At 36.2% G+C, this 115,343-nt stretch carries 128 protein-coding genes, 2 tRNA genes, 2 pseudogenes and 2 other annotated features (1 of these 134 running past the window's edge); of the genes and pseudogenes, 23 read left to right on the forward strand and 109 right to left on the reverse strand.

From position 1 onward, the window contains the following. Both QUF93_RS23290 and QUF93_RS23295 read left to right on the forward strand, forming a co-directional pair. Positions 1-333, forward strand: partial view of a transcription repressor NadR gene (locus QUF93_RS23290; RefSeq protein WP_002122754.1) — the 3' portion only. 210 nt of this gene lie to the left of the window's left edge; the window shows 333 of its 543 coding nt (coding positions 211-543); the start codon falls outside the window, past its left edge; its stop codon occupies positions 331-333. Between the two features lie 238 nt (positions 334-571). Continuing rightward, positions 572-1,219, forward strand: a complete 648-nt coding sequence (locus QUF93_RS23295) for an MOSC domain-containing protein (RefSeq protein ID WP_289360336.1) — start codon at positions 572-574, stop codon at positions 1,217-1,219. Between the two features lie 30 nt (positions 1,220-1,249). Here QUF93_RS23295 and QUF93_RS23300 read toward each other — a convergent pair whose 3' ends face one another. The 21 genes from QUF93_RS23300 to radC all read right to left on the reverse strand — a co-directional run bounded on the left by QUF93_RS23300 (position 1,250) and on the right by radC (position 20,065). Beyond that, the gene (locus tag QUF93_RS23300; RefSeq protein ID WP_289360337.1) at positions 1,250-1,753 is read right to left on the reverse strand and encodes a GNAT family N-acetyltransferase; all 504 of its coding nucleotides are present in this window, start codon (positions 1,751-1,753) and stop codon (positions 1,250-1,252) included. A gap of 21 nt (positions 1,754-1,774) precedes the next feature. After that, positions 1,775-2,626, reverse strand: a complete 852-nt coding sequence (gene pheA, locus QUF93_RS23305; RefSeq protein WP_016086147.1) for a prephenate dehydratase — start codon at positions 2,624-2,626, stop codon at positions 1,775-1,777. Positions 2,627-2,724: 98 nt separating this feature from the next. After that, positions 2,725-4,638, reverse strand: a complete 1,914-nt coding sequence (locus QUF93_RS23310; RefSeq protein WP_289360338.1) for an ABC transporter permease — start codon at positions 4,636-4,638, stop codon at positions 2,725-2,727. Between the two features lie 49 nt (positions 4,639-4,687). Continuing rightward, a complete protein-coding gene (locus QUF93_RS23315) occupies positions 4,688-6,610 on the reverse strand; it encodes an ABC transporter permease (RefSeq protein ID WP_289360339.1) in 1,923 nt (640 codons plus the stop codon). Beyond that, positions 6,585-7,361, reverse strand: coding sequence for an ABC transporter ATP-binding protein (locus tag QUF93_RS23320; RefSeq protein ID WP_000114521.1), 777 nt, complete (start codon positions 7,359-7,361; stop codon positions 6,585-6,587). The genes QUF93_RS23315 and QUF93_RS23320 overlap by 26 nt, the downstream gene beginning before the upstream one ends. 93 nt (positions 7,362-7,454) lie before the next feature. Beyond that, a complete protein-coding gene (locus QUF93_RS23325; protein ID WP_033712037.1) occupies positions 7,455-8,537 on the reverse strand; it encodes a HAMP domain-containing histidine kinase in 1,083 nt (360 codons plus the stop codon). After that, complete coding sequence (locus QUF93_RS23330) at positions 8,527-9,234, reverse strand: response regulator transcription factor (RefSeq protein ID WP_289375823.1); 708 nt, start codon at positions 9,232-9,234, stop codon at positions 8,527-8,529. Before QUF93_RS23330 ends, QUF93_RS23325 begins: the two co-directional genes overlap by 11 nt. A 137-nt stretch (positions 9,235-9,371) precedes the next feature. Continuing rightward, on the reverse strand, positions 9,372-10,655 hold the full coding sequence (gene obgE / locus QUF93_RS23335) for a GTPase ObgE (protein ID WP_098384434.1): 1,284 nt from the start codon (positions 10,653-10,655) through the stop codon (positions 9,372-9,374). After that, the gene (locus tag QUF93_RS23340) at positions 10,655-11,203 is read right to left on the reverse strand and encodes a sporulation initiation phosphotransferase B (protein ID WP_088097873.1); all 549 of its coding nucleotides are present in this window, start codon (positions 11,201-11,203) and stop codon (positions 10,655-10,657) included. The genes obgE and QUF93_RS23340 overlap by 1 nt, the downstream gene beginning before the upstream one ends. A 63-nt stretch (positions 11,204-11,266) precedes the next feature. After that, positions 11,267-11,557, reverse strand: a complete 291-nt coding sequence (rpmA, locus tag QUF93_RS23345; protein WP_000944957.1) for a 50S ribosomal protein L27 — start codon at positions 11,555-11,557, stop codon at positions 11,267-11,269. 3 nt (positions 11,558-11,560) lie between these two features. After that, on the reverse strand, positions 11,561-11,905 hold the full coding sequence (locus QUF93_RS23350; RefSeq protein ID WP_002112038.1) for a ribosomal-processing cysteine protease Prp: 345 nt from the start codon (positions 11,903-11,905) through the stop codon (positions 11,561-11,563). Between the two features lie 11 nt (positions 11,906-11,916). Beyond that, a complete protein-coding gene (gene rplU, locus QUF93_RS23355) occupies positions 11,917-12,225 on the reverse strand; it encodes a 50S ribosomal protein L21 (protein ID WP_000270907.1) in 309 nt (102 codons plus the stop codon). A gap of 14 nt (positions 12,226-12,239) precedes the next feature. Beyond that, positions 12,240-12,318 (reverse strand) — a sequence feature (ribosomal protein L21 leader region). A gap of 77 nt (positions 12,319-12,395) precedes the next feature. After that, entirely contained in the window at positions 12,396-13,784 is a 1,389-nt protein-coding gene (locus QUF93_RS23360) for an Rne/Rng family ribonuclease (protein WP_289360341.1), read from the reverse strand. Between the two features lie 63 nt (positions 13,785-13,847). Next, positions 13,848-14,708, reverse strand: a complete 861-nt coding sequence (locus QUF93_RS23365) for a M50 family metallopeptidase (RefSeq protein WP_289360342.1) — start codon at positions 14,706-14,708, stop codon at positions 13,848-13,850. Then, a complete protein-coding gene (locus tag QUF93_RS23370) occupies positions 14,701-15,447 on the reverse strand; it encodes a M23 family metallopeptidase (protein WP_002122777.1) in 747 nt (248 codons plus the stop codon). The genes QUF93_RS23365 and QUF93_RS23370 overlap by 8 nt, the downstream gene beginning before the upstream one ends. 133 nt (positions 15,448-15,580) lie before the next feature. Then, complete coding sequence (gene minD, locus QUF93_RS23375; protein WP_000503308.1) at positions 15,581-16,378, reverse strand: septum site-determining protein MinD; 798 nt, start codon at positions 16,376-16,378, stop codon at positions 15,581-15,583. Between the two features lie 2 nt (positions 16,379-16,380). Beyond that, positions 16,381-17,067, reverse strand: a complete 687-nt coding sequence (gene minC, locus QUF93_RS23380; RefSeq protein ID WP_002122778.1) for a septum site-determining protein MinC — start codon at positions 17,065-17,067, stop codon at positions 16,381-16,383. 35 nt (positions 17,068-17,102) lie between these two features. Continuing rightward, positions 17,103-17,648: a rod shape-determining protein MreD gene (mreD, locus tag QUF93_RS23385; RefSeq protein WP_289360344.1), complete on the reverse strand. Its 546-nt coding sequence runs from the start codon at positions 17,646-17,648 to the stop codon at positions 17,103-17,105. A 14-nt stretch (positions 17,649-17,662) separates the two neighbouring features. Then, positions 17,663-18,514, reverse strand: coding sequence for a rod shape-determining protein MreC (gene mreC, locus QUF93_RS23390; RefSeq protein WP_128280832.1), 852 nt, complete (start codon positions 18,512-18,514; stop codon positions 17,663-17,665). Between the two features lie 41 nt (positions 18,515-18,555). Further along, a complete protein-coding gene (gene mreB, locus QUF93_RS23395) occupies positions 18,556-19,575 on the reverse strand; it encodes a cell shape-determining protein MreB (protein ID WP_000466738.1) in 1,020 nt (339 codons plus the stop codon). A 157-nt stretch (positions 19,576-19,732) separates the two neighbouring features. Next, positions 19,733-20,065, reverse strand: coding sequence for a RadC family protein (radC, locus tag QUF93_RS23400; protein WP_016100577.1), 333 nt, complete (start codon positions 20,063-20,065; stop codon positions 19,733-19,735). Positions 20,066-20,243: 178 nt separating this feature from the next. Here radC and QUF93_RS23405 point away from each other — a divergent pair, with 178 nt between their 5' ends. The 3 genes from QUF93_RS23405 to QUF93_RS23415 are packed head-to-tail and all read left to right on the forward strand — an operon-like array spanning position 20,244 to position 23,078. Then, entirely contained in the window at positions 20,244-21,074 is an 831-nt protein-coding gene (locus QUF93_RS23405; protein WP_078176373.1) for a cytosolic protein, read from the forward strand. A 55-nt stretch (positions 21,075-21,129) separates the two neighbouring features. Continuing rightward, positions 21,130-22,761, forward strand: a complete 1,632-nt coding sequence (locus QUF93_RS23410; RefSeq protein WP_078176372.1) for an RNase A-like domain-containing protein — start codon at positions 21,130-21,132, stop codon at positions 22,759-22,761. A 17-nt stretch (positions 22,762-22,778) separates the two neighbouring features. Continuing rightward, on the forward strand, positions 22,779-23,078 hold the full coding sequence (locus QUF93_RS23415; RefSeq protein WP_078176371.1) for a contact-dependent growth inhibition system immunity protein: 300 nt from the start codon (positions 22,779-22,781) through the stop codon (positions 23,076-23,078). Between the two features lie 42 nt (positions 23,079-23,120). Here the strand turns inward: QUF93_RS23415 and QUF93_RS23420 are convergent, their stop codons facing one another. The 28 genes from QUF93_RS23420 to QUF93_RS23555 all read right to left on the reverse strand — a co-directional run bounded on the left by QUF93_RS23420 (position 23,121) and on the right by QUF93_RS23555 (position 45,555). Continuing rightward, complete coding sequence (locus tag QUF93_RS23420; protein WP_289375826.1) at positions 23,121-24,182, reverse strand: N-acetylmuramoyl-L-alanine amidase; 1,062 nt, start codon at positions 24,180-24,182, stop codon at positions 23,121-23,123. Positions 24,183-24,235: 53 nt separating this feature from the next. Further along, positions 24,236-24,418 (reverse strand): holin, encoded by a 183-nt coding sequence (locus tag QUF93_RS23425; protein WP_078176369.1) that lies wholly within the window; start codon positions 24,416-24,418, stop codon positions 24,236-24,238. Continuing rightward, positions 24,418-24,654: a hemolysin XhlA family protein gene (locus QUF93_RS23430; protein WP_078176368.1), complete on the reverse strand. Its 237-nt coding sequence runs from the start codon at positions 24,652-24,654 to the stop codon at positions 24,418-24,420. Before QUF93_RS23430 ends, QUF93_RS23425 begins: the two co-directional genes overlap by 1 nt. 38 nt (positions 24,655-24,692) lie before the next feature. Next, positions 24,693-28,310, reverse strand: coding sequence for a phage tail spike protein (locus QUF93_RS23435; RefSeq protein ID WP_078176367.1), 3,618 nt, complete (start codon positions 28,308-28,310; stop codon positions 24,693-24,695). Continuing rightward, on the reverse strand, positions 28,307-29,782 hold the full coding sequence (locus QUF93_RS23440) for a distal tail protein Dit (protein WP_078176366.1): 1,476 nt from the start codon (positions 29,780-29,782) through the stop codon (positions 28,307-28,309). The genes QUF93_RS23435 and QUF93_RS23440 overlap by 4 nt, the downstream gene beginning before the upstream one ends. A 41-nt stretch (positions 29,783-29,823) precedes the next feature. Further along, positions 29,824-33,435, reverse strand: a complete 3,612-nt coding sequence (locus tag QUF93_RS23445; protein WP_289375829.1) for a phage tail tape measure protein — start codon at positions 33,433-33,435, stop codon at positions 29,824-29,826. 16 nt (positions 33,436-33,451) lie between these two features. After that, positions 33,452-33,613 carry a hypothetical protein gene (locus QUF93_RS23450; RefSeq protein WP_100248424.1) on the reverse strand — a complete coding sequence of 54 codons (162 nt, stop codon included), beginning with the start codon at positions 33,611-33,613 and terminating at the stop codon, positions 33,452-33,454. A gap of 53 nt (positions 33,614-33,666) precedes the next feature. Then, on the reverse strand, positions 33,667-34,029 hold the full coding sequence (locus QUF93_RS23455) for a hypothetical protein (protein WP_078176364.1): 363 nt from the start codon (positions 34,027-34,029) through the stop codon (positions 33,667-33,669). 4 nt (positions 34,030-34,033) lie between these two features. Then, on the reverse strand, positions 34,034-34,630 hold the full coding sequence (locus tag QUF93_RS23460; protein WP_078176363.1) for a major tail protein: 597 nt from the start codon (positions 34,628-34,630) through the stop codon (positions 34,034-34,036). After that, entirely contained in the window at positions 34,631-34,960 is a 330-nt protein-coding gene (locus tag QUF93_RS23465; RefSeq protein ID WP_078176362.1) for a hypothetical protein, read from the reverse strand. It lies immediately after the preceding gene. Beyond that, positions 34,957-35,316, reverse strand: coding sequence for an HK97 gp10 family phage protein (locus QUF93_RS23470; RefSeq protein ID WP_078176361.1), 360 nt, complete (start codon positions 35,314-35,316; stop codon positions 34,957-34,959). The genes QUF93_RS23465 and QUF93_RS23470 overlap by 4 nt, the downstream gene beginning before the upstream one ends. Continuing rightward, on the reverse strand, positions 35,309-35,608 hold the full coding sequence (locus QUF93_RS23475) for a phage head closure protein (protein ID WP_078176360.1): 300 nt from the start codon (positions 35,606-35,608) through the stop codon (positions 35,309-35,311). The genes QUF93_RS23470 and QUF93_RS23475 overlap by 8 nt, the downstream gene beginning before the upstream one ends. Continuing rightward, positions 35,605-35,877: a head-tail connector protein gene (locus tag QUF93_RS23480; RefSeq protein ID WP_289375834.1), complete on the reverse strand. Its 273-nt coding sequence runs from the start codon at positions 35,875-35,877 to the stop codon at positions 35,605-35,607. The genes QUF93_RS23475 and QUF93_RS23480 overlap by 4 nt, the downstream gene beginning before the upstream one ends. Before the next feature lie 2 nt (positions 35,878-35,879). Then, positions 35,880-36,137 carry a hypothetical protein gene (locus tag QUF93_RS23485; RefSeq protein ID WP_078176358.1) on the reverse strand — a complete coding sequence of 86 codons (258 nt, stop codon included), beginning with the start codon at positions 36,135-36,137 and terminating at the stop codon, positions 35,880-35,882. Between the two features lie 14 nt (positions 36,138-36,151). After that, positions 36,152-37,330 carry a phage major capsid protein gene (locus QUF93_RS23490; RefSeq protein WP_078176357.1) on the reverse strand — a complete coding sequence of 393 codons (1,179 nt, stop codon included), beginning with the start codon at positions 37,328-37,330 and terminating at the stop codon, positions 36,152-36,154. A gap of 13 nt (positions 37,331-37,343) precedes the next feature. Next, positions 37,344-37,928, reverse strand: coding sequence for an HK97 family phage prohead protease (locus QUF93_RS23495; RefSeq protein ID WP_078176356.1), 585 nt, complete (start codon positions 37,926-37,928; stop codon positions 37,344-37,346). Then, positions 37,885-39,108: a phage portal protein gene (locus QUF93_RS23500; protein ID WP_078176355.1), complete on the reverse strand. Its 1,224-nt coding sequence runs from the start codon at positions 39,106-39,108 to the stop codon at positions 37,885-37,887. Before QUF93_RS23500 ends, QUF93_RS23495 begins: the two co-directional genes overlap by 44 nt. Before the next feature lie 13 nt (positions 39,109-39,121). Beyond that, a complete protein-coding gene (locus QUF93_RS23505; protein WP_078176354.1) occupies positions 39,122-40,822 on the reverse strand; it encodes a terminase large subunit in 1,701 nt (566 codons plus the stop codon). Beyond that, the gene (locus QUF93_RS23510) at positions 40,819-41,181 is read right to left on the reverse strand and encodes a hypothetical protein (RefSeq protein ID WP_078176353.1); all 363 of its coding nucleotides are present in this window, start codon (positions 41,179-41,181) and stop codon (positions 40,819-40,821) included. Before QUF93_RS23510 ends, QUF93_RS23505 begins: the two co-directional genes overlap by 4 nt. Positions 41,182-41,273: 92 nt before the next feature. After that, complete coding sequence (locus tag QUF93_RS23515; RefSeq protein ID WP_078176352.1) at positions 41,274-41,528, reverse strand: hypothetical protein; 255 nt, start codon at positions 41,526-41,528, stop codon at positions 41,274-41,276. Further along, on the reverse strand, positions 41,528-41,716 hold the full coding sequence (locus tag QUF93_RS23520) for a hypothetical protein (RefSeq protein WP_131829206.1): 189 nt from the start codon (positions 41,714-41,716) through the stop codon (positions 41,528-41,530). The genes QUF93_RS23515 and QUF93_RS23520 overlap by 1 nt, the downstream gene beginning before the upstream one ends. Continuing rightward, positions 41,688-42,020, reverse strand: a complete 333-nt coding sequence (locus tag QUF93_RS23525; protein ID WP_078176351.1) for an HNH endonuclease — start codon at positions 42,018-42,020, stop codon at positions 41,688-41,690. The genes QUF93_RS23520 and QUF93_RS23525 overlap by 29 nt, the downstream gene beginning before the upstream one ends. Before the next feature lie 149 nt (positions 42,021-42,169). Beyond that, positions 42,170-42,394, reverse strand: a complete 225-nt coding sequence (locus QUF93_RS23530) for a hypothetical protein (protein WP_078176350.1) — start codon at positions 42,392-42,394, stop codon at positions 42,170-42,172. A gap of 473 nt (positions 42,395-42,867) precedes the next feature. After that, a complete protein-coding gene (locus tag QUF93_RS23535) occupies positions 42,868-43,908 on the reverse strand; it encodes a hypothetical protein (protein ID WP_078176349.1) in 1,041 nt (346 codons plus the stop codon). A 186-nt stretch (positions 43,909-44,094) separates the two neighbouring features. Next, on the reverse strand, positions 44,095-44,637 hold the full coding sequence (locus tag QUF93_RS23540) for a site-specific integrase (protein WP_078176348.1): 543 nt from the start codon (positions 44,635-44,637) through the stop codon (positions 44,095-44,097). Continuing rightward, positions 44,637-45,119, reverse strand: coding sequence for an ArpU family phage packaging/lysis transcriptional regulator (locus QUF93_RS23545; protein WP_078176347.1), 483 nt, complete (start codon positions 45,117-45,119; stop codon positions 44,637-44,639). Before QUF93_RS23545 ends, QUF93_RS23540 begins: the two co-directional genes overlap by 1 nt. Before the next feature lie 27 nt (positions 45,120-45,146). Next, positions 45,147-45,317, reverse strand: coding sequence for a hypothetical protein (locus QUF93_RS23550; RefSeq protein ID WP_100248422.1), 171 nt, complete (start codon positions 45,315-45,317; stop codon positions 45,147-45,149). A gap of 115 nt (positions 45,318-45,432) precedes the next feature. Further along, on the reverse strand, positions 45,433-45,555 hold the full coding sequence (locus QUF93_RS23555) for a DUF3983 domain-containing protein (RefSeq protein ID WP_100248428.1): 123 nt from the start codon (positions 45,553-45,555) through the stop codon (positions 45,433-45,435). Between the two features lie 238 nt (positions 45,556-45,793). Between QUF93_RS23555 and QUF93_RS23560 the strand changes: the two genes are divergently transcribed. Continuing rightward, the gene (locus QUF93_RS23560) at positions 45,794-46,366 is read left to right on the forward strand and encodes a restriction endonuclease (RefSeq protein WP_078176346.1); all 573 of its coding nucleotides are present in this window, start codon (positions 45,794-45,796) and stop codon (positions 46,364-46,366) included. A gap of 40 nt (positions 46,367-46,406) precedes the next feature. On the opposite strand, the gene QUF93_RS23565 is transcribed toward QUF93_RS23560, so the two are convergent. The 15 genes from QUF93_RS23565 to QUF93_RS23635 all read right to left on the reverse strand — a co-directional run bounded on the left by QUF93_RS23565 (position 46,407) and on the right by QUF93_RS23635 (position 52,668). Further along, on the reverse strand, positions 46,407-46,583 hold the full coding sequence (locus tag QUF93_RS23565) for a hypothetical protein (protein ID WP_165690439.1): 177 nt from the start codon (positions 46,581-46,583) through the stop codon (positions 46,407-46,409). Between the two features lie 27 nt (positions 46,584-46,610). Continuing rightward, positions 46,611-46,910: a hypothetical protein gene (locus QUF93_RS23570; RefSeq protein ID WP_078176345.1), complete on the reverse strand. Its 300-nt coding sequence runs from the start codon at positions 46,908-46,910 to the stop codon at positions 46,611-46,613. Between the two features lie 308 nt (positions 46,911-47,218). Beyond that, positions 47,219-47,725 (reverse strand): BC1872 family protein, encoded by a 507-nt coding sequence (locus QUF93_RS23575; protein ID WP_289375841.1) that lies wholly within the window; start codon positions 47,723-47,725, stop codon positions 47,219-47,221. Positions 47,726-48,142: 417 nt separating this feature from the next. After that, complete coding sequence (locus QUF93_RS23580) at positions 48,143-48,592, reverse strand: nucleoside permease (RefSeq protein WP_078176343.1); 450 nt, start codon at positions 48,590-48,592, stop codon at positions 48,143-48,145. Positions 48,593-48,604: 12 nt separating this feature from the next. Continuing rightward, a complete protein-coding gene (locus tag QUF93_RS23585; RefSeq protein ID WP_078176342.1) occupies positions 48,605-48,859 on the reverse strand; it encodes a hypothetical protein in 255 nt (84 codons plus the stop codon). Between the two features lie 14 nt (positions 48,860-48,873). Beyond that, entirely contained in the window at positions 48,874-49,047 is a 174-nt protein-coding gene (locus QUF93_RS23590; RefSeq protein ID WP_078176341.1) for a DUF3954 domain-containing protein, read from the reverse strand. Positions 49,048-49,073: 26 nt separating this feature from the next. Further along, positions 49,074-49,265 (reverse strand): hypothetical protein, encoded by a 192-nt coding sequence (locus QUF93_RS23595; protein ID WP_078176340.1) that lies wholly within the window; start codon positions 49,263-49,265, stop codon positions 49,074-49,076. A gap of 2 nt (positions 49,266-49,267) precedes the next feature. Beyond that, positions 49,268-50,131: an ATP-binding protein gene (locus tag QUF93_RS23600; protein ID WP_078176339.1), complete on the reverse strand. Its 864-nt coding sequence runs from the start codon at positions 50,129-50,131 to the stop codon at positions 49,268-49,270. Continuing rightward, positions 50,073-50,954, reverse strand: a complete 882-nt coding sequence (locus QUF93_RS23605; RefSeq protein WP_078176338.1) for a DnaD domain-containing protein — start codon at positions 50,952-50,954, stop codon at positions 50,073-50,075. Before QUF93_RS23605 ends, QUF93_RS23600 begins: the two co-directional genes overlap by 59 nt. 6 nt (positions 50,955-50,960) lie before the next feature. Beyond that, positions 50,961-51,143, reverse strand: a complete 183-nt coding sequence (locus tag QUF93_RS23610) for a hypothetical protein (protein WP_078176337.1) — start codon at positions 51,141-51,143, stop codon at positions 50,961-50,963. A 29-nt stretch (positions 51,144-51,172) separates the two neighbouring features. Next, positions 51,173-51,337, reverse strand: a complete 165-nt coding sequence (locus QUF93_RS23615) for a hypothetical protein (protein WP_100248426.1) — start codon at positions 51,335-51,337, stop codon at positions 51,173-51,175. Positions 51,338-51,385: 48 nt separating this feature from the next. Then, positions 51,386-52,135, reverse strand: coding sequence for an ORF6N domain-containing protein (locus QUF93_RS23620; RefSeq protein ID WP_078176336.1), 750 nt, complete (start codon positions 52,133-52,135; stop codon positions 51,386-51,388). Positions 52,136-52,151: 16 nt separating this feature from the next. Next, positions 52,152-52,295 carry a hypothetical protein gene (locus QUF93_RS23625; protein WP_165690441.1) on the reverse strand — a complete coding sequence of 48 codons (144 nt, stop codon included), beginning with the start codon at positions 52,293-52,295 and terminating at the stop codon, positions 52,152-52,154. Next, entirely contained in the window at positions 52,292-52,435 is a 144-nt protein-coding gene (locus QUF93_RS23630) for a hypothetical protein (RefSeq protein ID WP_165690440.1), read from the reverse strand. The genes QUF93_RS23625 and QUF93_RS23630 overlap by 4 nt, the downstream gene beginning before the upstream one ends. A 5-nt stretch (positions 52,436-52,440) precedes the next feature. Beyond that, positions 52,441-52,668, reverse strand: coding sequence for a helix-turn-helix transcriptional regulator (locus QUF93_RS23635; RefSeq protein ID WP_078176335.1), 228 nt, complete (start codon positions 52,666-52,668; stop codon positions 52,441-52,443). A gap of 142 nt (positions 52,669-52,810) precedes the next feature. Here QUF93_RS23635 and QUF93_RS23640 point away from each other — a divergent pair, with 142 nt between their 5' ends. Both QUF93_RS23640 and QUF93_RS23645 read left to right on the forward strand, forming a co-directional pair. Continuing rightward, on the forward strand, positions 52,811-53,497 hold the full coding sequence (locus tag QUF93_RS23640) for a helix-turn-helix domain-containing protein (protein ID WP_078176334.1): 687 nt from the start codon (positions 52,811-52,813) through the stop codon (positions 53,495-53,497). A 72-nt stretch (positions 53,498-53,569) separates the two neighbouring features. Then, complete coding sequence (locus tag QUF93_RS23645) at positions 53,570-54,961, forward strand: recombinase family protein (protein WP_289375845.1); 1,392 nt, start codon at positions 53,570-53,572, stop codon at positions 54,959-54,961. Between the two features lie 15 nt (positions 54,962-54,976). On the opposite strand, the pseudogene QUF93_RS23650 reads toward QUF93_RS23645, so the two are convergent. The 13 genes and pseudogenes from QUF93_RS23650 to hemA form a co-directional block, all read right to left on the reverse strand. Beyond that, positions 54,977-55,363 (reverse strand): annotated as a pseudogene (locus QUF93_RS23650) (UPF0758 domain-containing protein); the annotation flags it as partial. Positions 55,364-55,412: 49 nt separating this feature from the next. Further along, positions 55,413-55,988 carry a Maf family protein gene (locus QUF93_RS23655; RefSeq protein WP_002122787.1) on the reverse strand — a complete coding sequence of 192 codons (576 nt, stop codon included), beginning with the start codon at positions 55,986-55,988 and terminating at the stop codon, positions 55,413-55,415. Positions 55,989-56,207: 219 nt separating this feature from the next. Then, complete coding sequence (locus QUF93_RS23660) at positions 56,208-57,167, reverse strand: stage II sporulation protein B (RefSeq protein ID WP_289360345.1); 960 nt, start codon at positions 57,165-57,167, stop codon at positions 56,208-56,210. Between the two features lie 165 nt (positions 57,168-57,332). After that, positions 57,333-58,634, reverse strand: a complete 1,302-nt coding sequence (locus QUF93_RS23665) for a bifunctional folylpolyglutamate synthase/dihydrofolate synthase (protein WP_289360348.1) — start codon at positions 58,632-58,634, stop codon at positions 57,333-57,335. A 90-nt stretch (positions 58,635-58,724) separates the two neighbouring features. Beyond that, complete coding sequence (locus tag QUF93_RS23670) at positions 58,725-61,370, reverse strand: valine--tRNA ligase (protein ID WP_289360349.1); 2,646 nt, start codon at positions 61,368-61,370, stop codon at positions 58,725-58,727. Between the two features lie 38 nt (positions 61,371-61,408). After that, positions 61,409-61,640: a binding site (T-box leader), on the reverse strand. A gap of 276 nt (positions 61,641-61,916) precedes the next feature. Beyond that, the gene (ysxE, locus tag QUF93_RS23675; protein WP_289360350.1) at positions 61,917-62,942 is read right to left on the reverse strand and encodes a spore coat protein YsxE; all 1,026 of its coding nucleotides are present in this window, start codon (positions 62,940-62,942) and stop codon (positions 61,917-61,919) included. Positions 62,943-63,014: 72 nt separating this feature from the next. Further along, positions 63,015-64,022, reverse strand: coding sequence for a stage VI sporulation protein D (gene spoVID, locus QUF93_RS23680; protein ID WP_289360351.1), 1,008 nt, complete (start codon positions 64,020-64,022; stop codon positions 63,015-63,017). Between the two features lie 79 nt (positions 64,023-64,101). Then, the gene (gene hemL / locus QUF93_RS23685; protein ID WP_128280825.1) at positions 64,102-65,391 is read right to left on the reverse strand and encodes a glutamate-1-semialdehyde 2,1-aminomutase; all 1,290 of its coding nucleotides are present in this window, start codon (positions 65,389-65,391) and stop codon (positions 64,102-64,104) included. After that, a complete protein-coding gene (hemB, locus tag QUF93_RS23690) occupies positions 65,391-66,380 on the reverse strand; it encodes a porphobilinogen synthase (protein ID WP_289360352.1) in 990 nt (329 codons plus the stop codon). The genes hemL and hemB overlap by 1 nt, the downstream gene beginning before the upstream one ends. A 29-nt stretch (positions 66,381-66,409) precedes the next feature. Further along, positions 66,410-67,168 carry a uroporphyrinogen-III synthase gene (gene hemD / locus QUF93_RS23695; protein WP_289360353.1) on the reverse strand — a complete coding sequence of 253 codons (759 nt, stop codon included), beginning with the start codon at positions 67,166-67,168 and terminating at the stop codon, positions 66,410-66,412. 2 nt (positions 67,169-67,170) lie between these two features. Then, on the reverse strand, positions 67,171-68,100 hold the full coding sequence (hemC, locus tag QUF93_RS23700; RefSeq protein ID WP_002122802.1) for a hydroxymethylbilane synthase: 930 nt from the start codon (positions 68,098-68,100) through the stop codon (positions 67,171-67,173). 15 nt (positions 68,101-68,115) lie between these two features. After that, on the reverse strand, positions 68,116-68,949 hold the full coding sequence (locus QUF93_RS23705; RefSeq protein WP_002122803.1) for a cytochrome c biogenesis protein: 834 nt from the start codon (positions 68,947-68,949) through the stop codon (positions 68,116-68,118). A 17-nt stretch (positions 68,950-68,966) separates the two neighbouring features. Further along, positions 68,967-70,298, reverse strand: coding sequence for a glutamyl-tRNA reductase (gene hemA / locus QUF93_RS23710; RefSeq protein ID WP_002112063.1), 1,332 nt, complete (start codon positions 70,296-70,298; stop codon positions 68,967-68,969). Positions 70,299-70,707: 409 nt separating this feature from the next. On the opposite strand from hemA, the gene QUF93_RS23715 reads away from it, so the two are divergent. Together QUF93_RS23715 and QUF93_RS23720 are read left to right on the forward strand one after the other, a co-directional pair. Beyond that, complete coding sequence (locus QUF93_RS23715; RefSeq protein ID WP_289360355.1) at positions 70,708-71,160, forward strand: MarR family winged helix-turn-helix transcriptional regulator; 453 nt, start codon at positions 70,708-70,710, stop codon at positions 71,158-71,160. 2 nt (positions 71,161-71,162) lie between these two features. Next, positions 71,163-71,579 carry an organic hydroperoxide resistance protein gene (locus QUF93_RS23720; RefSeq protein ID WP_152126951.1) on the forward strand — a complete coding sequence of 139 codons (417 nt, stop codon included), beginning with the start codon at positions 71,163-71,165 and terminating at the stop codon, positions 71,577-71,579. Between the two features lie 31 nt (positions 71,580-71,610). Here the strand turns inward: QUF93_RS23720 and ysxC are convergent, their stop codons facing one another. From ysxC to QUF93_RS23760, 8 genes and pseudogenes are all read right to left on the reverse strand, one after another. After that, on the reverse strand, positions 71,611-72,207 hold the full coding sequence (gene ysxC, locus QUF93_RS23725; protein WP_000869121.1) for a ribosome biogenesis GTP-binding protein YsxC: 597 nt from the start codon (positions 72,205-72,207) through the stop codon (positions 71,611-71,613). Beyond that, a complete protein-coding gene (gene lon / locus QUF93_RS23730; RefSeq protein ID WP_289360359.1) occupies positions 72,204-74,534 on the reverse strand; it encodes an endopeptidase La in 2,331 nt (776 codons plus the stop codon). Before lon ends, ysxC begins: the two co-directional genes overlap by 4 nt. 185 nt (positions 74,535-74,719) lie before the next feature. Continuing rightward, positions 74,720-76,390, reverse strand: coding sequence for an ATP-dependent protease LonB (gene lonB / locus QUF93_RS23735; RefSeq protein WP_289360360.1), 1,671 nt, complete (start codon positions 76,388-76,390; stop codon positions 74,720-74,722). 106 nt (positions 76,391-76,496) lie between these two features. Beyond that, the gene (clpX, locus tag QUF93_RS23740) at positions 76,497-77,756 is read right to left on the reverse strand and encodes an ATP-dependent protease ATP-binding subunit ClpX (protein ID WP_000472285.1); all 1,260 of its coding nucleotides are present in this window, start codon (positions 77,754-77,756) and stop codon (positions 76,497-76,499) included. A 263-nt stretch (positions 77,757-78,019) separates the two neighbouring features. After that, complete coding sequence (gene tig / locus QUF93_RS23745) at positions 78,020-79,297, reverse strand: trigger factor (protein ID WP_289360361.1); 1,278 nt, start codon at positions 79,295-79,297, stop codon at positions 78,020-78,022. 309 nt (positions 79,298-79,606) lie between these two features. Further along, complete coding sequence (locus tag QUF93_RS23750) at positions 79,607-80,605, reverse strand: hypothetical protein (protein ID WP_289360363.1); 999 nt, start codon at positions 80,603-80,605, stop codon at positions 79,607-79,609. Positions 80,606-80,802: 197 nt separating this feature from the next. Beyond that, the gene (locus tag QUF93_RS23755; RefSeq protein WP_289360364.1) at positions 80,803-81,051 is read right to left on the reverse strand and encodes a hypothetical protein; all 249 of its coding nucleotides are present in this window, start codon (positions 81,049-81,051) and stop codon (positions 80,803-80,805) included. Positions 81,052-81,339: 288 nt separating this feature from the next. Then, positions 81,340-81,752, reverse strand: a pseudogene (locus QUF93_RS23760) (group I intron-associated PD-(D/E)XK endonuclease). A 156-nt stretch (positions 81,753-81,908) separates the two neighbouring features. On the opposite strand from QUF93_RS23760, the gene QUF93_RS23765 reads away from it, so the two are divergent. Next, positions 81,909-82,523, forward strand: coding sequence for a PH domain-containing protein (locus QUF93_RS23765; RefSeq protein ID WP_289360368.1), 615 nt, complete (start codon positions 81,909-81,911; stop codon positions 82,521-82,523). 50 nt (positions 82,524-82,573) lie between these two features. Here QUF93_RS23765 and QUF93_RS23770 read toward each other — a convergent pair. From QUF93_RS23770 to QUF93_RS23835, 14 genes are all read right to left on the reverse strand, one after another. Beyond that, positions 82,574-82,647 (reverse strand) — tRNA-Arg (locus tag QUF93_RS23770). A 1-nt stretch (position 82,648) separates the two neighbouring features. Further along, positions 82,649-82,722: transfer RNA gene (locus QUF93_RS23775), tRNA-Gly, on the reverse strand. A 108-nt stretch (positions 82,723-82,830) separates the two neighbouring features. After that, positions 82,831-83,334: a metallophosphoesterase gene (locus QUF93_RS23780; RefSeq protein WP_002067355.1), complete on the reverse strand. Its 504-nt coding sequence runs from the start codon at positions 83,332-83,334 to the stop codon at positions 82,831-82,833. Between the two features lie 13 nt (positions 83,335-83,347). Further along, positions 83,348-83,956, reverse strand: coding sequence for an XTP/dITP diphosphatase (locus QUF93_RS23785; protein WP_289360372.1), 609 nt, complete (start codon positions 83,954-83,956; stop codon positions 83,348-83,350). A gap of 11 nt (positions 83,957-83,967) precedes the next feature. Beyond that, the gene (rph, locus tag QUF93_RS23790) at positions 83,968-84,705 is read right to left on the reverse strand and encodes a ribonuclease PH (RefSeq protein WP_088060105.1); all 738 of its coding nucleotides are present in this window, start codon (positions 84,703-84,705) and stop codon (positions 83,968-83,970) included. A gap of 131 nt (positions 84,706-84,836) precedes the next feature. After that, on the reverse strand, positions 84,837-85,886 hold the full coding sequence (locus QUF93_RS23795) for a GerMN domain-containing protein (RefSeq protein ID WP_289360376.1): 1,050 nt from the start codon (positions 85,884-85,886) through the stop codon (positions 84,837-84,839). Between the two features lie 130 nt (positions 85,887-86,016). Continuing rightward, positions 86,017-86,829, reverse strand: coding sequence for a glutamate racemase (gene racE, locus QUF93_RS23800; protein WP_002122827.1), 813 nt, complete (start codon positions 86,827-86,829; stop codon positions 86,017-86,019). A 431-nt stretch (positions 86,830-87,260) separates the two neighbouring features. Continuing rightward, positions 87,261-87,932, reverse strand: coding sequence for a type 1 glutamine amidotransferase domain-containing protein (locus QUF93_RS23805; protein ID WP_289360377.1), 672 nt, complete (start codon positions 87,930-87,932; stop codon positions 87,261-87,263). A 107-nt stretch (positions 87,933-88,039) separates the two neighbouring features. Continuing rightward, complete coding sequence (gene gerE / locus QUF93_RS23810; protein WP_000659484.1) at positions 88,040-88,264, reverse strand: spore germination transcription factor GerE; 225 nt, start codon at positions 88,262-88,264, stop codon at positions 88,040-88,042. Between the two features lie 165 nt (positions 88,265-88,429). Next, positions 88,430-89,725: a purine/pyrimidine permease gene (locus tag QUF93_RS23815; RefSeq protein ID WP_289361010.1), complete on the reverse strand. Its 1,296-nt coding sequence runs from the start codon at positions 89,723-89,725 to the stop codon at positions 88,430-88,432. Positions 89,726-89,764: 39 nt separating this feature from the next. Beyond that, positions 89,765-90,664 carry a DMT family transporter gene (locus QUF93_RS23820; RefSeq protein ID WP_289360378.1) on the reverse strand — a complete coding sequence of 300 codons (900 nt, stop codon included), beginning with the start codon at positions 90,662-90,664 and terminating at the stop codon, positions 89,765-89,767. Positions 90,665-90,757: 93 nt separating this feature from the next. Continuing rightward, entirely contained in the window at positions 90,758-92,002 is a 1,245-nt protein-coding gene (locus QUF93_RS23825) for an amidohydrolase family protein (RefSeq protein ID WP_212934808.1), read from the reverse strand. A 13-nt stretch (positions 92,003-92,015) separates the two neighbouring features. Next, positions 92,016-93,266: an amidohydrolase family protein gene (locus tag QUF93_RS23830; protein WP_289360379.1), complete on the reverse strand. Its 1,251-nt coding sequence runs from the start codon at positions 93,264-93,266 to the stop codon at positions 92,016-92,018. A gap of 109 nt (positions 93,267-93,375) precedes the next feature. Continuing rightward, positions 93,376-94,941 (reverse strand): glutathione ABC transporter substrate-binding protein, encoded by a 1,566-nt coding sequence (locus QUF93_RS23835; RefSeq protein ID WP_289360381.1) that lies wholly within the window; start codon positions 94,939-94,941, stop codon positions 93,376-93,378. A gap of 327 nt (positions 94,942-95,268) precedes the next feature. Here QUF93_RS23835 and nikC point away from each other — a divergent pair, with 327 nt between their 5' ends. The 8 genes from nikC to QUF93_RS23875 all read left to right on the forward strand — a co-directional run bounded on the left by nikC (position 95,269) and on the right by QUF93_RS23875 (position 102,384). Further along, positions 95,269-96,168 (forward strand): nickel transporter permease, encoded by a 900-nt coding sequence (gene nikC, locus QUF93_RS23840; RefSeq protein ID WP_289360382.1) that lies wholly within the window; start codon positions 95,269-95,271, stop codon positions 96,166-96,168. 15 nt (positions 96,169-96,183) lie between these two features. Then, complete coding sequence (nikB, locus tag QUF93_RS23845; RefSeq protein WP_289360383.1) at positions 96,184-97,104, forward strand: nickel ABC transporter permease; 921 nt, start codon at positions 96,184-96,186, stop codon at positions 97,102-97,104. A gap of 15 nt (positions 97,105-97,119) precedes the next feature. Beyond that, the gene (locus tag QUF93_RS23850; RefSeq protein WP_289360385.1) at positions 97,120-98,136 is read left to right on the forward strand and encodes an ABC transporter ATP-binding protein; all 1,017 of its coding nucleotides are present in this window, start codon (positions 97,120-97,122) and stop codon (positions 98,134-98,136) included. Position 98,137: 1 nt separating this feature from the next. Next, positions 98,138-99,124, forward strand: a complete 987-nt coding sequence (locus QUF93_RS23855; RefSeq protein WP_289360387.1) for an ABC transporter ATP-binding protein — start codon at positions 98,138-98,140, stop codon at positions 99,122-99,124. Positions 99,125-99,193: 69 nt separating this feature from the next. Continuing rightward, on the forward strand, positions 99,194-99,967 hold the full coding sequence (locus tag QUF93_RS23860; RefSeq protein WP_289360388.1) for a sensor histidine kinase: 774 nt from the start codon (positions 99,194-99,196) through the stop codon (positions 99,965-99,967). After that, positions 99,964-100,659, forward strand: a complete 696-nt coding sequence (locus QUF93_RS23865) for a response regulator transcription factor (RefSeq protein ID WP_212934816.1) — start codon at positions 99,964-99,966, stop codon at positions 100,657-100,659. The genes QUF93_RS23860 and QUF93_RS23865 overlap by 4 nt, the downstream gene beginning before the upstream one ends. A 3-nt stretch (positions 100,660-100,662) precedes the next feature. Then, complete coding sequence (locus tag QUF93_RS23870; protein ID WP_289360391.1) at positions 100,663-101,967, forward strand: SLC5/6 family protein; 1,305 nt, start codon at positions 100,663-100,665, stop codon at positions 101,965-101,967. A gap of 231 nt (positions 101,968-102,198) precedes the next feature. After that, positions 102,199-102,384: a PspC domain-containing protein gene (locus QUF93_RS23875; RefSeq protein WP_289360393.1), complete on the forward strand. Its 186-nt coding sequence runs from the start codon at positions 102,199-102,201 to the stop codon at positions 102,382-102,384. 70 nt (positions 102,385-102,454) lie between these two features. Here the strand turns inward: QUF93_RS23875 and QUF93_RS23880 are convergent, their stop codons facing one another. After that, positions 102,455-103,027, reverse strand: coding sequence for a helix-turn-helix domain-containing protein (locus QUF93_RS23880; protein ID WP_002015333.1), 573 nt, complete (start codon positions 103,025-103,027; stop codon positions 102,455-102,457). A gap of 101 nt (positions 103,028-103,128) precedes the next feature. On the opposite strand from QUF93_RS23880, the gene QUF93_RS23885 reads away from it, so the two are divergent. Beyond that, complete coding sequence (locus QUF93_RS23885; RefSeq protein ID WP_128280805.1) at positions 103,129-104,094, forward strand: DMT family transporter; 966 nt, start codon at positions 103,129-103,131, stop codon at positions 104,092-104,094. A gap of 139 nt (positions 104,095-104,233) precedes the next feature. Further along, positions 104,234-104,899 carry an MIP/aquaporin family protein gene (locus tag QUF93_RS23890; protein ID WP_289360394.1) on the forward strand — a complete coding sequence of 222 codons (666 nt, stop codon included), beginning with the start codon at positions 104,234-104,236 and terminating at the stop codon, positions 104,897-104,899. A 59-nt stretch (positions 104,900-104,958) separates the two neighbouring features. Here the strand turns inward: QUF93_RS23890 and QUF93_RS23895 are convergent, their stop codons facing one another. The 3 genes from QUF93_RS23895 to QUF93_RS23905 all read right to left on the reverse strand — a co-directional run bounded on the left by QUF93_RS23895 (position 104,959) and on the right by QUF93_RS23905 (position 107,622). After that, positions 104,959-105,390, reverse strand: a complete 432-nt coding sequence (locus tag QUF93_RS23895; protein WP_002112095.1) for an Rrf2 family transcriptional regulator — start codon at positions 105,388-105,390, stop codon at positions 104,959-104,961. 118 nt (positions 105,391-105,508) lie between these two features. After that, positions 105,509-106,735, reverse strand: a complete 1,227-nt coding sequence (locus tag QUF93_RS23900; RefSeq protein WP_002122843.1) for an ABC transporter permease — start codon at positions 106,733-106,735, stop codon at positions 105,509-105,511. Between the two features lie 2 nt (positions 106,736-106,737). After that, positions 106,738-107,622 carry an ABC transporter ATP-binding protein gene (locus QUF93_RS23905; RefSeq protein WP_002122845.1) on the reverse strand — a complete coding sequence of 295 codons (885 nt, stop codon included), beginning with the start codon at positions 107,620-107,622 and terminating at the stop codon, positions 106,738-106,740. A gap of 265 nt (positions 107,623-107,887) precedes the next feature. On the opposite strand from QUF93_RS23905, the gene QUF93_RS23910 reads away from it, so the two are divergent. Continuing rightward, a complete protein-coding gene (locus QUF93_RS23910; protein ID WP_289360395.1) occupies positions 107,888-108,715 on the forward strand; it encodes a 5'-nucleotidase, lipoprotein e(P4) family in 828 nt (275 codons plus the stop codon). Between the two features lie 177 nt (positions 108,716-108,892). On the opposite strand, the gene motB is transcribed toward QUF93_RS23910, so the two are convergent. Together motB and motA are read right to left on the reverse strand one after the other, a co-directional pair. Further along, complete coding sequence (gene motB, locus QUF93_RS23915; RefSeq protein ID WP_002122849.1) at positions 108,893-109,678, reverse strand: flagellar motor protein MotB; 786 nt, start codon at positions 109,676-109,678, stop codon at positions 108,893-108,895. Continuing rightward, on the reverse strand, positions 109,668-110,462 hold the full coding sequence (gene motA, locus QUF93_RS23920; protein ID WP_289360396.1) for a flagellar motor stator protein MotA: 795 nt from the start codon (positions 110,460-110,462) through the stop codon (positions 109,668-109,670). The genes motB and motA overlap by 11 nt, the downstream gene beginning before the upstream one ends. Before the next feature lie 264 nt (positions 110,463-110,726). On the opposite strand from motA, the gene QUF93_RS23925 reads away from it, so the two are divergent. Continuing rightward, positions 110,727-111,506, forward strand: coding sequence for a M15 family metallopeptidase (locus QUF93_RS23925; protein WP_002122853.1), 780 nt, complete (start codon positions 110,727-110,729; stop codon positions 111,504-111,506). A gap of 36 nt (positions 111,507-111,542) precedes the next feature. On the opposite strand, the gene QUF93_RS23930 is transcribed toward QUF93_RS23925, so the two are convergent. The 4 genes from QUF93_RS23930 to sdhC all read right to left on the reverse strand — a co-directional run bounded on the left by QUF93_RS23930 (position 111,543) and on the right by sdhC (position 115,267). Further along, a complete protein-coding gene (locus QUF93_RS23930; RefSeq protein WP_289360398.1) occupies positions 111,543-111,986 on the reverse strand; it encodes an acyl-CoA thioesterase in 444 nt (147 codons plus the stop codon). A 93-nt stretch (positions 111,987-112,079) separates the two neighbouring features. Continuing rightward, positions 112,080-112,841: a succinate dehydrogenase iron-sulfur subunit gene (gene sdhB / locus QUF93_RS23935; RefSeq protein WP_002088861.1), complete on the reverse strand. Its 762-nt coding sequence runs from the start codon at positions 112,839-112,841 to the stop codon at positions 112,080-112,082. After that, the gene (gene sdhA, locus QUF93_RS23940) at positions 112,834-114,627 is read right to left on the reverse strand and encodes a succinate dehydrogenase flavoprotein subunit (protein ID WP_002112104.1); all 1,794 of its coding nucleotides are present in this window, start codon (positions 114,625-114,627) and stop codon (positions 112,834-112,836) included. Before sdhA ends, sdhB begins: the two co-directional genes overlap by 8 nt. Before the next feature lie 13 nt (positions 114,628-114,640). After that, positions 114,641-115,267: a succinate dehydrogenase cytochrome B558 gene (gene sdhC, locus QUF93_RS23945; protein WP_002015407.1), complete on the reverse strand. Its 627-nt coding sequence runs from the start codon at positions 115,265-115,267 to the stop codon at positions 114,641-114,643. Between the last annotated feature and the right edge of the window lie 76 nt (positions 115,268-115,343).

The following is a 115,343-nucleotide window of genomic DNA, read 5'->3' on the forward strand; positions in this document are numbered from 1 at the left end:
CCACAAACAAGGCAACAAGCTTTTGAACGCGTAATCGTATGCCAACATAAACCGGCAGAAGTACGTCAAGAACTTACCATGTTAGTTGACCACGGCGTTACGATTAAAGACGTAAAAGTTGAGCATCCTGTATACGGCGACTTAACAGCATCGATTATGGTAAGTAATCGCTTTGATGTAGAGCAATATTTACAAAAAATCGAAAACACAAACGCTTCCTATCTTTCGCAACTAACAGATGGTATTCACTTACATACAATTGAAGCAGATTCTAAGGAGAAATTAGATGCTGCTTGTGATGCACTAGATCGCGCTGGATTTCTCGTTTATTAATGTAAAGCACAGAGTTTTTATCCCGCATTAACGGGCAGTAAGACTCCCACCTCAAAATCCGGCTGAAGCAAGGTAGTTAGGTGGGAGTCGGGCTGCCCGTAAACGCCCGATTGGTGAGGGCTGATAATCAGTGGGGGATGAACAGAACCCCCACTGATTAAAGTTTCGCTTTATCATTCTCTGTGCTTTTATTTTTTAAATGATATAATATTGTAATTAATTGCAAAGGAGGTCAAATATGGGAATTGAACTCATTCACTTTAGCACTGGTAAACCGAAACAAATGAAATATGGCGAAGATAAAGAAATGATAACAGGTATATGTAAAGATCCTACAGAAGAGGCTTTTCTCTCAAAAGACGGATTCCGTGGTGATGATGTAGCGGACTTAAAACATCATGGCGGGCCTGATCGTGCCGTTTGTGTGTATCCATATGAACATTACGCACTATGGGAAGAGGAATTTCAAACAACGCTTCCAGCTTCCACATTTGGTGAAAACATTACCGTAACAAATATGTTAGAGCGCGATGTTTGCATCGGAGATACATATCAACTAGGCGAAGCAATCATTCAAGTAACACAAGCTCGCGTACCTTGTAGCACAATTTCAAAGCGCCTTGGCATTCCTGGCATTTTGCCACGCATTGTAGCAACCGGATATACCGGCTACTTATGCCGTGTTCTTCAAGAAGGTATTGTGCGTAAAGATTCTAAAATTACATTACTAGAGCGTCAACCGAGCAATGTTTCTGTTCTTTTCTCTAATGAAATCTATTTCCATAATAGAAAAGATAGAGATGGCCTTGAAAAAGTTCTTGCTGTCCCAGAACTAGCCGATCTTTGGCGTAGTCAGTTAGAGGATCGTCTTGCGAAGTTAAAATAAAAAATCCCGCCTTCTGCAGGTGGGATTTTATTAATCTATCAAAATTTCATCTCTTGCTTCAATAGAATAGACAGCTTGCTCTGCCCCAAACCGATAATATGTTTGAATTAACTTCATACGTAACCTTTCTAAAAGTTTACGCGAAGGTATATTAGCCATTTGTGTTACTGCAATTACTTTTGATAGTTGTAATTCATGAAAAGCATAACGGATTACCTCTTGAGCGACTTCCGTTGCATATCCAACTCTCCAAAACATCGGCAAAAATTGATAGGATATTTCAATCTCTTGATTCACATCATTTGGATCGAGTGATACTACTCCAATGAATGTTTTTGTTTTCTTTTCTCTAACAATCCAATACCAACAGTTTTCTTCTGGGGATAACATATCATTGAAAACACCCCTAATTGTCTCCGCTTTCCGCGGTCCACCAAGATATTTTCTCACTTCTTCATTTAAATATAGTTCTTTTATATTTTCGTAATCTAATTCATGAACTGTATTTAATAAACAACGTTTCGTTTCAAGCAAGTTTAACAGCCCCCTTACTTTTTACAACCAATAAGAAGAATAACTCCCAAGCACCGTAACAGAAAAACCAAGTGCTTCAAGTTCCATCGTTACGCCTGGCAATAATACGTCATCGTATGCTTTATCGACATCGATTAGGAAAAAGTAATTTCCAAGACCTGTTTTCATCGGACGCGATTCGATTTTTGATAAGTTTAATTTTCTCCATGCGAAAGCTGATAACACTTGATATAGCGCTCCTGCATAATCTGCAGGTAACGTTATCATAAGCGTCGTTTTCTCCCCGCGATTTTCTCCGTTATTTGGGAGTACTGCTTTCTTTTTCTTATGCAGCACAAGGAAACGTGTATGATTGTTTTTATGCGTATGAATACCACTTCTTACAATTGCTAATCCGTATTTTTCTGCTGCTGCTTCGTTTGCAATAGCGGCGATTTTTTCTTCAGGATGTTCTTTCACATATTGTGCTGCAGCACTTGTTGATGTCATATCTCGAACGGTTACCCCTTTTAATTCTTCATTTAAAAACTTATGACATTGTGCAATAGCATGCGGATGAGAATGTACTGCATATACTTCTTCCCACACTTCTGCATACTGCGGATGTACGAGTAAATGTTGCTGAATCGGTACTGTAATTTCCCCTACAATAGAAAGCGGCTGCTCATGTACAAGGTAATCAACCGTTATATTTACCGAACCTTCAATCGCATTTTCTAGCGGTACAACTGCGAAATCTACATTTTCATTTGCAGCTGCATCTATACAATCTGGAATCGTTCGATACGGTACATGCTCTGCTTCCGGAAAAAAACGACTCACCGCCATATTTGTAAATGTTGCCTCTGGTCCTAAATATCCTACTCGAATCATCGTCTTTTCCCTCTCTTTTTCGTTTTCTTACTGTTATACCATAATTTTTTATATTCTTCTATGTAAATTTCGAATATTTAAAAAAAGACTAGTTTGCACTAGTCTATATGTTTTCTATATTCTCTTTGAGCGAAGAAGAAATAAATGATGCATGCAGCAATGTAAAACAGTATGAATAAGCCTACTTTTCTTAATGAACCGTCCATAAAGACAGTATTATGAAACGTATATAACGCAACTGCACTATGCATACTTCCTACTATAATAGGCGCAAAAAATAGCATACATAATTGCCAACGAGAAATCTTCCACACTTCATCCTTCGTCATTCCAAGTTTGGAGAGTGCCCCGTATTGCTTTCGATCCGATGCAATATTATGAAACCATTTAAAATATACGATACTACATGAAGTAAAAAAGAATAATATACTAATAAATGAGCCTACAAATAGAGTGATATCACCGAACTCTTTCATATTCACATATAACTCCATATTACTTCGAAATGCATCATTTGTATCTTGTTTCATATGTTTCCGTAAATCTGCATTTAATTCCTTCGTATTTTCGATATTTGGTAATATGTAGCCTCTATATATCATTTTTTCAGAATCCGGAATTGTATTTGCTATACTTTCAAAATCTTCATCATTCATGACGAAAAAAAGGCCATTAATGTGCGAAGGGTGATAGTTAAATTGTACCCCTTCTTTCTGACCGTTAAATGCGAAGGGATGCGTTTGATTCATTACTTGTAATTGAATCTCTTTTTGATCATATACATTCGGATGGTTACGCTTATTATAATAAACAAGTGTAACTGTTCCTTTTTTAGGATGATACGTTTTCTGCTTTTGTTTTCTTGCCTCTTGATTGTATTCACTTTCCTTTATAAGCGGTGCTACCTCTGTTTCTCCCTTATTGGACTGAAAAGATGCATACACCCCAACAAAGCTCATAGATTGAAAATCATCATACCCATATTGATGCAGTAATTTTTCAACTGCACCTTCCTCAAAGACTTCATGAGCAGAAGTACCTTTTTCTATGTACGAAAACGAGTGTACTCCTCCGTCCCGCCACATATCTTGCATGCCAGTGAAATATAAAAATACAGTACCTGTCGCCGTAACTACAAACGTCGTTGCCATAGACAACAGAAAGAAAAAGCGACCATTTTCCTTCATTCGATGTGACAATTGATTCACTATAAATAAATACGGATATGTATACATAATTTTTTTATTTCTCTTTATCACTTCTAATATTTGTGTAACGCCATGTGTAAATGAGAAATATGTTCCAAGAGAAATTAATATAACAACCGGAAAAAAGTATAATGCTATCGTTGTCATCGTCACTTGTAGCGCTAACGCATATCCTGTTCCTAAACAAGCAAAGCCGAATATGCAAAGCCACTTTGATGTTTTCCGCTTTTTTTTATCCGTTCGAAATTCTTTCAATAATCGAATGATTTTTATATTCCATATACGTAAAGCACTTATAAAAGATAAGACAATAAATACGACCATATATGTAACAAACGTTACAGTGATCGCTTTTACGTCAAATATGACAGGGAGTTCTTTCGGAAGGCGAAGTAACATACTAAATACCATAAAAAAGAGTTTTAAAAAAATCATACCAAGCCCAATACCGAAAATATTAGCAAATATCCCGATCAACATTTGTTCGGCCATAATCACTCCTATTACGTTAGACTTCGTTGCGCCCATTAACATATATAACCCTAATTCTTTCTTACGTGCTTCTATGAAAATAGAAGTAGAATACAAAATAAATACGACGAAAAAAGAAATAATTATAACATTACATATGATAAGTCCCCAGCGTACGTTTTGATACCACATCGTTTCTTGCATGTATGGATGTACAATAACAGACATGTATGCAAAGGACGCAAATATTGCAAAACAACTACTTAAGAAAAACACTTTATAATTACGCCAATTTCCCTTTATATTTTGCAGCGCTAATTGCCGAATGTTCATCTATCGTCCTCCTGTAACTTACTACATAGGCAAAAAGCTAGAGGTTTCCCTAGCTTTTTACGTGTTTTAAATATCCTCTTTGCGCGATCATAAAGTAAATGGCAGAAGCTAAAATGTATGCTCCAATTACAATCGCACCTGATTTCCACAAATCGATATAAAGCATTTTCCCTAACGTATGAAGGGCAAATCCACTATGAATCGCACCAATCAAAATTGGGATAAAGAAGATAACGCCCATTTGTCGAATCGCAATTTTACGTATTTCTTTATCTGTCATACCAATTCTCTTTAACGATTTAAACTGAATACGATCTTGTTCTTTATCATTAAACCATTTAAAGTATGTCATACTACAAGCGAAGAAGAAGAACAGTACTGCTACGAAGAAACCGATGAACATTGTAATTGCTCCTGCTTCTCTTATATTTTTATAAGCAAGCACTGAGCTTTTCAATTCTCCTTGCTTTTCTGGTGCAATTTCCTTTTTCAAATCTAGCACAAGCTCTTCTGTACTTTTCCAATCTTCAATATAATAACCATAATATTTCGTCTTTTCTTCATCTGGTACGAGCTTTGCATATTTCTCAAAATCTTGATCATTCACAATGAGATAATTGTCATCATTAAACACCGAATATGAAGTTGGTTCATTTAGCTGAACAAACTGTTTTTGGCCATTCATTGTAACTTCATATGGCTTCGTACGATCTATCTTCACTAAATCATTCGTCATATCACTCATGATCATCGTCGCACTACCTGGTGCATTATGAACTTCGCTAATTTCTTCCCTTTTTTGTTTACGCACTTCCACATTATATACTTTCTCTGAAATAATTGCAGTTGGTACTTCATGCTCACTGTTAAAAAACGTTACCTTCTGCGTTGCAGGTAGTTTTACAAAATTTAATTCTCGTGCATCTTCAAATCCATGTTTTTTTACAATTTCTTTTACTGTATCTTCATTAATAATGTTATGCGTATTTACTCCCTTTTCCTCATATGAAATAGCATGAGGCGTAATATCTACCGTTTTCGCACTCATATTTTCATAATATACATAAAGCGTACCAACTGCTGAGGAAACAACCGCCGTAATGATAGAAATGACAAATAGAAAACGAGCATTATCTTTCATTTTGTAAATAAGATTGCTAAGGACGAACATGTTTGGATATGTATAAAATGATTGTTTTCTTTTTTGCAACGCTTTTAATATGACTGTACTACCTTGTGTAAACAGTAAATATGTTCCGCCAATTGTCAGCCCTACAATCGGTAAAAAATACATCATGAAATTCATAATTGTTACTTGGAAACAAAGGACATATGCAGCAATGATACATCCTATACCTGCTACACATAACCATGTAAATGCAAAAGGCTCCACTTTTTGTTTTCTTGCTTCTCTTAACAAATCAATAATTTGTAAGCGTCCTACTGTCCAAACACTAAACAATGATAGGATTAAAAAGAGGATACAGTATATGCCAGCTGTAATAAGAACTGCTTTTCCATTCCATACAAGCGGAAGTGTTTTATCTATTTTCAACAATACACTTAATGCTTGGAAGAAAAGTTTTGAGCAAAGCATTCCAACGCCAATACCTACTACAATAGCAATACTACCTAACATCAATTGTTCTAATATAATCATTCTGCCAAGTTGAGATTTCGTTCCGCCTATTAACGTTAATAGACCAAATTCTTTTTTTCTTGCTCGTAAAAACGTTGAATTCGCATATAAAATAAAGAGTGCCGAGAAGATGACTACAATATAATTCATCGATTCTAATCCTTTTGTAATCATCGTCTTCATACTAATATTACCGCTTACGACATCTGGATGATAAATGAAGGAAGCATACATGAAAAATACGACAATCGATAAACAACTACTAATAAGAAACGCTTTATAATTACGCCAATTTCCTTTTACGTTATTAAGCGCGAGCTGGCGAAAGTTCATGATATTCTCCTCCTAGCATCGCAAGTACGTCCAAAATTTCTTGGAAAAAGGCTTGCTTCGTTCTTCCTTTATGTATTTCCGAGAAAATTTCTCCATCGCGAATGAAGAGGATGCGTTCACAATAACTAGCAGCTACTGGATCGTGCGTTACCATTGCAATTGTCACTTTCTTTTGCTCATGTAAATCTTGAAGTGCTCCCATTAATGATTTAGCTGACTTAGAATCTAAGTTTCCAGTTGGCTCATCCGCTAAAATTAACGTCGGTTCATGAATGATCGCCCTTGCAGCAGCTGCACGTTGTTGTTGTCCTCCTGATACTTCGTATACTTTTTTATTTAAAATTTCTTCGATGTTTAAAAACTTCGCAATTTCCAGTACTTTCGCATCAATTTCTTTTACAGATTTCTTCGCCATTACAAGCGGCAAAATAATATTTTCTTTAATCGATAACGTATCAAGTAAGTTGAAATCTTGGAAGATGAACCCTAAATGTGTACGGCGAAACTCTGCTAATTTTGCAGCACGCATTTGATTAATTTCTTCTCCATTTACAAGTACATGACCTGAAGTTTGCTTATCAATTGTTGCTAATAAATTTAAAAGTGTTGTTTTTCCGCTTCCTGAAGGACCCATAATTCCTACAAATTCGCCTTCTTCTATTTTAAAATTTATATCATGCAAAGCAGTCGTCGCTACTGAACCTTTCGATTGATACACCTTTGTTAACCCTTTTACTTCAAGAACACTCATTTCTAATCCCCCTATGTGTTTTCTTCTTACATTTACTATAAGAAAAATAAGAAAAAGAAACGAGTGATTTCCCTTACAAAACGTTTTGTTATCTTACAGTTTTGTCATTTTTCTCATTAATGTATGATATTCTTCATCTTTTGCAAATTGGAACGTAAATGTTGTCCCTTCCCCTTCAGTTGATTGTACATAAATTCCATGATGTAAATTATCACAAATTTCTTTCGTAATATATAAGCCCATTCCAGTCGCTTCTCTCGTTTTACGACCATTTATTCCCGTAAAGAACGGATCAAATATACGCTTTACATCTTGCTCTGGAATACCAATTCCATTATCCCTAATATGTAGTAATACCTTTTGATCCTTCTCTTCAATTTGAAATTGAATTTCTTTTTTCTCTGTTTCTGAAATTTTCGTATACTTAATTGCATTCACAACAATTTGGCTCATGGCGATACTAAACCACTTTCTATCAGACGCAATCATACAAGTCTCTTCTTCAAACATCAGTTTCGGAAATACAGAAGATTGAATGAACGACTTTCGATTTTCATTAATAATATCTCGAATGACATCTATAACATTTACTACTTCTACTTTATAATCTTTCGAAAACTGATCTAACCTTGCCATATGTAACGCTAAATCTAAACCATTTAAAATACGGTTATTTTCTTCACGAATACTTTCAATCGTTCTCCTTGCTTCACGGTGTTCCTTACCATATTTCTGTAACAATAATTCAATAACGGATACTGGTGTTTTCATTTGATGGATCCATTGGTTCATAAAAATCATTTGCTGTTGCTCTTTCGCATGCTGTTTATGAACTTCATTCATATATTGCTGTCTTAGCAACGTAAAAGACTCAACGACCATCTCTTGCTCTGCCGTATACGAAGTATCAATAAGTAAAGAATCATGTAATGTATGTCCACCGGCAATATACTGTTCTATTCTCTTTAAAAACACACTTCGTTTTCGGTAATCGTAAATAAGGTATACACTAAACACAACTGTCCCTAATAAAAGTCCGTATAACCATGTACTCCAGTCCAGCGAACGCTTTTCTAAAAGGCTTTGTAACTGCAATACGAGCCCAAATAAACAAAGGCTTATAATGTAAGAAAGGATTAAGGAAAAACGGTCTATGAGGTAATTTTTAACCTTCATGCCCTTCGCCCCACTCTGTAAGAAGCGCATAACCGTACCCACGCTTTGTGACAATTGCATTTTCAATACCTAACTCCTCTAATTTCTTCCTTACACGCTTTACATTCACAGTTAATGTATTATCATCAACAAAAGCTACTTCATCCCATAGAGCTTCTAACAGCTCTTCGCGTGTCACATATTGATTCGCTTGTTTCATTAAACATTCTAATAAATAAAATTCATTTTTTGTAAGTTCAGTTTGTTGACCTTCCCACTCTACTGTGTGCTGTGATGGGAATAATAACAATCCATTAACACCTAAACAATCACTTTCTGCGGCCAAAGCATACTCACCATATCCACGGCGAAGTGCACTCTTAACTTTTGCCATTACGATGTCTAAATGGAATGGTTTTGTAATATAATCATCCCCGCCATTCTCAATCGCCATTACTTGATCCATTTCCCCTGTTCTTGCAGAGACAAAAATAATTGGTGCATTCGATACTGTGCGAATTTGGCGACACCAATAGAAACCATCAAAGTACGGTAAATTAATATCGAGTAACACTAGATGTGGATTTACTTTTACAAACTCATCTTTTATATGACGTAAATCACTTACTCTAAATGATTGATAACCATACCTTTCTAAATGCTCCTCTAATATTCCCGCTATTTTTTCATCGTCTTCTACAATTAATATTTTATACATGTTCATTTTCTCCCCATAAGAAATTCTTCCAAAACCACTCCTTGTTCTATTATAAATTGAAAATTTAATTAGTGGGTATTTTTTCCTATACGAATCAGACATTTACAATAAAAAAAGACTGCCATATTTCGGCAGTCTTAATCGATAAATTCAAATTGATATTCAAGAATTTTTACAATATCTCCGTCTACTGCACCACGTGCACGAAGGGCTTCATCAATACCCATTCCACGCATTTGACGAGCAAATCGGCGTACAGATTCATCACGTGAGAAGTCTGTCATTTTGAATGTTTTCTCAATATCATAACCAGAAATAACAAATGTGCCATCACTTTCGCGTGTAATTTCAAAATTAGATTCAGATTCAAATTTGTACATTACACTTGCTTCAGATTCTTCTACATCATCATACATTGGGAATTCTGGTGTTGTTTCTAATAAGTTCGCTACTTCAAATAGTAAGTCACGAACACCTTGTTTCGTTACAGCTGAGATTGGGAAGATTTTTACTTCGTCTCCCACTTTCTCTTTAAATGCTTGTAAGTTTTCTTCTGCATCTGGCATATCCATTTTGTTTGCTACAACAACTTGTGGACGCTCTGTTAAACGCATATTGTATTCTTTTAATTCATTATTGATTGTGACATAATCTTCATATGGCTCACGGCCTTCTAAACCAGACATATCAATAACGTGCACGATTACACGTGTACGTTCGATATGACGTAAGAATTGGTGTCCAAGTCCAACGCCGGAGTGTGCGCCTTCAATTAGTCCAGGAAGGTCAGCCATAACGAAGCTGCGGTTATCACCTGTTTCAACAACACCAAGATTTGGAACGATTGTTGTAAAGTGATACTCTGCAATTTTCGGACGCGCTGATGATACAACAGATAATAATGTAGATTTACCTACACTTGGGAATCCAACAAGTCCAACATCTGCTAGCACTTTAAGTTCTAGCGTGACATCACGTTCTTGACCTGGTTCTCCGTTCTCAGCGATTTCTGGCGCTGGGTTCGTCGGTGTTGCGAAACGTGAGTTACCGCGGCCACCGCGGCCACCTTTTGCGATTACAGCTGTTTGTTCATGCGTTACTAAATCGGCAAGTATTTCACCTGTTTTTTCATCTTTTACTATTGTTCCTGGTGGAACCTTTACGATTAAATCTTCAGATTTACGACCGTGCTGACCTTTACTCATTCCGTGCTGACCACGATCAGCTTTGAAATGACGTTGGTAGCGGAAGTCCATTAATGTACGTAAGCCTTCCTCAACAACAAAAACAACATCTGCACCTTTACCACCGTCGCCACCTGCTGGGCCACCTTTAGGTACATACTTCTCACGACGATACGCAACCATTCCGTTACCACCGTCGCCGCCTTTTACATATATCTTGACCTGATCTACAAACATTATTTCACCACACTTTTTTCAATTGGTTGTAATATAACTGAGACTTCTTCGTCTCGTACTGTATAAGAAATGGAATACCATTTATTGTTTTGGTTCGCAAGCCAATTCTGTAGTTCTTCTACACTCGTTAGCTTACCACGAAAATCAAAAAAGAAACGAGCATTCTCCGCGTCACATTCAATTGTGATACAAACATAATTTTCAACATATACGTCTAAACTATGCTGAAGTATTGAGAAAAATTGATTCGTCCATATACATACAGTCTCATCTAAGTGAGATAAGTTATGTAAATTCCCTAATACTTCGTACTCCAATAAGCACGGCTGCTGTTTCCAATTATATGTTAAAATCCACTCTGAAAATAAAGGCATTGATAGCCCTATCAGATTGGATTCTTGTCTCGCTTCTTGGACAAAACGATCGATGAGACTATGAATCTCTTCCACTTTTCCAAGTGAAAGGTTTCCTTTCACCATCTGCATACGATTGAGCCAATCATGTCTTGAATGACGCAATGCATCTATAATTGTCCATTTTTCATTCATTTAGATACCCCTTAATATAGAAAAACTCTAACCTGCACTCAGGTTAGAGTTTTCCGTGAGTTCTTATGCTTCTTGAGCAACAGGATATACGCTCACTTGTTTGCGGTCACGGCCAAGACGCTCAAAGCGTACTACGCCGTCAACTTTCGCGTATAAAGTGTCATCGCCACCACGACCAACGTTAACACCTGGATAAATTTTTGTACCGCGTTGACGGTAAAGAATTGAACCACCTGAAACCGTTTGACCATCTGCGCGTTTAGCACCAAGACGTTTTGACTGAGAGTCACGACCGTTCTTTGTACTACCTACACCTTTCTTAGATGCGAAAAACTGAAGATCTAATCTTAACATACGTTACACCTCCTGCACTTTTTCTATTAAACGGATATACTTTCCGTAATCAAGTTCAATCGTCTTAAGCGAAACAACCAATCCTTCTAAAAGTATCTGTGCTTTTTCTGCTGCATGAACGTCTAAATCATTAGGCAATTCATACGTTAAGAATCCGCCATCACTTCCGAGTTCAATAGTTGCTTGCACATTACAAAGTTCTTCCACTGCATTTATAGAACCAAACACAACCGCTGTAGTTCCAGCACAGACAAGGTCTTGTCCATGTGGCGCATAATTGGCATGTCCAGTCATTTTAAATGATTGGATACTTCCTAGTTTCGTGCGACTTATCGTAATCTTAATCATCTTAACCAGAATTAAGCGTTGATAGCTTCAACAACTAGCTTAGTGTAAGGTTGACGATGACCTTGTTTCTTACGATTGTTCTTTTTCGCTTTGTATTTGAAAACGATGATTTTCTTAGCGCGACCTTGTTTTTCAACTTTCGCAGTAACTGTTGCACCTTCTACAACTGGGCTACCAACTTTCACGTTTTCGCCACCAACGAAAAGAACTTTGTCAAAAGTAACAGTTTCACCAGCTTCAACATCTAATTTTTCAATGTAGATTGCTTGACCAGCTTCAACTTTAATTTGTTTTCCACCTGTTTCGATAATTGCGTACATACTTGCACCTCCTCTTAATTACTAAGACTCGCCAAAAACGAGGTAGACATAAAATGTCTTTAAGGAACCTGTCTTGTGCGGTTGTAGCATATAGCAGTTTAGGTGCTATAAACTATAACATAAAGATGTTACCATGAATCATTGCCTATTGTCAATGAATGTTCTGCTAACTATTTTTTCCGTTCTACAATTTCTTTCTTACTTCCAAAACGGATAATAGCGTATTTTTCGATAATATCATCTTTGAAATAAATTTCAAATGGAATATTTTTTTGTAATTCTTTTTGTAAAAATATTTTTTGTACTTTTTTTGAAGCACCAATCAATACAGCTTCATCCTCTATATTACCATAAGTAATAAGCTCTCTCTCTAGCTCATACGCAATTGTTTCATTAGATATAACGTAACCTGTCGCTTTACAAGGCGCACACTCTTCTAATAATACGTCACGTAACGAATGTTTCTTGCGCTTACGCGTCATTTCTAAAATTCCTAATTCCGTAAATCCAAGCGCTCTCGTATATGTACGATCATCTTGTAAAGCTATCATTAAACGCTCTCTTACCTTCTCTTTATCTTCCCGTCTTTTCATATTAATAAAATCAATTAATATCATACCACCAATATCACGGAGTCTTAATTGACGTGCAATCTCTTCGGCAGCCATTTCATTTGTGCGAAGTACCGTATCTTGTAAATTTTGTTTTCCAGTAAACTTACCCGTATTCACATCAATTACAGTCATCGTCTCCATTTGTTCCACAATTAGATAGGCACCATTTGGTAGCCACACAATTTTTTGAAGTGCTTTCTCGATTTCACGCTCTATTCCAAAATGATTAAACATCGAAGATTTTTCATTATAAAAGGTTACTCTTTCTTTACCTACTTTTTCTTCTAATTCTTTCACTACACTTCTCGTATCTACAACTACTTTTTCAATCGTTTCAATTGGGTTCTCCTGGAATACACGATCTAAAAACGTCGCTGGTCGATGAAGTAGCAAAGGCGCCTTCCCTTGATCTTCTTTTCTTTTTACTTCTTCATATAACTGCTGCAGCCCTTGCATTTCAGCTTGTATTTCATCGATTGTCCCTTTTTCAGAAGCAGAACGGAAAATGTATCCACCCGTTCCTTCCACTTCAATTTCGAGTAACTGTTGTCTTCTTTTATTATTTTTTATTTTCCGAGAAACAGCGCGCATTTCATCATATGGCATATAAACGACATACTTCCCAGTAAATTCTATCTTCGCCGTTAATTTTGGCCCTTTCGTATCAATTGCCTCTTTCACAACTTGTACAAGTATCGCCTGTCCTTCATGTACGCGATATGAAGATGGTACATCATCGTATGAAAGATATGCATGTTTCTCTAACCCGATATTTACAAAGGCTGCGTTCATTCCAGCAATTGTTCTTACGATACGGCCAACATAAATATGTCCGACAATTTCCTGCTCTTCATTCCGTTTCCATAAAAGCTCGACAACTTTTTGCTTCTCTTCTATCGCAACACGCTTTTCCGAACCAGTATAATTAATATATAACGTCTTCAAAATTCTTTCCTCACTTTTCACTTCTTTTCCTTACAATATAAAAGGTTAGTGTCATCGTCAACACTAACCAATTAATTCTTCAACAGATGAGGTTGTTCGTTTTTCAGCAAAATACGCATACAACAATTCATTTTCGTCCAATGTGTAATGCTCTTTATATTTTCCATGGACGATAATAGAGTGTTTATATCCTCTACGAAATTTTGTGAAAATCGTATACAAGCGATCTTCTGTGTTCACCTCAATAGATGCAATCTTTTCAATATCTCTTTTATTCCCATAATAACGTTCTAATAAAAAACGCATAAATGCGTAACGTCTTTGTTTCCATTCTTGATATAAAGAAATCGCTAGAAAAACGAGTAATACCCACATCATAATGTTATTACTATTCCAAAGTAACTGCCATCCTAATATTACACTAAAAAAAACACATGACAATTTCATCATCTTTTCATGTGCTTGTAAATAAGGAAAACGATATGATAATACATTAAATAATACTTTTCCGCCATCAAGTGGCCAAATAGGCAATAAATTAAACCCTAAAATAATGACATTATTCCATACAAAGAAATGGTACAAATCATCAGTTACCCATCCCGTTTGATACAAAACATAAGCGACCGCAATCATCCATATATGCTGAATCGGCCCAGCTATAACAACAATTAATTCTTCTTTTAATGATTTATTCCCATGCTCTTCCATTTCAACCACGCCACCAAACGGCAAAAGCTGAATTTGTTTAATACGCCAATTATAATATACAGCGGCAAAAGCATGCCCTAGTTCATGAACTAAAACGATACAAAATAGTAATAGTAACTCTTTAAAACGTGCTGTAAAAATACCAATAACGATAATAACCCAAAACAATGGATGTACTGTAATTTTCGTTAAAACATCTCTATATTTAATCAAATGAAATCACCTGAATAGGATCAATAAATTTTTCATTCTTTTTCATCGCAAAATAAAATTTACCGTTTTTATTATTTTCATCACTATTCACCGTTCCGATTTTTTGTTTTTTCGAAACGTAATCATATAACTTCACTGACATATCGTTTAAATTTCCGTACCAAGACTCCGTGCCATCAGCGTGCTGAATCTGAACTGTATTTCCAAGTTCCTCTTTCTTGCCCGCAAAAACAACTATACCTTCATTTACTGACTCCACCGTTGCATTTGTAGCCGTTTGAACAAATACACCTTGACCATTTTTTTGAAATCCTTGCATCACCTTTCCAGAGGCAGGAATCGCATAATCCTTTTGCTGAATAGCCTCTTCTTTTTTCTCATTTGGAGAAAAGAACACGAGAGGTTTTCCAAACTGTTTTTCATACCATTTCGATATAGTAGCAAATTGAAATTCTTCTTGCATAACTTTTTCTGTAACAGCTCTAGTACCATCAAAAGAAGAAGGTGCGTTCTTAAATAAAATAGCAACTGAAAGAACTAATATTGCTGATAGCAAAACTTTGAAGAGAAAAACTTCTTTTCGAAATAGAGGATGAATTCCCTTCTCCCCCTCTTCAATAAAGACCGTTTCGCTATCAAAATCTCCTCCCGCAAAATACCGCTCTTCCTCCATCCTTTCTTGTTCTGCTTTCCTTTTCGCAATCCGCTTTTTAATTTCTTCCACACGTCTATTCTTCATACTGTCTCCTTTCTTTCGTTAGCCTTATTCAAATAGAAACAGTTATATACAGTTTGTACATATGTATGAGTTATAGAAGGAAGATATTCATGCGAAGAAAAAAGAAAGCACTCCGCATTTATGCGAAGTGCTTTTAACGGATTCCAAAGAAATTTTTCATCTTTGTAAATACCGATACTTTTTCTTGTTCAAATGCTTGTAATGGTACATTCTCACCTAATAAGCGTCTTGCGATATTACGATAAGCTATTGCTGCTTTCCCGCTCGGTTGCAACGCTACAGGCTCACCTGTATTCGTAGCACGAATAACTTCATCATCATCCTCGACAACTCCAAGAAGCTCGATTGACAATGTACGTACAATTTCATCAACATCTAACATATCCTGTTCATGAAGCATATGACTACGCACACGGTTAATGACAAGTTTCGGTGGTTCAATATCCTCTTTCTCTAAAAGCCCGATAATACGATCCGCATCACGCATTGAGGATACTTCTGGTGTTGTTACAACGATTGCTTTATCCGCACCTGCTACAGCATTTTTAAATCCCTGCTCAATCCCCGCAGGACAATCAATTAATATGTAATCATAATCTTGACGTAATACTTGTATTAATTCATCCATTTGTTCAGGTGTTACCGCCGATTTATCGCTCGTTTGTGCTGCAGGTAATAAATAAAGATCATCAAAACGCTTATCTTTAATAAGAGCCTGAGGTAAACGACAACGCCCTTCAACGACATCAACAAGATCAAATACAATACGATTTTCCAGCCCCATTACTACGTCTAAATTGCGTAAACCGATATCTGTATCAATTAAACACACTTTTTTTCCAGATAACGCAAGGGCTGTACCAATGTTCGCAGACGTTGTAGTTTTACCTACTCCGCCTTTTCCAGATGTAATTACTATTGCCTCTCCCACAGCTATACAATTCCCCTTTCTAACTTTGTTAAATTAGGTCTAAGATGAGTGAGAAGTTGCAGGCGATCGACAACAATGTGATTGTTCTCATTAATGTACGCACATTCTGCCGCCTCCGCTCCGTCTTCTTTCTCTTCCGGAGCCCGCATTGTCACATCACTAATTCGGAGTTGCATAGGGTTCATAATAGATGCAGCAATAACAGCTTCTGAATCTCCATCATACCCCGCATGTGCAATTCCTCTTAATGATCCCACGACAAAAATATTCCCCCCAGCGATAACCGTTCCGCCTGGATTAACATCTCCAATTAATAATAAATTCCCTTTTACATGTAACACTTGTCCAGAGCGAACAATTTTGGAAATAGGGACAATTTCTGTTTCTTCTTTCCAAGCTATTGCTTCTGCTTTTGTTATAACATCACTTTCAATTGATTCCACAACAAGGTTCTTCTTATTGCGAATTAACGTACGAATCTCTTCTTGTTGTACTTCTGTTAAATAGCGATTTCCTACTTTAACACGCACTTCAATTAAAGAACGTCCGTCACCCTCATAGTAATGTGTAGAAAGTTTTTCATCCAATTCTTTTAGTAGTTCAGAGAATGAACAGCAATCATCTAAATGAAGTATTATTCCATCTTTTGTCCCTTTTATCGTTACATTTTGTTGCTTTTTTTCTTCCACTAAAGTTCACCCCACCGATTCAATTCGACATAAAATTAGAAAATCCTTTTTTCTTTTTCTTCCATCGCTTTTGAAAGACGCACTAAATATCGTCTAAGTGGGAAACAAACTATTAATAAGAAAATTCCATTTAGCAATAAAGTAGCAAGGAGACGATCTGTGAAAAAGACAGACGCTGACATGTGAGTACGTCCTAACAAAGTTAAAAACCCATACACATAATACTCTAATGCTGCAATGCTAGCTAATACGATAGAAACAACAATAAATAAATTCAATTGCAATACCTTCATCGCACTATAAACTAAATAAGCTACAATCGGATAAGCAAATATATATATTCCGACCAGTTCTGTGTATACGGTATCAAATAAGAAACCAAATAATAGTCCGTAGTAGATCCCCTGAATCGGACTATTATACACTGTAATAAAACATAACACAATTATAAAGAAATGCGGTGCTGCTATACTGTCTTTCCAAAAAACTTCGGTTGGAACAACAGTAGAGAACATGTTTTCAAATAAAAAAACAAAAAGGAGCAAAAGAGGAAGAGCTGCTCTTTTTAAAATCTTCATCATCTCTTCTTCCCCTCCTATTCTAACGGCGCCGAAGGCGTCTCACGTTTAGCAACCGTAATATGCTCCACGTCATTTAAATCAGCAGCAGGTTTTACATAAGCTGTTTTTGTTAAACCGTATGGATCTGGCTGAACATCAACGATTTTTCCAATTACAAGACCTTTCGGGAAAATATCACCAAGTCCAGATGTTACAACTAGTTGATCTTTTGCTACCGGTGCATCTGAGCCAATCTTTGTGAAAAGAAGCAATTGTTTTTCTTTATCGTAGCCTTCAATCAATCCAAAGATTTTTTCTTGTCCTTGTACAATAGCAGAAACACGGTTTGTTCGACTCATAGAACTTAACAACTCTACTGATGATGTAAACTGAGATACACTTTTCACTCGTCCAACTAAACCTTGTGAAGTTATTACAGCCATATCTTTTTTAATTCCTTGCTGTGCCCCTTTATCAATTCCAATTAAATCGTACCATTTATCTGGATTACGAGAAACAACAGTAGCTGGAATTTCAGTATAATCGCTCATTAGCTCTGTTTTACCAGTTAACTCTTGTAGTTTCTTTTTATCATCTTCTAATTGTTTTACTTTTCCTGATAGGTCTGCATAATTATCTAATTTTGCTTTTAATTCTTTATTCTCTTCATACGTGCGCTTTACATCTTCTACGTTTTCGAAGAATCCGGCAACATAATTCGCTGGCTTTTGGAATACACGTTCTACAACACCAACAGTATCTTTTATAAACTGCTCTGGCCATGTTAAACTGTTCCGTTCTTTCAATGAGATTCCAATCAATGCCACGAGAAGAATAATACTAACTAACAAAACAATTAATCTTTTGTTTAAGAAAAACTGTGGCACGTTCACACCCTCTTAATTTCATTGATTTTTATTTTGCAATATTATCGAGCAGCAGTTTTGAAAAGATCGATATTGTCTAATGCTTTACCCGTTCCAATTGCTACGCAGTCTAATGGGTTCTCTGCAACAAGAACTGGCATATTTGTTTCTTCACTAATAACCTTATCTAAGTTACGTAGTAATGCCCCGCCACCTGTTAATACGATACCACGGTCCATAATATCCGCTGCTAATTCAGGTGGAGTTTTTTCTAACGTATTTTTAACTGATTCTACGATTGCATCTACTGTATCTTTTAATGCATCTGCAATTTCTTCTGGTTGAATTAGTACTGTTTTTGGTAAACCACTTACTAAATCACGACCGCGAATTTCCATAGGCTCGATACCTTCTGGCTCGCCCGCAGAACCGATTTCTAATTTTAGTGCTTCTGCTGTTCTTTCACCGATCATTAAGTTATAGCTCTTCTTAATGTACTGAATGATTGAATCGTCCATATCATCACCAGCAACACGAACTGATTGACTTGTTACAATACCACCTAAAGAAATAATTGCAACTTCTGTTGTACCACCACCGATATCAACAACCATACTACCAGTCGGCTCCCAAACAGGTAAGTTTGCACCAATTGCTGCTGCAAATGGTTCTTCGATTGGATAAGCATCACGAGCACCAGCTTGACGAGTCGCATCGATTACCGCACGTCTTTCTACAGCTGTAATACCAGATGGTACACATACCATTACGTATGGTTTACGTGAGAAGAATCCATTTGATTTTTGAGCTTGTTGAATGTAGTATTTCATCATTGTTGCTGTTGTTTCATAATCAGCAATTACACCATCTTTCATAGGGCGAAGTGCCACTACGTTTCCTGGTGTACGACCAATCATTTGTTTTGCATCGCTACCTACCGCAACGATTTGTTTCGTATCAGTTTGTAATGCTACTACTGAAGGTTCACGTAAAACTACACCTTTTCCTTTCACATATACAAGCGTGTTCGCTGTTCCTAAGTCAATTCCAAGATCGCGAGTAAATCCACCAAATCCAAACATATCATTTATCTTCCCTTCTTATTTTCACGGACTCATTTTTCTTACTTTATATTTATAAAAACAGTACGTTTTTTATATCTGTATCCTTCTTGTAGATAATTTTCTACAAAAAACTCATAAATCACATTATAAAACAAAATAGGTAAAAAGAATAGTCTTAAATATGACCTTTTTCCTTTAAACTCACGAATTTATGGTCACCTATTATGATATGATCAAGCACTTCAATTCCAATAATTCGACCACATTCTACTAGTCGTTTTGTAACTTCAATATCTTCACGGCTCGGCGCCGGATCTCCTGAGGGATGGTTATGAAGACATATAATAGAGGCTGCCGCCCGACGGAACGCTTCTTTAAAAACTTCCCTTGGGTGCACAATCGATGTATTTAAACTTCCAATAAAAATCGTTTGCCTATGTATAACTTGATTTTTCGTATTCAAATATAAACATGTAAAGTTCTCGCAAATACGAAAAATTAAAAACAAAAGAGCACAACGTGTATAAGTAGTGCTACCAACACTCTTATACCGTCTGCCTAATCGCACTAGGCAAACACTTGCTGTACCCTCATGAATTATTTTATATCATGTAGGGTCTATTAAGCAACGTTTGTCACAAAATGGCTACGTTGCTTTTTTGTTTCCACAAAGGAGACATATATAAATGAAAGAACGTATCGATGTTGTCGCAAATAAAGAATCCTTCCACAACTTATCATCATTTATAGAATTGGAAGAAATGAATAAAACTATTCGTACATACAGAGACACTATTCGTATGTCTATTAAACGTACCGACGTACAATCTAAACTCATTACATTACTTGAAATTTTAAAACGTCACAGCTGCAAATATGTAGGCGTTAGTTTCCTATGCAAAAATTCAATTGCAAATATGATGGAAGTTTCATATAAAACTGTACAACGTTTAATGAAGAAACTTGTGGATCTAGAGATGGTTAAACAAGTAGCAATGAAGCGTACAAAAGATATGCTTCAAACTTCTAATGCTATTATCATTCAACCAATTGTGGAAGAAGTGTCCGACAAGGTAGTGGTAAAAAGTCCTACAAAGTGTCCTACCATTAAAACAACCCCTGTTTCCTTAAAACAAAATATAAAAGATAAAAACAAACGTAATAGTAATGAGAATATCACTACACCTGAAGAAAAAATTAAAGAAGCTGATTTTGTTGCTCACTGGGTACCAGAACGTTTTATTTCTTTAACTAGCTCTTTTTACAGTGAATCTAAAACGATTCAAGAACTGTGGAAGGTCGTAAGACAGTGTAATAAAGTTACAAACTTCTCTACTGGTGATAAAGCATTCACTAAAGACCAGGAGCTTGCTATCGGCTTACAAGCCATCAAAGAGTTTGTTATGAAAATTAAATCTGGAGCAAAAATGAAGAAGGGTAAATTCGCTTATTTCAACGGGATTATAAATAACCTAATGGACAAGTTCTACTTTGATAAAGAATTTATGGGAATGTAATATTTACAGCATTCCCCTTAGACTGGTAATATTTACTTATTAAGGGGGATCATTTATGAGTTTAAATATGTATCTAGGGGAAGTCCAGAACCAAACTCAAAGCATGAACGCTGTATGTACCGCTACCATTCAAGGTATGGAACAAGCGATTCAGTCGATTGACGCTTTTACAAGCGATACTGTTCTACAAGGGCAAACTTACGATAGTGCAAAAGCATTCTTCGCACAAACCTTCCGTCCCTTAGCCCAAGGGATTATTTACTTGTGTGAAGAACTAATTCGTCAGAATGATGCCTTTCCAAGTCAATTTCAATCACAGGTAGCTTCAACTGATGTAATTGAACAAGAAATATTAGAACAAATTCGAGAAATTGACCGAATGAAGGCAAGTATGGAAGCCATCAGTCAAGCTATGCCAATCCCGGGTATGGACGCTATGACGAATCTTTTTATTGCCATGAGGCGCAAGCTTCAAGAAAAGTTAGATCATTTGTATCAGTTCAACCAAACATCTAGTAATAACTATAATACAGCAATGCAATTAGCCGCTAGCATTGCGACGGGTCTTGCTGAAGTCCAAAGTGGGAAAGGTTTTAGTCCTGCTAGTGGTACATTTAGTACACAGGGATTGAATATGGAGTGGACAACTTCTATTCAAGAAATTATAGCAAAGCGTGAAGCAGAACGGTTTTCCAGTCAAGGTGTTGAAGAACTTGGTCAATCTGATTTCATGAAGAATGACAAGACTATATTAGACCAGCTTGATGAAGGTGTACGTGTCGGTTCTGGACGAGCTGTTAGAGACGGAATAGAAGATTTTAAAGCATTGGGAGACAAGGAAACGTGGGAAGATATGAGGTATGCTGCATCGCACCCTTTTAATACCCTTAGAACCATGTACAATGTCCTTTCAGATTCATATATTAAGAATGTAAAAAATGGTGATTTTGAAGATGCTGTAATATGGTTTAGTTATGCCCTAACAGGAATAGGAGTAGGACTAATTGGTGATAAAGGTATTGGTAAAATCACAAAAGTGTTAAAAGGAGCCAGATATGCAAAAGTAAAGGAAGTCAAAGTACCACGTATACAACAAACTGTTACAAATTGGGTTGATAATTTAAGTATAGAAAATCGACTTGCTTTTGCCGATACCAATGGACTTAACTTAAAGTCTAGTTTTGATTCTACTGCTTTTGAAGCTGAAGAAAAACTATCAACTTATCAGTTCGCTAATTCTAGTGGAAATACTAATACTAATGCTATAAAACCAGGAGATACTAGTCCGTTAGCTCCTGGAGGAGGGTTAAATGCCCATGAGACAAAAGGTAGCCAAAAACGTGGCCACTTAATCAAGAAACACATTGGAAAAACAGATGCAGAGTTGTTGCAAAGATTACAGAATGATTCTAGAATAACAGGGTCATCAACTTTCACTGATAGGGCTACAGCTGAGAAAGTAGCTAATGCTACCCTCAGTGACCCTAATAACCAACGAATTATTAGAGATTGGTTAAATAATCCCCGAAGCCGTTCTACGATAGCATTGGATTATTATAATAATGATATTATTGGGCGTGGAGTACGGAGAGGGTCTACAACAGCTCATGATATGAAAAATGCCAAAATTGTCTTAAAAAAAGACGGCAATGGAAATTTCATTTTAACAGGTTATCCAGTTGACTAATAGGAGGAAAGAAATATATGCTATTAAAAAAAAATCCAGAAGATCCGGTTTATCAGTTCTTAGCAGCAACATTTCATCAAGATACATTTTACGAAGAAGCACTCCAAGAGTTACTTGAAGAAGAAAGTACGGAATATTTACAAGACGCTATTATTTTTCTAGCTGAATTTATTCAAAGTGATTATAGTGATAAAGAAAAAAATGAGTACATACAGTTTTCTGCAGATGGGATATATTTTGAAGGATTAGAAATAACACCATTAGAATGGCTTGAACAAACAGTTAAAACGATAAAACAAGCATTAAAAAACACTTAATAAAAAAAGACCGCCCGTAAAAGGCGGTCTTTTTTCGTTAAATTAACGAACATTCACATACGCATCACTAGCCGTAATATAGTACGTATTCCCTTTCGAATTGTGTACTTTGTATTGTGTTGATCCATTGACAGTTACTTTCGCATCGATTGTAAAACCTAACCCTGCATCTAAAGTGCCAGCAACATCTTTATCTGCCCAGGAAGCAGAATCATAGAAACGTAGGTTGTCTACTTTAGAAACGACACGCTTTCCTACAATCGGATTAACTAGCTCCTTCTTCTCAAATTTGATATAAGAAGGGTTGTTATATACCCACTGATTCCCACCAAGGTTTAGCCATCCATCTTTTTCGCCCCAAACTTGGTATGCTTCTGGTTTGTTTAGTTGACGAATAACAGAATAGCTTGCATTCGGGCCTTTACGTAGATTTATATTATTACCTTGAATGTATGCAACTCCTTCAACATTTGCAGTTGGCACTTCTGCTGGTTTAGATGGTTTATCTGGAACGGAAACTTCAACACTAGAATTATTGTATGCACGTTGCACATCAGCTCGGAATTGAGCTTCTGATACGCCATGACTACGTAAGTAATCAAGTGGATCTTCATGGTCTGTACCGCCAAGGTACTTTGTAACATCGTAGTGAGTCCATAATCCTTTTTCTACAGATAAACCACGGTCACGTAGGATTTTAGCTAGTAATTTCACGTATTTATCATAGCTACGTTTGAATTTATCGTAATCAGCTGTTTCGCAAAGTTCAACATGTACAAAGCGTTTATTAGCAGAAGGTCCACCACCATAAGCGATGTATTTTGTGTCAGCAATTTGGATTGTTTCATTCCAATCTACTGCATAATGAACGAATGCGTTTCTCCATGTACGAGACTCATATTTTTGGATATTGATAGCTGGCGCTTCAGGAGTTGCTGTAGAATGTGCTACAACGCCCTCATAAGCACCTACACCATTACGGTATGGTTGTTTCGGTAAATCAGGAATAATAAGTGTTCTATCAGCAAAAGCACTTGTAGCAAAAGAGCTAGCAAGTACTAGAATCATAAGGATCGAGGTAATATGTTTCATTGTCTTTTTCATTTAGCATCAGCATCCTTTTTCATAATTTTTGTGTGGTCAAATAATCCACTTGCTCACAGTCCAATGATGATTCCTTGAAATACATTTGCTTTGATATCTCCGTCCAAAAATAAAACGCCTAGCACAATGCCAAGCGTTAAATTCAATAACGGAACATATTTTGTTTGTAATCCGATTGTTTTTACAATCTGTGAAAAACCAATTACAATTCCAATCATTACAGTAATTTCAAACATTACATACCACCTCCTTTCATTAAGAAAGTGAGCGCTGCGCCTATAATACCACCAACAATAAGGCGTAAAATCCAGGTAGTATTGGCGCTAATTTTATCTAACTGTTTATTGATATTGATAATGTCTTTTTCGTTACCTGTTGTTCGCATCTCTAAAGTTTTAATTTCTAAACGAATATCCTTGATATCTTGCTTGATTTCTTGAACATCGCTTCTTACTTCTTGTATTCCTTCCACATTGACCACCCCTTTTTTTGCAATAAAAAAAGACCAGCTTATGGCTGCTCTGTTTGCGTTGTATTTTCAGTTGTTGGCGCTCCATTTATCATTTTTTGAACCAATTCTTCTAGTGCTACAATTCGTTTATCTTGTTCAACTTTCTCGAGTTTTTGCACTTCAAGTTCCACTTCTAATTTAGTAATTCTCGTACCATGCTCATCCTGAGTCAGCTTAATATGTTGTACAGAATCAACAGTTAGAGCAACTACAGGGTATAGATTAATGGCAGTTTTGTCATCTGTAGTAAATACGATGTCAGAGTCCTCAGCTATAAAACCATATTGTAAAGGAATGTCTGCGATTGTCGGTAGTGGATCGCCTTCCACTCTGTCTTCTCTCATTTTGTATAACTTATCCATATCAGACTTGAAATAATATTGCTGAGTTTTCAATCCCATAATTTTTTCTAAAGGACTAATTTCTACATCTTTAATACCTGTTTTGATAAGTCTTGTAGATGTTTGCTGTAAAGACACACATTTGATGTTACGAGCTTCTAAGTCCCTAAATTCGTCACCAGTTGCGTTTTTTATTTGAAAACCACTTGTATAACCTGTTACATGGCTAGCACGTAATCTCAAAAAGGCAAGACTTAAATCAGCGTCTGAATTATTGTCATATAGTTGCATGTGGTTTTGAGTTGAAGGTTTGTCTTTTTTACCAAAGTAATGTCTTCCAGATTCTGATGTAGAATCAAAATAACCTTTAGAGTTGATCACTGTATTGTTTCCTGCTGTAACTTTGAAATCTTTAGACGGCTCTATAAATATATCTGTGTTAGTCCCTATAGAATCAGTCTTCAACCAGATATAGCCCTTCTGAGAAGCATTGATTATCAAGTTATCATTTGCTTTTAGATCCATCGCTCCGCCTTGGAAGAAGTTGATTCTAGATCCGTAAGTAAATTCATTGCTATTAGAGTTGTACTGCTCTACCATTCCTATAGTAGCTTGAGCATTTTGGTAGTTATCTACGCCTTGAGCGTTTATAGGTGTCCATTGAGTTAGATTAAGAGCTCCTACGATTCCACCACTTACAGATCTACCTAGAGTAAGCGTAGGGTTTATAGCAGTTCCGTCTGATTTATTAAAGAATCTAAATTCAGCACGTACCGTATCTTTATCATACAGCTCAATATTCTGCTGATTTAACTTTACATAGCGTTGTTGTCCGTTAGGAGCTGTCTTTATAGTTACACCGACAAGCTCTTGAGCTTTCAAGTGTTTTGCTTCAATAAAACCATCAAGATAAATCTTTCCAGCTTGAATTAATACAGATTGAGCTGTTTGGTTAATTGTAGAAGCTATATCACCCTTTTGGACTCGTAAGTCAATTTGCTCGGCTTGTGTCTTGATAGAAGCTTCATGACGCTCAACCGTAGCTTTATCTCCAAAAACCCCATTAGCTTGCTCTTTCGTGTAAACCTCTTCTTTTACCGCCTTCAACTCAATAGATTTCGTGTTTTGGTCAATAGCGGTCTGCATTGTAGTCACTTTCTGATTGTATTCAGAGGTAGCTACTTTCTTAGCAATCTCGTCAATCATTTGCTCATAGTTTCCCATGTCTTTAGGGTTCTCCATGAATGTAGAAGGATTTGCGCCTTGTTGTAATTGCGGCTGCGACACCCAAATAGTACCGTTACGTCTAAGTGTTATATAACCCTTTATACTTGTTATTCCAGATGATGGAGCATCGAGCACGACTGATATAAATTTCCATGATCCAGCAGTCATTAACGGCTTAGCTTCAGTTATTTTATTTATAACTCGTGTAGTTCCATTAAAGAAACCGATTTCCAAGTAACACCCTTGGTCCAGAGACTCTAAATCATCTGCATAAAACCAAGCTGACAATACATAACTTCCTGATCCGCCTGTAACAGGGATTGTTTGTGATACTGTCATCCAATTATTAGCACTTAAACCTGTAGCAGATAATTTACACGAGTTATATCCATCATGATTTTTTTCTGATTCGGCTGTAATCGTTTTATTTGCTCCTGTAGCATTTGGGGTCCACTTTTTTATACTCGGTGTTCTATTTGTGATTATTCCGGTACTTGCATTTATTTCTCTATCTTCAAACGCGGAATTTATAAAAATGTTTGTACTTCCTAATCCACCGATATAATCTTCCATCTGTTTACCCGAAATTTTAGACAATAATTTATCGTTAGTAAGCTCAAGTTCCCTTTTAACTTCTTCAACATCCGGAACAACGGTTTCCCATATCGTGCCTGTCCATATCTTTAAAATACCAGGTCTACCACCACTAATATCACGCCATAATGTTTTATTAGGTTTAAGATTAGCGTTAGGAGAATCAACACTATCTATGATATCTACCATGTTTTGATCCATATAATCTTTTGTAGCATTCGCTAAATCTTTTGCAGCTTGTGATTCCTCTACTGCTGTATCTACTTTATTATTTGATTCTGTAACTTTTTCTTCTAAAGCATCAAACCACTCTTTAGAGACTTTATCTTGAATCATCGAAAGCATTTTTTGATACATTTTACGCAATTCTTCACTCGAATCAATAATCTCTCGATAATCACCAAACACATATTTATCTTGTGTAGGATCTTTAAATGATTCATCACCAGCAATAGCACGAGCTTCAAGATATAACTTAGGGGTAAAACCTGTATCTATAATTCGGATTGTATCCCCTTCATTGATTAATTCATGTGCTAGTCCAAATACCTGCCCTATACTTTGAGCTTGAACTTCATATGAAACCGAAGTATTAACAAGTTTACCCATTTCCGTTTTCATCAGAGTTAAAAGTCTCTCTGGAGACATATCTTGATCTTCTGTTTGTGGAGTATAGAAAGCGAATTTATGTTTTCCGTTTTCATTCCACCGCTGAAAAGCTGCATCATCCACAAGATAAGGAACACCATTATTTATTTCTGAGATCGTAATGAATTCTCCATTTTCTTTTTGCACATAACCTAATAAGGCGGTACAAATATTTTGAGAGTTTTCAATACGTTTAATCCCTATCAAGTCTTTACCAAACGTTACTTCTTTTCTTGTATCTCGTCCTCTTTTCTTAACCATATCAACATAACGGCCAACAATTTGCGAGCCCCTAACTTCAGCGCGGTATTGGATTTCTAATTCAAAAGAAGCAGCAATTTTTTTCAATAAATTCAATGGATCAATAAACTCTTCAATTACTATTGAATGTGCTCCATCATGTTCTGTTTTACCTATTTCCCACTTCGTCCCTTTAAGGGCTATTTCCATACATTGTTTCAATGTTTTACTTTCCATTTTTTGTGGTTCAATAATTCCTGCTTTAGCAAGCTGAATCCATTCACCAGATGCATAAACCATTAATGACCTATCATCAGAATCTTTTTCTGCTTCTGTAATGACGTAAGGAACGATTCTACCTCCACGAACTTCTTTTAATACTAAGTTTTGCTGGACAAGTGTGGATGCATGATCTGTATTCTCAAATACTTTAAACTCTAATGTATCGATATTATTCTTAATTTCCCAATGGCGTTTATCATCCCAATAGTCTTTTGGCTGTATAACTGAAACGATTTGACTTGTTTTAAAATCAACAACATGTAAGTTCCCACTTGGTGTCCTCATCTAAATCGCTCCCTATATGTTATTTGCGCAGTTCCTATATTTAAAGGGCGTACAATAATTTTATTTTGCCCTCGCTTTACAACAGGGAATGAACTGAATATATCTTTTAATGCAATTGCATTCGTTCCGTTGATTGTTACTAAGGATCTTTCTGTATCTATTTGAATTTTGTCACCAACATCGAATATATAAGGCGTTTCGTCTACATTCAAAGTGTTTATTTTCCAAAACTTAACATCTTCAATAAATGCAATATCAGCAGGTGGATTATCACCATAAGCAATACACCCTACAGCTATCTTTGCTACTGGTCTAGCTGTCATAGGATTACTGTCAGACCCATCTCTCCATGTACGAACAAAACTAGCATCATCTATCTCAGTATTTTTACGATATTTAGCAAAATAGAAACTCCATTCTTTGCCCCTGCGAGCTACTGAAACATGTCCTCTAAAGTCGTTAAAAGTATCAGATTGCATTCCCATCTCATCAGTAATCCACTTTCTGGAACCTCCTGAATCAATAATTGCTTGTGCTGTTGTCATTTCATGGCTCATATACTCATCAGCCATTGCTAACTCAACTATCACATTATCATTAGCGTCTAAAAGCATTACTACAGTTTTCCCCATTCTGTTCCAGTGTTCAGACTGGAAGTTCATTTGCACATCAAGTCTGAAATCTTGAATAACGCCCCCTGTATTAGGAATAGTTCTCTTCATAAAAGGGCCATGCCATTCATCAGTTGCTCCTGTTCCGTATGAGTCAGGTGTAAAAGCATATCCTTGCCACACTTTCATAGATCCTGAACTTTTGTAAATTCCTATTTGTCCAGTCACAGCAGTCCAAGTAGCTAAACTTTTCATTTCGTCCCATATAAGACGCTCATTTTGTTTCACAACCTTAGTTTTAATCCCTGTAGGATAACCAAGTCTGAAATAGTCATCGCCGTTCCAAACGTCTAAAAAAGGGCTTTGAATACCTGTTACAATATCGATAACTGGAGTCGTTTCTACAGTACCTTTGTTTTCAATATCTGCTTGAAAATTACCATCGACGTTATTAGCGAATTGTTTTGTTTGTACTGCCCCTAACTTATAAGGCATTGGGCAAATAAATTTAAGAATTCCTTTACCCAGAGTGACGAATTCATCTGGATCAAAACTTTCATCCACAATTGCTAAATAAGTTCTATTTGGCTCTACATCGAAAATAAGTTCTACTGGTTGTTCTGTAATTAACCAATCTGCTATTTCTTCTTTTAATAGTTCTAAGTCGCCACCATCAGGAACTATAATTCCAACAGGAATCGAAAGAACACGGATGTCAGTTTGTGTGTTTAATAATCTTGCCCCTGGATAACCTGGAACACTTAGAAAATTCCTTTTCAATGGTGCCCATGTAGGTCTTTTCCATCCTTTTTCAATTTGAATAAAAACTTTACGTTGATTGTTAAATGTAAAAGAACTCATGTTAACACCTCTTTTCTTTATAAAATAAAAGAAACCCAAACCTAAAAGGCTGAGTTTCTTACTGTTTCTCTATCTTGATACTCGGTTGTATATCTATAAGTACCACGCGCTACATCTCGTCCTTCCAAAGTAACAGGAACTTCAATTACTAAATCACCACCCTGTGTTGGTATCGCTCCATTAACACCAGATTGACCAGGTGAATAATTGAATGTTTGGTTTGCAATACCGCTACTCATAGACTGCTTACTATTAGCCATACTGCCATAAACACCACTCATAACAGTTTTTAATCCTGATAACTGGCTCATAGAACTATCCATCATGCGACTCATATCACTCGTTAATTGACTCATAGATCCGATAGTCCCAGTCATGGTTTTAGCAATCCCAGCACCAATGTCTCCAAGTGTCTTTTTATTTAAAGGTAGAACCGCTTCATCCCCAGCTTCACCAGCACCTTGCAAGTTTCCACCATTCATTCCAAATATAGTTGGTTTAGTGAAGATACCACCTTTAGCGCGCCAATCAATATTGATTCCAGATGGATAAGTAACATCTTTTCCTAAAACGTTTTTCGTACTTGTTTGTAAACTGAAGTGTGGAAGAGGTGGCATTTCAGGCTTTGGAATTTTTAACTTCAGATTAGTAAAGAATCCCTTAATCTTCCCAATAAATTCTTCTACTTTGCCAACCGCATCTCTTATTGGATCAATAATAAATCGTTTTGCAGCTTCAAACTTTTCTTGCGCTGCACTTTTCACAGAATCAAATTTTTCTCTCGCGGAATTATATAAGTCGGTAAATTTTTGCTTGGCTTGATTATACGTTTCAGTTACCGGATCAATCACGTATTTCTTCATTAAATTCCAAGCAGTAAGTGTATAAGATTTTATTTTTTCCCAATTTCCTAATATCCAATTTGCTAAATCTCCAAGTTTTTGCTTGGTTGTATTCCACAAGTCTTGAACAGGTTGAATAACATACTGTTTGACCAAATTCCAAGCCGCAAGAGTATATGATTTAGCAAGTTCCCATTTTGAACTTAACCAAGATATTAAATCGCTAAATTTTTCTTTTACAAAGTTCCAAGTGTCTAGGACGGGTTGAATGATATATTGTTTAAATAAACCCCATCCAATTTGCGCTGCTGCCTTTGCTATTTCCCATTGTTTACTAAGCCAGTTAACTAACTCGCCAATTTGTCCACTTACCCAATTGTAAGCTTCTTGGATTGGTTGAATAATATATTGACTGATTGCCGCCCAAGCAATTTGCACCCCGGCTTGAATTAGTAACCAACCTGCTTCTAATACGGTAGAAACCGCTGAAATAATTGGATCTAAAACAGTAAGAATTGTATTCCAAGTATCTTGCCAAGATTGGACTAGTGTCCCCCACAATTCAGATGCCGTTGTAACTAAAGATGTCCACCAGGAAGAAGCTGTTTCAACAATTCCGGACCATAAACTACTAAAGAATTCGCCTATTGGATCAAAGAAACTGTGCATCATTTCTGTGAATGAAGCCCAGGCCCCCGAAAAGAATTCAACTATGGAATTCCATGTATCACTACATATCTGACCTATACCTGTCCATAAATCACTAAAAAATTGACCAATAGGATCAAAAAATGCATGCATTGTTTCTAAAAATGAATTCCAAGCTTCACTAGATGATTGAACAATGCCATCCCAAAGTTCTATTAAATATTCTTTAATAGAATTCCAGGTTTCTATTGTCCATTGTTTTATGGATTCCCAGTTTTGATAAATTGCAAAACCTATGGCAGCTATAGCGGCTACGATAAGGGGAATAGCAGCAACAATTCCGGCGGCTAAAGCCGCTCCAATCCCAAAGATACTCATGACTGTCACAACTATAGGTGCAAGTGCCATAATCGCACCGGATATTATGCCGATGGCTACAGCAATTGTTGCTAATGTTGCTGCCAATTCTGGATTATTAGTAACCCATTCAGAAAATTTAGATACCAAATCAGCTACAACCGATAACACTGGTTCAAGAGCCATTTTTAAATCATTCATAGCTTTTTGCATTTTTACGGCTGGATTTGCATCCATTTTCTTTATGGAGTCATTCAATTGATCTTGGTTATTCTTAAAATCAACTGTTTTTTCTTTCGCTCCTAGCAATGTATTAATGATGTTTTGCCCCTGGTCCTCATACATTGTACCGAATAGTTTTACCCCTAATTCATTACGCTTTGTTTCATCTTCTACTTGTGATAATGCTAGAGCAATATCAGTCATAGCTGCTGAACCTTCTTTACCGCCATTAGATACAGCTTGACCCCACTTTTGCAATTGTTCAGCTGAAATATTAGTACCTTCAAGGGTTTCTTTCATCGCTTTATCGACACCTTGACCGAATTCAGCCGCTTTAATACGCCCCTCTTTCAAACCATCTAAGAGATTATCAATGTTCCAAGTACCTGTTTCGACCCCAGCTGCCATAATCGCTTGTACTTCTTCAGCACTATATCCTGCCCGTGTAAGCTGCCCACCATATTCAGCAATAATGTCTAATTGTTCAGGTGGAAATCCCATTTTTAATAAGGCGTTTGTTAATCCAAGAGCACCTTCTTGTGAAATACCTAGTTCATTACCAATTTCATTTGTTTCCTGTATTAATTCAGTGAAATCAATACCCTCATATGATTGTGCAATTGCGGCTGCTCCCTTTACGATTGCTGCATTCGCTTCATCACTTACGCCTTTATTTAATGCCCACTGCCTACGTACACCTTCTAAAGAAGCTTCAGCATCCACACCATAAGCAGTAATACCCCTTACAGCTTCCTCCACAGATTTCTTTGAGGATTCAGGGACATCAAAAGTAATATCAATCTTCGTTTTTAACTTTGACATATCCAATGCTTGTTCAATGGTTCCGGCAATACCACCACCAGCAACCATCGCCCCAAGTACATTTTCTAAACCAATATCTAATTCTTTAAATTCCTTTTGTGTTCTTTGGGCTTCTTGTTGTAAATCTTTTAATTCATTTCGCACTTGTTGAATGGAGTTCCCATCATCCACAGATCTGAGCGCACGTTGTAATTTCTCAATATCAGCTTCTGTTCCTAATGCTTCTCGGCCGATAATTCCAATCGCTTGTTCTAACTGTCTACTTGTAGCTGTACCGCTTTTAATTGCATTCACAAGACGATTTCCTAACGCTCCTGCAAAATCATCAACACTTTTTCCTGTAGCCCTAAATAATGTTTCTAATTGCCTTGTTGAACTTGCTACATTGTCTTGTTCAGCTTTCATGCTTCCAAGCTTATTTTTCAGACCATTAAGTGACCCTTCTGTAAATTCAATTTCACGCCTGAATGCACGGTATTGTTCTTCAGAAATCTTACCATTTTGAAATTGAGCTTGTACTTGTTGTTCTGCTGCCTTTAACTTATCTAGTTTTTCAGTTGTATTTTCAATTTGTTGAGTAAGTAATTTTTGCTTCTGTGCTAATGCTTCTACATTACCAGGATCAAATTTCAAAAGACGTTCTACATCTTTTAACTCTTTTGCTAAATCATTGCTACGTTTATTAACATCTTTTAAGGCGTTTTGTAAACCAACGGTATTACCGCCAATCTCAACCGTAATTCCTTTAATTCTTCCTGACATATTTTCACCTCATTTCTTAGAAAGAATCGTAATCTTTTTGATTCGCTTTTCTTACTTTTTCTTTATCTGGATTTTCCATTTCAGCAAATTCAGCAATATAATCAAAGCAATCGCCAATTGTCATGTCTTCTAAATCCCAACGTGTTAATTTCGATTTATAACAAAGAGCAAGGAACAAATCAGTGGTTAATTCTTCATCACTGAAAGTTCCTTGCTCTTCATCATTTACTGTTATTTTTTTTTTGCTCCCATAGTGAGTTGAACTAATTCCATGATTTCCCGCATGATTTCTTCAATAGGGAATTCTTCAAATTCATCCAGCCACGTCATAGGATCGGGAATGCTTGGATCAGCCGTTTTAGCGTATAACCAAGTCAAGTCATAAATAAGTTCAAAGTCCACTTTACTTATATCAACATTAGACATATCAATAGGTTGTTCTGACCCATCTGGTGAAGTTAAAGCATTAATCGCTCCTAACCCCATCATATCTGCAAATAAATTACGTCTGAATTGTGCTTTATATCGTTTAACTGTTGCCGCTGTAGCTTTTAATCGAACCTGTTTACCATCAATTGTGATTGTCTTTTCCATCTATTTATGCCCCCTGTGGTACTGTTGGTTTTTTAACGTAAACTTCTTTGTACCAGTTATCGTAAAGTGCTTGAGTTGTTTTGGAAGTTGTTTTTGTTTTAACCATCGGTCTTCCACCAGGTGCTAAAACGATTGGACTAGAAACAAACTTCAATTCATTTGTATTTGGTTCAGCTGAATTTGTTTTTGTTTTAGATGCAATTGTTGGACGACTTGCTGCACAGTTATACATAACATGTCGAGTCGCGTTTACATCGCCATCGAATTCAAATAGTAATGCAAATGATTTTCCTTTCGCATCGGCTAATTCATTTAATACACCATCTGTTTCATCTAATTGCTCTCCTAACGCATCAATGGCGAATTGTTCAGGGATAGTAGCAATACTCAACGTTCCATCGTAACCCTGGTTATTACTTGCCGCATAATACAGCATGTCATCTGCATAGAATTCAATTAAATCACCACGTGGTTCAAATGTTAGTTCAACCCCACCAGGTAATGGAATTGGCGTACCAAATTTCACTAAAAAATCTTGAATATCAATTGGGACATAATGTACATTCTTCAAACCAAATGTGACTTTATTTTCTTTATTCATTTATATCAACCTCGTTTCATATATTTTTTGAAATAATTTCTCGGAATCTATAAAAACCTCAGAAGATTCATAAGGGATCTCATTATCATCTAAAACTTGTTCGAGCTTGGATTCAGCATCTAAATCCTTTTTAATTGTGTAAAGTTCAATAGTTACATCGTTTATTTTGTGATGTACTTTGTTATCAGCAATCATGTTCGGTGAGCCGTCCACAAGATAACAAATATAAGGTGGCTTTGGTACAGGCTTACCTGGCGTTGCTGTGAAATGCGAATAGGCCACAGGATAACCTGTAGCATCAAGAATCTTTTTTAATTCAATTAAATTCATTGTTGAATCGCCCTTTCAACAAGTTCAGTAAAGTCATTTATCGCTTTTTCTTCAGCTGGAGCGATATGGACTTTAGCTGGTGGTACACGTCCACCGCCAGCTTTTGCATGTCCTTTCTCCAACAAATGAGTAAGTTGTGGCTTTAAAGCATTATAAACAATGATCGAATTACCATCTTTTTTCTTACGCCAACCTTTGCTATACTTACCTGTTTTTTTAGGACTTTCTTGTTTCAACTCCTGGACAAGGTTATCTGAAACCTCTTCTTTTGCAACTTCCATGTCTTCTTCTACTAAGTTAGAGTACCTTTGTAGTTCTTTAGTAATTTCACTAGCAAAATCATTAATGTTAGCCACCAATATCGACCTCACAATACAACTCAATTTTTTCGTCATCTCTTTCGTATGTGCGATAGATGTTATATGTTTTTTCACCATATTTAACTTTTACTTCTTCTTGATAATCAAACAAATGGATGATTAATACACAGCTAGATTTGATTCCATTCTGCCCCGCTTGGAAAAATTCTGATTGAGGGACAGATTTTTTTCTACAGAATACTTGTCTACTAAACATTTCAATTTCTTCTGTTTGACCTAAATCATCTTCTTCCGTTTTGAATTCCGGAAAAAATAGAATATCGTTCATTTGTAATCACCCGCTAATGTTAGATGATTTTTGAGCATATTATATGATAATTGGAATCTCTCAGCTTCCTTTGCATCCGGAATGAAATTAGCTTTCGTATAAGTGATAATCGCTCGTTTAATAAGTGAATCAGTGTCCACATTCGCTTTTGTAGAAGAAACGCCCGACAACATTAAGTCGTGCCGGGCTGCTTCAATTAAATCTGAAATTTCATCATCCAGAGCATCATGTGAGACGCGTAATGCCTTCTTAACCGTTTCGAGCATCATATTTATTCACCCACTTGCTTCAGTTCTTTTAAAGCTTCAAGTGCAGCTTCTTTCCCTTTGATTTTTTCACCATTAGGTAGTGGATAATACCCACCCCCTACATGTTGAGGTTCTTCAGAATCCTCTTGTTTTACTTTAAGGAATCCTTCTTCTTGTAAAAAAGCGATGCGTTCCGGGTCTTCTGACTCGTACACATCGCCTTCTGAATACCCTATTTGTGTATCTTTATCGATAAACGGCTTAATTACTAAGTTTTTCATTTATTATCAACTCCTTAAACTGCAGCTGCCTTTTTAAGAACTACTAATGAGTTATTATCGACAACCTTACCATCCACAATCATAATTGCCTTTGTTACAAGATCATCAGTTTCATTGTCTTCATATTTCTTAACTCCCATTTGATAGTTAGTGTTAAGAATATAATCTTTGTAGTTAAATAAGAATGCAAATGGTTTGCCCGTTGCTGCAGTCGAGAAACTATCAACATAGTTGCATAAATTAACTGGACGCCCTAATAAAACTCGTTCCGGTTTACCAGCGATACCATAATTAGTACGTGCAATTGGTTGTCCTGCACTATCTGTCATAGCTGAAAATGCCATAAATGTTTTCTTTGTCATTGTCCAAACAGCATTCGCTTCATATTCAAGTGGTAATGCTGCTTCTGCATCAATGAGCGTTTTGTATTCGATTTTAGCGATATCTAATGCTTGTCCTGTGACAGGAGTTTCAGTCAAAATACCTTTTGGTTGTCCAGAACCAGTTCCGCTAATAATTGATTGTTCAATTGCTTTTGTCATTGCTTCCACAATATTGTTGATTAAAGTAGACTCAAAGACTACTAGTGCCATAGTATCTACTTCAAGAGAAACAGCTACAGCACAACGTAATTTATTGTAGTTAAAAGTAATACTGCCAGTAGGTTTCTTCTGTTTATCACTTCCAGCACTTTCAGCTACCCATGTTGCAACTGGTTTAACAGCTGAAGTCGGAACAGTTACTCCGCCTTTAATAGCTGTACGTGTAACTAATGGAAGAATCATTCCAACAGCTTCGATTTTTTCAATAATTTGATTCAATACAGTTTGTGGAATTACAGATCCTACATCGCCAGTTTTTGTTACTGCATTTGCACGAAGTTCAACCGGAATTGCCTCACCGCGCAATACATAATTCATGAAAGCATTACGATATTCAAGAGAATCTACACCGATTTCACGTTGTTCCTCTCCTGGATTAGTATTAAATGTTTCAATCGTACGAGTACCTGGTACATTACCTTCATTAATTGAGCGAGCTTCATTTAACAGTCGTTGACGTGTTTCAATCTGACCCTTCTTATCATTTAATTCACGTAATTCTGTGTCTAATGCTGTAAGATCTACTTCTTGATCACTTTCTAATAAACTACGAATTTCTGTCATACGCGCTAAAATTTGTTCTAATGTCATCTAAATCTCTCCTCTATAAATATGTTTTTAAAATTAATCTCTTACGTAATTCATGTTGTTCTTTTACTTGTACATAATTCCGATAAGGATCGTATCCTCTTGCACTTACCTCAGAATCTGGATAAGCCGGAAAAGCAACCGCACTCACTTCTAATAATTTAGCTTTGGTTACAGTCCGTAACATAAGATCATCGTCAGGTTCTTCAATTTCTTCACTTATCATGCTAAATCCAAACGAGACGCCATCCACATCACCACGCTTAATTGATTTGTAAGTGTCATTACCTAAAGTTGTATCTGGTAAATCTAATTCAAAACGTAAGCCCACAGCATCCTCGCTTAAACGCAAAGTATTATTTTTCGTTCTACCTAATACTTTCGATGTATCATGTGACCATAAAAAACGTTGGTCATCATTTTGCAATGTTTCTGTAAATGCTCCATTTTTGAATTGCTCACGAAACTTACGGTAATATCCCATGACTAAAGATTTCTTTTCCCACTTTACTGCATAGCCTATAAGTGTCCGATTTCCATTGTCATCTTCTCTGATTTCAATCTTCTGCGTTACTATTTCCCTTGTCTCCGTCTTGTCCATTGTTCCCACCTCCTTTATCAGTTACCTTTCCGTCTTTAACTAGCGCTGTATCTAGTCTTCGAATTGGTTTATCTCCACCTTCAATTGGACCCAATGAAAGAATGGAACGCCATTCATTCGGTGTCATTGCTCCTCTATCAACCATCTGAACTAAATTCATCTTAGTAGACATAGAAGCATACTGAAGACTGGACGCCTCATAAATAATCTTGTTTCCGAATCCTCTTTCTCCACGAGAAAAAAGCTTGCGAGTCATTTCACCTGCAAACTGCATTGCTAATGGTTCTATTTCAGATTCGTAATATGCATTCCATTCATCTTCTGTATATTTCGACTGAATAATTTTCTCGTTGGTATTAAAAAAGTTATAAATCCTTTGAGTTGTTTCTTGCATCTGTTTAGAGTCAGGAACAAATGCCTCATTCTTAACTTGATCTAAATCATAACGAGGATCAGTAGCCGCTGCACCTCCGTTTACATTATCGATACTTAGATAATTCTTAACGAAATTGCTAACCTGCATATCAATATCATCTTGCTTTAATACAGATTTGAATTTAAGAACCCATTTAATGATTGCACTGTTTTTAATCGCTTTTACAATACCTTGGTCAGTAGTTGAAACGATATCCATAAGAGATGCCAATGATTTACCAGGATGTTCACCAAAGAAATCATCTTCATTAAAATCTTTTCTCAGATGAATAACATCTGTATAAGGAACTGTCATGTGTTTCCCGTTTTTAAAATAAAACTTTAAGAAGATATCTCCTAAAGTTCCTTCTACAACTTCAACAGTCATACAAGGTATCGGATAAATTTCAGTAGCATATCCTAAATCATCGCGTTTAATATAAGCAAAAGCGTTATGATTAAGCTCTAATTGCACTGTCATTTTTTCTTGAAATACCTGTCCTATCATTAATGGGTTTGGTTCTTCTAAAATGAATCGAATATACGGTTCAGGATTCACCTTAAACCCCGTTGAGTTATCTCTAATATGTTTAGCAATTAACTTACCTACAGCTTTTGCTTTAGGACGTATACAAGCCCTGATAATATCACTCTGATAAATATCTCCATTCCATGCAAAAAAGCCTCCTCCATTATCGTTTACCATTTCAAAACGAGTTGTAGTAGGTGTTTGCTTCTTACCGAATATCTTGTTAAATAACCCCAATTTCTCACCTCCCTTAAATCATGTTTAGGTAATCATTACGTTTCTCTTGAAGTACCACATATGCATTTAAAAGAGCTGCGGTTCCGTCAATCCTTCTACGTTGATTATTCGTTTTGTTCGGCTGTATATTAAGGTTTTTATCAACGTCAATAGCTGTGTTTGATAAACACCATTTATCAATAGGATTATTATTATAATTTACTAAGTTTGATTCTAAATCTGCTCCTAATAGTTTCATAGGACTAGAAAGTGTTTGTTTACCTTGGGCAACTGGAATCATTGCTTCTTTACCAAAGTAGCCTTCCATTTCCTCTACCCAATATTTTGCGGACCATCTATCATAACCAATCCACGGAATATAAATACCGTATTCATCACGTATTTCTAAAAACCATTCAGTAACAAATTTATAATGCACTGAGTTGCCTGGTGTCGTTCTTAATAATCCTTGTTCTTCCCATAAATTATAGGGAATTTTATCCTCTTTACTTCTTTTTTCAAGTAAATCCTCTGGAAGCCAATACATCTGTTTAACATAGATATGCGGATCATTTGGAAGCATAAAAATAACCTTCGCTGCGGTTAAATCGGTTGTTGAAGATAAATCACAACCACCAATACCATAAGAAGGCTTTAATTTTGCTATATCAAAGATAGCTTTATTATTTAATTGTTCAAATGTTAACCAAGCTTCTGTACTTGTTTCACGAATATTAAAATCTTTTGTTAATAAGTTTTTAACTAATAACGAATTTGCTTTTGCTTTATTTACTTTTGTTTCAAGTTGATCCGTCTTTTTTATCGTACCTAAACCCGGATTAGCTTTTGCCCATTTGGTATTATCAGTCCATTCATCTCTTTTATCCAATTCATATATAATCGGCAAGAAACGATCATCTTTATAACCATCTGGATCATCCAAACCATTTAAAAGCATCTCCGCTTCTTCATATTTCATATCATAAACAGATTCACGAATGGTTCCAGCTGTTGTAATCATAAATATCATTGGTTGTTCCCTTGAAGAAGTACCATCCACTATAACGTCATATAGATTCTTATCTTTCCAAGCATGTATTTCGTCCATCATCGCTCCATGAACATTTAGACCGTCAAGTGTTTCCGAATCACTTCCCAATGGTTTAAACGTACTGTCATTAAAATCTGCGTTCAATTCACGAACAAGCGGTTTAATTCGCTTTAATAATACAGGTGATTTCTTAACCATCCTTTTTGCATCTAACCAAACTAATTTCGCTTGGTCTAATTTAGTAGCAACCGCATATATCTCGGCACCAGGTTCTCCGTCAGCCACTTGTAAATACAATCCAATTCCAGAAGCAATTGTTGATTTCCCATTTTTACGAGCTACTATTAAAAGTATTTCTCTGTGCTTTCTTGTACCGTCAATTTTATGTACAAATCCAAACGAAGCTGCTAAAAATGCTTTTTGCCAAATCTCTAATTCGATGGGCTTACCGCCCCATTTACCTTTTGAGTGTTTGCAAAAATTCTCAATAAATTCTATTACATGATTCGCTTTCTTAGCATCATACTCAAATACAGAAGAAGTATCATACACATCGTCAACAAGCTTCTTATAAATTCGCCTAACTTTATTAGATACAATTACTTCTCCAGATTCGATTTGATTGTAATACTCAATGATTGGATTATAAGTTAATGGGTACTGCTTTCTTACTCGTTTACTCATTTATCAGCCACGAATTCATCAAATCCATCGTCCTCTTCTTTAGGTTGCTCTTTTGGTAACAAATCAGTTAATTGCTTCATGACCTGGACGTGGTTTTTTATCATAGTATTGTATACTTCTACTGCTGAGGATTTCTTAATACCAAATTGATTTGCTCCATTTTGGTATTGCTCCGTAACCCCATTCTTATTTATTTCTTCTTGTAAATCTTCTAAAGTGACAGCCATAAAAGCAGCATTTTTTATGAGTGAAGAAATAGCTCTTTTTTTCTTTGGATCTAAATTCTTCAATAAACTGTTTAATCGTGTCATCTCTCTCTTAATTCGTTTTTCTTTTTCTATATCTAGATTATCACTCATAAAATTCCACTCCTTTCATGACCACACCCCCTATAGAAATGACCCGTGTGTTACGTGAAGCTCCCCTATCGGTCCCCTTAGGAGCCTTTGATTTATTTTTCAAAGGGGGGGATTGGTTCTTTTTGTTCCTGATTGTTTTCTTCTAAGAATTCATCCATTGTTTTATCCAACAAACTGATCATCGCTTCTCTTCTTTGCTTTGGCGTTGTGTTGTCTTCCATTGCATTAAAGACTGGGATTGCACTTTCTAGTTTTTGTTTATCAATACGTTCGTTTACAAGATCTTGTCCAAGCAATGGAATTAATGTACCAATTACAACCGCTTGTTCTTGTTTAGTTAGTTTCATTATCTCTCCGCCTTCTTTCTAATTAACTCTCTAGATAATCGCTTCGTTTCTTCTACATCTACAGATTTACATTTTGGACAAGCTACATAAATGCCATCATCACCAGGAATACGAATATTAATCCACTCATGCTCACATGTTTGGTCAATATTTCCGTTGCTACGTTCCATTCTTTCGTGGGCTTTCATCCTTCATCCTCCTAATCAAATCTCCATTCTCATCAAACATTACATCATCTCTAATCAATACAGACTTACCAAACGTCTTTGCATTATGACATGGTAAGCATAAGTATTGCAGGTTCTCATGGTTCAATGTTATATCTGGATTGTTTATAGTATCTGGTGTTATCTCCGTGATATGGTCAACGATATACCCTGGTTCTTCTTTACAATGCTCACACATACCATCTAATGTTGTAGCTATGTATGATGCTCTACACTTCTTCCATGCTGTTGATTTATAAAAATGCTTTGCATATTCCTTAGCCATTCAATCACCACTTATCTTTCCTTAGTTCCCGTAAATAAGCCTAGCCAAATACCTATGATAAGCGCTATTGGTTTAATCACTCAACATCATCACCTATATAATTTTTTTATAATAAAAAGCCACACCTTTTGATGTGACTTACAAATAACTTATTTTAACTCTGCAATACCGTTCCTTTTGAAAGTGTATTTCTTATCACACTCTTCGCAATAACAATTAATCTGACGGTTTTTATAACCTACAATATAATCTCTTTCTTCATAAACTTTCCCTTTCCCACATGGACACTCATACATTGTTTCTTTTATATCACCATTAGTAGAACGAATCCCAACATCACTTAAAGACTTACTATCAATTTCTTTTAACTGCATTCTTTACACCTCCTACTTACATTATTCAATAGAAGGTAACATTTTCCTAGTCCAATAACAAAAATAAAAGAGCAACCATGCACCAGTTGCCCTTTCGTCAAAATCTTATGTTATTACTATAAATACGGTAAATGAAGTTTTATTCTTCTTCCAATCACTTAATGCCGTTACATTCATCCGCTCCAACAATATTAAGTAACTGGAAGAAGAGCAAAAGCCCTTCTCCGTATACATAACGTGAATTGCAATTGAATGTGAAATCAAGAAACAGCTACTCATTCAATCTGCAACCATCGCCACCGGTTATAACGATCCATTTTCAGTTATAAGGAATTTTGCGAGCAATGTTTTCCGCCATTTCTCACAATACAAATATATCACGTTGATTCCAAAACAACCGGCACATTTACTGCCAAAAAGCGGTCACGACTCTGCCACATAAATCCCATTATAAGATTGCCTATTATAAAACATCAACAAAATAAATTCATGTTTTTATCATTTAACAAGGATCTTTTGCCATCACCTGCTGCGATTGTCTTTACATAATATCTATGAATTCTAGAATGCGTTTTTGTACCTAGTTCATTCCACTTAATTGGAGAAATCACCCAGTTTTCAAAGTATGCCACTATTAAATTAGAAATTATAACTTTTTGCATTCTAATACTTTTGGAAAGAATTTGCTCCCTTATAAACTTATATTTTCTTTTATTTCTTGCAAAATAACTTAATAAAATATAAGTTTTTCCTTCTTGCGGAAAAATTGTAACGAATAGTGGAGCTAATTGCGCATCTAAATCATCTAAGTGATTTATCACTTCATTATTTAAATCTCTTTCAATAAAGGTGATAGAAGAAACAGCTATGTGATATTCTTCATCTAATTCTATTACATCTGTAACAATCTCGTTAAAATTAGAATTATCTAAGTCATTATTCATTCTCTTCCTAAAAAGTTTTAATCTAGCTTCCGCATCCTCTTGTCCTATCAAAGTACCTGTAACAGTATCAGCCATATATTGAATATGTGCTATATCCGGCTGATTATTTTCATCAAATATATTGCTCAATTTATGATATTCTCCAGCCTTGATGTACTGCCGCATTTTTCTAAACATATCTCCAACAGTTGTCTTTGTATGATACTCTTTTGCCAAAGCTCTATATGCAAATAAAAATTCTTGTTCTTTATTTCCCACTTGATAGTTCTTTTCCTCAATAGGCATAAACAAATCGTTATCGTGTCTTCCACAAAAACCCGTAAAAGTTGTGGCTATTCTTCTGCCTTTTCGTTGCATTGAGGTTTTAAAGTTTGAAGAGTTATCACTCCCCCCACCTATCATTAATACTTCTCCATTTTCGGAAATTTCGTTTAATATTCTATTATTTTGTATAGAATGGGCTTTTATTATCCTATCATTGCAATTCTCATCTTGATGGAAGCATTCCTTTAAAAAGCACTCTTTCTTGATTTTTTCTAAATTCTCAAAAATATTATCTTTCTTCTTCATTTCCATCCCTCCATAACTATATACAATTATAACATTATACTTTCAAGTTACCCATATCTTATATTGTGTGTAACTGACCCCTTCGTGAAATCCCTTGCTACCATTGAATTCGTAATACTTTCTCTTTTGAGTTACACAGTACGAAATTTATGAGTAACTGTATAAGTTTAAAAGAAAAAACAATGCTTAGATTTTAAATCTAGTCATTGCTTTATCCATTGCATCTTGATTTACACCTATATAACGTAACGTGACCTTCTCTGACGAATGATTGAATATCTCCATTAGTAATGCTATGTTTTTCGTTTGCATGTACATATGATACCCGTATGTCTTTCTCAACGTATGTGTTCCTATTTCATCTAATCCAAACTCTGCTGCTGCTCCACTGAGTATCTTATATGCCATACTTCGCCCAATAGGACGATTCTTCCCTTGTCTACTTTGTAACAGATACTCATTGTCTCCCATTTCTTCAATAAACCATTTAAGTTCTCTTTTTAATACTGCAGTAATTTGAATACGTTTTTGTTTACCTGTCTTCTTTTCGCGCATAGATATATGGCTACTTTTTACGTCACCTACTTTCAATTTTAATATGTCACTAATTCGCAAACCTGTATTAATCCCCATGATAAACAGAATATAATTACGATCACTCTTGTCTTTGAAGTACTCCTTTAGATACTGTATTTGTTCTGGATCACGTATTGGCTGAACAAAATTCATTATTCATTACCTCCAGTCTCTTCTGTCTCGTAAACTTCTAATCCAAGTGCAAAAGCGAGCTTATAAAATGCTTTAGACTTCCAACGTCGATAAGTACGCTCCGACATTCCGATTTCGTTATAAACCATGTAATCACATACATCCTCTTCTTCTAAATAACGTTTATAAATAATATCCCTTTGGATAATTCCTGCACGTCCGTTTCCTAATCGATTTAGAAATTGATCAATACGTAATGACATTCTTTCAAGCCATTCTTCTCGTTTACTTTGTTGAATATTTGCTATGGCAACATCTTCTAACGGCTTACCAACTACATGTGTAGGACCGTGCTCGCGCATTTCATAAGAAGGAGTGACTTTCATTTCTTTACGCATCATCCCAAATTGTCTATGTATACGTACGCTTTCCAACACGCCTTCTAATTCCTCTTGTGTTGCCGTTCTATCGATTTTTGGTAAGAAAGATAATTGTTTAGTCATGTAAGACCACTCCTTTTTATTTTTTAATTACTTTTGTCTTAATGCACCACGTCTACGTTCATAACGTGGTCCATGAACCCCCATTAAATTTTCAATGTCACGAGTGCTTAGATTCTCTTTTGGTTTTTTCTTCTTTTTCTTTTTCACTTGATTCGATTGCTTTTCCCATTCACGCAATTGATCCTTTAGTACTTTCATTCTCCTCATCTCCCTTTTCAAAATAAAAAGGACACCTATTCCTAAAACAGCCATATTGCTGCTTTAATGAATTGGTGTCCTCTAGTTTTCTAGCCGGACCGTATTCTGTTTTCATTTATTTGATAATACCAGCCTGCACAAAGATGTTTCTCCAAGCTTTGTTAACTTGGTATTTATCAACGGCTACCACACGACGAGCGATAGCTTTTCTTATTTTCTTTTTCTTTGCATTTGCCATTCCTCTCATCCCTTTCATGCAAAAGTCTCTCATTTCCATTTTGGAGCGTTTTACTCCTTTTGATACCTTATTACATTCAAAAATAATCTAAACGTGAATTGTACCTATTATATAAATTCTTTTTCCCCACAAAAGGATTATTTTGTACAAATTTTTCAATCTCATATACATATATGTTTATTCCCCTATATAATTTAGCTGATGCACTATATTGATAAAATAATACGAGGTGTAAAATATGTTTGAAATATTAATAATTGCTTTACTTATTATACTTCTAATAGGATTTTTCGTTAAACGTAAACAAAAGAAAGAAAACAAGATTAATATGCAAAAACTAGCGGAACTTAAAGCACTTGAAATACAAAAAGCTGCGAAACTTAAAGCACTTGAAATGCAAAAGAGACTAGAAATGCGCCAATCACATATTGATGCTATCGACCTTATGAAAGGAAGACAATTCGAACAATATTTGAATGTTATATTTCAAGAATTAGGATATGAATCGCAAGTCACAAAGGGATCTGGTGACTTTGGAGCGGATTTAATTTTAAAAAGTAATAACGAAACAATCATTGTGCAAGCGAAACGTCACCGTAATAAAGTTAGCCTCCAAGCTGTTCAAGAAGTCGTTGCAGCAAGAGGTTACTATAACGCTAATCACGCATGGGTTGTAACTAATAACTACTTCACAGAATCAGCACAGGAATTAGCAAATGCTAACGATGTATTACTACTTGATCGCAACCGATTAATTAAGCTAAGTGAACAAGCAAATCGTCATCCATCAGCTGTAGGGCCGAGCAGTTAGCTTTTGCTAGCTGCTCTTTTGTATAAAATGAAATTTTTGTTTAGTTTTTATCTTTTTCCAACTGTTCTTTCGCTCTATTGACTACCCACTCTAACTCCTGTTCATTCAGATTTTTACAATGAACGTTATCTCTATAGTTATCTGTTATCTCCCCACTTTGCATATCAAAAGACAACCATATTGCTGCAATTTCTAATCCCATTTCATAGTAGCTCAAGATTCTTCACCTCTAACCAATTAACGTTTAGTCATTCCAGCTAAAACAAATGTAATGTTCGTAGTAAGATGATTCGAAAATCGTCTTATATTCTTCTTTCTTAAAATCAACCTTCACACCACCCATTAATTCTTGTAACTTTTCTGTAAATAGTTTTGAATGCATAATATGCTTATCTGGATTTTCTTTATGAATTTGATATCTATAACCTGAATATCCGTTTGCGGCACTTTCGGTTATTACACCTTCCATTTCCTCTGCAAATTCTATTACTTTTTCATCAATGGCTTTTTCTTGGATTTCTTTCAAATTTCCCACTAACGACATATCCATTCTCCCTTTCTATTCAAATAACGATTTTGTTTGAAAAATGTATATTTTTATACGCAATTCATATACATTAAATAACCTGTTATGTCTTAAACTAATATTTTAGTGCCATTCCACTTTTTTTTAGACAACAAGCCCTCCGGTTGTTGTCTTTTTTCTTTTCTCTATTCAAATAAAAATTTTGTTTATAAGCTACACATAAATTATGAACATACATACAATATTCATGATCATCTTATTTCAATGCTCTTTTGCTCATAGAGCGCCTTAAAAAGCGCTCTTTTTATTTAAATAAGGATTTTGTCTTAATTTCCTCTAACTGCATTTACGGCTGCTGCACAAACAGCAATTCCAAACTTTTCTTCAACGATGTAATCATTTTCATCTATGTTAACTTGCCAATTACCATTTTCATTTTTAATCCTCACTTCACGGTCATCTTCATCCAAACGATCTAAGACGATTGCCGCGTAGTTGATTGCATCGAATTTTTCTATTGGCATATCATGAAACGCTTTTCCATCTTTCCCCCAATGAGTTTCTACCTTTACCCATCCAAGCACTTCAAGAGCAATTACATCATTTAATTTTCCAACTTCATTCAAGTCTTCAAATGAAATCCAACTTTCTTCAAAATGAGCCACAAAATTTTCATCAATAGCGCTATACGTAATACATCCGATTCTCCATTCACAACCATCATGTGCTATTACAGAATCATATTGTTTTAACGATTCACCGTTCTTATCAACTACATTTATTTCAATTGCACCTTGTTTCCACATTTCTTTTGCTTTTTCGATATTAGACATCTCTCATTCTCCCCTTCGTTTTAAAATAAGAATTTTGTTAAAAAAATTAATTAAATTCTCTAGCATGGTGCACTCTATACCTAAAAGGAGTAATCATGAAAATTTTAAAATACATAGCACTGACAATTGGATGGCTTACATTACTGTCTCTTTGGTATACAGCATTCTTTTTGTAATTATTTCAACGCTGCTGTCTTAGATTTTTTATTAAAAATTATCACCATTAGGCAAAAGTCACATATATTATTATGGATTGTTATTCATAGTAATAGGCGGAGCACCCTGGTCAGGTGCTCTTTTTTATTTATTAATCAAATAACTATTTTGTTATAAAGCCGCTGATAATAATTCCGACTTCAATACCCTTTTTAGAAGCTGTTTCGTAATCCTCATCAGCAATGACCGGACCGTAATGATTCATAACACTGCCTCCTTGGCTTGCGCTGGTTTACGTCCTCTTGCCTCTACTGGTTTTGTTGCCGCCTTTTCTACATCCCACTTTCTAGTGATTACCCTTGACATGAACGTGTTGTATCCAATTCCATTGGGTTTTGCGAGAGCTAACCATAATTTCCCTAACCCTTTACTTTTTTTCACTGGTTTCGTAGCAGCCTCTTGATATCCCCACCCATATTCCAACCTGCTGTAATACGTAGCACTATTGATACCATTTTCCGTAGCTACTTTACGCCATTCCATATGCAATCCCTCGAATTTGTTATGCCTTACGCTTTTTGGTGGTGCCGTTAATGCTTCTTCTAAATCCCATTCTGCTTCATACACACGATATTTCAGTGCACCTCTACTTATCCCATTCGCAGATGCTCTTGCATATTCCTCATCCGTTAACCATCGATTTAAAGCCATTCCTTGACCCTCCTAATCTAGTGCCAGAAATTCAGCTCTGGTACGGTTTGAATGAGTTATCCTAATCTTCTGAATACCATTCCCGTGCTCTTCTATCGCTGCATTCCAAGCTTCATTTTCAGTCTTAGCATCAAAACAATCCATCTTTTGCCGTTCCTCTTTATCGTAGAAATGTACTTCATAGCTTGGATTCAAAAACTTTGCACTGGTACTTATTGCGTTATAATTGAAACTCCCAATAACATCATCGATTGTTAATTGCTTCATAATCGTATCCCCAGTTATTTAATTTTTTCTGTGCTTGTGGTTGATACACGATCAACTTTCCCACCTTGCCAAATAATTGTTTGCTCTCCAAATCCTGTTGCAGGAGGACTAACCGGAGTTACCTCTCCATTTTTGACCACATAAATTTTGTTATCAGTAATATCAATTTCAATTTTTGTAGGCTTCATACGATTGAAATCCCCCATTTCTATTGTTAGCTAACCTTTTGCTGTTTCTGTTTTAATGATTGTTTCATTGATTCAAACTTCACTAGCCATGCTTCCCAACGCTTTTGATTTTCTTCTTGCTGTTGTTTTGCTACTTCACAATTACAACCATTTGTTTCTATTACACCCGGATAAGTTTCTTTACGAATAATTCCTGTATCATGACATAATGCACACATTGTTATTCCCTCTTTTTAAAATTGCGTAATCTATAATTATCCCCATGCATTTCTAACATTTCGGCATTTTCCATCATCCGACTAAAATCACGTTCTCCATACATTCCTGCTAATTCACCGATCGTAAAATTAGTAGTAAATAAAGTACTCTTACCTATACGGCTATCTACGATTTCGTTTGTCTTCGTTTGCTTCCAAGTGACGCCTTCTTTATCTTTCTCCGTAAATTCCGCTCCAAAGTCATCGATAATCAAGACATCAACTTTTGCTAGAAGGGACATAAGCTTGTCCTCTGTCATTTCACTGTTTTTATTCCAAGTTGATTTGATTTTGGTAAATAGCTTATTCATTTGAATAAACATTGCACTGTGACCCTTTTTCATAAGTTCTTTAGTGGCTGCCACACACAAATGGCTTTTCCCTACTCCGTAATCTCCCGTTATTATCATGCTTGTTGGTTCTTCTCTATTGAATGAAGTAACGAAATCCATAATCGTTTCTTTCGCATCAGCCAATTCTTTTTTAATTGGTACATAATTTTCAAATGTGGCTTTTTTGAGTTTGTCATTTATTAAGCTGTTATCAGCAAATGAATCATATAAATGAATGATTTCATTTTTCTTTTTTATAGCTAATGTCTCTATAGCTGATTTCTGATCTTCTTTTTCTACCGATCTACATTGTGGACAAAATTCCTCATTTGTTTCTATATCTATCAACATGCGTTTACTGCAAACGTCTTTAAATTTTTCTTTCCCTACTAAAAAGACATTCGTACATCTATTAGGAGACAATACATATCTTTGATTAGCGTTTTTTGAAGTCGTATTTTTCGATGAAGCTACTATCTTTTTGATTGCTTGCATTGTTTTTCTCTCCTTTTTTACCTTTGTTTTTAAACTCAGTTTCTAACGCATGAACATCTGCTAATGTACGAATATTTTTATTAACCCACTGTTTTAAAATTCCCTCAGCATAGTTCCATTTTTTCTGTTGTTTCAATGCACGTTCCATGGCTGCTTGTACAAGTTCTTCGCTTGTATCGTTTGCCCATTGGGTAATACTATCGGCTACGAATGGATTTAAAATCCCAAAATTATTTTCATAGAATGAGAAGACGTTACTACTACTTACATTCTTTGTAGTAATCTCTGTAGTAATCTCTGTATTTGTCTTTACTTCAGAGTTAGGAGAGTCCTTACTTTGAAGTAAAGAGGGTGCTGACTTAGAAGTAATGGGGTTGTTTCCTTCTAAGTAACCAGGGTCTTCTATATTTTGATACATACTAGAAATCCGTTTGATTTCGTTTGCTATCGGTTCTACAAACATCACATTATTTAAAAATTTCCCTTCAATATGGATAGTTCGAAATTCAACTTTGATAAGAGTCATTTCCGTTAACAAATCACATGCCCTTTTCACCTGTAATTTTGAAAACCCAAATGTTTCTGCTAATTGTTGATAACTCTTTTGCAATTTATCTGATTTAAATTTTTTCTTGTATGTTACTTTTCCACTTTCTTCATCACGGATAACCGTAGGTCTGTACCAATAAACGATTTCACTTAAAACCATAATTGCTACAATATGAGGTTTACCGTTGCTAAAAGTGATGTAATTAAACCATTCATGATCTACCACATTACCTTTAAAAGTTAATCCACCAATTTCAAATATAGTGTTTGTCATAAACTATTACCTCCTAATACAAATCGCCAGATGTGCTTGTCCACTTTTAATAATTTTTTGAATCTCATAATGTGGATAACCAACACTGAAATATTGATTAATCACTTGATTTAATTCTTCTTCATTATTTGTTTGTTCCCAAAACTTCTGAGGCAACAGTACTTGATAAGTAACTAGATTTATCTGCATGTACTATTTGCTCGCTTTCCGTGATATACTTAGTACAAGTTATTTTTTCCAAAGGACCCATTGCTGTGGGTCTTTTTGTTTTGCTTTACATCACTCCAAGCCCATCGCTTGGTTGGCTCATAAGTGATGTAAAACAACAACATACCAATAGCAATTACCATTGCGAAAATTACTAATGATGTTGTATCTTCCATCATGTATCCACTCCTTTTTTTATTTTCCCTACAGATTAAGAAATTGTGTTAAACCATAGGTCTCCAACCCTTGATAAAACTCAACGCCTCCTCAAAATCCTTCTTCAAAATGTCCCGATAACTGTTGACGCTGAAAGCATCCTTTAAGTTCTTTCCAAGTAAACCAAACAACTTGCTAGTAGTATCATGCACTTCTTTATTTATGCTTCCGTTTTTCCATAAGCTGTATATACGATTTGCCTTCGCTTTTTGTAAAACTCGCTGTTGTCCGTAGTCTATCGTCCATTGTTCATGAACCAGACTTTCTAGTGAGTTAACACGGTTATTCAATTCGACCGTGCCAGTTGCAATGAGTTTGATTTGGCTAAATGGATCGGCTGGGACTTGTTGTTGCTCTCTCATATTGAAATAACCGTCAACAAATCGATCGTATAATTCCCAAGCTTTGTCATCTTCAAGAATTTTTAATAATTTTGCATATCCTCGTTCGGATAACAGATAAATGTTTTTCGATTTAGAAATCATCATTTTACTTAAAATATTGTGGTCCGCTAAACCGACCTCAAATTTCGTACCCCTTAAATCGACAATATCAATATCATCTTTGAATCTTGATCTATTTTCGTTGATGCGCAAATTAATGTGCTTTAATTCTTTCCCATGTATTTCAGCGATTTCTTTTGCCAGCATCGCTTTTCCGTCTTTGCTAAATCCACCCTCTATTCCAGTAAACTCATATCCAGCTATATTTTGCTTCCCTAAAATATGTAGCTCGTTTGCTACTGTTAATTGATCCATAATTATTCCTCCTTCATTATTTGCCATTCATTTCATATAACTTTTTCTTCGCTTCTAACTCAACAGCAAGCATTGCTGTCGGATTATTTCGCATCTCAGCACACTTCTCTTTTACTTGAGCAGCTGTCATTAATTTACTTGCTGATAATACTCCGTTCATGGTTTTCCACCTCCTTTCTTCGATTCGGCTTCTGCCTTACGAGCAGCTAATACACGAGGAACTAAAGTTTCCATAAAGAATTCCAACATTTTCAACTTAGTTTCTTCGCTTGGCGGATTATCTAATATAGATCGCTTCATCCATTTCATCCCTCCGCTACTAAAACTTCATGTTTCATGAAGTTTGTAGGTAAAAAAATTTCTTCGATTTCCGCACCAAAATATTGAGCGACTAAGAACATTTCATTTGCTTTAAATTGAGTAACACCATGTTCTTTATTTATGTATGTTCTTTTGTCAACGCCCAATAATTCAGCCATATCCTTTTGAGTCACCCTTTTGCTCATACGAAAAGATATTAATTTATCTTGCAACTTTATCCACCTCCTCGCTAACATTCTTCATGATACATGAAAAAAAGATAAGTTTCAACAATTTATTTCATGTTTTATGAAATTTATTGTTTAAAACTTCATGAAGTGTGGTATAATATATTTAGAAAGGTGGTGAAACTTCATGAAACAGGACGTTTCTAAGTATGTAGGACAACAGATAAAGCACTATAGGAAGTTAAAGAAAATGACTCAAAAGGAATTAGGTTTACGAATAGGAAAAAAACATAATACAATTTCATCTTATGAAAATGGAACGAATGAGCCCGAACAAGATGCGTTATTTGCAATAGCAAATGCATTAGATGTGTCAATCAATGACTTGTTCCCTTCGACAATAGAACCATATACAATCACTAATGAAACAACATCTATGATAGCGGAATCTCAATATAATTATTTTCCAACATCAATTTCAGCTGGTCTTCCACACTGTGTTGATTCAATCTCAGATAATGAACTTGAAAAGATATCAATGCCAAATTCATTAATGGGTAAATGGGCTGGAAACAATGATGTATTTGTAACTAGAGTAAACGGGGATTCAATGAATAGAATTATTCCACATTGTTCTTTAATTGTTGTTAAAAAAGTAGAGTTATCGGATCTTAAAAATGGAGATATAGTTGTTTTTAGTAATGGTGGAGAATACTCAGTTAAAAGATTTTTCCATGATAAAGAAAATGAGCGTGTGATATTTAGACCTGACTCACACGATAACAGATTCTTTGATTACACGGTTTCTTATGAAAATGCAAAGAACTTAAAAATACATGGTAAAGTAGTTCTTTACATCGTAGAGTTAGATTAATTAAATCCTTAGCGCTAAGAATTTAATGGACAGCCAGTACAGCTGTCCTCTTTTTTAAAGGAGAGATAAAAAGTGACGGTTGGAATTTATATAAGAGTAAGTACAGAAGAACAAGCAAGAGACGGTTTCTCTATTTCGGCTCAAAGAGAAAAATTAAAAGCATATTGCGTGGCTCAGGATTGGGATAATTTTAAGTTCTATGTGGATGAAGGTGTATCAGCAAAGGATACAAATCGTCCACAATTAGGTATTATGTTGGATCATATTAAACAGGGTTTGATTACTACAGTTCTCGTTTATCGTCTGGATCGTTTAACTCGGTCCGTTATGGACCTATACAAGTTACTTGATGAATTTGACAAATATAATTGTGCTTTTAAGTCAGCGACTGAAGTATATGATACTTCCACAGCGATGGGAAGAATGTTTATAACTATAGTTGCTGCGCTCGCACAATGGGAGAGAGAAAACTTAGGCGAACGCGTACGAATGGGGCAATTAGAAAAAGCTCGGCAAGGAGAATATTCAGCAAAGGCTCCCTTTGGGTTTGATAAAGATGAGCATAGCAAACTGGTAATAAATGATATCGAAAGTAAAGTTGTTTTAGACATGGCAAGAAAAATAGAAGAAGGATACTCTATCAGAAAGCTCGCCACTCATTTAGACAGCTATATTAAGCCCATCAGAGGTTACAAATGGCATATACGTACCATATTGGATATCCTCTCCAATCACGCCATGTATGGAGCTATAAGATGGTCTAATGAAATAATAGAAGATGCACACCAAGGAATCATTACAAAAGATAGATTTACAAAATTACAAAAGATATTATCAAGTCGACAAAACCGAAAAAAACGACAAACTAGCTCTATTTTTATTTATCAGATGAAATTGATTTGTCCAAACTGCGGTAACCACCTAACTAGCGAACGATCTATGTATTATAGAAAAAAAGATGATCAGCATGTTGAAAGCAACCAATATCGTTGCCAACCCTGTGCCTTAAATAAAAAGAAAGCTTTTGCTACTAGTGAAAAAAAAGTAGAAAAAGCCTTCCTAGATTATATTTCTGCGTTACATTTTGAAAAAGTTACACCATTAAAGAAAAAAGACGATGAATCAGAAACTTTAAAAAAACAAATTGCAAAAGTAGAACGCCAAAGAGAAAAGTTCCAAAAAGCTTGGTCTAATGATTTAATGACAGACGATGAATTCGCTGCACGAATGAAAGAAACAAAACACATACTAGATTCAGTAAAAGAAAACTTACATCTTTTAAAACCAAATAACAACAAAGACGTGAACAATGACGTTATAAAAGAGATTGTGAATAATATTAAAAATAACTGGCCCGTTCTACCTTCAGAGGAGAAAAAACGTTTTATGAGTATGTTTATAGAAAATATCAAAATAGATAAAAAAGAAGGAAGTACGGAAGTATTAGACATAGAATTTTATTAGTATTTATGGTATGTTTACACAAACAAAATGCTCCTGTTGCAAAAAACGCATCTCTTCCATCATATAACTCGCGCAATCTTCTGGACTTCGAATACTATATCTATTTTGATATTCTAAACGTACCATTCTTCTACCTAATTCAAAAGCAGCCATAAGCTGAGATGCCTTTGCAATTCCAACGCCATGTATACTGACCAGCTCTTCTAAAGTTGCATCTTTTAACATACGTAAACCATCAAAGTGATGTAAAATTTTATCTGATAACTTTAAAACTGTTTCTTCTTTAGAACCCGTTCTGAGTAAAACTGCAAGAAGTTCTCGATTCGATAAACTTCCTGCTCCTTCTAACAATAAACGCTCCCGTGGCTGTTCTTCTCTCACAACATCACGAATACCGTTCATCTCTCCACCCCTTTTTTACGATTTCTCCTAAAGAAAACCCCATGCAATTTTACGCATGGGTTACATCACTATCAAGCTGTTTTAATTCTCGGACAAGACGCGCAATTGGCAAACCAACTACACTGTAGTAGTCCCCTTGAATATGTTGAACAAAAATAGACCCTTTACCTTGAATTCCATAGCTTCCTGCTTTATCAAGTGGTTCCTTCGATGCAACGTATACGTCTATTTCCTCTTCTGTTAATTCCCAAAATGTTACTTCTGTACGTTCATAAAAAGTTACTGTTTTTTCTTTCGATATAATTGCAACACCTGTGTATACTTCGTGTGTTTTCCCCGATAATAATCGTAACATTTCTTTCGCCTCAGCCTCATTAGACGGCTTTCCAAGAATTCGCGAATCATATGTAACAATTGTATCTGCACCTAGTACAACGTGATCACTATGGTTTTCTGCCACAGCAGATGCTTTTTGCAAAGCAAGCGACATAACAATATCCGAAGGTGATGAATATGCGCCAATCGTCTCTTCTACTTCACTAACAACGATTTCAAATGGCACATCAGCTAATTCAAGCAGTTCCTTCCTCCTAGGTGATCCTGAAGCTAAAATAATTTTCCTCATATTTTCTCCTTCCCTTCTCACATGAAGCAGAATAATTCAAATCAATCGTATCAAAGGAATAGTTTCCCCACAAATTCTAGAAATATCATTTTCTCTAAACAAAATAATAGTTCTTTTTAAACACGATTATATTCTGCCCATATAGAATGCACTTTGCTCTAAATTCAAAAGAAAAGAAAGAAGTATATGTACTTCTTTCTCCTTCATCTTATTATCTTATTATTTTACTTTTTGTGAAACCATTTTTTCGTACGAAAGTAATCCATCAATAATAACTTGATTTAATTTAGCTACAGATTCCTTATCACTCTTTCCCTCTTTAATCGTTTGCACCGCTACTGACGTATACGTATAAAGCTTCTTCGCATCTTCACGCTTCATACTCTTTCCTTCCTTTTCAATAGCTTTCCACTCTTTTTCAATCGCCTCTACATCTTTTGGATTACTTTTCCCACTAGTTTGTACGCTGGACACATACTTTGCTAAATGAGTATATAATGGCTGTACTTTCACTAAAAACATTCCTACTTCTTTATCATTTTTGAGCAATGCTTTATCTGTAATATCCCAATTTTTTTTCAAAACTGAAACACCATCTTGCTTATATTGATCTATTAATTGATTAACAGCCTGTTCATCGCTCGTAATACCAACAACTAATGCATACTTATCACCGCTCGGTTTCAAAGCTGCAACGCCCCCATTACCTTTCCATTCTTCAAGAGCGGCCTGTCCCTTTTCCTCGGAAGAATAAATCCCTCCTTGAACAAAAAATAATTTCATCGGATCTAATGTCGTTCCTACCTGTGCTTTTTGTTTTTCCTCTTTTGGTGCTGGTGTTTGTTCTGCCGTTCCCCCCACCTTAGCTTCTTCATTCCCCGTCTGTTTCGAAGCTGTTACCTCGCTTCCTCCTGTCGTCCCTTGTCCAGTGACATGAAGCATTCCCATTCCCAACGCCGTACCAATAATAATCGCAGTTGCAACAATTGCAATTAATGTATTACTCCACTTCTTTCGGTATTTTTCCATAGACATTGATTTCGCTTTTTGAAACGGAACGACGTTTTGCAGTCTCTCACTTTCTACTACCATCCAGTCAAATTCATCTTTCTTCTTTTCCTCATACTTCGCTTCTGTTCCATTCACTTTCACTGAGATCGTTCGTGATTGCTTGTCCATACACTCACACCTCACCTCTTATCGTTGTCCGCATCATATCATATTCATTTCACAAAAAAACGAGATATTTGTCAGAGAAATTCGCCAAATTATCCTATATAATTATCTTATATGTATGCATTTGACTTCATTTGTAGAACAAAAAAACTAGATAGCAAAGACTATCTAGTTTTTTTCGCGAATATATTTTCGAACTTCAGAAATGAAATAAAGAGAACCCGTTATGATAAAGACATCATTTTCTCCTATCATTTCAACCCTTGTATCAATTGCCTCTTTCCAATTTTCAAAAACTAATTTTGATTCTTTTTGCGAATACGATGCAAGCTTGTCAGCAGAAATAGCACGATCAAAGGCGAATGTTGTAAAAATAATTTCATCGGCAATAGTTTCTAATTGACCTACCATGTTATGCAATTGTTTATCACCAAGGGCAGTAAATAAAACTATTACATTTTTATCTTTGTAATGTGCCTCTACCGTTTTCACAAGACTTTCAATACCTTCTGGATTATGAGCACCATCTATAATAATATCTGGATTACTTTGCAACTTTTCAAATCGTCCAATCCAATACGCTTCATGTAATCCAGTTCTTATTTCTTCTTCTTCAATTAAAAATGATACATATGTTTTCAGGTACATCACTGCCATAAGTGCTAATGCTGCATTTCCTACTTGGTGAATACCTTTCATTGAGATTTGCACATCTTCAAATGCAGCGAAAGGACAAGTAAAACCAAACTGTTCTCCATCTTCGTTTGACTGTTTATGTAATGTTGTAAACTGTTTTCCAAGTTCATATAAGCTTGCATGATTTTCCTTAGCAACCTTTTGAATTACTTGTAATGCTTCTTCATTTTTCACACCAGTAATAACTGGAACACCAGACTTAATAATTCCTGCCTTTTCATATGCAATTTCTCCTAGTGTATTGCCTAAAATATGCATATGATCGTGACCAATATTCGTAATAATCGTGAGAACCGGATGAATAACATTTGTAGAATCAAATCTTCCCCCAAGCCCCGTTTCAAATAAAACAACATCACAGAAATTAACTTTACCGAAATAACAAATTGCCATTACTGTAATAATTTCAAACTCAGTCGCTTCTCCTAAGTCCGTCTCATCTAATTTTTCAACGACTGGCTTTACCATATTTACAAGTTCTGCAATCTCTTCATCTGCAATTGGCGTTCCGTTTACACTAATACGCTCATTAAATGTTTCGATATAAGGAGAAGTAAACGTTCCTACCTTATATTTCGCACCTTCTAGCATATATCGCATGTATGTTAAAGTTGAACCTTTTCCATTTGTACCAGCAAGATGAACGCATTTTATATGACGCTCTGGATTTCCGAGCTCTTCTAGCATCCATCTCATTCTTTCTAATCCTGGCTTAATTCCAAATTTCAATCGACTATGAATCCATCCTATCGCTTCTTCGTATGTATGTATCACGTATGCTTTTCCCCTTTCAAAAAACCTTCATCATTCTATTATACGCAAAGAAAAGAGACTCACCAATATAGTGAGTCTCTAAAAAACATTTTATTTCTCAAGATCTGCTAGACGTTGGCGAACTGCTTCACGTTTTTCTAGGTAATCTTGCTCTTTCGCACGCTCTCCCTCAATAACTGCTGCAGGAGCTTTCGCTACGAAACCTTGGTTTGAAAGTTTCTTCTGTACACGTTCTACTTCTTTATCGAACTTCTCAAATTCTTTTTCAAGACGCGCTCTCTCTTCATCAAGATTGATAAGATCAGCTAACGGTAAGAATAACTCCGCACCTGATACGATTGCAGTCATCGACTTTTCTGGTGCTTGTAAATCTGTTTTAATTGTTAATTCACTTGGATTACAGAAACGCTCAATGTAAGAGCTGTTTTTCGTAAGTTGAGCAAGTACAGCCTCATCTTTTGCTTTAATTTGCATTTGAACTTTTTTGCTCATTGGCGTATTTACTTCTGCACGAATGTTACGAACAGAGCGAATGATATCAACTAGAAGGTGCATTTCTGCTGCCGCTTCTGTATCTTGTAAATCTTCGCGAACTGTTGGCCATGCCGCTACTGTAATAGACTCACCTTCATGCGGTAAATGTTGCCAAATTTTCTCTGTTACGAATGGCATGAATGGGTGTAATAGACGCATTGTTTGGTCTAATACGTAAGCTAAAATAGAACGAGTTGTTTTCTTAGCTGCTTCATCTTCACCGTATAGTGGAAGTTTCGCCATTTCGATGTACCAGTCACAGAAATCATCCCAAATGAAGTTGTATAATGAACGACCAGCTTCACCGAACTCATATTTATCCATGTTACGTGTTACACTTTCGATTGTTTCGTTTAAGCGAGTTAAAATCCACTTATCTGCAACTGATTTTTCACCAGTTAAATCGATTTCTTCATACTTCATGTCATCCATGTTCATTAATACGAAACGTGATGCGTTCCAAATTTTATTAATGAAGTTCCAAGTAGATTCTACTTTCTCCATGCTGAAGCGTAAATCTTGACCTGGTGCACTTCCTGTTGATAAGAAGTAACGCATTGCATCTGCACCGTACTTCTCGATAACATCCATCGGATCAATACCGTTACCAAGAGATTTACTCATTTTACGTCCTTGCTCATCACGAACTAAACCGTGAATTAATACATCTTTAAATGGACGCTCTCCTGTAAACTCTAAACCTTGGAAAATCATACGAGATACCCAGAAGAAGATAATATCATAACCAGTTACTAAAGCATCTGTTGAATAGTATCGTTTAAAGTCTGCTGAATCTTCATCCGGCCAGCCAAGTGTTGAGAACGGCCATAATGCTGAACTGAACCATGTATCAAGTACGTCGTTATCTTGATTCCAGTTTTCAATATCCGCTGGTGCTTCTGTACCTACGTATACTTCACCAGTTTCTTTATGATACCAAGCTGGAATGCGGTGTCCCCACCATAATTGACGAGAAATACACCAGTCGTGAATGTTTTCCATCCAGCGTAAGTATGTGTTTTCGAAACGCTCTGGTACGAACGTTACTTTTTCTTCTTCTTTTTGTTGAAGTTCTACCGCTTTTTCTGCAAGTGGAGCCATTTTTACGAACCATTGTGTTGATAAGTAAGGCTCAACAACTGCACCGCTACGCTCACTATGACCTACTGAGTGCATATGAGGCTCGATTTCTACTAATACGCCAGCTTCTTGTAAGTCTTTTACTAACTCTTTACGGCATTCGAAACGATCCATACCGTTATACTTACCAGCTTTTTCGTTCATCGATCCATCTTCGTTCATTACTAAGATGCGTGGTAAGTCATGACGATTACCTACCTCAAAGTCATTCGGATCATGAGCTGGTGTAATTTTTACAACGCCTGTTCCGAAGTCTTTTTCTACATACTCATCAGCAATAATCGGAATCTCACGGCCTACGATTGGAAGTGTAACTGTTTTTCCGATTAAATGTTTGTAACGATCGTCTTCTGGATGAACCGCTACTGCTGTATCACCAAGCATCGTTTCTGGACGAGTTGTTGCAAGACGAATGTGACCTGAACCGTCTGTTAACGGATAGTTCATATGGTAAAATGCACCTTGAACTTCTTTATGAATTACTTCAATATCAGAAAGAGCTGTGCGTGTTGCTGGATCCCAGTTGATAATATACTCACCACGGTAAATTAAGCCTTTTTCATATAATTGAACGAATACTTTATTAACCGCATCAGATAAACCTTCGTCTAATGTGAAGCGTTCACGAGAATAGTCTAGTCCTAAACCAACTTTCCCCCATTGTTGACGAATGTGAGAAGCGTATTCTTCTTTCCATTCCCAAGCTTTTTCAAGGAATTTCTCACGGCCAAGATCGTAACGTGAAATACCTTCTTCACGAAGTTTCCCTTCTACTTTCGCTTGTGTTGCGATACCAGCATGGTCCATTCCTGGAAGCCACAGTACATCGTAACCTTGCATACGCTTCGTACGAGTTAAAATATCTTGAAGAGTTGTATCCCAAGCATGACCTAAGTGTAACTTACCAGTTACGTTCGGAGGTGGAATTACAATTGTATACGGTTGTTTCTTCTCGTCTCCTGTTGCTTCGAAATATTTGCCTTCAAGCCACCACTTGTAAAGGCCTTCTTCAACGGACATATGATCATATTTAGTTGGTAAATTCTTTTCCGTGTTTGACATTATTTTCCCTCCTTAAAATAAAAAATGCCCCTCATCCAAAAAAGGACGAGGGACATCGCGGTACCACCTTTATTTACAAACAAATTCAGAATTTGCTTATACTCTTAATTTGATAACGGACAAATCCGTCTTTTCCTAATGAGAACTATTCCGTTCAGAAAAGATGCTCCAGGGCTACCTTCTAACATAACTATCTAGAGAATCTCCCAGCTAATGATTCTCCTCTCTGAAGACGTTTCATGTTATACTCTTCCCCTTCAATGCATTTATATGATTGTTAATTATTATATACAATAGTGTAAAAAACGAAACCTTATTCGTCAAGATAAATTTGAAACTACGGCTTTTATCCCACAAAAAAAGACAAGCAGGGTGCTCCCTACTTATCTTCTTTATCCCGCTATTTGCGGGCAATAAGACCCCCACCTCAAAATCAGGCTGAAGCAAAGGAGTTAGGCGGAATCACCGCTACCCGTAAACGCCCGATTGGTGAAGGCTAATAATCAGTATGGGATGAACAAAACCCCCACTGATTAAAGTTTCACTTTATCCGTTCCCTTGCTGGGCAGCTTGTAATTGCGAAAGGAAATATTCTGTATTGCTAACGAGCCAATGCGATTGTTGCAGATTTTTCACCCCGCGGAGCTCATTTTCTTCATTACGACTCTTTCTTCTTTTCGTATACGACTGAATTTGCCGAATAAAATGCGACGGGTACGTCATATACGCAAACATAAGAAGCTGCTCCTCTTTCGTAAACGGGAAATTTTTTTGATACATTTGATACCATTCAAAGCGGTCACTCCGTGCAATTGGATATGTGTTTAAAGACCGAGAATAAAAACCTACTATATCTTGCACAGGCGTTGCAAACTGCGATTTTTCTAAACTAATAAAATAGCCGTTTCGCTCATAATCAAATAAGAAATGATTAAGCGATACATTCCCATGAACGAAAGTAGTACGTGTTGTTTCCTTTTCTTTCATCGCATCATGCCATTCATTTAATTGCTTCGTTGCGAACTCACGCGCTCTCATAACATGGTGATAATACGTACAATATTGTAATTCAAATGGAGACATATACCACTTCGCTTCAGATTCTACAAGAAACTCTTCTAACATCTCACCATCATTTTCCCAACGGTCGGATATATTCGTATAATGTTTTTCTAAATCTTCTTCTGTATATGTCTCCTCTTTTACCGTTTTTTGATGCAACGTCCCGAGCGTTTGAAACATCTTATGGTATTGATCATTATCTTCGCCATTTCCTTCCGCACGTTCTAACCAAGGCATTAAATAATAACTATACGTCCCATCACTTAAAACATAATTCCCGTCCGTCGCATGATAGATAGGTACATAATTAGAAAAACCTTTCTCCTTCAAATATTGAATATGGTGCAAAAAATTATTCCGCTCTAATTTTCTATCTTGTATTTTCTTTAACGCATACGGACCTTGATTCGTATAAATTTTCATTACACTTCCGTGCTCTTCCATATGCTGAGTGTCCAATCTATATTGCCTCACAATGGGTTCATAGCGATTTCGTAATTCAATATCCATACGAATAACCCTTTCTTATTCAAAACATAGCTTCTAGGAAAAGAAAAGAGGTGAGTGAAAAAACTCACTCACTTATTTCGCCTTTGCTTTTGAAACAGGAATATATATAATTTGCCCTGTAGTTAAATATATATCTTCTGATTGATTTACACGATGTAAGTTTTGTACAGTCGTTTCATAACGTTCTGCAACAGCTTCAATTGTATCTCCTTCTTGTACGAAGTACATTCTTAACTTCGTAAATTCTTCTTCTGGTTCTTTCGTAAATAATTTCGTTAAATAAAGTGCATTTTCATCTCGCTGTGAATATGCCTCTTCCTCTGGCTCTTCCTGCTTTTTCGCTTTTTCTTTCTTGAAATTTTTTCGCCCGAACAATTCAAATTGTGGCGTCGTTTCTTTCTCCTCTTCACGCCCCGCAAATTCATGTTCTTCTAATTCCTCTTCTTCTATTTCTTGCTCTTTTCTTTCTTCTAGCTGAAACGGTTCAAATGCATAATCTTCCCATCCATCTGATTCTTTATAGGCTGGTACTTCTTCGTGCGGCGCAGGTCTATTCTCATCCTCTTCAGCTGAAACATCCTCTAACTCGGCATACGCCGCCTCTTCCTCTTCATCCTCGGTTCTTTCCTCGTCACATAAACCTGTAATAGATATATCCGCTAACAATTGTAAGCAACCATTTTCCTTTAATTCATAATCAAATTCCTCGATTGATACATATAATTCTTCAATTACTTTCACTCGATTTCTTGGAATTGATATTTCGAGCGGAAAGGAATGGACAAGTTCATTAACCCCGTCCTCCCTTGTTTCTACATAATCAATTGCCTTTGCTGGTGATAGCTCTCTTAATGAATAAGCTGAATCATCTTGCCTTGCAACGTACTCTCCCGTTAAATCTAATTGCCCTCTCACGATAACTTCATGATCAAGCTCCTCTATCTCAACGTCTGGATCTAACGAAATTGACAAAAGTTCTTCGACTTCCTGTCCCTTTTGGAACCAAACAGATTCTTTTAACGAAAATCGTAATGAATGATCTGTTGCCACTTCTTTTCCCCCTCCCAAACTATATGTCATTACAGATTTATGTTCCCTAAGGCTACTTTATGAATAAAAAAAATCGCTCCCCTAATGGAAAGCGATTTTTTCTAAGAAATTATGCTTTTAATTTTGACATTGCAATTTCAGCCGCCGCAATTGTCGCCTCAATATCTGTATCACTATGTGCTGTTGATAAGAATAAGCCTTCAAATTGAGAAGGTGGTAAAAATACACCTTGTTCTACCATTTCACGATAGTAAGCTGCAAAGAATTCTAAGTTTGAAGATTTTGCTGCATCATAATTAATAACCTGCTCATCTGTAAAGAAAATACCAATCATAGAACCTGCACGATTAATGTGATGCGGGATATTATGCTTTTCAGCTGCCTTACGTAGTCCAGCCTCTAACATTTCTGCTTTACGCTCAAATTCCACATATGATTCTGGCGTTAACTGCACTAACGTTTCATAACCTGCTGTCATTGCAAGTGGATTACCCGATAATGTTCCTGCTTGGTAAATCGGTCCGCTTGGTGCAACTTGACGCATAATCTCTGCCTTACCACCGTATGCTCCTACTGGCAAGCCACCACCAATTACTTTACCTAAACAAGTTAAGTCAGGAGTTACGCCGTAGTAACCTTGTCCACAATTATAAGCAACACGGAATCCTGTCATTACTTCATCAAAAATAAGTAGTGCACCGTTTTGCTCTGTCACTTCACGAAGTCCTTCTAAAAACCCTGGTTGCGGAGGAACAACACCCATATTCCCTGCCACTGGTTCTACAATTATACAAGCGATGTCATCACCGAATTGTTCGAAAGCATATTTTACACTTTCTAAATCGTTATACGCTACTGTAATCGTATTTTGTGCTACACCTTCTGGTACACCAGGGCTATCTGGTAAACCTAGCGTCGCCACACCAGAACCTGCTTTAATTAATAACGAATCGCCATGACCATGGTAACAACCAATGAATTTCAAAATTTTGTTACGTCCTGTATAACCTCGAGCTAAACGAAGTGCACTCATTGTCGCTTCTGTTCCAGAGTTAACCATACGTACAATCTCAATTGATGGTACACGCTCAATAACAAGCTGCGCTAATTTATTTTCAATTTCTGTTGGTGCACCGAAGCTTGTTCCTTTTTCAGCAACAGCTTTTAAAGCCTCAACAACACGGTCGTTCGCATGACCATGAATTAAAGGTCCCCACGATAATACGTAATCGATGTATTCATTCCCATCGATATCATATACTTTAGAGCCTTTTCCACGCTCCATAAACAATGGATTCATACCGACAGATTTAAAGGCACGAACAGGGCTGTTTACGCCGCCCGGCATTAAATTTTGTGCCTCTTCAAACGCGGCAATCGACTTATCAAACTTTTTCATTATTTAGCGCCTCCTTCTTGTAACCATCTTGCTGCATCTTTTGCATGATACGTAATAATCAAGTCAGCTCCTGCGCGTTTCATGCTAATTAATTTTTCAAGTACAACTTCTTTTTCATTAATCCAACCATTTTGCGCCGCCGCTTTAATCATCGAATATTCACCACTTACGTTATAAGCAACGACTGGTAAATTAAAGTTATTTTTCACATCACGAACGATATCTAAGTAAGAAAGAGCTGGCTTTACAATTAAGAAATCTGCCCCTTCCATTACATCTGATTCTGCTTCACGGAATGCTTCCATACGGTTTGCTGGGTCCATTTGATATGTTTTACGGTCTCCAAATTGTGGTGCACCGTGCGCAGCATCACGGAATGGTCCATAAAATGCTGATGAATATTTCACAGCGTACGACATAACTGGTACGTGCGCGAAACCATTTTCATCTAATGCATGACGAATTGCTGTTACGAATCCATCCATCATGTTAGATGGTGCAATAATGTCTGCCCCTGCTTTCGCTTGACTTACAGCTGTTTTTGCAAGAACTGCAAGAGACTCATCATTTAAAATAACGCCATCTTCAATAACACCGCAATGACCATGGCTTGTGAATTGACATAAACATGTATCTGCAACTACTACTAGCTCTGAGAACTCATCTTTAATTTGCTTAATTGCACGCTGTACAATTCCATGCTCACAATATGCCGATGATCCAACTTCGTCCTTTTCAGCAGGTAAACCAAATACAATAACAGAACGAATACCTAAATCAACGACCTCTTGCATTTCAGCTTGCAATAAATCTAAAGACATTTGATATACGCCTGGCATAGAAGGAACTTCATTACGAGTATTTTCTCCTTCTAATACAAAAATAGGGTAAATAAAATCTTCTGTATGTAAAAATGTTTCACGCACAAGCGCTCGCATGCCCCCGCTTTGTCTTAGACGACGATGACGATTAAATTGTAAAGAATTCATAGATTTCTATCCCCATTCTTTTATTTTGATTATGCATGTAAAGTAGATTCACAAATGCATTGTATTAACGATTCTATCGTATACTCTTCCGGTACGATAATATTTGAGAAATAACTCCTTGCCTCTTTTGCTGTTACCGGTCCTATACAAGCAATTGTACATTTTTTTGCCCATTCTCTCCAGTTTGTGCCCTCGAGTAAATAAACAAAACTATCAACAGTTGAAGGGCTCGTAAATGTAATAATATTTACTTTACCTAATTTCAATGCTGTTATAAGCTCTTGCTTTTTCTCTACATTCGCTTTCGTACCATATACGATTAGCTCATCTAAAAAAACACCAAAATCTCTTAGCTTTACTGGGATTACATCTCTTGCTAAATTCCCTTTTGGAAACAAAATACGCTCGTTTCCACTTAACTCTTTTAGAAACTCTTCAGCAAATGCTTCTGCAACAAATGAGGTCGGAACGAAATGAACTTCATAGCCTCTTTTTTCTAACTCTAATTTTGTTTTCACGCCTACCGCAGCGATTTTAATAGTTAAAGGTATTTTCTTTCTCAAACCATCTAGAAAAAAGGCTACACCATTTTTACTCGTAAAAATAACCCAGTCATACAAATGCAGTTGTCTTGCTTTATATTGAATTTGTTCCGGAGATGTGCCCTCCATACGCAAAAGCGGAATTTCCAATGGAATTCCGCTCCTTTCTTTCACTGCTACACTCATTTGTTTCGCTTGATGCTGGGCACGTGTAATCAATACTATTTTGCCAGCGAGAGCATCCATATTTATTGTTGCTCCTTATTTGCAGCAAGAATGAGCTCTTTTGCTCCTTGTTTAATTAAACGGTCCGCAGCCTCTAATCCAACTTGCTCCGGATCAGTGCCTAATACTGTCTCTTTCAATAAAACAGAACCGTCCATAGAACCGACAAGAGCTGTTAATTCGATTGCATCATTTTCTTTAAGAGTTGCATATCCAGCGATTGGAACTTGGCATCCACCTTCAAGTTTATGAAGAAATACTCGTTCAGCAGCCACTGTTCTTTCTGTTACTGCATCATTAATATGTGCTAACAATTCTAGTAAATCCTTATCATCCTCACGACATTCAATCGCTAACGCACCTTGTCCTACGGCTGGTACACATAACGTTTCATCTAAATGTTCTGTAATAACTTCCCCGTCCCAGCCCATTCTCTGTAATCCAGCTGTCGCTAAAATAATTGCATCGTAATCTTCATCTTTTAATTTACGTAAGCGTGTATCGATATTCCCGCGAATCCATTTCACTTGTAAATCTGGTCTCGCAGCTAGTAGTTGTGCACTACGTCTCAAACTACTCGTCCCTAAGATTGCGCCTTCTGCTAAATCTTTAAACGATTCTCCGTTTTTAGAAATAAACGCATCACGAGGATCCACACGCTTTGGTGTACAACCGATCGTTAATCCATCCGGAAGTACAGCTGGCATATCTTTCATACTATGTACAGCCATATCAATTTCTTTCGTAAGTAACGCGTGTTCAATTTCCTTTACAAATAAACCTTTTCCACCTACTTTTGAAAGAGTAACATCTAAAATAACATCACCTTTTGTGACGATTTCTTTCACTTCAAATTCATACGGTAAGCCGAGCGCTTTTAACTGATCGATAAACCAATTCGTTTGTGTTAATGCTAATTTACTCTTTCGTGAACCTACAATAATTTTGCGCATAATTCTCTCTCCTCATTATAAATACCAAAAGTGGAAATTGGATAAACTGCTTAATAGAAAAATGTTAACTAGCATTACAAGAAATGCCCCGATATTCCACAGTACAATTTTCTTCCCTTGCAACACATCTGCCGCTCGTAAATACAAGCCCGCACAATATACAAATAGAACGACAAAAGAACCGATTACTTTCGTATCGTACCAATGGAAATTATCCAATTTTGTATATCCCCATATGCATCCTAATATAATTGCTAATAAAAAAAACGGAACAGAAAATAAATTTAATCCGTAAGACATAGATTCAAGCTTCGGCAAATTCCCTAACCTTCTTAATCTCGCATTCCATTTTTTCTTTTTTAATAACCGATATTGCAATAAATACATAATAGAAAAAATAAACGATACAGTAAACGTTGCATAAGAAATAATCGCCATACCGACATGCACGTATACAAGTTCTGAAACTAATTGCTCTGCAAGTACTGGCGACATCTTTCCGAGCGGTGTAAAAATAGAAAAAGCGCTTACGCCAAATGCTACAACATTTGTAAAAAAGACTAAAAAGTCAATGCGCATAAATCGATTAATGACTAATGACATCGTAATCAATAACCAAACATAAAAATAAATCCCTGACAATAAAGTTAAAATAGGATTTGTTTCTGAATCTGTAGCTCTAAGCAACATAAAGATAGACTGCAATACCCATACAATCGCAAGTAACCAAAAAGCAAATCGGTTCGCCTTTCGGTTACTTTGAAAATAATCTATAAAATATAAACTAATGCTACAAGCATATAAAATAATTGCAATATGATAAATAATACTGTTATTTAAAAAACTCATCCGATCATCCTTCCAAGTTATAAAGATGGAACGGATGGTGTCCACGCTCTTTTATGTTCTACTTCTTCCGTATTTCCCGCTTCTTCCACTTCTAAATCAAAAATCTTCGCAAATAAAGCTAACTTTTCACCGGCTCCCTCTTCAGCAGCTAATTCTTTAGCTACTAAAATTGGGTCTTTTAACAATTGGTTAATAATACTTTTCGTATGTTTACTAATTACTTTTTTCTCACGATCACTAAGGTTTGGTATTTTTCGCTCAAGGCTTTCCATCGTATCACTTTGAATTGCTAGCGCTTTATCACGAAGAGCCGATATCAACGGTACAACACCAAGCGTACTTAACCACGTTTTAAATAAAACCATTTCCTCTTCAATCATAAATTGAATTTTCTCTGCTTCTTTTAAACGTTCAGCACGGTTTGCTTCAACTACACCTTGCAAATCGTCGATATCATATAAGAAAGAGCCTTCTAATTCATCAATCGCAGGATCAATATCACGCGGTACTGCAATATCAACCATAAATAACGGACGACCAGAGCGCATTCTCTCCACTTTCGTCATCATCTCTTTCGTAATGACATATTCTGATGCACCCGTTGAACTAATTAAAATATCCGCTTCTAATAATGCACATTGCAATTCACTTAAAGGCTTTGCATGTCCCATATATTTCTCAGCCATCACTTCCGCTTTTGTAAGCGTCCTATTCATAACTGTTACTTTACGAGCTCCACTTCCGTATAAGTTTTGCAGTGCAAGTTCACCCATCTTACCGGCACCAAGAATAAGTACATGACAATCTGTTAAATCGCCAAATATTTTCTTTCCAAGCTCAACAGCAGCATAACTAACAGACATCGCACTTTCACCAATCGTTGTTTCTGAGTGCGCACGTTTTGCTAACGTAACCACTTGCTTAAACAACTCATTAAAAATTGTACCTGTCGCTTTTACTTGTTGTGCTTCTAAAAAGCTATCTTTTATTTGACCTAAAATTTGCGTCTCTCCAACAACCATAGAATCTAAACCGCACGTTACGCGGAATAAATGATCTATTGCGCCATCTTGTTCAAAAATAGACAAGTATGGTGCGACTTCTTCTATTTCAAGCTGAAACCAATCAGCTAAAAACTTCTTAATGTAATACCGTCCCGTGTGTAATTGATCGACAACAGCGTAAATTTCAGTGCGATTACAAGTTGATACAATGACATTTTCTAGCACGCTCTTTTGATTTTGTAATGTGGTCATTGCTTGCTCTAGCTCTGCTGCCTGAAATGTGAGTTTCTCACGAAATTCTACAGGGGCTGTTCGATAATTTACACTAACAACAAGAATATGCACGCAGCATGTCCCCCTTCACCCGTTTTATCACTTTATCTACTATCATAATACAACTTTCCTCTTATGAATCTGACAATCGTGTGAACAACTGATTATTTTTTATTTATTCTCCATATGTAATAAAGGAGCTTCAGTAAGATTAAGAAAGAATTCTCTACTTTATAATGATTATAAAATAATAACTCTATTTGTACGTTACCAAAAAAAGTCCTCATAATCAAGTGATGGAAACTATTCCATATTCATTATAACATCATCTTTTCTATCTTCTTTCATTATGAAGGAAAATATGTAGGATTGTTCCAAAATATAGTTTCTCAATACAATGCATTTGACATTGTATTTCTTTTTCGTTATATTGATTTTACAAAATTAAATTGTGCACAACTTAATTAGAAGGGAGTTATTTATGACAGAGGATTCTTTGCATCTAGATAACCAACTTTGTTTTTCTATTTACGCTTGTTCTAGAGAGGTTACTCGCTTTTATCGACCGCATTTAGAAGAAATGGGCATTACGTATCCCCAATACATTACGTTACTCGTACTATGGGAGCAAGATGGACTAACAGTGAAAGAAATTGGAGAACGTCTATTTTTAGACTCTGGTACGTTAACACCTATGTTAAAACGCATGGAATCATTAAACCTTGTACAACGTATTCGTTCAAAAGAAGACGAGCGAAAAGTTTGTATTGAATTAACGGAACAAGGTAAAGATTTAAAAGAAAAAGCTTGTTCATTACCAAAAACAATGGCTACCAACTTAGGAATTACAGAGCAAGAATATCGTTCTTTACTAATCCAATTAAATAAACTAATTGAAACAATGAAAACAATTAATGATCGAAAAGGGGAATAAAAATGGATAAATTATATACTGCTTCAGTAACAGCAACAGGTGGAAGAAATGGGAAAGTAGTTTCAGATGACGGCATATTAAATCTTGATGTAAAAATGCCGAAAGCACTAGGTGGTGCAGGTGGAGAGGCAACAAATCCTGAACAACTATTTGCCGCTGGTTATGCAGCTTGTTTTGATAGCGCATTGCAACTTGTCATTCGTACAAAACGTGCGAAAGTGGAAAGTACAGAAGTAACTGCTCACGTTTCTATCGGAAAAGATACAGATGGTGGTTTCGGACTATCTGCTGTACTTGACGTACATGTTGCTGGTGTTTCACATAGCGAAGCACAAGAACTTGTAGAAGCCGCTCACGGTGTATGTCCTTACTCTAAAGCAACAAGAGGAAATATTGAAGTTACATTAAACGTACGTTAGTATATATAAAGAAAAAAACGCGCGACATTCGTCACGCGTTTTTTGTTTTTGTCATTTTATGAATTGCCTTCCACGCTTCTTCTTTTCCAAGTCCTGTTTCAGAAGAGAATAGAACGATTTCATCGCCAATTTCAACAGCAAGCGTTTCTTTTACAACTTTTAAATGCTTTTGCCATTTCCCTTTCGGAATTTTATCGGCTTTCGTTGCAATAATAATTGTTGGGATTTCATAATGCTTTAAGAAATCATACATCATCACGTCATCTTTTGTTGGTTGGTGACGTAAATCAACTACTAATACAGCTGCGTCTAATTGCTCACGTGTTGTAAAGTATGTTTCAATCATTTTGCCCCATGCCGCGCGCTCCGTTTTAGATACTTTTGCATATCCATAACCTGGAACATCAACAAAATGCATCATTTCATTGATTAAGAAAAAGTTCAGCGTTTGCGTTTTTCCTGGTTTAGAAGAAATACGTACTAACTTTTTACGATTTAAAATTTTATTAATAAAGGAAGACTTCCCGACATTAGAACGACCTGCCAAAGCAATTTCTGGTAAATCACTGTCTGGATATTGTTCCGGTTTAACGGCACTAATTACAATATCTGCTTTTGTTACTTTCATTGTTTCACTCCTACTAATGCGTGCTCCAATACTTCGTCTAAATGAGATGCAAGCACAAACGTAAGGTTTTCTTTTACGCTCTCTGGAATATCATCTAAATCTTTCTCATTTTCCGCCGGTAAAATAATTTTTGTTAAGCCTGCGCGGTGAGCACTTAATGTTTTTTCTTTCAAACCACCAATTGGTAATACACGACCACGAAGTGTAATTTCACCTGTCATACCAACTTCTTTACTTACAGGAATACCTGTTAGTGCAGAAATAAGTGCCGTTGCCATCGTAATACCTGCTGACGGTCCATCTTTTGGAACTGCTCCTTCTGGAACATGAATATGAATATCGTTTTTCTCATGGAAATCCGGATCAATATGAAGTTCTTCTGCACGAGAACGAATATAGCTAAACGCGGCTTGTGCGGATTCTTTCATAACATCCCCAAGTTTCCCTGTTAAAATTAATTTCCCTTTTCCTGGCGCTACAGACACTTCAATTGCAAGTGTATCGCCGCCCGCTGCTGTGTAAGCTAAACCTGTTGCCATACCAACTTGGTCTGTTTTTTCAGCTTGACCATAACGGAATATATGCTTACCAAGTAAATCAACAATATTTTTCTCTGTTACAACAATGCGCTTGCGTTCTGCTGTAACGATAATTTTTGCTGCTTTACGACAAACTTTTGCAATTTGACGCTCTAACGTACGAACACCAGCCTCGCGTGTATAATAACGAATAATTTCAAGAAGCGCTTCATCACGCACTTGCAAATTACCTTTTCGCAAACCGTGCTCTTTTAATTGTTTCGGCAATAAATGCTCACGAGCAATGTGCACCTTTTCAAGTTCTGTATAACCAGCAATCGAAATGATTTCCATACGGTCAAGCAATGGGCCTGGAACACTTGCAAGTGTATTAGCAGTTGCAACGAACATAACTTTCGATAAATCATATGGCTCTTCAATGTAATGATCACTGAAGTTATGATTTTGTTCTGGATCTAACACTTCAAGTAACGCCGCTGATGGGTCTCCCCTGAAATCGTTAGACATTTTATCAATCTCATCTAATAAGAAGACTGGATTAACTGTTTTCGCCTTTTTCATACCTTGAATAATACGTCCTGGCATCGCTCCTACATATGTACGACGGTGACCACGAATTTCAGATTCATCACGCACACCACCAAGAGAAACACGTACAAAATTACGATTTAACGATGTTGCAATAGAACGTGCTAACGAAGTTTTCCCAACCCCAGGAGGTCCTACTAGACAAAGAATTGGTCCTTTTAATGAATTCGTTAACTTCTGTACAGCTAAATACTCAAGTACTCGCTCTTTCACTTTTTCAAGACCGTAATGATCTTTATTTAAAATTTCTTCGGAATGAGCGAGGTCAATCATATCCTCTGTTGCTGTTGTCCATGGAAGAGCTAATAACCAATCAATATAATTACGAATGACACCACTCTCAGCAGAACTTACAGGTAACTTTTCATAACGATCTAATTCTTTCAGTGCAGCCTTCATTGTTTCTTCAGGCATTCCCGACTGTTCAATTTTCTCACGAAGTTCTTCAACTTCCCCGCCCTTGCCTTCTTTATCACCAAGTTCAGTTTGAATCGCCTTCATTTGCTCACGTAAAAAATATTCTTTTTGCGTGCGCTCCATTGAACGTTTCACTTTTTGTCCAATTTTCTTTTCTAGGCTAAGTAACTCTTGTTCATCTTGAATAATTGAAATAAGTGTATGTAGTCGTTCTTTCACAGATACAATCTCTAAAATCTCTTGTTTCTGCTTCGTTTTAATCGGTAAGTGAGAAGCAATTAAATCAGCTAGTCTTCCGGGTTCTTCTATATCAGCTACCGTTGCAAATGTTTCATTTGAAACTTTTTTCGAAACTTTAATATATTGTTCGAAATGCTCCAGTAACGTACGCATAAGAGCCTTCTCTTCTAAATCATCTTCTACTTCTTCAGTTACTGTTCTAATAGAAACTTGTACCACATTTTCTTCTTCGATAAACTCTACTACTTCTGCTCTATGTAAACCTTCTACAAGGACACGAAGCGTACCGTTCGGCAATTTTAACATTTGCTTCACTTTCGCCACTGTACCTACACTATATATGTCATCTTCTTTCGGATCGTCGATATTCATTTCTTTTTGCATCGCTAAAAAGATGATATTTTCATCCATTGCCGCCTGCTCTAGTGCTTGTATCGATTTATCACGTCCTACATCAAGATGCAGAACCATCGTTGGATATACGAGAATGCCTCTTAATGGTAGGAGGGGCACAATTCTTTCATTCGTATTCATACTAGACATAGCACCTCCATAATAAATTAAACTCCTGTTCAACTATTTTATATTACAATACATCTAGATGCAATTGCAGAGATTCTTCGCAATTGTAAATCCCCTGTTTTTTTGTGCCTCACGAAAAGAAAAAAGACCCCGCTTAAGCATACAAACTTAAACGAAGTCTGGCAAATTTTTATTATTATATATTCTCACATTGATTGTGCATCTGTTTCATCCAAAGAAGTATGCACATCAAGCTCACGATGCATATTTTCCTGCATAAATGTTAATTCAAATACTTCTTTTAATTTGCGAACAGGAATGATTTCAATTCCCTTTATTGTATACAAAAATGGTTGCATGTTTTCAGCCGGAATGATGACTTTCTTAGCTCCCGCTTTTTTCGCAGCTTTTATTTTTGCGTACACACCACCAATAGGCTTCACCTCTCCGTGGATACTTATCTCACCTGTCATCGCTACTTCATTATTCACATACGTACGATGCACTGCTGAATAGACACCTGTTGCCATAGCAATACCTGCTGAAGGACCATCAATCGGGATACCACCAGGAAAATTAATATGTATATCATACCCTTCTGGCAACACATCTAGAGAACGAAGTACTGTTAACACATTATCAACAGAACCTTTCGCCATACTTTTTCGACGAATCGATTTCGTTTGGCTACCAATACTTTCCTCTTCTACAATTCCAGTGACATTTACTGACCCTTTATCTTTCGCAGGAATAGCTGTTACCTCAATTTCTAATAACGCACCTGTATTCGGTCCATATACAGCAAGCCCGTTCACAAGACCGATTCTTGGAATTGGATAAATACGTTTTTCGTACTTTGGTGTAAGCTGACTAGAATGAACAACCCACTCAATATCTTCATCTTTAATGAAAGATCGTTCTTCATTTATCGCCATACCAGCAGAAATTTGCACGAGATTAATTGCTTCTCGTCCATTTCTTGCATACATTCCAATCATTTCGATACCGTTCTCACCTACTTGCATTTCCACTTTATCAGCTGCATTTTTCGCTACTTTTTGAATTTCTTCTGTATCTAACTCACGGAAGAACACTTCTAAACAACGCGACCGAATTGCAGGAGGAATTTCCTCTGGCGAACGCGTCGTTGCACCAACTAAGCGAAAATCTGCAGGTAAACCTTTTTGAAAAATATCATGTATATACGTTGGAATCATCGAATTTTCTTCACTATAGTACGCACTTTCCAAAAATACTTTCCGATCTTCTAACACCTTTAGCATTTTATTCATTTGAATTGGATGTAATTCACCAATCTCATCGATGAACAAAATACCACCATGCGCATCTGTTACAGCCCCTTTTTTCGGCTGTGGGATACCAGCTTGCCCCATTGCACCTGCTCCTTGATAAATCGGATCATGCACTGAACCAATTAATGGATCCGCAATACCACGCTCATCAAACCTAGCTGTCGTTGCATCAAGTTCGATAAATGTTGCATTTGTACGAAATGGGGATTTCGGATTTCGTTTCGCTTCTTCTAATACAAGGCGTGCTGCCGCTGTCTTTCCGACACCTGGCGGACCGTATATGATCACATGTTGCGGATTAGGACCACAAAGAGCCGCTTTTAACGACTTAATCCCGTCTTCTTGCCCCACAATGTCTACAAAGGATGTAGGACGTACCTTTTCCGCAAGTGGCTCTGTTAAAGAAACCTCACGCATTTTACGAAGCTGCTCTAATTCTTTTTTCGATTCTCGATCAATTGAAACTTTTTGTGTTCGCTGATTTCGAAGTAAGTGCCAAAAATACAATCCGACAATTACGCCAAAAACAAGTTGAACAAGTAAAAATATATTTGTCCAGCTCATAATTCATTTCCTCCCGCTATGTTTTACCTTTTAGTATTTCCTGGGAGGAATAGTGCTAAACATAAAGAAAAACAGCAATTATAAAAATTGCTGTTTCTTCTTCGCATTATGCAGATGTTTTTGTATCAAGTACAGTACCGTCTTGTAACACCAATTTCGGCGGTTCATTATCAGCTACTGTTTCTTTCGTAAGAATACACTTCTCGATATCTTTGCGAGATGGAAGTTCGAACATTACATCAAGCATCAAGCCTTCAATAATAGAACGAAGTCCACGAGCACCTGTTTTACGTTCAATTGCTTTTTTCGCAATCTCAACTAGTGCACCTTCTTCAAACTCTAACTCAACATCGTCAAGCTCCAATAGTTTTTGGAATTGCTTAACAAGTGCATTTTTCGGTTTAGTTAAAATATCTACAAGAGCATCTTCATCAAGCGGCTCTAGGTTCGCAATAACTGGAAGACGACCGATAAACTCCGGAATTAAACCGAATCTTAAAAGATCCTCTGGTAAAACGTGAGATAAAACATGCTTCTCATTTACATCAGCATTTTTCTTCTCAGCACCAAATCCAATTACTTTCTCACCAAGGCGACGTTTAATAATAGGCTCGATGCCATCAAACGCTCCACCACAAATGAATAGGATGTTCGTTGTATCAATTTGAATAAACTCTTGATGCGGGTGCTTACGACCACCTTGAGGTGGAACGCTTGCTACAGTACCTTCTAAAATTTTCAGAAGTGCCTGCTGTACGCCTTCACCAGATACATCACGTGTAATTGATGGATTTTCGGACTTACGTGCCACTTTATCAATCTCATCAATATAAATGATTCCTTTTTCCGCTTTCTCTACATCATAATCAGCTGCTTGGATTAATTTTAGTAAGATGTTTTCTACATCTTCCCCTACATATCCAGCTTCTGTTAAAGATGTTGCGTCAGCGATCGCAAATGGAACATTTAAAATACGCGCTAATGTTTGTGCCAATAATGTTTTACCACTACCAGTTGGCCCAATAAGTGAAATATTACTCTTCGCTAATTCTACATCATCAATTTTGCTGTTAGAATTAATGCGTTTGTAATGGTTATATACCGCTACCGCTAGTGCTTTTTTCGCGTTATCTTGTCCGATGACATACTCATCTAAGATTTCACGAATTTCTACCGGTTTCGGTACATCTTTGAATTCTACTTCTTCGTCCTTCGCAAGCTCCTCTTGTACAATTTCAGTACAAAGCTCGATACACTCGTCACAAATGTAAACACCTGGACCTGCAACTAGCTTTCGAACTTGCGTTTGTGTTTTACCACAGAAAGAACATTTTAATTGACCTTTTTCATCATTAAATTTAAACATATTTTCACACCCCTTACAAAGTGCTAATCTCTTGCCTTCGTATGTACACGATAAATGTATCGTATGTAAATACATATTATGTCACTACGTGGCGAGAAATACAAATAATATGACTAGTTATGTACAAATAAAAAATTTTAAAACTTTTGAAATATGTATATTCGACTTACAAAGGAACTTTTCCTTCTTCATCGAGAAGTTTTATAAATATATTTCTATATTTATAAAACAAGGCACGATTAAAATCGCGCCTTGTTATTTTATTATGCAGCGTTGTCTACTAAGAAGTCTACAGCTTTACGCACTTTAAGATCTTCAGCTAAAGCGTCTACGCTTCCAAGAGCTTGCTTGATAGCGTCTACTGGCATACCGTACATTTCAGCCATTTTTTCAACTTCTGCAGTTACTTCTTCTTCAGTAACTTCGATGTTTTCAGCTTCAATGATAGCTTCAAGAACAAGATTGATTCTTACACGTTTTTGTGCATCCTCTTTCATTTGCTCTTTTAATTTGTCAGCATCTGTACCTGTGAATTGGTAGTAAAGCTCAAGGTTCATACCTTGTTGGCTTAAACGTTGCTCGAATTCACGAACCATACGATCTAACTCAGTGTCGATCATAGCTTCTGGAATGTCGATTTCAGCGTTAGCAGCAGCTAATTCTACTACTTCGTCACGTACTTTGTGCTCAGCTTCGTGCTTTTTGCCTTCTTCTAAGTTTGTACGAAGTTTTGTTTTTAATTCATCAAGAGTTGTAACTTCTTCGTCAGCTTCTTTAGCGAACTCGTCGTTTAACTCAGGAAGTTCTTTTGTTTTGATTTCGTGAATTGTTACTTTGAATGTTGCTGGTTTACCAGCTAATTCAGCAGCATGGTACTCTTCTGGGAATGATACTTCAACTTCTTTAGAATCACCAGCTTTAAGACCAATTACTTGCTCTTCGAAACCTGGGATGAAAGTACCAGAACCGATTGCAAGAGAATAGTTTTCGCCTTTTCCGCCTTCAAATGCTTCGCCATCAACGAAACCTTCGAAGTCGATTACAGCTGTATCACCATCTGCAACAGTTCCTTCTTCTTTAACAACTAGTTCAGCTTGACGCTCTTGTAAAGCTTTTACTTCGTTCTCTACATCCTCGTCAGTTACAGTTGTTTCAACTTTTTCTACTGCTAAACCTTTGTAATCACCTAATTTAACTTCAGGTTTTACAGTAACTTTTGCAGTGAAAATTAAGTTTTGGCCTTTTTCGAATTTCTCGATGTCAATCTCAGGATGAGCAACTGGGAAGATACCAGCTTCATCGATTGCTTCACCGTATGCTTTTGGTAAGATGATATCTAAAGCATCTTGGTATAAAGATTCAATACCAAAGCGTTGTTCGAATAATGGACGAGGCATTTTTCCTTTACGGAAACCTGGTACATTAATTGTTTTTACTACTTTTTTGAATGCAGCGTCGATAGAGTTATTTACTTCTTTAGCATCAACTTCGATTGTTAAAACGCCAACGTTACCTTCTAATTTTTCCCATTTTGTAGACATTTATTCTTTCCCTCCAACTATAATAATGTATGCACATACCTCTATAGATTAAGATTTTTATTATCTCTTTTTTGAAATAACAAATGTACAAATAATCCTCTAGCAAAAGCTTTCAGATACAATGTTCCAATCTACTAATTGTCTAAAAGACAACTACGGTATATTTTGTTCGAGAATAATATGAAACATATTAAGTAAGAGAATTATACTCCTCTTCTCTTACAAACAGGCAGATTTCTGCCTTTTGCAACCCTTACATTATAACATAGAATGTGCTCGTTTCAATAACTGAACGATTCTTTTTCATAATTATACGGGCAAATACCCTTCTCTTTCAATACGCAATAACCATTGATAGGCAATATGAAATTCCTCAAATTCAATATTGTATGCTGTCATAAGTTCTTCTTCATCAATAGCCAATCCGAAACGCTTTCTTCCAATTCTCTCTAAGACGGCAGCCCAAATTTCTACTTTATCCATTAATAGAGGGAATGGGAAAATGCTATTTTGTAATTCTTTCCAGTATGTAACCATTGCACTAAATATATCTGGATAATTTTGCTCTAATCGGCTTGATAATATATGTATAATGTTATCGGATTGCTCCTCATTATGACCTGTAAATGCTGGAATCACCTTTATCGTATTTCCAAACTTCTCTACTTCTATCTCTTCTTCTATTTGATTTTCTACCATTTTATACAAAATAGAAGTTTTTAAATAAGGGTGCTGATCTTCGTCTATTAAAAATTTCTTTAAAGTAGGAAGTGCAAGATCCAGTTCTTTTAACGAAAGTTGCTGAATTGCCCTTAACTTTTGCCCGAAGTTTTCACCAAAAATCTCATTAGTAAACTCGTCCAAATCAAAATTAGAATCCGCTAATGATGCATCTTCCTCATTTAGCATTCCTTCTGCAAATAAAGCGAGCTGCGCTAATTTTTCTTTTTGTTCCGGCATTATGTCTTTCGTTTGCAAAACTTTTTCAACAGTTTCAATAACACCTTCATAATCATTTGTTTGAACCAAAATAGTCACATATGTTTCAAGAATATCACCAAATAGTACAGCTCCTGTTTCAAGTAACTGTTCACATTTGTCTTTCGCTTCTTCCATACGTTTTAATTCTAACAAACAAATAACTGAAGCTAATTCCGTTTGTTCCGTTTCTGCATTATACTGACGTAATATTTCAAAGCAGCGCAATGCATCTTCGAATTCCCGCTCTTTCAACGCTAAAAAACCTTTATCAATATAGCGTTCTGATAGTTGCGGAAACAATACGACCGTATTTTCTTTTTTATCCATACGTCCGCCTCTTTTTCTAGATTTTAATGATCTTCAAAGTAAATATATCAAATGCGTAATGAGAACACAACATTCCAAAATTATTTATTTGAAATATAGGAATATTCTATTTTTATAACGAAAAAGCAACAAATTTTTAAATGAAATTCATTTTTCACAAACAAAAACCCTCAGCAACAGACGCAGAGGATTCATCATTAATGGAAAGCATTTATAACTGTGGGGTATATAACAAGGGTAATAATTTGGAGAACAATAATTGCCATAACAATCATGCTAAAATAGAAGATTGGTTTACTTCGCTTCATTAAAAACATAATGATAAGCATCGTACAAGCAAACAAACTTAAGAAGAACAAACTCGTTGTCGAACTAAGTATACCACTCGGGACAAAAAACAATAACACTACACTACAAGTACCTATAATTCCAAATAACCATTCCATTCATTCACTCATTCCCTTTCCCTCTCATGGCAGTTTTTTCTACGCTACTAAATGTTTTACAACATCAATTACATATGTTAACTTTTCATACGCCACAAACCCAAAAGCTACTGTTAAACCCGTTACAATTAATCCTTTCATCATCTCTTCCTCCTCATGTATCGTTGTTATCTTCATTATAGAGGATTCGTAATTTGTTACCATCGAACTTCCTTACAGTTACCTTACAGAATTGTAAGATTTCAAAACAAATAAAAAAACGCCTCATGTAAGTAACTAGAGGCGAATTCACGGAATTTCTCTATAATCATTTGCAAAATTAACCTTTTTCTCTTGATGATTTTTTGAGGAATCCACTCTCAAACTAATGGATTTATTAAATGATTTAGGATCGAAATAATAACACAAATCAGTTTGTGGACAATATATGCAATACACATCTATTTCTTCTTCATTCACTTCTTTTGTAGCGACTCCGCTTGCCGTAGAATAACTAGAACGGAATCTAACTTCTAGTATCCCTCTTGCATTCAATTCTCTATATTTAACTTGTACCCTTTTAAAAACACTACCTTTGTACACTGCAAGATCAAACGGAGAATGCTCTGTTTGTGGTGTTAAAACCATATATCCTTTTCATACAAATCAACTTGAGCCTTTAAAACAGCTAAATCTCCTTTTGTTTTTGTATGGTGGTACACTTTTTCTCAGCACCTTTTTACATATTTTCAAAATAATATTCGTTAATTTTTTTAACTTACCTTCAAATATTTTCTCATTAAAAGAAAACACTTTGTTAAAATCGTGTTAATATATTTTTGTACTATTAAGAATTTAATTTACAAGGGGGATTATATATGTTTAAAAAAATGGCTGCTGATGTTTTAGGATTAAGTGATGTAGGTTCTGTCATTACGCCGCAGGATTATGATAAGGTTGATGCTGATGATTACGTGATGCATGAAGACGGGGAGAAAATATATTTTCTAATTAAATCAAAAACAGATGAATACTGTTTCACAAACAAAGGACTAATCCACTTAGACGGTACAAGTGCGACAAGCAAAAAGCGTACACTTCGCCGCTATAGCTATAGTAAATATCAAATTAAAAACGTAGCACTTGAAACTGCAGGCACAATTGATTTAGATGTAGAAATTAAATTTCATATGGGAGATGAACATTACTCAATTGATGTTCATAAAAAACATATTGAAGAATTAAAAGATTTATATAAGGCTTTACTTAAAATAGAAGAAATCTCATACGACAACGATATTACATTGCAGTATGCACACAAAAGTCTAGATATGGCATCTAACGCTTTCAGCCGTATTTCAAACGCCCAAGTAAATTTAGCAGAGCAATTTAAAGAGATGAATGAGATTGCCTTTAACTGGCTCGTTGATACGAAAAAGCAATATAACGTAAAAGATTACGGTTTTGTCTTTGAAAAGTTTATTAATAACTAATTTAAACAAACAAAAAACCTTGTTATCAAAAGATAACAAGGTTTTCTTAGCGTCCCAGGAGAGATTCGAACTCCCGACCGTACGCTTAGAAGGCGTATGCTCTATCCGGCTGAGCTACTGGGACATGGAGCGGGTGAAGAGAATCGAACTCTCGACCAGAGCTTGGAAGGCTCTTGTTTTACCACTAAACTACACCCGCATATGTTATTTCATTTTTCTTCGTTAGCGCCGTTGCCCTATCGACAATATTTATTATATTCATAACCACTTATAAAGTCAACACTTTTTTAAAAGAGGATAATTTTTATTATCCTCTTTTAAAAGTTGCTTGTTCCACCAGCTGTCCGTCTAATGTTTCAAAACGAACTTCTATATGATTTTCATCCATTTCTAATAAAGCGAATGTCTTTTCTACACGAGAGCGCGGGAGCAAAATACTTCCTGGATTAATAAATAAAATCCCATCAAGTAATTCTGCCCCTAATACATGAGAATGTCCAAAGCATGCTACTTGCGCTCCTACTTCTTCTGCATGATATGCTAATGTTTGTAATGTCATTTTCACATTATGACGATGACCGTGTACAACTAAGAAACGAATTCCATCTACATCAGTTACAATTTCATCTTGAAAGTTAGCATAATCACAATTCCCTTTTACAACATGGAAACCTTGCAGCTCTTCGTGAGCAGGTGTTAGCTCTGAATCACCACAATGAATCATGACATCTACTTTCCCTTCGTACTTCTCTTTTAACTGCTGTAATTCCTTCACAGAGCTATGACTATCGCTTACGATTAAAGCTTTCATCAATCTCTCTCCCTTATTCTCCTAAAAACCATTCCGGGATTTTTTCTTCTAACTTACGAAGAGCACGCCCGCGGTGACTAATGGCATTTTTCTCATCAGAACTTAGTTCCGCCATCGCTTTTTTATATTCTTCCACATAAAAGATTGGATCATATCCAAAACCGTTTTCCCCGCGGCGCTGTTCTAAAATATATCCTTCACACGTTCCATTCACAATTACCGGTTCTTTATCTGCTTCTGGGAATGCAACTGCTAATGCACAGTAAAAACGAGCTTTACGTTTTTCAAAGTCGACGTCAGTTAACTCTTGCAAAACTTTATCGATATTCGCTTGGTCATCTTTCGGTTCTCCAGCAAAACGAGCTGAATGCACACCTGGTTTTCCGTTCAAAGCATCCACAATCAGACCTGAATCATCTGCAATTACGATAGAATCCAACTGCTTACTCAGACTATCTGCTTTTAAAATTGCATTTTCTTCAAATGTTTCACCAGTTTCTTCGACTTCTTCAATATGAGGAAAATCGTGTAAAGATTTCACTTCTAAGTCAAATCTCTCAAATAACTCAGCAAACTCACGTACTTTCCCAAGATTTTTCGTCGCTACAACAACTTGCTTCATATTTTCCACCTCTACTCTATATGAGATACGATGTCACCTAACGCTTCTTTTTGCTTTTCAACAAGTTGGAAAATCCCTTGTTCAGCAGCATCAAGTAGTTCATTTAATTCAGCTCTGCTAAACGTCGCTTCTTCTCCAGTTCCTTGTACTTCAACAAACTGACCTTTTCCAGTCATAATAACGTTCATATCAACGTCTGCTTTAGAATCTTCAGCATAATTTAAATCTAAAACGACACCTTGTTCTTCAACAATGCCTACTGACGTTGCCGCTAAATAATCTTTCACCGGAATTTTAGATACTTTGTCTGCTTGCAATAATTTTTCAAAAGCTAATACCATTGCTACATAAGCACCTGTAATAGAAGCTGTTCTCGTTCCTCCATCCGCTTGAATTACATCACAGTCAATCCAAACCGTTCTTTCGCCAAGCGCTTCTAAATCAACAACCGCACGTAATGCTCGTCCAATTAAACGCTGGATTTCCATTGTGCGCCCTGTTACTTTCCCTTTACTTGACTCCCTGATTGTACGTTGCTCTGTCGCACGTGGAATCATTGCGTATTCTGCTGTTACCCAACCTTTTCCTTCTCCACGCATAAACGGCGGTACACGCTCTTCAATTGTCGCTGAACAAATTACCTTTGTATCCCCAACTTCAATTAGTACCGATCCCTCTGGATGTTTTAAATAATTTGTATGAATATGTATATGGCGTAGCTCTGCTTGTCCTCTACCATCTACTCGCATAAAAATAACCCCCTCATAACTACTACTCATTAGTATAGCCAAATTTAAATGTATGATATGTATACAATAGAAGAAGGGGAACTCAAAAAGCAATTCCCCTTTCTTACATAAGTATATCAAATTATTCGCGATTAAAAACTACCTGTATTTACGTTTTGTGGCCGATCAACAGGTTTTATTAGCTTTTCACCCTTCTCATCCATAAGATTCGCTTTCCCATTCACTTCAATAGAAACATTTTTCACACCTTGTTTTTCCGTTAAAGATAAGACCAACGACTTCAATACATAATTTGAAATCATATTTTTATCTGGGTTTACAAATATATTTTCATTAAAGTTTAATGTAAGATTTCCGTCCTGCACTTTCGGATTCGTAATAAGCTTAACTCCCGGATTAAAATCATTTAGTAACGAACCGTGAATCGGACCTTTTACAAGTTCATCCACAATTGCTGCATAATCATTTTCTTTCCCTTCTGCAACACGTCTTGTTACCGGTACGTAATATTGCTGCTTATTATTATTTTGCGCCATAAAGTAAAGTGTAACTGGTTTTGTATGCGTTACATCTGCTACTTGTTCATCATCAAAGTTAATTCCATTCGCACGACTTACACCTTCACCAAGCGGTGTACCCGCAACAGGCATCTTCGCTAGCTTTTCACCATTTATTTGGAACTGCACTTGTTTTATTTCTGTAAATTGAGTCAAAGTCCACGCTACTGATTCAACAATTTGACGCTCTTCTTCTTTTGAATAATTTTTCATTTCTTTAGAGAAATCAATTACTGCTGTCCCACCTTTTTTCAAATCCAAGGTCATCGTCGTATTCGCTGGAAGGACTGCTCGAAATCCATTTGGCAGTAAATTTGTTACTGGTCCATCTTTCACAAGATACTCTAACGTTTGCTTTACAACTTCATTCGCTTTCGGAGTAGGCATTGCAATAGTTTGCGGTACGACATATCCATTTTTATCAACGAGGTATAACTCTCTATTTACTGTTTGCCCTTGTTTATCTTTTTTAGCTGTTTCTTTCTTTTCACCTTCTGTATACGTAACTTTTTTTGGCGGATCAATTTGTTCTGTCGCTTTCTCTTGATTTAATAAGCCACACCCTGATAATAAAATCGCACTCACAGTAGCACCAACAACCCATTTAAAAGTGGATTTAGGCATGCCATTCCCCCCTAAAATCTAAGTTTGTACTATTATGTATACGAGCTGTTTCATATTTTAGAACAAGCTATAGCCACTTACACAGAAAAAACCCCTGATTTCTCAGGAGTTCTCTTATATGAATCTACTATTATTCTGTTTCTAAATTAATATGCTTCACATTTTCAATCGGCTGACCGAACCACTTTGATGCAATTTCTTTAAACAGACCTATTTTACCAGTCGTTAAGAAGAGGTGATCACTTTGTTCCTCTCCCTCATTCAACATTTTACTATGGTATAAAATTGTACTTACTTCACGCGCTGTTTCATCACCCGAACTAATTAATTGCACCTTATCTCCCATTACCTTTTTAATAACGGGACCTAAAATCGGATAATGTGTACACCCTAAAATAAGTGTATCAATGTCAGTACTTTTCAACGGTTGCAACGTTTCTCTTACAACTTCATACGCCATTTCACTTTCGAAATTCCCGCTCTCTACAAGCTCAACGAAAGGCGGGCACGCTAAACTTTCTACCATAACACGGTTATTAATAGACTTTAGCGCCTCTTCATAGGCACCACTTTTTACTGTTCCAATCGTTCCAATAATCCCAACATGATACGTATTTGTCACTTTTAAAGCTGTACGTGATCCTGGATGAATAACTCCAACTACTGGAATTGGTAATTGTTTCTGCATTTCTTCTAATACAACCGCAGTTGCTGTATTACACGCAATAACTAACATTTTGATATTTAAATCTAATAAATGCTCCGTCATTTCCCACGTAAATTGACGCACTTCTTCACGAGAACGCGGACCATAAGGGCAACGTGCTGTATCCCCTAAATATATAATACGTTCTTTCGGCAACTGACGAATTAATTCCTTCGCTACTGTTAAACCGCCCACTCCTGAATCAATAACACCGATCGCTCTATTCAACTTAATCACCCGTTTTCTCATTCATCATCTTATTTTATCCCGCGTTAACGGGCAGTAAAACTCCCACCTCAAAATTCGGCTGCAGCAAAGAAGTTAAGCGGGAGATCCACTGCCCGTAAACGCCCGATTGGTGAAGGCTAATAATCAGTAGAGGATGAACAAAACCCCCACTGATTAAAGTTTCACTTTATGTTTATCAGTATATTTTACACACTTTAAGTTCGCTAACTTAAAATGCCCCTGTATAAAATTTTTCATTTGTACCTGTATAGATCAGGACCTTTTTTATTTTGCTCCTTTTTTTCATAATTTGCAAGACAGAAAAATAACCGACCTTCTATATGAAAGTCGGTTTCTTCTATGATAAAGTAAATATTCATCGCGCCATCTTTTTCTGAACAGAAGACATTCCTACTAATAAGAAGAGAAACGTGCAGAAATTAAAAAGACGGTAATTTATTTACAGCTCTTTTTATAACCTTACCTATTTCCACACTTGACTGCGGATTTTGTCCTGTAATCAAACGCCCATCTACTACGACATGCGGCGTGAAATTAGGAGCTACATAAAACAAAGCTCCTTCTTCTTTCAATTTACTTTCTAGCAAAAACGGAACTCGATTTTCTAAATGTACAGCTTTTTCTTCATCATTTGTATAACCCGTTATACGCTTACCCGCAATAAAAAACGAGCCATCCTTATTTTTCACACCGACTAAAGAACTTACTCCGTGACAAACAGCCGCTACAATCCGGTTATTGTTATACATATTTACAATCAAATTTGCTACATATGGATTCCCCGGAAAATCTACAATCGCCCCGTGCCCACCACCAAATAAAACCGCATCATAATCCGAAAAATGAACAGTTGAGATCGACTTCGTATTTTGCAATAAGGAAGCGACATGCTTAAATTCACGAGGTATGCCATTCGGAATAGACACTCTATCAATAGGTACTCTACCGCCCTTTATCGACACAATATCAACATCGAACTTAGCTTTTTTAAATAAATTATAAGGAGCCGCGAGCTCTTCAAGCCACAAACCAGTCGGGTGTCCATTCATATCATGAGCGCTTGTTGAAACTAATAATACTCTTTTCAACATATCCCCTCCCTACTACCTATGTATGTATGAAACATCCTTATCATTCATATAGAACATGAAACAAACAGAAAAACAGCCGACCTTTTGTATAAAAGTCGGCTTTCTTTTTATAGTTCGAGCTCTCCCATACGAAGAAGCTCAACAACTGCTTGTGAACGTCCTTTAACCCCTAGCTTTTGCATTGCGTTTGAGATGTGATTGCGTACTGTTTTTTCACTTATAAAAAGTTCACCTGCAATTTCCTTCGTCGTTTTATCTTGAACGAGTAATTCAAACACTTCTCTTTCTCTCTTTGTGAGTAACGGTTTAGATTGATACGCTTTTTCCTTCAACTGGTATAACCCTCCTTGCTTAAGCCAGAGCTGTATATGTGTAAGTTGGGTGTTTATTTAGTCAAGATATTGTATGAACGAAATGTGCAGGTGGTGAATGAAAATGGGCTTTATTTCTTATGTTATTTTAGACTTTTATACAGTGCGTGCACTCATTTTATCCACTTACTTTCCAATGCGCCATATTTGTTCTAGCAATATACTTACAACTGTACCTACGAACAAACCATTGCCGAATATATATTGCATAACAGACGGCAAGGATTGGAGTGCTTCAGACGGTAAAAACATAACACCGCTGCCAAATAATACTGCAACTCCTAAAATTGTTACATTCCTTTCATTAAGCTCCACTTGTTTTATATTGTTTAACCCAATACCAATTAGCTGTACGAATGAAGCCATCAAGACTGCAGATGCAACAGCGGATGGTAACGACGCTAAGTAACGAATAATACTTGGAAAAAGCGACATAACGACTAGTAGTACACATGCAAATAAGAACGATCGCATATACTTTTGTTTCGTTAAACGTATGAATCCTGCCGTTGCTGGTAACGGCACGACACCTACTGTTGAAAATAAAGAGGAAATCATATGTGAAATTCCTCCAACCCACGTACCGTTTCTCAGCTGTCTTTGTTCAATAGCTGCTTTATGAATCGTAGCTTGATTGATTGCTATAATAGCTGCCACTGTATTTGAAACTAAAATACATACCATAACAAAACTCGATACAGCCATACCTGTATTCCACTTTGGAATCCCCCAAGCAAATATATGCGGAAATTGCACAAAATGAGTTACTTGAGATGGAATCGTCACTTTTCCTGCAATGAGAAAAATAAGCCATCCGCTAATTATCCCTATTAAAACCGCATAACTTTTGACAAAGCCTTTTCCGAAATTGGAAAGTACGATTACAAACAAAAATATGCCAAACGCAATCAACGTTGTAAATCCATCAATTTGAGAAACAGTAGCTGTAATTCCTAGCATTCCTTTTAAAAACACACCACTTAATTGCAAACATAATAACAGTAAGAACGTCCCTGTAACGAGCGGCGTAAATAAAAATAAAATACGTTCTATAAAACCAGTTAGCCCTAATCCTATTAAGATAACTCCGGCAACCATCATCCCTAGTTCTAAAATTTGCAACGTACTATGTAGTTGATCTTGCCCTACAGTTGCATAAGCAAGTACAGTAAATACACCAACCCAAGATCCAGCTGGCCCATCAGCAATCGGTAGTCTATGCCCAATCCATCCTTGTAGAAAAGAAGATATACCAACTACAAAAAATGTACGCTGCATTAAATAAAATACTTCTTCCGTCGTAAGATGAAATAATCCGCCAACGACAATTGGTAGTGCGATTGAGTTCGCTAATAAAAAAATAAACCATTGCAAAGTTCCCATAATATGATTTTGATTATGTTGATTGTCCAAACTTTTCATCCCTTCCATACATTTCACACAGAAATACACTTTATATTATTACGTAGCTTTTCGAAACAACTCTTTTTGTCCCTTCGATTTCTTCCCATATCCAAACGTTGCAATGTAAACTCCACAAACGATAAAAATAGCTCCAATTATTTGAATGGATGTTACACTTTTCTGCAATATAATATACCCTACCACCATCGTAACGAATGGTTCTAAATTTAAAAACATTGCCGCTGTTGATGCTTGCGCTTTTCTCAATTGATTATTCCAAACCAATGTACAAATTCCATGCATAAGTATTGCTGTCACAATTAGAAGCGACCAACTCTCTATAGAGTACTTCAACGTTATGTGAGAAATGGTAAAAGCAAGAAACGGTAACATAATTAAAAAACCAAAAATTGAAGAGAAGAATGTAATAAAAAACATATCATCTCTTTTCCCCAATTTCCGAATTAAAACAATGGATAAAGAAAAGGATAGCATCGTTATAAAAATCCATATTAATCCTTCTGAAAAGACGAACCTCTGCCCAATACCAATAACAAAAAACACCCCAAAAGTAGCAATTCCTCCTCCTATTACTAACTTAGCTGTTAACGGTTCGTTTAAAATAAATACCGCTAGAATAGAAGTCACGACAGGAGTAAGTGCCAATATTAGCGCAGCTGTTGTTGGTTCTGCTGTTTGTAATCCTTCATAAAAAGACCATTGATTAATCGCGACACCTATAACCCCAATTAATAATACACTTTTCATTTCATTCTTTTCTATATATAAATCTTTCTTACATATAATGGCGTACGCCAGAAAAAACAAATTAATAAATAGCAACCGAAGTGTCGTTAACAAAACTGGATGAAATGTATTTACTAAAATCGCACCAAATATAAAATTACTCCCCCAAACTACTACACAGATAAAAAGTAATATATAAGTACGTGTCACCTATTCCCCTCCGTTTCTCGTAAAAAAGAAGGATTCCTACTCTTTCATTAGGAACCCTTGAAAATATATATAAAATTTAGGGAGGTACGTAAATTAAATCAATACACCTTGAACATTCTGCAAGGAACCAGCTACTATTTTTCCACCTTTCATCACGGCAGGTCGTTTCGCTCGTCTAGCAATTGCTTCTGCTGAACAAGTAGCTTGTAAGAAGACAAAATCAGCTTTATCTCCTACTTTAGGCCAAACTTGATTTCCTTCTTGATCCAATGGCGTTTTTCCACCTGTAATAAACGCTAGAGACGAAGATAAAGATTTCTCATCAATCCAGCGATACTTTTCTGCTAAACGCCCTACTCTTTCAAAAATATCAGCATTCCCAAATGGGCCCCATGAATCAAACATACTATCACAACCTAAAGAAACGGAAACACCTTTTTCTGTAAGCAATGGTACTGGCGGCATATTTCTATTAATTGGTACTGTCGTAATAATAGACATTCCTCTTTCAGCTAATAAGTCTGCCATCTCTGCTCCTTCTTCTTTAGATACATCTCCTAGACTAAACGCATGACTAACAGCAACACGCCCGTCCCAACCCGCATCCTCTGTAAATTGAGCTAACTTTTTAATTGTATAAATACCTAAATGCCCTGCATCATGTAAATGTAAATCAACATCTGCATTTGCCTCTACAGCGATTTCCATCATATCAAAAAGTGATTTTTCAATATTATTATCTACAGTAGCTGGATCTACACCACCCACTAAAGTTGCGCCCACTTTCATCGCTTCCCTCATAAGAGAATGCGCTTCTGTACGAAGTAAACCGTGTTGTGGGAATGCTACGATTTCATATGTAAACGCACCTTTCATATCCTCTAAAGTTTGACGTACAGACTCTAGGTTTTTAAGACCGATATACGGATCAATATTTACATGCGTTCGAATATGAGTCGAACCAGCATTTAAAATGTTACTTAGTAACAACTCTGCTCTCTCTCCAGTTGTTTGAGCTAAAATCGGTAATTCCTGTTGTTCTAACTCTAATCTCTCAATAATATTTTTTACTGGTGTGCATGCTTCCCATGGACCACCAAGTCTTGTCTTATCAAGGTGAAAGTGATTTTCCACAAATGACGGAAGAACAAGCAATTCTCTCGCATCTTTCGTTTCATACTCTGTTTGAAGCGGTACATCCGCAAGTACAATCTTTGCAATCTTTCCATCCTGTATAAGTAAATGATGCAAAGCTGTTTCTGTGCCTGTAACTACTTCACTATTAAACTTATAACCTGTTTCTAGTCGTACATTCGTTAACCAATACACATTTTGCATTTCAATCATCCTCTCAAACAAGATTATTTATAGCTATTTTTTGTAAACTACCAGCAACAACATTTCCTTTATATAGAACAGCACAGCGCTCTGTTTGTCTTGCTACTACCTCAGCTGAACATGATGCTTCCGTAAAGACGATATTTGCTTCATCTCCTATTTTTGGCCATTGACGATTTCCTTGATCATCTAATATAGATTTCCCACCCGTAATAAACTGAAGTGCTTTCCCTAAAGAGCGCTCATCAATCCATCTAAATCTCTCCGCTAGACAATTTGCCTTTTGCAGCATATCTCCCGTTCCAAATGGAGACCAATGATCAGTTATACTATCGTTTCCTAGTGAAACTTTTACACCTTTACGATTTAATAACGGAACTGGAATTACATGTCTACTAATTGGAACTGTTGACGTTATATCAATGCCTAATGCCGCAAGTCGTTCAGCCATTTCCTCCGCTTCTTCTACAGATACATCTCCAAGTCCAAGGGCATGGCTAATTGTAACTCTTCCTTGCCACCCTGCTTCTTCTGTTAACGTTGCTAATCTCTTCATTGTAAATGTTCCGAGTTGGTCCGCATCATGTAAATGAATATCAATGTCGGAATCAAACTCAACTGCAATATCCATAATTGTATTTAATGATTTTTCAATATTACCGTCTACAGTAGCTGGGTCTACTCCACCTACTAAATGAGCTCCCATACGCATAGCATCTTTTATAAGCCCTACAGAATTACTTCGTAACAAACCGTGTTGTGGAAATGCTACAATTTTTGCTGATAACTTATCTTTATATGTTTCCAGTGCCCCAATCGTTGCTTCTAAATTCCCAAGACCAATTACAGGATCAATATTGCAGTGTGTCCGAATATTTGTCGCTCCATTTTCAAGTAGTAATTGCAACATTTTCTCCGCTCTACTCTTTGCAGTTTCTAATTGCTTTGGAAGAATGGTTTGCTCCTCATGAATACGAGTGAATATACTTTTCACTGGTGTACATGCTTTCCATGGTCCACCATAATACGTTTTGTCAATATGGATATGCATTTCTTCAAATGCTGGTAATGCCAATAAACCATTTGCATTTACTACTTCCCCATCTTGCTCCGCTACAATCCCAGGTAATATCTTCGTAATCTTTCCATCTTCAATAAGCAAACTACAAATTTCCGTTTCTGTACTTGTAATTCGTGATTCCTCATACACGTACCCAGATTCAAGTTTCACATTCGTTAACCAATATTTTGATTTTATACTCACTTTGTCAATCTCCCTTCGCAATGGTTTTTCTACTATACAAACGAAACAAAAACAGATAAAAAATTCTATCAGTGTAAAATGATGTTTTACACTGATAGAATTTTCTATTTTACTGTAGCTCTACACCTTCCAGTCGCAAATACCCAGATGGATCAATCCAAAATCCTTTTATATTTTTCGTAGTCGCTGCAATATGATTAATTCCTCGAATTGGTACTAGTAAAGCATCTTTCAATTCAATTTCTTGCAACTGTTTATACAATTCTTTTCTCTTCGTCTCATCTTTTTCTTTTCTAGCATCTTCTATTAATTTATCTACTACCGGATTGCTATAGAAAAATTGATTTCCAGTTGCTCCATGCGAACTAGAATGGAATAAATTATATTGATTATAGTCACCATCACCTGTTGCATTCCCCCAACCGCCAACAAACATCGCATGCTCTGATTTATTCGTTGCAGCTAAAAACGCACCATATTCCATAACTTTAATTTCTACTTCAACACCAATCCCTTTTAGTTGAGATTGAATTACCTCCACTAACGCCATTCTCACTTTACTGTCATTCGTCCAAATTGTTGTTTTAAACCCATTTGGATAACCAGCCTCTGCTAATAACTTTTTCGCAGTATTAATATCATACTTATACCCTTTTACGTCTTTCGTATAACCGAATACTTTAGGAGTCATTACAGAGTTCACTTCAGTCCCAACATTGTTATATACTCCTTTTAAAATTCCTTTCGTTTCAATCGCATGTGCAATCGCTTGACGAACAAGCGGATTATCAAATGGCTTTTTCTCTACATTAAATCCAATATATTCTACACCTAAACCTTCATTTTCAATTAACTCCATAGATGGCGAATTCTTCACTCTCTCTACTTCAGTTACAGGTAAATTCTCTGCAATATGAGCTTCACCAGTTTCAATCATTCCAATACGCGTTGCATCTTCCGGTACTACTTTGAATACAACTTCATCAACCTTTGCTTTTTCACCCCAATAATTTTTATTCTTCTCAAGGCGAATTTCTTCACCTGGTTTCCATGATTTAAAAGTAAATGGACCTGTCCCAACTGGATGCTGCGCTAAACCTTTCCCTTTCTCATCAATTGCTTTCGGACTTAAAATACTTCCTTCATTACTTGCAAAAATAGATAAAAGAGGTGAATATGGGTATTTCAATACGAACTGTACTGTGTATTCATCAATTACTTTTATTTCTTGGATCATGGAATAAACAGTTGCTCGATTTGAACCCACTTTCGGGTCTAATACACGTTCAAAGTTTTTCTTTACTGCCTCAGCATTAAATGGCGCACCGTCTTGGAATGTCACTCCTTGTTGTAACTTAAATTCCCAATTTAAATCATCAATTTGTTTCCATTCCTTTGCTAACATTGGCTTAAAATCCATGTTTTTATCTCGTTGTACAAGGTTTTCATACACTTTATGGTATACAATACTCGCTGAAGGAATGTTTGTAATAAAATGCGGATCTAAATTATCAGCATCTGACAGTCTAGCGATCGTTAAAACGCCACCTTCTTTTGCCCCTTTACTCCCCGACCCTTCGTTGCCTGTCTTCGTATTAGATGAACATCCCGCTAGAAAAACTGAAAGACATAAAATTGTGATAAAGCAAATCACAAGTCCCTTTTTGAACCTCATCGCTCTTCCCCCTCCACTTTCTTTTATCTCTACATCATAAAGTGAAACCTTAAACCTATTTTTCTATTTTACCTACTTTCTAAGAGCGGATAACTTCACCACCTTCTCTTCTGCAAGTTTGTTTATGTATTTGTAATTATAAATAACTTTACGGAAAAAGTTTTTAAACATCTTTACCTCTATTTGCACTTTCTTTACTATTTGAATTTTCTGAATTTTTTTAAGTATTTTTACTTGTATTTGCATTTTCTTTACTTATTGTTTTAAATCCGTTTACTTCGGTGAATTTTCTGATAATTTATTCATAAAGAAAGGGAGGTATGGAAAATGGAAGTTCGTCTTTCTAAAGAAGAAAAAACTTCTTTACAAACGATTCAAATGAAGAATAAATCGAAATTGATAACTGCCTATCGAAAACTGAGGAAAAATAAAATGGCATTCATCGGGGGAATTATCGTTCTGTTCTATATTTTAATAGCTATATTCGCTCCATTATTAGCACCCTATAATCCATTTGATATTCAGTTAGTCAATAAGTTACAACCACCCTCAATGGAACATTGGATGGGAACAGATGATAAAGGTAGAGATATTTTAAGCCGCCTTTTACACGGGACACGTCTTTCATTATTTGTTGGATTTTCTTCTGTATTTATAGGTGCACTGTTCGGCATTATTCTCGGTATCGTTTCTGGTTATTACGGTGGATGGTTTGACACAGTTATTATGAGAATCATTGATATTATGCTAGCTTTCCCTGGTATTTTACTTGCTCTTGCCATTGTAGGTGCACTAGGACCAAGTCTTGTGAACGTAATTATCGCTATTGGCTTTTTCTCAATCCCTATGTTCGCTCGTATCGTTAGAGCTTCTACATTAACAGTAAAAAAATTAGAGTATATCGATGCTATAAGGGCACTAGGAGCGAGTGACTTCACTATTATTATGAAGCACATATTCCCTAACATCTTATCGCCTATTATCGTCCAAGCTACTTTACGCTTAGCTACAGCAATTTTATCTGCAGCTGGATTATCATTTTTAGGACTTGGGGCGCAGCCACCTTCACCTGAATGGGGAGCAATGTTAAGTAATGGACGTGACTTTTTATTTACCGCACCACATATCGCAATGTTTCCTGGAATCGCAATGTCTACACTCGTAATCGGTTTAAACATGTTTGGTGACGGATTACGTGATGCACTAGATCCGAGACTAAAAAAATAGAAAGGAGCATTATACATGCTAATGTTTATATTTCGTAGAATACTACAATTAATTCCCGTTCTTTTCGGCGTTGTATTCGTTGTTTTCTTAATTATGCAAATGGTACCCGGTGATCCAGCTCTCCTTATTGCTGGTGAAGGAGCATCAAAAGAAACTGTCGAACAAATACGTCACCAATTAGGATTGGACAAACCTTTTATCATGCAATATTTCTCTTATATCGGAAATATATTACAAGGCGATTTTGGGGTTTCGATTCGTTCTAATCGCCCAGTGTTAGACGAAGTATTAATTCGCCTTCCAATCACTATTGAACTTGCACTGTGTAGCATCGTAATTACAGTTGTAATCGGGATGATTGCTGGTATCATCTCTGCTACAAAGCAATATTCTTGGACAGATGTTTCTATTATGATCATCGCTTTATTAGGTGTCTCATTACCAAGTTTTTGGTTTGGACTTATGCTCATTTTCTACTTCTCTGTCCAAATTCAAATATTCCCCGTTTCTGGTTGGGGAACTTGGATGCACATGATTTTACCAGCACTTACACTAGGTGCATCTGGCGCAGCAATTGTAGCACGTATGACTCGCTCAAGTATGCTTGATGTCATACGCCAAGATTATATACGAACGGCAAGAGCAAAAGGGGTAAAAGAAAGAGTAGTTATATATAAACATGCTCTGAGGAACGCATTAATCCCCATTATTACCGTTGTCGGATTACAATTTGGTGCACTTTTAGGCGGTACAGTTTTAGTAGAATCCGTTTTCGCTATAAATGGACTTGGAAGATTAATTGTAGATGCCATTCGAATGAGGGACTTACCAATGTTACAAGGGGGCGTATTAATCGCCTCAGTAATCTTCGTTCTAGTCAATCTTATTGTTGATATTTTATACCGTCATTTCAATAAACGTATTGAGCTTAATTAAGAGGGGTGCACAAACATGAACAAAAAGGAAGAGGTATTACAGGTTAAAGATTTAAAAACACATTTCTTTACAGACGAAGGTGTAAGTAAAGCGGTTGATGGATTAAATTTCTCTGTTTCCAAAGGAGAAACACTCGGAATCGTAGGTGAATCTGGTTGCGGAAAGAGCATCACTTCCCTATCCATTATGAGGTTAATCGACCGAGAAAGCGGCAGTAAAATTGAAGGCGACATTTTATTCAAAGGAAAAAATTTATTACAACAAAGCGAAGCTGAAATGCGTGCAATTCGTGGCAATCAAATCTCAATGATTTTCCAAGAACCAATGACATCTTTGAATCCAGTATATTCCGTTGGGGAACAGATCGCAGAAGCAATTCGTATCCATCAAAAATTAAGCAAAAAAGAAGCTTGGAATAAAGCTGTCGATATGCTGAAACTAGTTGGGATTCCTTCTCCTGAAAAGCGTGCAAAACAAGAGCCACATGAACTAAGCGGAGGAATGCGCCAACGCGTTATGATTGCAATGGCACTTGCTTGCAATCCAGATTTACTCATTGCAGACGAACCAACAACTGCTCTTGATGTAACCATTCAAGCTCAAATATTATCACTTATGAAATCGCTTCAAAAACAACTCGGTATGGGGATTATCATGATCACTCATGATTTAGGAGTCGTATCAGAAACATGTGACAGAGTTGCGGTCATGTATGCTGGAAAAATTGTCGAATATGCAGATATCGAGCATATATTTACTAGCCCAAAACACCCTTATACAATCGGACTTCTTCAATCTCTTCCAAGACTCGATACAGACCAAGAAGAATTACAAACTATTCCTGGATCCGTACCAAGTCCATACCATATGCCGAGTGGATGTCGCTTCGCTGATAGATGTACACATACAAAAGAACTATGTCATAATACTCTTCCAGAACTTCAACTAACGCAAGATGGAAGCGAGGTTCGGTGCTGGATGTTTACAGACCTTTGGAATAAATCATCTTCGGAAGAATTGGAGGTATTATAAAATGTCTACTACTACGCAAATAAATAAACGAGAGCTATTACAAGTACAAAATTTAAAACAATACTTCCCTATAAAAAAAGGAATTCTAGGACGCTCTATTAGCTATATTAAAGCGGTTGACGATATTAGTTTTACAATTTACGAAAAGGAAACTGTCAGTATTGTTGGGGAATCTGGTTGCGGGAAATCCACTACTGGGCGTGCAATATTACGCCTTGATGAAGCAACAAGTGGAAAAATCATATTTCAAGATAAGGATTTACTAGAATTAAATAACTCAGCAATGCGAAAAGTTAGAAAAGATTTACAAGTTATTTTTCAAGATCCCTTCGCCTCTTTAAACCCTCGACAAACCGTAGGGAGTATTTTAGAAGAAGCTATGGCCATTCAAAACGTATGTCCAAAAGGAGAAAGGAAAGCAAAGGTTATTGAGTTACTCGGGAAAGTTGGTCTTCCACCTGATGCAGTGAAGCGCTACCCACATGAGTTTAGTGGTGGACAACGCCAAAGAATTGGAATCGCTCGCGCCTTAGCTGTTAATCCAAAACTCATCATTTGTGACGAAGCTGTCTCCGCCTTAGATGTTTCAGTGCAAGCACAAGTTTTAAATTTATTAAAGCATTTGCAACAACAATATGGGTTAACGTATTTATTCATCTCTCACGATTTAGCTGTCGTTCGTCACATATCAGACCGCATCATTGTAATGTATCTTGGTACCATTGTGGAGATTGCCGATAAACATTCTCTTTTTAACAATCCGCAACACCCTTACACAAAAGCGCTTCTCTCAGCAATTCCTACCATTAGTACAGGAATGAAAAAAGAGCGTATTGAACTTAAAGGAGACCTTCCCTCTCCTTTAAACCCGCCGAAAGGCTGCCGTTTTCATACTCGTTGTCCGTATGCAATTGAAAAATGTACAACGCAGCAACCAAGTTTTCAATCTATAAGTGAAGATCACAAAGTAGCCTGCCATATCATTTAAATCGAATCTGAATAATAGAAATATTTACAACACTTTAGTATAATAATAAAAAACAAGATTGAGGTATGTATGTTAACTTATGAAGCATTTGCTGTATTAATAACTATACTTGTCTTAGCTCCAATTTTTGGAGCTATTATTTTATTATTTTTATTTATTTTTGAAAAACGAATCGATTTACTAGAAAGTGAAAAGAAAAAAATAGCACTAGAAAGAGAGTTGCAACAGTCTTTATATCATCAACTCACTCAACAAATTCAGCCTCATTTTTTATTCAATACATTAAATACAATTTTAAGCTTAGCTCGTCTGCAGAGAACAGATGAAGTTGTCCGATCGCTCGAGATCTTTTCTCTATTTTTAAAAGGAAAATATAAAACAACGGATTTGTTAATTCCTATTTCTGAAGAACTGGCGTATACGAATTATTATATTGAGATTCAAAAAATGCGATTTCGCTCGAGGCTTTCAGTAAGCATTACTTCTTCTGAAGATTTACACAATGCCCATATTCCACCTTTCGTTATTCAAACGTTAGTTGAGAATTCCTTTAAACATGGTCTTGAAAAAAAAGCTGGTCAAGCAATTTTAAATATTCATTTATACAATACAAATAACCGAATTACACTTCTAGTATCTGATAACGGCACTCAAAACGAACCATTTACTTCCCATACAGAAGAAAGCGGATACGGACTTGAGAATATAAAACAACGATTTCAGCTATTCTTTCAAGAACAAACTACGTTCTCTTTCCTCTCTACAAAAGAGAACGGCACGACAGTAGAAATAACATGGCCTTTCATCACAGAAAAAAACACAGAGGAGGTAATACAAAAATGAACGTGCTATTAGTAGATGACGAACCGCTAGAACTGGAACAATTAGAATTTCTCATTCACCGCCAGTTTCCTAATTGGACACTGCATCTAGCTTTAGATGCGGATGAAGCTTTAAGTATAAATGAAAAATTCTCGATTCATTTAGCACTTTTAGATATTCACCTTCCAGGCATATCTGGCCTACAACTAGGTGAAAAATTAAAAAATAGTAACTCTAACCTGGACATCATCATCGTAACCGCATATCAAAATTTCGACTATGCAAAACAATCTATTCGTCTAGGAGTCATTGACTACATAACAAAGCCAATTATAGAAAAAGAACTCATCGATGTATTGCAAAAATACAAAGGAGATTCCAATTTTATTTCTTACTCACGTATTATTCAAGATACATTAGACATCATTCATGAGACTTTTCATGACAAACTACACTTAGCAGACATCGCAGCTAAAGTACATACAAATCCGACTTACTTAAGCCGGAGGTTCCATGAAGAAGTAGGGATTTCATTTTCCGGGTATATCATGCAATATCGGATTGAAATGTCACAGAAGTATTTAATGGAACACCCACATTGGTGTATCTCGCAAATCTCTGAACGATCTGGTTTTAATAGCCAGCATTATTTCAGCACTGTTTTCCGCAAAATGACTGGAATGACTCCGAAAGAATATAGAGGCGAGGGATAAATTGTGACAAAAAACAACTCAGCTTTCACATCTTTACAATTAGGTATAGGAACTGGCACTGTTCTTTTATTATCTAAATGGGTCGCAAGTATATCAACGCTCGCTTTACCTGAATCTATTATCAATTATGGGTTACTTGCTGGCATTCTTTATGCTATGATTGGTCCTTTTACTCTTATTTTATTGGGGATTTTAATAAAAAAAATACGTTCTACATTTCCAGAGGGAGAATCGCTTCACGATTACTTATCATATAAACTTTCTCACACAGGATATATAATTGTATGCTCTTTCCTTGTTCTATTGAGTATAGAAAGTATGTTCATCCAAACGAAAGTTGCTAGTATTTTACTTAATGTTTTCTTCCATATTCCATATACATTGGGCTCCTTCCTTTTCATTACCCTTTGTACACTATTCGTAATGTTAAGTAACGCTAAGCTATTTACTAAAATGGCTATTATGCAAACTGTATTAATGTTTTCTACCATGATCATTATTCCAATTTATTTTTTTGTACAAGATGGAATCACTCATGTATACGATGGGATTCGCTTATATCACCCTTATTTGCTATTTTATGAAAATAGAAATGGAATATATTTTCTTACTGCCGGCATTCTAATCGAAACGGGAAGAGTATTAATAAGCCCCGCATCTTGGGATAAAGCTTTCCGTATTCATCCTAAAAAAATCATTCCGACTTTTTTACTATCAGGATTTATATGGATTACCATCCCTTTGGCATTTGCTTCTCTAATTATGATAGTTATCTTTAGCGGGAGCTTAGATCATTTATACGACCTTCTAGCTCAGCTTCCCAAAAAAATAGAATTTACTATTTTATTTTATTTGCTCGTTATCGGCTCTTTAAGTGCAATAACTTCCAGCTTTATTTCTTGGATGCATGGATTTACCAAACTCATTCGAGACTTTATACCGATGATACGCACAAAAATGAATCTCAAATTACATACAGCTCATTTTATTGCTATAGCTATCGGATTTTTAGCTTTTTTCATTACAATTACTACAAACTATACTATTTTAGAAATTATTTTTTTCTTTGGTATTCTTTATACATCTCTTATCATCACAATATTATTCCTTATTTTTAGTAAACAAAAAATAAGTATCATTATACCACTCATCTCGATTATGGGTGCCCTTACCGGTTATGTAGTTTACTTCTTAATCAGTCCTTTAACAAGCATTTGGGTTAGTATAACTGTTACTCTTTCACTAAGTATTTTTTATATGTTTTCACATTGTATACACCAACAATCCAAATATAAAATGAAACTATAATATGAGGTCCTTTTGGTAGTTTAAACTTTGCTGCCTAAGGCCTTTTTACTTTTATCGCAAACTATTGTACTGTGCTATAAATTAGATTCGTTGTTTATATAACCTCGCATCTGAATTGCAAAACATGATTCACTTTACAAAAAAAAATGTCATACCCCCTCATAGTCTCCTCATAGATTTCCATATAGAATAGAAGTATGTAGCTTGATATAAAAAGGAGTTGATCGTAGTATGTCAAAAAAATTATGTAAATCCGAAACTGATAAAATGCTATTTGGTATATGTGGTGGTTTAGGAGAATATTTTGATATTAGTTCTACTCTCATTCGTATCATTTGGGTCATTGCTATTTTATGTTTTGGGACGGGGTTTTTAGTTTATTTTATTTGTTTATTACTTATGCCACGTTCGTACTAACGGCATCATTCACATACTTAAGCGAAATATATAAAATCACCTATAGAATTCTTTTCTATAGGTGATTTTTTTATGAAGAATATTTCATCGTTAAATGTAATACCGCCACTTCATCCTCTTCATTTTTATAACTATGTTTCTTATTCGCTTCAAATTGAATGGAATCAAACTCATTTAGCACATACACATCGTTCTCCACTTGAATAGAAACTTTCCCTTTCATTACTGTTACAAGCTCAATTGCTCCTTCATGATGAGCTTCAGGTTCATATATACTATTCGCTCTTAAACAAGCACGGTGCATTTCCATCCCTGTTTCTTTCGTGTAACGGAACATCGTTTCTAAGTGCCACGCTTGTCCTACATCTACTGCAAAGCCTTCTCCGCAGCGCGCAACAGCTACAGGCTCTCCAACAACCATCAATCTCGATAAAGGGATTGATAACCCTTTCGTAATTTTCCAGATGACAGCTAATGTTGGATTCGTTTCACCTCTTTCAATTTTTCCTAACGTTAATTTACTAACACCTGTCTTTTGGGCTAAATCTTCTAAACTTAATTTTTGTTCATTTCGAATTTGTCTCAATAACTGACCTACTTGCTGGATCACTTCTTTCGTTTGCATATCTTCATTTTCTTTCATCTATAAAAACCACCTTAAAGTATAAAATAGTTTACTTTTATTCAATTTAAGTATATTATAACATACATAATTATTCGATTTCGAAAGGAGTGTTATACTTCATGCGCGCAATATTACTAGGTCTTTTATCATCGGCCTTTTTTTCTGCAACCTTTATTATTAACAGAGCAATGAATGTATCTGGAACAAGCTGGGCTTGGACCGCTTCCTTCCGTTTTCTATTTGCTCTCCCTATTTTATTCCTTATCGTTTTATTTCGCAAAAACTTAAGAGGATTATGGGAAGAGTTAAAAAAACATCCATTGGCTTGGATCGGATGGGGTTCCGTTGCCGGTATTGGTTTTTATTCTTTATTAAGTTTTGCAGCCGTTTTTTCTCCAGCTTGGCTCGTTGCTGGAACTTGGCAAGTTACGATATTAGCAGGTTTACTTTTATCACCATTATTTTTCATTAAAACAGAAACAAAATCAGGTACAAAATTTGTACGCGGAAAAATTCCACTTCGTAGTTTATATGTAGCATTATTTATTTTACTTGGTGTAATTTGTATGCAAGCGACTGCAGCAGGTCATATTACAATGACTCAGTTCATTTCAGGTTTTTTACCTGTCGTGTTAGCGGCTTTCTTATATCCCTTCGGTAACCGAAAAATGATGGAACTTGTTAGCGGGCGCCTTGATACATTCCAACGTGTATTAGGAATGGCAATCGGAAGTCTTCCTATTACAATTCTACTTGGTATATACGGATTTTCCACTACTGGTATTCCATCATCAAGTCAAATGCTTCAAGGATTTTTGTTAGCATTATGTTCCGGAGTTATTGCGACGATGACATTTTTCTTTGCTACTGACTTAGCAAAAGACAATCTTGCTTTACTTGGAGCTGTTGAAGCAACACAAGCTGGAACAATGATCTTTACCGTTCTTGGTGAGATTATTTTCTTAAATGGCTCATTCCCTAGTGGTCTGTCACTGATTGGGATGATTATTATCATGCTAGGGATGGTCGTAAATAGTGTTTTAAACCGTTCTGTTCCAGTCATTAAACAAAAAAAATCAGCATAAAAATGGATATGGTTCTTCATAGAACCATATCCATTTTTATTGTCCCCCTATTCCGCCTTATCAGAATAGTATTTCATTGGCTGTTTACACTAAAACCTATGTTATAATACGTTTCATGCGCAATAATAGGAGGTAAATTATGTTAAAAAAAGCAATTGCTGAATTTATTGGTACATTTGTACTTGTATTATTCGGAACTGGAGTAGCTGTCATTGGTGGCGGAATTGAAGGAATTGGAACATTAGGAATCGCTATGGCTTTCGGTCTATCTATTGTCGCTATGGCATATAGCATCGGAACAATTTCTGGATGTCATATTAATCCAGCAGTATCAATAGCTATGTTCATCAACAAAAGAATGAACAGTATGGAACTTAGCTATTATTTATTAGCTCAAATTTTAGGTGGTTTATTAGGAACTGCAACGTTAGTAACAATTTTACGATCTGCTAAATTACCTTTAGATAATTTAGGACAAAATAGTTTTGGAACTCTTGATTTATCTGGAGCATTTTTAGTTGAATTCATTTTAACTTTCGTATTTGTTTTAGTTATCGTTGCTGTCACAGGTAAAAAAGGAAGCTCTTCTTTAGCTGGACTAGTAATTGGTTTCACATTAGTATTAATTCACTTATTAGGTATTCCGTTAACTGGAACATCTGTTAACCCAGCTCGTAGTATCGCACCAGCTCTATTCGCTGGCGGAGAAGCAATTTCTCAACTATGGGTGTTCATCGTTGCCCCAATTCTTGGTGGTATCGTAGCAGCTGTTGTAGGAAAGTTTATTTTAAATACTGAAAAATAGAATTTTCAATATTTCCAAATAAAAAAAGGCGAGCCCTCATTATGAGGAAACTCGCTTTTTTATTCTTTAATTTTCGACTTTAAATTTGTAACTAACTGCTGCACCGTTACATTTGCAAGTACGTTTTCCATCGCTTCTTGCGATTGTATTAAAACAATCTCTAATACCGATTGAATATTAGCTCCTACTGGACATTCAATGTTGGGATTTTCATGGAAAGAAAATAGATGTCCTTCTTCTACAACTTCCACAGCTTTATATACATCAAGTAATGTAATTTCATCTAAATCACGAGCAAGTGTCGTACCACCTTTACCAGCTTGTACATCAACAAGTCCTGCTCTCTTCAACATTCCTGTAATGCGACGAATCACAACCGGATTTGTATTCACACTACCAGCAATCCATTCAGAGGTACAGCGAGAGTTTCGATCTATCGCAAGTAACGTTAACATATGAACACCTACTGTAAAACGACTACTAATTCCCATCTGCACACCCTCCTTTTTATTCATTCTATTAAAAGACGACTCTTATTATTATATACTATTTTTAATTTATACATAAAGAAAAAGCATGATTCCATTAGAAAATCATGCTTTCCCTCTATTATTGACGTTTAATAAATTTCGCTAAATCTTTAAATTTCACTTTATCTGAGTAATTCATTACACCATTTACATAGATACGGCTTGTAATAGCATTTAATATACCAATCGTCGCCAATAAAACTACTAATGTTATCGTAATCTCTAACATACCTGCTTCACCAGCTACAATCCGTGAGAAGGTGACCATCGGTGTGAAAAACGGAACATACGAACTTACAACAACAATAGTACTATTCGGATCACTTAATGATTTAATACTAATGAAGAATGCAGCCATGATCAAAATCATTACCGGGAAAGATACAGCTTGTAAATCCTCTGTCTTAGACACAACAGCTCCAGCCGCAGCATACATCATCGCATAAAGTAAATACCCCGTAATGAAATACACAAGGAACATACTTATAACCTTTGCATCTAATTTTGTAAAGTCAATTGGAACACCAAATAATGAGGCACTTTCTAAATCGACCCAACCTAACAAATAAGGAATAAGATAACCACACGCTAATATTACAAGTTGTAATAACGCCGTTGAAACAACCGCCAAAATTTTCGCATACATCATCGTAAGAGGCTTTACTTTCGGAAGCATTACTTCCATTACACGTGACGCCTTTTCAGATGCAATATTCATTGCGATTGTATTTCCGAAAGCTACAATAAACATATACAAAGCAAATGTAAAGAAATATGCAATTCCGAAAGAAGATGTGCGATCTTTTATCGCCTCTTGCTTCACTTGAATTTCTGCCTGTAATTGCTGCGCAATTTCTGGTGAAACATTATTTTTTGCAATCGTCACCATCGTATATTGTTGTTTTAAATAGCCTGCCATAATTGCAGAAGTTGCTTGGCTTGGAAATCCATTATACATATATGTAACTGCTGGAGCCCCATCCTTTTCCGTCACATGGAATAGACCATCTAAATCTCCCTCTTCTACTTGCTTATGCAGTTTATCAAAATCATCCTTTGAACCGACCGTTATTTTTGCTGATGGCAATAGCTTATTTAGCTCTTCCTTTTGTACTTTGTATGTGGAACTCTCTACTACAACTGCAATTTTATCTTTATCCTTATTTTTATCATCGCCTGAAGTAAAATGATTAAACGCAAAAATTCCAAACACAACCAAAAATAAAATCGCACTCGTAATTAATGATTTTTTAGATAAAAACGCTTCCCTAAAATAAAATGAAAATACATGAGAAAATTTACGCATCTTTATTTCGCCCTCTCTACAAAGATTTCGTTCAACGTTGGCTCTAGCATTTTAAATTGTCGTAAGCTAACACCTTGTTCTTGCAATTGTTGCAAAATCTTTAGAGCTTCTGCATCGTCTTGTACTTTCACATAAAGAAGGCCTTGTTGTTTTTCATACGGAACATGTATAGCTTCTAATCCCTTTTCATTCTCTGCTATATCTTCAATCGTTAAATTACGAAAACCGTATTCCTTCTTAATATCACTTAACTGTCCTTCTACAACTGCTTCACCCTTTTTCAAAATACATACATGTTGGCAAAAAGCCTCTACTTGCTCCATACGGTGACTTGATAAAATAATTGTCTTTCCGCTCTGTACTTGTTCTCCAATAATACTAGCTAGCATTCCAGCATTAACTGGATCAAGTCCGCTAAATGGTTCATCCAAAATAAGGAGTTCTGGATCGTGAAGAAGAGCAGCAATCAATTGAATTTTTTGCTGATTCCCTTTTGAAAGTTCTCCCGCCGTTTTAAATTTATATTCTGGAATTGCTAAGCGCTCTAACCAGTGATCAATTGCAAGATCCACTTCTTTTTTCGTCATTCCTTCTAATCTACCAAAATATCGCAACTGATCTATTACTCTACTTTTTGTATATAGTCCTCTTTCTTCTGGTAAATATCCAATTGTTACCCCGCTATCACCAAATGATTTTCCATCCCACGTAATAAAACCTTCATTTGGCGTTAATAAACCTAGTAACATTTTAATTGTCGTTGTTTTCCCTGCACCATTTCGGCCAAGTAACCCTAACACTTCACCTTTCGGTAACGAGATTTGCAAACCATTAACTGCTTTAGATTCTCCGAATATTTTTGTTAAGTTTTGAATTTGTAAACTCAATGTATATATCCTCCCCTTCAATAGCATTCTCGCTCTCGCTTACATAATATGTTTGTTTAAAACAACATATAGTAACCTTATTCCATCTTCTTACATACATTCCTTTTCTTCAACTACTTAGTTTTTATCTTATCTTTTTTATTTACCTTATCTACTATAGGACAAACTACTACATATAAAAAAGACAATATGCAAATGTTCATAAAAAAACATCATATTTTAATATATAATATTAAATGATTTTCTAACATCGAGGAGGATACATATGAAGATGAAGAGGGGTATTACCACTTTATTATCTGTAGCCGTTCTTTCCACATCGCTTGTAGCATGTTCAGGAACAGCTGAGAAAACAGTGGCAAAAGAAGAGAAAGTACAATTAACAGACCAGCAATTGATGGCTGATTTATGGTATCAAACAGCTGGCGAAACGAAAGCACTATACTACCAAGGATACAATATTGGTCAATTGAAGCTTGATGCAGCTCTTGCAAAAGGGACAAGCAAAAAACCTGCTATCGTACTTGATTTAGATGAAACTGTTTTAGATAACAGTCCTCATCAAGCTATGAGCGTAAAAACAGGAAAAAGCTATCCTTATAAATGGGACGATTGGATTAATAAGGCTGAAGCTGAGGCTCTCCCAGGCGCTATTGATTTCTTAAAATATACAGAGTCTAAAAGTGTAGATATTTTCTATATCTCAAATCGTAAAACAAATCAACTAGATGCAACAATTAAAAACCTTGAGCGCGTAGGAGCTCCTCAAGCAACGAAAGAACATATATTACTACAAGACCCGAAAGAAAAAGGGAAAGAAAAGCGTCGTGAACTTGTTTCTCAAACACATGACATCGTCCTATTCTTCGGTGATAACTTATCTGATTTCACTGGTTTTGATGGAAAATCTGTAAAAGATCGCAATGAAACAGTAGCAGAATCAAAAGCACAATTTGGTGAGAAGTTCATCATTTTCCCTAATCCAATGTACGGTGATTGGGAAGGCGCTTTATATGACTATAATTTCAAAAAATCAGATGCAGAAAAAGATAACATCCGTCGTGACAACTTAAAATCATTTGATACAAAATAAAGTGAAACTATAATCAGTGGGGGTTTTCTTCATCCCCCACTGATTATTAGTTGAACCAATCGGGCGTTTACGGGCAGTTAATTCCCACCTAACTTCTTTGCTCCAGCCGAATTTTGAGGTGGGGGTCTTACTGCCCGTTAATGCGGGATAAAAGAGGATGGCATTTGCCATCCTCTTTTATTGCATATTTCTTGTTAAAGGCAAGATAAACACTTCTACACGTCGATTTTTCGCTTTTCCTTCTGGCGTATCATTTGGTGCAATTGAACGGTATTCTCCGTAACCAATTGCACTAAATTTTTCTGGTTGCAATTCTTTATTTTGGAGTAACACCTGCATAAAATTAACTGCACGCTGTGTACTTAACTCCCAGTTTGATGCAAACTGAGCATTTGCAATAGGAACAGTATCTGTATGACCAGACACTGTAATTTCACGAGGTGATGCTGAAACAAGTAGGTTAGACATCTCTTTTGCAATCCCTAACGACTCCAACTTCACATCTGCTTTCCCTGAGTCAAATAATACATTTTCTAATATCGTTACCATTAATCCTTTTTCAGTTAAATCCGTTTTAAAAGAAGAAGATAATTGCTTTTCCTCAATATACTTATCAATACTTTGTTGTACTGCTTTTAATTCATTCATTTCTTGCTGTTTCACTTCAGCTTCAGCATCTTTTTTTATTTTCTCAGATTCCAAACCACTTGCCGATAGCTCTTTTTCTTCTTTTGGTTTTTGATCACTTAAAAACTCTTTATTTCCTGTTCCACCTGCTAGTTCACTTCGAAAAGCTACTGCCATCTGTTTAAATTTCGCAGCATCTATACTACTCATTGCAAATAAAACAATAAACAGCGCAAACAACAACGTTAGCATATCAGAATACGGAATTAACCAAGTTTCATCGATATGCTCGTCATGCTTTTTCCTTTTACTTCTTCTATTCTTCCTACTCCGCATTTTTTTCTGCTCCTTTTTCTAGCTTTTTACGCTCAGTTACAGAAAGCGCACCTAAAATGCGGTTTTTCATAATAAATGGATATGTACCTTCTTGTAACATTAATAAACAATCAATAATTAAACGTTTCTTCTCTAATTCAGCAGCAGACTTTTGCTTTAATTTATTTGCAAATGGATGCCATAATACGTAACCTGAAAAAATACCGAAAATCGTTGCAATAAACGCACCTGAAATAGCATGTCCTAGCTTTTCAATATCAGTTAAATTTCCAAGTGCAGCTACAAGACCGATAACAGCGCCTAAAACCCCTAATGTAGGTGCATATGTACCAGCTTGCGAAAAAATAGTAGCTCCTTTTGCATGTCTTTCTTCAATTGCTTCTAATTCAGCTTCTAAAATTTGTTCTAAGTCTTCTGCAGATACACCGTCAATCACAAACTTCATACCACGCAAGAGAAATTCATCTTGAATTTTATCTAATTGTTGTTCTAAAGACAAAATACCGTATTTCCTACTCTCAGATGTCCAATGAACAAATAATTCTAGTAACTGTTCATAACTTAAATCTTTTTTATTTGAACCAAAAAGAACTTTAAATAATTTTGGAACCCTTTTTAGTTGTTCCATCGGAAATGCTATACATACTGCAGCAAATGTACCGATAAAAATAATTAATGCTGCGGCAGGATTCAATAAGGCTGTTACGTCAGCGCCCTTGACGACCATCCCTACTACTACCGCTACAAATCCTAAAATGAGTCCAATAATTGTTGCAAAATCCATTCCCATTCACTCCTAGTCTATACAAGAAGTCCTTTATTCTCGATAATCGCTACATCTCCTTATATGTATATATTACATAAAAAATGAATCACATGAAAGATAGGAAATGAATTATATAAAAAAATACTACAATTTCACACATTTTCTGACATTTTCTTTGCATTTCTATTACGTTATGACTCTTATATTTCTTTTTCAATAAACTAGACTTATAATAAAAACGACACATATTTTATTAAGAAAGGACAGTGATTACAAGGTATCATGAAAAAGATAATAATTATTTCTGCCGCTACTATTGTAATCGGTATCACATCTTTCACTTACTTTGGTTCTAAATCACCACTGCAAAATGAGGCGAAAGCTGTCGAAAATCAAAAACATAGTAACCATCCAAAAGAAGAAATTCCTGCTTTTCCAAAAGCTGATCATAATGCAAAGAAACTAGATGATAATTTTTCCGTTGTAACAAATCCAGATTCTGCTCTTGTATTAGTCAATAAACATCGTAAATTACCAGATGGGTACATCCCAGAAGATTTAACGAAACCGAACGTACCATTTACTAGTCCAAAAGATAAAGAGAAAACATTACTTCGCAAAGATGCTGCAGACGCTCTTGAAAAAATGTTCCAAGCAGCAAAAGAAGAAGGTTTAGAACTTACAGCAGTTTCAGGTTACCGTTCTTACAAACGCCAACAGTCATTACATAATACATATATTAAACGCCAAGGAAAAGCTGAGGCTGATTCGGTAAGTGCAATTCCTGGAACAAGTGAGCATCAAACTGGTCTAGCAATGGATATTAGCTCAAAATCTGCTAAATTCCAATTAGAACCAATCTTCGGAGAGACAGCAGAAGGAAAATGGGTTGCAGAACATGCCCATGAATTCGGATTTGTCATTCGTTATTTAGAGGATAAAACAGAGACAACAGAGTATTCATACGAACCGTGGCACTTACGCTACGTTGGCAATCCATATGCCGCATACATATATAAGCACCACCTAACATTAGAAGAGGCAACGAAGGACAAAAAATAAGAGAGCGAATCGCTCTCTTATTTTTCTTTTATTCTATTATTGTAGTGACTTCTTCCATTCCTCAGGCCATGGTTCGCCTCTTCCAGTTTTTTTCGATGCTTGCACCATCATACCGCGTCCAACTAAACAAACTTCCCCTTCTGCATTTTTGACCATATAGTGTAAATCTAAAGAGGAATTCCCAACCATTCCTGCCTTTACATATACTTTCAACTGCTCATCAAAATAAATTTGTTTTATGAAATTGCATTGTAGATCTGCGACGACTATCATCGTTTCTGATGATTCATGTGTCCATTCTTGCATAAATCCGAGTTCTTTAAACAATGCGATACGCGCTTCTTCAAAATATGTAAAAGCAACGACATTATTTACATGTCCAAACATATCTACTTCCCCAAAACGAACTTTGACAGGATTATAAAATGAAAAACCACTTTCCCATTGCTCAAAGTCTTCAATATAAGAAATTCTCTTCATTGTTCCCTCTCCTTTTCGCCTTTAAAATAAACAGAATAAACAGAAAAATAAAGTTATAAATATTGCCTCTTCAACATGAAGAGGCAATATTTATTAATAGTTATTGTCGCTACCAAAGAAATCTTTGAACGATTGAATTGTTGTATCACGGTTTAATGCTGCAATTGAAGTTGTTAATGGAATACCTTTCGGACATGATTGCACACAGTTTTGAGAGTTACCACAGTTTGCAAGTCCTCCATCACCCATAATTGCACGTAAGCGATCTGCTTTATGCATTTCACCAGTTGGATGCGAGTTAAATAAACGCGCTTGTGAAAGCGGTGCTGGTCCAATAAAGTCAGACTTACTGTTTACGTTCGGACATGACTCTAAGCAAACACCACATGTCATACATTTTGAAAGTTCATATGCCCATTGACGCTTTTTCTCTGGCATTCTTGGACCTGGTCCTAGGTCGTACGTACCGTCGATTGGAATCCAAGCTTTAACACGTTTTAACGCATTAAACATACGGCTACGGTCAACTTGTAAATCACGTACAATCGGGAATGTCTTCATTGGCTTTAAGCGAATTGGTTGTTCTAACTGATCAATAAGAGCTGTACACGATTGACGTGGTTTTCCGTTAATCACCATCGAACAAGCACCACATACTTCTTCTAAACAGTTCATATCCCATGCAATCGGAGTTGTTTGGTTCCCTTTTGAGTCAACAGGATTACGACGAATTTCCATAAGAGCCGAAATAATATTCATATTAGGACGATATGGAATTTCAAACTCTTGGTCAAACTCTTGTGCATCTGGTCCATCTTGTCTCGTAATGATGAGGCGGATTGTTTTCTCAGACATGTTGTTTATCCCCCTTCTCTTCACCCTTAGCAGCTACATCGTGTTTTGAGGAATAGTCACGTTTACGTGGTTTAATTAATGAAACATCCACTTCTTCGTAATGGAATGCTGGTGCCTTTCCTTCTCCCTCAAATTTCGCCATCGTAGTTTTTAAGAAGTTCGCATCATCACGATTTGGGAATTCTGGTTTGTAATGCGCTCCGCGGCTTTCATTACGGTTATATGCGCCAATTGTAATAACACGTGCTAACTCGAACATATTTGCAAGTTGGCGTGTAAATGAAGCACCTTGGTTACTCCATCTCGCTGTATCGTTAATGTTAATGCGTTTGTAACGCGCCATTAACTCTTCAATTTTTGCATCAGTTTCTAGTAACTTTTTATTTTCACGAACTACTGTAACGTTATCTGTCATCCATTCTCCAAGCTCTTTATGAAGAACATATGCATTTTCGTTACCATCAAGCGTTAAAATATTGTTAAATTTCTCTGTTTCGATTAATTCATTTTGCTCATATACAGTAGATGAAACAGCATCAGATGATTTAGAAAGACCTTTCATATACTCAATTGCGTTCGGTCCTGCTACCATACCACCGTAAATTGCTGATAATAGTGAATTCGCTCCTAAGCGGTTACCACCGTGCATAGAATAATCACACTCACCTGCTGCAAATAAACCTGGAATACTTGTCATTTGCTTATAATCGACCCATAATCCGCCCATTGAATAGTGAACCGCTGGGAAGATTTTCATTGGTAGTTTACGAGGATCATCACCTGTAAATTTCTCATAGATTTCAATAATTCCACCAAGTTTAATATCTAGTTCTTTCGGATCTTTATGAGAAAGATCTAAGTACACCATGTTTTCACCGTTAATACCTAGTTTTTGCTCTACGCAAACATCAAAGATTTCACGCGTTGCAATATCACGAGGTACAAGGTTTCCGTAAGCTGGATATTTTTCTTCTAAGAAGTACCATGGCTTACCATCTTTATACGTCCAAACACGTCCACCTTCACCACGTGCAGATTCACTCATAAGACGTAACTTATCGTCTCCAGGAATTGCCGTTGGATGGATTTGAATGAACTCACCGTTCGCATAATATGCACCTTGTTGATATACAGCAGATGCTGCTGTACCTGTATTAATAATAGAGTTTGTTGATTTTCCAAAGATGATACCAGGGCCCCCTGTTGCCATAATCACGGCATCAGCTTGGAAACTTTTTATCTCCATAGTTTGTAAGTCTTGCGCGACGATTCCTCGGCACACACCTTCATCATCCACAACAGCTCGTAAGAAATCCCAACCTTCATATTTCGTTACAAGTCCTGCTACTTCGTGACGACGTACTTGCTCATCTAATGCATATAGTAATTGTTGACCAGTTGTTGCGCCAGCAAATGCTGTACGGTGATGTTGTGTTCCACCAAAACGACGGAAATCAAGAAGTCCTTCTTCCGTACGGTTGAACATAACACCCATGCGGTCCATTAAATGAATAATACCAGGTGCAGCATCACACATCGCTTTAACTGGTGGTTGGTTCGCTAAGAAGTCCCCACCATAAATTGTATCGTCAAAGTGGATCCATGGAGAATCCCCTTCACCTTTTGTATTTACGGCACCGTTAATTCCACCTTGGGCACATACAGAATGTGAACGTTTTACTGGTACTAAAGAAAATAGTTCAACATTTACTCCTGCTTCTGCCGCTTTAATCGTTGCCATTAAGCCGGCCAAGCCACCGCCGACTACTATAAGTTTCCCTTTCATGCTCTCCCACTCCTTACTGGTTTGCTAGCTGTGGATCGATGAACGCTAATAATGCACTCACACCTACATAAGATAGACCTAAGAAAATAGCTAATGTTACATAAGTAGAGATTCTTTGTGAACGTGGAGATACTGTAATTCCCCAGCTGATGCAGAATGTCCATAGTCCATTTGCAAAGTGGAAAATTGTTGAAACAACACCAACTAAATAGAAACCAAACATAAATGGGTTGTTTAAAATATCTGCCATCATATCATAGTTTACCTCTTTACCTAACAATGCTTGAATACGAGTTTCCCAGACGTGCCAAGAAATGAAGATCAGCGTAACGATACCTGAAATTCGTTGGAAGACGAACATCCAGTTACGGAAATAGCCGTAAGATACCGCATTGTTCTTAGCTGTAAATGCAATATATAAGCCATATATAGCATGATACAGTATAGGTAAAAAGATGATGAAAATTTCTAGCGCATACCGGAATGGAAGGAGCTCCATAAAGCCTGCAGCTTTGTTAAAAGCCTCTGCCCCTCTTGTTGCAAAGTTGTTTACAATTAAATGTTGCGTCAAAAAGACACCAACCGGGATGACCCCCATTAATGAGTGCCACTTACGAAACGTATACTCGCGGCCTTTCATGTCCCCATTACCCCCTTGAATGTTTGACTGCTGTTTTCAGATTAATTTACAGCAATAATGTTTTTTCACTATTGGC

Source organism: Bacillus hominis (assembly GCF_030348325.1).
In the GTDB taxonomy this organism is placed as follows: Bacteria; Bacillota; Bacilli; order Bacillales; family Bacillaceae_G; genus Bacillus_A; species Bacillus_A hominis.

Excerpts from the sequence above, each read along its gene's own strand:
- pheA (WP_016086147.1), bottom strand. The coding sequence starts at position 2,626 with ATGATTCGAGTAGGATATTTAGGACCAGAGGCAACATTTACAAATATG.
- sdhB (WP_002088861.1), bottom strand. The coding sequence starts at position 112,841 with ATGTCTGAGAAAACAATCCGCCTCATCATTACGAGACAAGATGGACCA.
- lonB (WP_289360360.1), bottom strand. The coding sequence starts at position 76,390 with ATGAGCTGGACAAATATATTTTTACTTGTTCAACTTGTTTTTGGCGTA.
- QUF93_RS23600 (WP_078176339.1), bottom strand. The coding sequence starts at position 50,131 with ATGCAAGCAATCAAAAAGATAGTAGCTTCATCGAAAAATACGACTTCA.
- QUF93_RS23925 (WP_002122853.1), top strand. The coding sequence starts at position 110,727 with ATGAAAAAGATAATAATTATTTCTGCCGCTACTATTGTAATCGGTATC.
- QUF93_RS23465 (WP_078176362.1), bottom strand. The coding sequence starts at position 34,960 with ATGAATTTAATTGAATTAAAAAAGATTCTTGATGCTACAGGTTATCCT.
- QUF93_RS23510 (WP_078176353.1), bottom strand. The coding sequence starts at position 41,181 with ATGAGTGATAATCTAGATATAGAAAAAGAAAAACGAATTAAGAGAGAG.
- QUF93_RS23835 (WP_289360381.1), bottom strand. The coding sequence starts at position 94,941 with ATGAGGTTCAAAAAGGGACTTGTGATTTGCTTTATCACAATTTTATGT.
- QUF93_RS23535 (WP_078176349.1), bottom strand. The coding sequence starts at position 43,908 with ATGAAGAAGAAAGATAATATTTTTGAGAATTTAGAAAAAATCAAGAAA.
- QUF93_RS23295 (WP_289360336.1), top strand. The coding sequence starts at position 572 with ATGGGAATTGAACTCATTCACTTTAGCACTGGTAAACCGAAACAAATG.
- QUF93_RS23930 (WP_289360398.1), bottom strand. The coding sequence starts at position 111,986 with ATGAAGAGAATTTCTTATATTGAAGACTTTGAGCAATGGGAAAGTGGT.
- QUF93_RS23805 (WP_289360377.1), bottom strand. The coding sequence starts at position 87,932 with ATGTTGAAAAGAGTATTATTAGTTTCAACAAGCGCTCATGATATGAAT.
- QUF93_RS23590 (WP_078176341.1), bottom strand. The coding sequence starts at position 49,047 with ATGAAGCCTACAAAAATTGAAATTGATATTACTGATAACAAAATTTAT.
- spoVID (WP_289360351.1), bottom strand. The coding sequence starts at position 64,022 with ATGACATATAGTTTGGGAGGGGGAAAAGAAGTGGCAACAGATCATTCA.
- QUF93_RS23705 (WP_002122803.1), bottom strand. The coding sequence starts at position 68,949 with ATGAGTTTTTTAAATAACAGTATTATTTATCATATTGCAATTATTTTA.
- QUF93_RS23525 (WP_078176351.1), bottom strand. The coding sequence starts at position 42,020 with ATGGCTAAGGAATATGCAAAGCATTTTTATAAATCAACAGCATGGAAG.
- QUF93_RS23620 (WP_078176336.1), bottom strand. The coding sequence starts at position 52,135 with ATGGATCAATTAACAGTAGCAAACGAGCTACATATTTTAGGGAAGCAA.
- QUF93_RS23625 (WP_165690441.1), bottom strand. The coding sequence starts at position 52,295 with ATGAACGGAGTATTATCAGCAAGTAAATTAATGACAGCTGCTCAAGTA.
- rph (WP_088060105.1), bottom strand. The coding sequence starts at position 84,705 with ATGCGAGTAGATGGTAGAGGACAAGCAGAGCTACGCCATATACATATT.
- QUF93_RS23315 (WP_289360339.1), bottom strand. The coding sequence starts at position 6,610 with ATGAACTTTCGCCAGCTCGCGCTTAATAACGTAAAAGGAAATTGGCGT.
- QUF93_RS23350 (WP_002112038.1), bottom strand. The coding sequence starts at position 11,905 with ATGATTAAGATTACGATAAGTCGCACGAAACTAGGAAGTATCCAATCA.
- QUF93_RS23580 (WP_078176343.1), bottom strand. The coding sequence starts at position 48,592 with ATGGCTTTAAATCGATGGTTAACGGATGAGGAATATGCAAGAGCATCT.
- QUF93_RS23515 (WP_078176352.1), bottom strand. The coding sequence starts at position 41,528 with ATGAAACTAACTAAACAAGAACAAGCGGTTGTAATTGGTACATTAATT.
- QUF93_RS23545 (WP_078176347.1), bottom strand. The coding sequence starts at position 45,119 with ATGACTAAACAATTATCTTTCTTACCAAAAATCGATAGAACGGCAACA.
- QUF93_RS23585 (WP_078176342.1), bottom strand. The coding sequence starts at position 48,859 with ATGAAGCAATTAACAATCGATGATGTTATTGGGAGTTTCAATTATAAC.
- QUF93_RS23495 (WP_078176356.1), bottom strand. The coding sequence starts at position 37,928 with ATGGACAAGACGGAGACAAGGGAAATAGTAACGCAGAAGATTGAAATC.
- QUF93_RS23865 (WP_212934816.1), top strand. The coding sequence starts at position 99,964 with ATGAACGTGCTATTAGTAGATGACGAACCGCTAGAACTGGAACAATTA.
- QUF93_RS23765 (WP_289360368.1), top strand. The coding sequence starts at position 81,909 with ATGTTTAAAAAAATGGCTGCTGATGTTTTAGGATTAAGTGATGTAGGT.
- QUF93_RS23815 (WP_289361010.1), bottom strand. The coding sequence starts at position 89,725 with ATGAAAAGTTTGGACAATCAACATAATCAAAATCATATTATGGGAACT.
- QUF93_RS23795 (WP_289360376.1), bottom strand. The coding sequence starts at position 85,886 with ATGCCTAAATCCACTTTTAAATGGGTTGTTGGTGCTACTGTGAGTGCG.
- ysxE (WP_289360350.1), bottom strand. The coding sequence starts at position 62,942 with ATGGATATTGAATTACGAAATCGCTATGAACCCATTGTGAGGCAATAT.
- QUF93_RS23550 (WP_100248422.1), bottom strand. The coding sequence starts at position 45,317 with ATGAAAGTACTAAAGGATCAATTGCGTGAATGGGAAAAGCAATCGAAT.
- QUF93_RS23555 (WP_100248428.1), bottom strand. The coding sequence starts at position 45,555 with ATGGCAAATGCAAAGAAAAAGAAAATAAGAAAAGCTATCGCTCGTCGT.
- rpmA (WP_000944957.1), bottom strand. The coding sequence starts at position 11,557 with ATGTTAAGATTAGATCTTCAGTTTTTCGCATCTAAGAAAGGTGTAGGT.
- hemB (WP_289360352.1), bottom strand. The coding sequence starts at position 66,380 with ATGAATTCTTTACAATTTAATCGTCATCGTCGTCTAAGACAAAGCGGG.
- QUF93_RS23460 (WP_078176363.1), bottom strand. The coding sequence starts at position 34,630 with ATGAATAAAGAAAATAAAGTCACATTTGGTTTGAAGAATGTACATTAT.
- QUF93_RS23720 (WP_152126951.1), top strand. The coding sequence starts at position 71,163 with ATGGATAAATTATATACTGCTTCAGTAACAGCAACAGGTGGAAGAAAT.
- QUF93_RS23540 (WP_078176348.1), bottom strand. The coding sequence starts at position 44,637 with ATGAATTTTGTTCAGCCAATACGTGATCCAGAACAAATACAGTATCTA.
- QUF93_RS23570 (WP_078176345.1), bottom strand. The coding sequence starts at position 46,910 with ATGTCGTTAGTGGGAAATTTGAAAGAAATCCAAGAAAAAGCCATTGAT.
- QUF93_RS23890 (WP_289360394.1), top strand. The coding sequence starts at position 104,234 with ATGTTAAAAAAAGCAATTGCTGAATTTATTGGTACATTTGTACTTGTA.
- QUF93_RS23660 (WP_289360345.1), bottom strand. The coding sequence starts at position 57,167 with ATGGACAAGCAATCACGAACGATCTCAGTGAAAGTGAATGGAACAGAA.
- QUF93_RS23895 (WP_002112095.1), bottom strand. The coding sequence starts at position 105,390 with ATGGGAATTAGTAGTCGTTTTACAGTAGGTGTTCATATGTTAACGTTA.
- QUF93_RS23480 (WP_289375834.1), bottom strand. The coding sequence starts at position 35,877 with ATGATGCTCGAAACGGTTAAGAAGGCATTACGCGTCTCACATGATGCT.
- QUF93_RS23330 (WP_289375823.1), bottom strand. The coding sequence starts at position 9,234 with ATGTATAAAATATTAATTGTAGAAGACGATGAAAAAATAGCGGGAATA.
- mreD (WP_289360344.1), bottom strand. The coding sequence starts at position 17,648 with ATGATGAAGATTTTAAAAAGAGCAGCTCTTCCTCTTTTGCTCCTTTTT.
- motA (WP_289360396.1), bottom strand. The coding sequence starts at position 110,462 with ATGGATTTTGCAACAATTATTGGACTCATTTTAGGATTTGTAGCGGTA.
- QUF93_RS23750 (WP_289360363.1), bottom strand. The coding sequence starts at position 80,605 with ATGGATAAAAAAGAAAATACGGTCGTATTGTTTCCGCAACTATCAGAA.
- QUF93_RS23310 (WP_289360338.1), bottom strand. The coding sequence starts at position 4,638 with ATGAACATTCGGCAATTAGCGCTGCAAAATATAAAGGGAAATTGGCGT.
- QUF93_RS23715 (WP_289360355.1), top strand. The coding sequence starts at position 70,708 with ATGACAGAGGATTCTTTGCATCTAGATAACCAACTTTGTTTTTCTATT.
- QUF93_RS23615 (WP_100248426.1), bottom strand. The coding sequence starts at position 51,337 with ATGGAAGATACAACATCATTAGTAATTTTCGCAATGGTAATTGCTATT.
- QUF93_RS23505 (WP_078176354.1), bottom strand. The coding sequence starts at position 40,822 with ATGAGTAAACGAGTAAGAAAGCAGTACCCATTAACTTATAATCCAATC.
- QUF93_RS23610 (WP_078176337.1), bottom strand. The coding sequence starts at position 51,143 with ATGCAGATAAATCTAGTTACTTATCAAGTACTGTTGCCTCAGAAGTTT.
- QUF93_RS23325 (WP_033712037.1), bottom strand. The coding sequence starts at position 8,537 with ATGAAGGTTAAAAATTACCTCATAGACCGTTTTTCCTTAATCCTTTCT.
- QUF93_RS23850 (WP_289360385.1), top strand. The coding sequence starts at position 97,120 with ATGAACAAAAAGGAAGAGGTATTACAGGTTAAAGATTTAAAAACACAT.
- motB (WP_002122849.1), bottom strand. The coding sequence starts at position 109,678 with ATGCGGAGTAGGAAGAATAGAAGAAGTAAAAGGAAAAAGCATGACGAG.
- QUF93_RS23530 (WP_078176350.1), bottom strand. The coding sequence starts at position 42,394 with ATGCAGTTAAAAGAAATTGATAGTAAGTCTTTAAGTGATGTTGGGATT.
- QUF93_RS23785 (WP_289360372.1), bottom strand. The coding sequence starts at position 83,956 with ATGAAGCAAGTTGTTGTAGCGACGAAAAATCTTGGGAAAGTACGTGAG.
- nikB (WP_289360383.1), top strand. The coding sequence starts at position 96,184 with ATGCTAATGTTTATATTTCGTAGAATACTACAATTAATTCCCGTTCTT.
- QUF93_RS23440 (WP_078176366.1), bottom strand. The coding sequence starts at position 29,782 with ATGAGTTCTTTTACATTTAACAATCAACGTAAAGTTTTTATTCAAATT.
- QUF93_RS23885 (WP_128280805.1), top strand. The coding sequence starts at position 103,129 with ATGCGCGCAATATTACTAGGTCTTTTATCATCGGCCTTTTTTTCTGCA.
- QUF93_RS23630 (WP_165690440.1), bottom strand. The coding sequence starts at position 52,435 with ATGAAGCGATCTATATTAGATAATCCGCCAAGCGAAGAAACTAAGTTG.
- lon (WP_289360359.1), bottom strand. The coding sequence starts at position 74,534 with ATGTCTAGTATGAATACGAATGAAAGAATTGTGCCCCTCCTACCATTA.
- QUF93_RS23485 (WP_078176358.1), bottom strand. The coding sequence starts at position 36,137 with ATGAAAAACTTAGTAATTAAGCCGTTTATCGATAAAGATACACAAATA.
- QUF93_RS23875 (WP_289360393.1), top strand. The coding sequence starts at position 102,199 with ATGTCAAAAAAATTATGTAAATCCGAAACTGATAAAATGCTATTTGGT.
- QUF93_RS23415 (WP_078176371.1), top strand. The coding sequence starts at position 22,779 with ATGCTATTAAAAAAAAATCCAGAAGATCCGGTTTATCAGTTCTTAGCA.
- ysxC (WP_000869121.1), bottom strand. The coding sequence starts at position 72,207 with ATGAAAGTAACAAAAGCAGATATTGTAATTAGTGCCGTTAAACCGGAA.
- QUF93_RS23575 (WP_289375841.1), bottom strand. The coding sequence starts at position 47,725 with ATGTCTAATATCGAAAAAGCAAAAGAAATGTGGAAACAAGGTGCAATT.
- QUF93_RS23370 (WP_002122777.1), bottom strand. The coding sequence starts at position 15,447 with ATGAAGAATAGACGTGTGGAAGAAATTAAAAAGCGGATTGCGAAAAGG.
- tig (WP_289360361.1), bottom strand. The coding sequence starts at position 79,297 with ATGTCTACAAAATGGGAAAAATTAGAAGGTAACGTTGGCGTTTTAACA.
- QUF93_RS23755 (WP_289360364.1), bottom strand. The coding sequence starts at position 81,051 with ATGGAATGGTTATTTGGAATTATAGGTACTTGTAGTGTAGTGTTATTG.
- QUF93_RS23435 (WP_078176367.1), bottom strand. The coding sequence starts at position 28,310 with ATGAGGACACCAAGTGGGAACTTACATGTTGTTGATTTTAAAACAAGT.
- QUF93_RS23825 (WP_212934808.1), bottom strand. The coding sequence starts at position 92,002 with ATGCAAAATGTGTATTGGTTAACGAATGTACGACTAGAAACAGGTTAT.
- QUF93_RS23640 (WP_078176334.1), top strand. The coding sequence starts at position 52,811 with ATGAAACAGGACGTTTCTAAGTATGTAGGACAACAGATAAAGCACTAT.
- QUF93_RS23860 (WP_289360388.1), top strand. The coding sequence starts at position 99,194 with ATGTTAACTTATGAAGCATTTGCTGTATTAATAACTATACTTGTCTTA.
- sdhC (WP_002015407.1), bottom strand. The coding sequence starts at position 115,267 with ATGAAAGGCCGCGAGTATACGTTTCGTAAGTGGCACTCATTAATGGGG.
- QUF93_RS23410 (WP_078176372.1), top strand. The coding sequence starts at position 21,130 with ATGAGTTTAAATATGTATCTAGGGGAAGTCCAGAACCAAACTCAAAGC.
- clpX (WP_000472285.1), bottom strand. The coding sequence starts at position 77,756 with ATGTTTAAATTTAATGATGAAAAAGGTCAATTAAAATGTTCTTTCTGT.
- QUF93_RS23855 (WP_289360387.1), top strand. The coding sequence starts at position 98,138 with ATGTCTACTACTACGCAAATAAATAAACGAGAGCTATTACAAGTACAA.
- hemD (WP_289360353.1), bottom strand. The coding sequence starts at position 67,168 with ATGGATGCTCTCGCTGGCAAAATAGTATTGATTACACGTGCCCAGCAT.
- QUF93_RS23910 (WP_289360395.1), top strand. The coding sequence starts at position 107,888 with ATGAAGATGAAGAGGGGTATTACCACTTTATTATCTGTAGCCGTTCTT.
- QUF93_RS23405 (WP_078176373.1), top strand. The coding sequence starts at position 20,244 with ATGAAAGAACGTATCGATGTTGTCGCAAATAAAGAATCCTTCCACAAC.
- QUF93_RS23605 (WP_078176338.1), bottom strand. The coding sequence starts at position 50,954 with ATGACAAACACTATATTTGAAATTGGTGGATTAACTTTTAAAGGTAAT.
- mreB (WP_000466738.1), bottom strand. The coding sequence starts at position 19,575 with ATGTTTGGATTTGGTGGATTTACTCGCGATCTTGGAATTGACTTAGGA.
- QUF93_RS23420 (WP_289375826.1), bottom strand. The coding sequence starts at position 24,182 with ATGAAAAAGACAATGAAACATATTACCTCGATCCTTATGATTCTAGTA.
- nikC (WP_289360382.1), top strand. The coding sequence starts at position 95,269 with ATGGAAGTTCGTCTTTCTAAAGAAGAAAAAACTTCTTTACAAACGATT.
- QUF93_RS23560 (WP_078176346.1), top strand. The coding sequence starts at position 45,794 with ATGTTTGAAATATTAATAATTGCTTTACTTATTATACTTCTAATAGGA.
- hemL (WP_128280825.1), bottom strand. The coding sequence starts at position 65,391 with ATGAAAAAGTTTGATAAGTCGATTGCCGCGTTTGAAGAGGCACAAAAT.
- QUF93_RS23595 (WP_078176340.1), bottom strand. The coding sequence starts at position 49,265 with ATGTGTGCATTATGTCATGATACAGGAATTATTCGTAAAGAAACTTAT.
- QUF93_RS23445 (WP_289375829.1), bottom strand. The coding sequence starts at position 33,435 with ATGTCAGGAAGAATTAAAGGAATTACGGTTGAGATTGGCGGTAATACC.
- QUF93_RS23655 (WP_002122787.1), bottom strand. The coding sequence starts at position 55,988 with ATGAGGAAAATTATTTTAGCTTCAGGATCACCTAGGAGGAAGGAACTG.
- QUF93_RS23490 (WP_078176357.1), bottom strand. The coding sequence starts at position 37,330 with ATGACATTAGAACAAATTTTAGCGCGTATGACAGAAATTCGTAGTTTA.
- rplU (WP_000270907.1), bottom strand. The coding sequence starts at position 12,225 with ATGTACGCAATTATCGAAACAGGTGGAAAACAAATTAAAGTTGAAGCT.
- QUF93_RS23880 (WP_002015333.1), bottom strand. The coding sequence starts at position 103,027 with ATGAAAGAAAATGAAGATATGCAAACGAAAGAAGTGATCCAGCAAGTA.
- QUF93_RS23475 (WP_078176360.1), bottom strand. The coding sequence starts at position 35,608 with ATGAACGATATTCTATTTTTTCCGGAATTCAAAACGGAAGAAGATGAT.
- hemC (WP_002122802.1), bottom strand. The coding sequence starts at position 68,100 with ATGCGCAAAATTATTGTAGGTTCACGAAAGAGTAAATTAGCATTAACA.
- QUF93_RS23320 (WP_000114521.1), bottom strand. The coding sequence starts at position 7,361 with ATGAGTGTTCTTGAAGTAAAAGGGTTAACAAAGGTGTATCAATCGAAA.
- QUF93_RS23425 (WP_078176369.1), bottom strand. The coding sequence starts at position 24,418 with ATGTTTGAAATTACTGTAATGATTGGAATTGTAATTGGTTTTTCACAG.
- QUF93_RS23780 (WP_002067355.1), bottom strand. The coding sequence starts at position 83,334 with ATGAAAGCTTTAATCGTAAGCGATAGTCATAGCTCTGTGAAGGAATTA.
- QUF93_RS23340 (WP_088097873.1), bottom strand. The coding sequence starts at position 11,203 with ATGAATGAAAAATGGACAATTATAGATGCATTGCGTCATTCAAGACAT.
- QUF93_RS23520 (WP_131829206.1), bottom strand. The coding sequence starts at position 41,716 with ATGAAAGCCCACGAAAGAATGGAACGTAGCAACGGAAATATTGACCAA.
- QUF93_RS23900 (WP_002122843.1), bottom strand. The coding sequence starts at position 106,735 with ATGCGTAAATTTTCTCATGTATTTTCATTTTATTTTAGGGAAGCGTTT.
- sdhA (WP_002112104.1), bottom strand. The coding sequence starts at position 114,627 with ATGAAAGGGAAACTTATAGTAGTCGGCGGTGGCTTGGCCGGCTTAATG.
- QUF93_RS23455 (WP_078176364.1), bottom strand. The coding sequence starts at position 34,029 with ATGGAAAAGACAATCACAATTGATGGTAAACAGGTTCGATTAAAAGCT.
- QUF93_RS23670 (WP_289360349.1), bottom strand. The coding sequence starts at position 61,370 with ATGTCAAACACGGAAAAGAATTTACCAACTAAATATGATCATATGTCC.
- obgE (WP_098384434.1), bottom strand. The coding sequence starts at position 10,655 with ATGTTTGTAGATCAGGTCAAGATATATGTAAAAGGCGGCGACGGTGGT.